Below are 115,343 nucleotides of genomic sequence, written 5' to 3' on the forward strand. Positions count from 1 at the left end.
GCCTTAAATAAGGACTTTGAAGCAAAATCTGCAGGAGTTTTTGCGTCGGAAGGTTTTCCTGCCTCACAAGAAGCGATAGAAGTATTAAGACAAGATTACAGTATAGATATTTCAAACCATAGGTCAAAAAATTTAAGACGTCAAGATTTAGAAGAAGCGGATTTAATTTTAACTATGTCAAATTCTCATAAACAGAGTATACTTTTTAAGTACCCAGAATATTCCAATAAAGTTTTTACTATAAGAGAATTTGTAGGGCTAGAGGGAGAGGTTGAGGACCCTTATGGTATGCCGATAGAAGTGTATAGACAAACGGCTCGCGAATTAGACAATTTAATTTCAAAGATTATAACCAAAATTTCAGAAGAAAGGATGGTAAAAACGATGATTGCATTAGGAGCTGACCATGGTGGCTACGAACTTAAAGAAGCTATAAAAAAATATTTAGATGAAAGAGGAATAGCCTATAAAGATTTTGGAACTTTTAGTACTGAATCTGTTGATTATCCAGATTATGCCCTCAAAGTAGCGGAGGCTGTTGCATCTCATGAGTGCAGTGAGGGAATTTTAGTCTGTGGGACAGGCATTGGTATGTCGATAGCAGCAAATAAAGTACCAGGAATTAGAGCTGCTCATGCAGAAGATGTTTTTTCAGCAAAAGCCGCTAAGGAACACAACAATGCTAATATTTTGTGCTTGGGAGGACGCATTACAGGACCAGGACTTGCTGTGATGATGGTGGAAGAATGGTTAAATGCAACTTTCCAAGGAGGACGTCATCAGAAAAGGATTGATAAAATAGCGGAAATTGAGAAAAAGTATAGCAAATGATTTAATTTTTAATAGGAAAGAAATTTTTAAACTTACAGGAGGTAGAAAATGTATAAAAATGTATTTGTCATTGACCATCCGCTTATTCAGCATAAAATAAGCCTAATACGTGATGAAAATACAGGTTCTAAAGAATTTAGAGAATTAGTAGAAGAAATTGCTATGCTTATGGCATATGAGGTAACAAGAGATTTGCCTCTTGAAGAGATAGAGGTAAAAACTCCAGTGGCAGTGGCAAAGACAAAAGTGATTGCAGGGAAAAAATTAGGAATAATCCCTATATTAAGGGCAGGACTTGGCATGGTGGATGGAATGTTAAAACTCATTCCAGCTGCTAAAGTAGGACATATAGGAATTTACAGGAACCCTGAAACTTTAAAACCTGTAGAATATTACTGTAAACTGCCTTCCGACATAGCAGAAAGAGACCTCATTGTGGTAGATCCAATGCTTGCAACAGGAGGTTCTGCTTGTGCTGCTATACATTATCTCAAAGAAAGAGGCGCACAAAATATAAAATTGGTGAATTTAATAGCTGCTCCAGAAGGGATTGAGGCAGTTCACAGAGACCATCCAGAGGTTCCAATTTACGTAGCCAGCATAGACCAAGGTTTAAATGAACATGGTTATATCGTACCGGGTTTGGGAGATGCAGGAGATAGACTTTTCGGCACAAAGTGATAGCGAGGGATGTGCAAATGAGACCCTCATGGGATGAATATTTTATGCAAATTGTAGATGTTGTAAAAACTCGCTCTACTTGTCTTAGAAGACAAGTAGGGGCTATTTTGGTGGTGGACAAACACATAATTTCAACAGGATATAATGGTCCTCCTACAGGGCTTGCCCATTGTGAAGAGACAGGCTGTTTGAGGGAGCAATTAGGAATACCGTCGGGAGAAAGGCCAGAACTTTGCAGAGGAGTACATGCAGAGCAAAATGCGATTATACAAGCAGCGTTACATGGGGTAAGTACTAAAGGAGCTACTCTCTATGTGAGTGCTAGTCCTTGCGTCATATGCGCTAAAATGCTAATCAATGCAGGAATCAAGCGGATTGTATATGAAGAGGAGTATCCCGATGAATTAGCTTTTAAACTTTTAAAGGAAGCGAATGTTGACTTAGTAAAAATTGAGAGATAAAATACTATTGATATAAATCAAAAGAATATATAGTGAACTCCAAAGGAGTGTTAAAAAATGAAGGTATACCTTCTATCTTTTATGGTAGCTTTTATAGTGTCACTTATTGCTACTCCAATAGCGAAAAAATTGGCTTTTGCGATTGGAGCTATTGATATACCTAATGATGAAAGACGCATACATACAAAACCTGTTCCTAGATTAGGCGGATTGGCTATATTTTTTGGCACTATAATGAGCATGTTGCTATTTTTGTCTAAAACCCATGAAACCATTGGTATAGTGGCAGGGGCAACCATAATTGTAGTATTGGGATTGTTTGACGATAAGTACAGTCTCAGTGCAAAAGTTAAACTTTTAGGACAATTGGGAGCAGCCGTAGTGCTAATAATAAGTGGAGTGAGAATAGATTGGCTATCTAATCCTTTTGGAGATGGAATGATATATCTAAAAAGCTGGGTGGCTATTCCTCTTACGCTCTTTTGGGTAGTAGGTATTACGAATACTATGAATCTCATCGACGGTCTTGATGGACTGGCAGCAGGGATAGCAGTCATATCATCAGGTTCTCTATTTATAGTTTCGCTTTTAAATGGCAGATTTGCAACTGCTGTTATTTCAATCGCTATTGCGGGTGCTGCTTTAGGCTTTTTGCCTTACAATTTTAATCCTGCAAAAATTTTTATGGGAGATACAGGGTCTATGTTTTTAGGATTTGTGCTGGCGGCTATATCAATACAGGGAGCGGTAAAATCAGCAGCGGCAATTGCTATAGCGGTGCCAATCCTTGCGTTAGGTGTTCCTATATTTGATACCACGTTTGCGATTGTAAGAAGACTAAAAAACGGTAAGCCAATTATGGAGGCAGATAAAGGACATTTGCACCACAGGCTTTTAGAAAAAGGCCTTACACAAAGACAGGTCGTGCTTATAATGTACGGCGTAAGTTTATTGCTGGGAATAAGTGCCATATTAATATCTTCCAGTAATGAAACAAAAGGTTTAATTATTTTTCTAATATCAATTTTGTTTGTAATGTGGGGTGCAGATAGACTTGGACTTTTAGAAAGACAAAAAAAAGGTACACAGGTCCGTTGACCATATATTAAGGAGTGTAAAATTATGGCATTAAAAATCGTATCTGTTTTTGGGACAAGACCCGAAGCTATTAAAATGGCACCTCTTATTAAAGCTTTGGAAAGAGAAAAGGATTTTGAATCAAAAGTTTGTGTTACAGCCCAGCACCGAGAAATGCTCGATCAGGTGCTGAGGCTTTTTAATATTACTCCCAATTATGATTTAAACATCATGAAAGAAAAACAAACATTATCTGAAATTACTAATTCTGCTCTTATAGGGCTTGAAAGAGTCTTTAATAGCGAAAAACCGGACCTTGTACTTGTACACGGCGATACTACAACAACCTTTGTTGCTGCATTAGCAGCTTTTTATCACAAAATTAAGGTGGGACATGTAGAAGCAGGGCTGAGGTCTTTTAACAAATGGTTTCCATATCCCGAAGAGATAAACAGAAAACTTACTGGGGTTTTGACAGACTTACACTTTGCTCCTACAACTACAGCAAAATCTAATCTTTTAAAAGAAGGAGTAAGTGAAGAAAGTATTTTTGTTACCGGTAATACTGTCATAGATGCAATGGTATATACTGTAAATAGAGATTATATTTTTAGGGATGAACGGCTCAACCAAATTGATTACAATAATAAAAAAGTCATTGTTGTTACAGCCCATAGAAGGGAAAATTGGGGTAAACCCCTTGAAAATATATGCAATGCTCTCAAAAGAATTGCTCAAAATTACAAGGATGTTTATATAGTATATCCTGTGCATAAAAATCCTGTAGTGAGAGAGATTGTATTTAGCACGTTAGGGAGACTTAGCAATGTGCTTCTTTTGGACCCACTTGATACAGATGAAATGCACAATCTCATGGCAAAATGCTATATGGTAATGACTGATTCGGGGGGCTTACAGGAAGAAGTACCTTCTCTGGGCAAACCTGTGCTTGTTTTGAGAGATGTTACAGAAAGACCGGAGGCTGTTGAAGCAGGGACAGTAAAAGTAATTGGAACAGAACAGGAAGTTGTATATAATGAAGGAGCATTGCTTCTTGAAAATAGGGAAGAATATGATAAAATGGCTAATGCGGTAAATCCCTATGGTGATGGTAAAGCCTCTTTGAGAATAATTCAGGCGATAAAATATGCGTTCAAGTTGAGTGACACAAAGCCAGAGGAATATAAAAGCGGGGAGTAAACCCCACTTTCAGATTGTAGACAAACTTTCGAAAATAGGATATTTTGCATAAGGAACGACTTGTGACAAAGCGGCAACAAAACTTAACAAGACCGAGGGTGGAGGCAGGGCCGAAGCCATGGATGGCGGAGGCGGGCACTAAGACAAGGATGTCGAATGTGCCCGGTACCCTGCCGGAACCCGAAGGTTGAGTTTAGTTTTGTCGCTTTGGAACTTCGGAGTGACGATGCAAAATATCCTATTTAAAAAATTTTTGACTTTGTCAACAAACTGAAAGCGGGGAGTAAACCCCGCTTTTATGGATTTATTTTATTTATTAGCTTCTGCTTTGGTTTGACTTTTAGCGATTAGGTACCACAGATAACCAATTACTATTGCTCCGATGAATCCACCTATTACGTTGTAATCAGCGACTATCCAACCCCATTTGCCAAGATAAGCGCCGCCAAGCCATGCTCCTATTAGATGTGCAACTAGTGCTGCCCAGTATGTTCCGTAGATTTTATTTAGCTTTTCGCCGTAAGATTCTCCTGCTTTGGAATTGAACAAAGGATGAAATACAAGACTAGATATAAGTCCTACTACAATAAGTGTTACCCAGAACATATACTACACCTCCTTTTTGAAAGATTTTTCCTTCCACTTATAATTTTACTTTATAAAAATTATAAAACAAATTTGATTTTTGACCTTATTTGACTAAAAAAGTTCACCAGGAAAATTTATCTACACATATCTGACCTTTTCTGACTTATTCTCTTTTTATCTAATTATTTCTAATAGATGTCCGTTTTTCCTATTATGTCAATAATGAAATTTTTTAGATTGATGAATAAATCTTATTATTTCCGTTAATAATTAAAAATAGAAGGGCGGTAAAAATCGGCGGATCCATTCTCCCCCTTGTGGATTTGCTGATATTTTACCGCCTTTTCTCTTTAAGAAAGTATATATGGAGGTATGAGGTATGGTTAAGAGGATAATTTTAGGAATAATAATTTTTACAGTTTTATTTTCATTGAGTGTCCAAAGGCAGGCTTTTCTTTCTTTTGATGATAATATAGAACTTGTAAAGATGACTTTCTTAAATACGGGTGCAAAATATGAATATGCAAATATAAACGCATGGGCAAAGATTAACAATGATTTTACACCTTTTTACAAAATAAATGAATATGTCGAAATAGCCATAAAAAACATGAATATCAATAGGCAAAAAACCAAAATATCTCGCATTGAAGAAAACAATTTTAGACAAGTGGAAGTGGAATATACGGAAAACACTAGACATATAAACATAGCAGTTCAAAGTTTAAAAAATGGTTCAAAGAGCGAAACTTATATGTTAATAGACGAATATCTTATTAACGGTTATGACAATGCTTTAAAAGAGAAGGCACTTATAAATAATTCTTTTAAAACATTAAAGCTAAAACCTAAGGTAACAGTATGTTTTGTCGGAACTTTTAAAGGTAAGTTGAATAAAGAAAAAAATAGTAGTATAGTTAAATTGGTACTTGACAAATTACATGCACAAAAAGTAGAAGGAATGGAAGATGAAAACATAATAAGTGTTTCTGCTTATTCGAGCAAATTAAAAGAATATATTAAATTAGGAAGTGAAAAAATAAATTTAAACGTAGCAATAAGATATAGTTCTTTTGATGATAAGACTTATTTGTGGGTTGCAACACCTATTATAGCTATAGAATATTAAAAGAGGGTGATAAAAACGAAGTTTATTGTTGAAAAAAGTCCCCCCCTTAAAGGAAGTGTAAAAATAAGTGGAGCTAAAAATTCTGTATTACCTATAATTGCCGCTTCTTTATTATCATCAGGAGAAATAGTGCTAGATGACATACCTACTTTAGAAGATGTTAATGTCATGATAGAGTTAATTAAGCATTTTGGTGCTATATGTGACTTTGAGAATGAGAAATTAAAAGTAAAAGTAGATATTAAAGATATAGAGGCCCCCTATGATTTGGTCAAAAAAATGAGAGCATCGTTTTTGGTGATGGGACCTATACTTGCTAGGCTTGGGCATGCTAAAATTTCTATGCCAGGTGGGTGTGCTATTGGTTCTCGCCCAATAGATTTGCATTTGAAAGGATTTCAAACTTTGGGAGCAGATATTACTATAGGACATGGTTATGTAGAAGCACGAGCTAAAAAATTGACAGGCAAAAAAATTTATTTAGATTTTCCAAGTGTTGGAGCTACAGAAAACATCATGATGGCGGCAGTTTTTGCAGAAGGAGTTACTATAATAGAAAATGCTGCAGAAGAGCCAGAAATTGTTGACCTTGCCAATTTTCTCAACAAGATGGGAGCGAATATTAAGGGTGCTGGTACAGATACAATAAGAATTGAAGGAGTGAAAGAGCTAAAAGGGGCTGAGCATACTGTCATACCAGATAGAATTGAAGCGGGTACCTTTATGGTAGCAGCTGCAATGACTGGAGGAAATGTTCTTATAGAAAATGTCATAGTGGATCACGTCAGGTCTATAATTGCGAAATTAACAGAATGCGGAATTAAGATAACAGAAGAACCTAAAGGACTGCGAGTCAAAGGGATCAAAAATTACAAAGCAGTAGACATAAAAACTCTTCCTTATCCAGGCTTTCCTACAGATATGCAAGCTCAAATGATGGCTATGATGACAGTGGCAAAAGGGACAAGCGTTATAATAGAAACAGTTTTTGAAAATAGATTTATGCATGTGGATGAGCTAAAGCGTATGGGGGCAAATATAAAGATAGAAGGAAGAAGTGCTGTTGTTACAGGAGTAGATCATTTGACAGGTGCAGAAGTTAAAGCAACGGATTTAAGAGCGGGAGCAGCCTTAGTATTGGCTGGACTTATTGCAGAAGGTAAAACTGAAATAAATGATATTTATCATATTGACAGAGGTTACGTAAAAATGGAAGAAAAGTTAAAAAATCTTGGAGCAATAATATATAGGAAATAGAGGCGCCATATTAACGCTTCAGTTTGTTGACAAAGTTAAAAAAATATTCAAAGGAGATATTTTGCATCGTCGCTCCGATGTTCCAAGGCGACAAAACTAAAGCTCGACCTTCGGGCTCCGGCAGGGTACCGGGCACAATCGGCCTCATTGCCTTAAGGTGCCCGCCTCCGCCATCCATGGCTTCGGCCCTGCCTACACCCTCGGTCTTGCTAAGTTTTGTTAGCGCTTTGTAACAAGTCGCTTCTTATGCAAAATATCTCCTTTACGAAAGTTTGTCTACAGTCTGAGACGTCATATTGGCGTCTTTTTTGTATACAAAAAATTTTTAAGAAATAGAAGGATTTTTTTATATTTTGAAGAATAATATAGTGTAGTATAAATTGTGTATAATTTTTAAATGTAAATGTTTAATTAGACACAAATAAAGGGGGGATGACATAAAAGGATAAAATTTGTTAAATTTTATTTAAAATCATTGTGAATAGGAGGGTTAAAATGGCGAAAGCACAAGGTTCAGAAAAGAGAAAATTGTCTCATGATGCTTACGGCGGAGTGCATGGTAGTGAATATATTCCTTTTATACCGGCAGATAAAGCACTTCCAGAACTTACAGCTGTAGCAGTTATAGTTGGTAGCTTATTTGCTATACTTTTTGCTGCTGCAAATGCTTACTTAGGTTTAAAAGCTGGTATGACAATTAGTGCTGCTATCCCGGCTGCAGTATTAGCAACGGCTTTACTAAAAGGTATTTTTAAGCGAGATAGCATATTAGAGTCAAACTTGGTGATGGCTATTGCTGCAACAGGTGAAAGCCTGGCAGGCGGCATCATATTTACTCTCCCTGCTATTATTTTGTGGGGATTCAAGGACCAATTTACTTTAATTAGAATTGTTTTTGTTGTTTTAATAGGTGGACTTTTAGGCGCTTTATTTGTAATTCCTTTAAGAAGATATTTGACAGTTGAAGAACATGGCAAACTTATCTACCCTGAAGGTATGGCTGCTGCTGAAGTACTTGTGACCAGCAATCAGGGTGGAACAGGCTTTATGACAGTTTTATCAGGCATGTTAGTAGGTGGAATTTATAAGCTTTTATCTGGTGGATTTGGGATGTGGTCGGAAGATCCTTCTTGGGTTATAAAGAGGTTTGAAAGTACGGAAGTAGGTGTAAATGTCCTTGCTTCTTTAATGGGTGTTGGCTTTATTGTTGGTTTGGATGTGGCACTTTACATGTTGGCTGGTAGTGTTCTTGCTTGGCTAGGGTTAATACCTCTTATAAAATTCTTTGGTACAGGACTTACTACCCCAGTATACCCTGCTGCGGACCTTATTAAAGATATGTCTGCAGGTGCAATATGGAGTAAATATGTTCGATATATAGGTGCAGGTGGTGTTTTAGCAGGAGGATTTATAAGTTTAATAAAAGCACTTCCTACTATTATAAAAGCTTTTAGAGAATCAATAGTAGGAATAGGAATGAAAGGTAAAGAGGTTAAAAGGACAGATATTGATGTTTCCTTAACATGGGTAATATTTGGAGCAGCCTTTGTATTTTTTGTAGCATGGTTAATACCTTCTCTTGGTGTTACTGCATTAGGAAGTTTGTTAGCAATATTGTTTGCCTTCTTCTTTGCAGTTGTATCAGCAAGAATTACAGGACTGGTGGGAGTTTCTAACAATCCTGTATCTGGTATGACAATAGCTACATTACTCATTGTAACATCTGTTTTGAAGCTTGTTGGGGTTGTCGGAAACGAAGGGATGGTAATAGCTATTACCATTGGGGGCATAGTATGTGTTGCTTCTGCTATAGCTGGAGCAAATGCACAATCTCTGAAGACTACTTTTATTATAGGTGGAACTCCCAAATATGTTGAAATATTTACCTATGTTGGTATAATAGCTGCATCAGTATTTGCTGGATTAGTTTTAATACTTTTAAATAATGCTTACGGCTTTGGTTCTAAAGATATTCCAGCACCTCAAGCTACTATTATGTCAATGGTTGTAAAAGGCATTATGACAGGTGACCTACCGTGGACCTTTATAATAGCGGGTGTTTTTATGGGGATTATGGCGGAGATGATGCACGTTCCCGTACTTCCATTTGCACTGGGACTTTATTTGCCTTTTGAATTAAGTGCCGCTATTGCAGTTGGTGGTATAATAAGATGGATAGTTGATCAACGTTACAGGAAAGATGAAAAATTACAAAAAGAAAAAGTGGAAAAAGGTATTCTCATTGCCTCAGGGCTTGTTGCTGGAGATGCCTTAATGGGACTTATTATTGCTGCTTTTGTGGCTTTAAAGATAAATATAGGTTTTGCTTCTGATTGGATTACAAATACCTCATCCTTTGCACCATGGTTTTCATTAATAATGTTCTTATTAGTTGGACTGTTCTTATATTTATACACTTGTAAGAATGATAAAGAAGAGGCTTAAAAAATCAACACTCCCATCTAAAGTTGGGAGTTTTGATTGTAAAGGGTGGAAGAGATGAAAAGCAAAAGTAAAAAGAGCGACAATTTCTTGCTTTATGTACCTCATCGTAGTGATAAGGTAGAATGGAAAAATAGAAAAGGAAAAGTTGTGCTTATATTTCATCATAACAAATTGATTGAAAAAGCAGTGAGGCTTTTTGTTAAAAGGCCAGAGACCACTACTTTAGAGTTAGATGAAATAGGAAGTGCTGTATGGAATTTAATAGATGGTGAGAGGAATGTTTATGAAATAGGGCAAAAACTAAAAGAAAAATTTGGAGATAAAGCTGAGCCTCTTTATGAAAGGTTGATAATGTTTGTAAGATATCTTAACAGAAGAGGGTGGATATATTTTTCAAAGAGTGGACATTCTAAATAAAAAGAGCATGTTGTTTACTTAAAAATTTTTATGATTTCTATTTTTTGTTGAAGGATTTTTAGTATTTTTGTAGAATTAATATATTGAAAAGGTTTTGGCAAAAGATTGATAAAGGGGAGATAGAATATGAAAATTGGTGTTCCCAAAGAGGTAAAAACTGCAGAAGCTCGTGTGGCTATTACTCCTGCGGGAGTAGAGGCATTTGTCAAAAATGGTCATGAAGTATACATTGAAAAAGATGCAGGAATAGGAAGTGGCATAACAGATGATGAATATGTAAAAGCTGGCGCTAAAATACTTTCTACTGCAAAAGAAGTATTTGATGTAGCAGATATGATAATGAAAGTAAAAGAACCACAGCCAAGCGAATATGACTATTTCAAAGAAGGACAGCTTCTTTTTACTTATCTTCATTTAGCACCTGATAAACAACAAACAGAAGCCTTGTTAAAGAAAAAAGTAGTAGGAATTGCTTATGAAACAGTACAATTAGATAATGGAGCTCTTCCTCTTTTGACTCCAATGAGCGAAGTAGCTGGAAGGATGTCGGTGACAATAGGAGCTTATCTTCTCACCAACATAAATGAAGGAAGAGGAATTGTAATGGGAGGAGTCCCAGGAGTAGAGCCAGCAGAAGTAGTAATAATAGGTGGAGGAACAGTAGGTACAAATGCAGCAAAGGTAGCTATGGGGATGGGAGCAAGAGTTACAATATTGGATGTAAATCCAGCAAGACTTGCTTATCTTGATGACATATTTGGCGGACGAGTTACAACTTTGATGTCAAATAGTTTTAATATTGCTCAGAGTGTAAAAAAAGCTGACTTGTTGATAGGAGCAGTTTTGATACCTGGAGCAAAGGCACCAAAGCTTGTGACAGAGGAAATGGTAAAGACGATGAAGAAAGGGGCAGTAATAGTTGATGTTGCAATAGACCAAGGTGGTTGTATAGAGACCTGTGATAGAACAACTTCCCACAAAGATCCATATTTTATAAAACATGAAGTGGTACATTATTCCGTGCCAAACATTCCAGGGGCAGTGCCAAGGACTTCTACTTTTGCCTTAACTAATGTAACTTTGCCCTATGCCTTGGAGATAGCAAATAAAGGATATAAGAAAGCTTTACTTGAGAATAAAGCGCTGCTGAAAGGACTCAATGTCTACAAAGGAATGGTAACCTATAAACCTGTTGCAGAAGCGCAAGGTTTAGAGTATGTTGATCCTGTTGAAGCTTTAGATAAAGAGTAAAATTTTCTGAATGAAAATATCTACCTCTCACAAAGAAATTTTGTGGGAGGTTTTTTGTTGTTTACTAAAGAATCTCATGTTATAATTTTTGTAAAGTTAAAATCTCAATAGGCGGTGGAAAAATGTCTGAGACTTTATTATATAAAAATTACAATCCGCGTTTAAGAAGAAAGAACGAAAATAGAATTTTTGGTAAAGAAAATATTGGAGGGAAAGCTTCAGGACTTTGTTTTGCAGAAGAAGTATTAGAAAAATATAATGATGTTTTTAAACAGAGTGTAAAAATACCTGAAAGTTTTTTTATAGCTACTGATTATTATCAAATGTTTTTAGATTATAATAATTTGAATGATATAACGGAAGATACTCCTTATGAGGAAGTAGAAATGAGATTTAGAGAAGCTAAATTTCCTCCAGAATATATAAAAGTGCTGATAGAGATTTTAAATAAAATGTATTATCCTTTAGCTGTAAGGTCTTCCTCTTTACTAGAAGATAATGCAAAATATTCTTTCGCTGGTAAGTATTATACCACTTTTATTCCTAACAAAGGTACAGATAGAGAAAGGCTTAAACAATTAGAAAAAGCTATCAAAGAGATTTATGTAAGCGTATATGGCCCAGATGCCGTCGCATATAGGAGAAAACATGCTCCTGATCAAAAAGAATTAATGGGGGTAATTGTGCAACAACTAATAGGTGCCCAAAAAGGAGTATATTTTTATCCAGAGGTTTCTGGAGTAGGCTTTTCTCGAAACTACAGGCGGTGGACTGACAGAATTAAAATAGAAGATGGGGTTGTGAGATTAGTTTTTGGCTTAGGGACAAAGTGTACAGGTAGAGGATATGCGAGAATTTTTTCTCTTACTAATTTGAGACTAAGGCCCGAAGGAAATAATCCAAAAGAAATAGCCAAAAATTCCCAGGAAGCTTTTGATGTGCTAAATTTAATTACAGGGGAAGTTGAGACCTATAACATAAATGAAGCACCGCAATTTTTAACATATCACGATAAAATAGGTGATATTGCTCAAATATACTCAAAAAGAGAAAATGCTATTTTTGATATCAATGTATTGAATAACAGCAATGATGTTTTAAATAAATATATTTTTACTTTCGAAAACTTTCCGAGGAGACACAGAGGATTTTTTAACATAATCTCTAATTTGTTTAAATATTTTGAGGAAGAAATGGGAATGGCAGTTGACATTGAATTTACTTATGACTTAAAAAAAGGCGAATTTTATCTTCTCCAAACACGACCATTGAGCTCTTATGAGAGTTTCAGGAAGGTCCACATTCCTAAAGATATTGAAAAAAAATGTGTCTTGTTGAAAGGGGATAGAATGCTTACAAATGGCATCTTGAAAAACGTAAAATATATAGTATACGTAGACCATGAAGTTTATAGCCTATATAAAGATAAACACGAAATTGCAAGAATAATAGGAAGACTCAATAAAAGTATAGGAGATAGATACATTCTTGTAGGTCCGGGAAGATGGGGTTCCTCTAATCCCTATTTAGGGGTACCTGTTATATACAACGAAATATCTAATGCTGCTATGATTGTAGAGATTGGAATAAAAAATGGCGATTTTATGCCAGAGCTTTCTTATGGAACTCACTTTTTTGCTGATTTAGATATTGATAACATTTTATACATGCCGGTGTTTGATGGTTATGAAAATAATATTTTCAATGAAGAATGGTTTAAAAGGGGGACATATATTGACACGGCTGTCAAAATATTCGAAGGACGATTTGATGCTTATTTAGATGGAGACAAAATGATAGGGTATGTTATTTCTCATGAAAAATGAGTCGATTTATGTATAAAAATAACAAAAAATGAGACTTAAGTCCTATTTAAAGTACCAAAATAATGTAATATAATTTAAACTGTAAGAATGATTCCCCTTTTCCCCATAAAATTTAATATATTCTGCACCCCCAACCCAATGTAGGCTGCTTTAAAGCAGCTGTTTTTTTTGTTTTTGCTAAAGTTTAGCCTTTAAAATGCCGATAAATAAGATTAGAGTAGTGTTTTGAGAATTGTTTCACATAGAACATTTTACCATTTATTCATAAATTTGAGAGGAGCATGTCGAATGAAGAGATTTTTGTCATTGGCTATTGCTGTAAGCATGATATTGTCACTTTTTCCGGGAAATATGTCGAAAGCATATGGAGCATATTCTCCAAATATAACATCGGTAGCTTCTTTGAGATTAGATGGGACAATGGCATCTCCTGCTAAAGGTCCTGTTGACCAATACACTGACATAAAAATTACAGGAAGCGGTTTTGTTACATACGATACAAATGGCAATGTAGTCTCTTCTGTCAGTGCAGTTTACATTGATTCACCCATAGATTCCAATAAGCTCACAATATTAAGTGCAAATGAAAATACAATTTATGCGAAAGTTCCTCCAGCAGGAAACATCGGTCTTAGCCCAGATACTCCTTATACTATAATTGTTCAGCGAAGTGACGGACAGAGTGCAGCTATATTTAATGGCTTTACCTATGTAAATAACCCATATATTTCAAAAGTAGCTCTTGATAACTTTATTACACTTGTCAAAGATTCAAATGGCAATATTATAAGCAGAACTACAAAGTCGTATATAAGAATGGAAGGAAGTTATTTAAATGATATAGGATTAGCGCAGATCAACGGAGAAACAGCTTCAGTTGTTTCGCAAAGTGGTTCTGTGCTTATTACGACTATTCCTCAAAACATTAACATAGACCCTACAACTTTATACACTGTAAATGTTACAAATATATACCGTGGGCGTTCTAATACAGTGCAAACGAATATTTATGCTGTAAATCAAGATATAACGGGATTATCTCAATATACTGTCATTGTAGGAGATACAATTACTATATATGGTCATGGTTTTTCCACTCTTGGTAGCGGATTTAAAGTGTATGTAGGAGCGAATCTTGTAAATTCTTCAGATGTAAATATAGTAAGTGATACTGAGATGACTGTAAAGGTTCCTGCTCCTAAAGATACGACACTTGAGTATCAAAATATTGATATTGTCGCAGCTGACGGTTCTACTGCTACTTTAGTTGATGCTTTAAAAATAATACCTACACCTGCTGTAATTACTATAGATAATATTACTCCAAATGCGGGTTCTGTATCAGGAGGGACAAAAGTTATAATTGTAGGGCAAAATTTGAGAGAGGATTTAATAGTAAAATTTGGGGGAGTTGTGGCAAAAAGTGTACAAAGTATCAGCTTACCTGGCCTTACAGCAAATCAGCGAGCTATACAAGTTACTACACCTCCTTACAGTAAGTCTGGACCAGTGGATGTGAGTTTGGTTGATCCTATTACGGGGTATACAGTAACTAAACAAAATGGATTTTTCTACCTTGCTGTTGAAGATACTATGGTGGTTGTTGATATGAATCCTGATCATGGATATGAAAGCGGAAACACAGATGTAACACTATGGGGATTTAACTTTCAAAGAAGCGATGATCCTTCCACTTATACTGCTAATTCTGACAACACAGAAATAACTTATACTAATACAAATTACACTTACAAAGACCCTGCAACAGGAAATTTAGTGGTAGGTTCCAGAGAAAGAAAACTTTATGTCACTTTTGGCGGTAACAAAGCCCAGATAAAAAGCATATTCAATCCTGGAACAGGACAACAAACTTTGAATGTGTTGTCTCCTAGTGTTACACTTAATCCACCTGGCCAAGATATGCCAGTAGATGTGGTTGTTACAGTGGAAACGACTATAAAAGATGCTAATGGAAATGTAGTTATGCAGTACTCTGAACAGAGCTCTCCACCTACAAAATTTACTTACAATCCACTGCCTTCAAATCCCCAAATTTTAAGCATATCACCCGGTTCGGGAAGCCGTGCCGGTGGAGATACAGTGATTATTCAGGGATTTGATATAAGGCCTGGTGTACAAGTGTACTTTGGGGATAAATTAGCCACTGTTAAAGATTTAACAACTGGTGGAGACAATAGGTCAGTGCTTACAGTTATTTCGCCACCATCTACTGCTTTGGGTTATGTAGACGTAAAAGTTGTAAATAAGGATGCGGATGCCAATAGAGGCTTTGCAATTTACCCAAAAGGCTATTATTACTATACTGCTCCTTCTATAAGCAATATTTTTACAAATTTTGGTTCAAAATATGGTGGTAACTTTATTACACTAACAGGTAGTGATTTTTATGTAGGGCAGACAGTCATAGATGGAGTGTATATGGCTAAATATCCTGATGTAAGAATTGGAAATATTCAATTAAAAGTAATTTCTGTTGAAGACAAAGATGGCAATATAATAGATGGAAAGAAACTTAACATTGGTACAAAGATTAAAGCTATAGTACCTGAAACACAAGTACCTTATACAGTTGGATGGCAAGACGTGACAATTCAAAATTACGATGGCATAAATGGTACTGTAGGCGGAAGTGTGACTTTGCAAAATGCTTTTGAGATAAAAGATACTCAAAAGAATCCGACTATTACCTCCGTTGACCCTAGTAAAGGTCCTACAAAAGGTGGCATACCTATCAAAATCATGGGAAGCAACTTTGAAAAGGGAAGCATAGTTACAATAGATGGAGTACAGGCAACCGTCACAAAAGTCTTAAGTGGCAATACTGAAATAGATGCGACTACGCCACCGGGGACATTGGGTAAAAAAATTGTTCAAGTTGTAAATCCTTCTGACGGCGGTACAGCGACATTAGCAGATGGATTTGAGTATCTTTTGATTGAAACAAAGCCCCAGATAACTAAAGTTGTTCCTAATTACGGTGGCAAAGGGACACTTGTGTACATTTTTGGAAGCGACTTTTCACTGAAAGTTGGGGATAGCGAAGGAGCAAAAGCTTATATAGGAGATACTGTTCTTGAAAATGTGTATGTAATAAATGACACAACAATTACAGGAATAATACCCGACATGAAGTATTCTGGTCTTTACGATATAAAAGTTGTAAATCCTGATACTGCTCAAGCTGTGGCTCCCGAAAAATTCCATTTCCTTGTACCAGAAAGTAATCCAATAATAACTTCTATATACCCAAACTTTGGTACAGTAAAGGGTGGCACTTCTATCTTGATTGAAGGTAGCGATTTTAGAAGGGGAGCAGAGGTATTTATAGGAGGCAACAAAGCAACAAATGTAAGCATAAGTCCTGATGGAAAGACGATAACCGCTACTACTCCTCCAGGAATTCCAGGTAAAACTTATGTAACTGTTGTAAACTATGATGGCGGTAATTACACTTATGGACTTCATGAAGGGGAAAGCGGGTTTACATATGTTGTGCCCAACAGCCAGCCTGTTATTACAAAGATAGAACCCAATAGTGGCTCTACTTATGGAGGACAAGAAGTGACCATATATGGTCAAGACTTTAGAATTTCCAAAGACGAAAATGGAAATATACTAAAAGATGAAAACGGCAATCCAATAGGTCCTGAAGTATATTTTGGAAATGTCAAAGCGGAGAAGGTCACTTATATTGATTATGGAACTTTAAAAGTTATTACACCTCCTAATACTCCTGGGAAAGTGAGAGTAACTGTTGTAAACTATGATGCAGGGCTTGGGTACCTTGACAATGGATATACATATATTCAATCAAATCCTCAGATTAAAGAAGTTATACCTCCAAAGTTTGATAAGGCTGGAGGGACTTATGGCATTATTGTAGGAAGTGATTTTGCAGTTCCTGTATATGATAACGACAAATTAGTAGTACCGGGTTCTTCTGTTTATATTGATGGAGCTTTAGTGCAGGATGTAAAAGTTATAGACAGTACAATGATAAAATTTACTGCTCCTCCAGTTGATAAAATAGGCATGAAGGAATTAAAGGTGGTAAATCCAGATGGAGGAAGTGCTGTATTTAAAATAGAGTATGTATCTCCAAACTCACATCCTTTAATAACCTCTATAACTCCCAATAAAGGCAATATTAATGGAGGTACCTATGTAACTATCAAAGGACAAGACTTTAGAGAAAAAGTTAAAGTGTATTTCGATGCCTATGAAGCGAAAGTAGTTGCGAATACCTCTGATACTATTACTGTAATCACTCCTGCTGCAGATCCGCAGAAAGACTTAGACCGTCTTGTGGATGTGACGGTGTTTAATGTTGATGACGGAGGCAGTTATACTTTAAAGGAAGCGTTTATGTATATTACTACAGAGTCCAATCCGAAGATAACTTCTATTACTCCTAATACAGGGTCTACAAAAGGAGGAGAAACAGTAACCATAACAGGTAATGACTTTAGACAGGGTGCAAGGGTGTTTTTTGGAGATGTAGAAGCTTATAATGTAATTGTGAAAAGTTATAACACGATTGTCGTGACAACCCCAGGGCATGCAGAGGGAAAAGTAGATGTAATTGTGAGAAATCCCGATTATGCAAATGCTGTTTTGCCTCAAGGTTTTACTTATGTGCAAACAGTACCGGATAATCCAGTAGGCTTTTGGGCCGAATCAATAGCCGGTAACGACCATACATTATATTTGCATTGGTCAGAGGCAAAAGGAGCAAAATACTATGAAATCTATGGTAAGACAGCTAATTCGGCAGATTACAAATTCATCACTGCAACAGATAAATTGGAATATTTCGTGACAAATCTTTCGCCAAATACTACTTACTCTTTTATTATGAGAGCTGTAAATGATTTAGGTCCCAGTGATTTTGTATATACTTATGCTACTACTGATACTTCTTCTAACAGCAAATATGACACTTCTGTTACAGGAGTGAAAAATGACACTACTTATGCGACAGCAAATGGTTCTCTGGTCATTACATTAGGAGATGATGTTTTAAATTCAGCTATTTACAAAATTGATTTGACAGGCTACCAATATAAAAATATAAGCAAATGGGTTATAAATATACCGTCTAAATATAAAAGTAAAACTTCTACCATATGGATTATAATGCCTGGATTTAATATAAAATTTACCCTTAATAGCCTCTACCTATCAGGAGATTATGACAGAATAACAATAAATAAGTTATCAGATAAAACTTATGACGAAATATCAAGAAATATGCCAAAAGGCTATAAGATATTATCTGACATTTATGACATAAGTTATGAAAAAATTGACGGTGATAGGACAAGTAGTTATCCATATTTTTATAATAAAGTAAATGTAACATTAAATGTTGACAAAAATAGACTTGGCAATAGAAATATAAATTTTTCAAAACTTTCATATATAACTTCATCGATCAGCACTGGTACAGATACTGGGTTTACAGTAGTAAGGACTGGTATATCAAACATGATAGTGGACAATGCATTGAATAATATATCAGGTGATATATCTTATCCAGGCAGGCTAGCTGTTATTTATTGAGGAGTGAGAAGGTTGAAAAAGATATTTACAATTTTACTTACAATAATAGTTTTATTTGTTTTAAATAATATTTATACTTATGCTTCGGACAATCCTGTATATTACGGTACGGACAACGCGCAAAGCATTCATTACAGTATGTCTTTCAAAGATATGAAAGATAGCTTTGCTAAAAATGACATAATGAAAATGGCAGCTCTTTCGGTTATTAGAGGTGGAGGAAATCAAAAATTTTATCCTAAAAGCTATTTAAAAAGAGAAGAGGCAATTGCATATATTGTAAGACTAATGGGATTGGAAGAACAAGTACAGAAGATGCCTATATCCTCCTCTACTGCAGTAGGAGGGAGTAACCCTTCTACTGCTAATTCTAATCAGACTGGGCAAAATAATGCTTCTTCTCAATCAGGTCCCAAAGTAGATTCCTGGGCACAGGGAATAATTGATGTGGCGGTGAAAAATAATCTTTTAAGTAAACAGGATATGACTTTGGATTTTACAGCAAATGCTACAAGAGAAGAGGTTGCCTATTGGATAGCAAAAGGATTGAATCTTGCGCCGATTTACGGAAAAGATTTACAAAAAGTTTATGCTTTTTCGGATGCTAAAAGTTTTAATACTGATTATATGCCATATATTGAAGCAGTTTTAAAAAGTGGAATAATGACAGGTTACAATGATAGTAAATTTGGACCTAAAGACAACATAACCAGAGAGCAGATGGCGTCAGTTTTGAATAGAGCTTTTAACTTGGGATATAAACTAATGGGCTATTCAATACTAAATGCTACAGTGCAGGATATACTTTACGAAAAGGATCCTGGGGAAAATAGTGTAAAGAAAACTTTTGTTCTTCTCAATAATAAAGGGCAAAATGAGTATATTGTAGTTCAAGGAACTTATTCCTCAAAAGGAATAGTTCATAATTCAGATTTTTTGACTATTAGCAATGGTGTTCCTTCTTTTTCTGATTCTATTGAAAAAGGGGATAATGTGAATTTTTATCTAAGCGGTCAAAATGTGATATTTGCTGAAAAAAACCCTGTATTTCAGAGCACTTTGTACGGAGAGATAAAAGACATATCAGCTTCTAACATAACACTTACATCTGAATCAGGAGTTGAATATGTATTTTCTTATAACCCTAATACAAAAGTCTATATAAATGATTATCCTGCTTCTATAAAAGATTTACGATATGGTCAAATAGCTACAGTGTACCTTAATGGTAATACTGCCTATGTTATAAATGTTGAATATGAGGACTTAGGAGCTGGGAAAATCGATACAGGCTCAAGACAAGTAACGGGAAGCATAATAGCTATAGAGAAACAAGATAATGGCATAAATATTAAATTAAACAATGGACAATTTTACTCTATTGCTTATGATGTAGCTGTTATAAAAGATGGAAATACTGTGTCTTTGTCTTCAATAAAAGAGGGAGACTATGTAAATTTGTATTTTGATGACCCTTATACAAATGCACCCATCAAGGTATTAGTAGAAAATGGATACCACAAAGTCTACTATATCATAAGAGGAAATCTCGGAAGTTTACTGGCTTCTAACAATTCTATTTCATTAAACAATGTGGAGAAGTATTATCAAGGTACATGGCAAAGGGCAGATAATTTTGCTTATTATTCTTTGGATGGTACTAAAATATATTACAATGGCTTTGAGGTTAGCAAAGAAGACCTTAAAAATTATAGAGGAAATCAAATTTATGCTGCAGTTGAGAATCATTTTGGAACAGATTCAATTACCTTTATAAATATAACCCCAAGTTTTACAATGAGTTACAGTGGCATTGCAAGTTTTGATACTCAATCGATGATTCTTACATTAAATGATGGCAGAAAAGTAACTGTAAACGATGGTACAATTATTATAAAAAATGGAATGAAAGTGCCCTATTCATCACTTATGGGTCAAAAACAAGTTTATGTGTCTTTTTCCCAAAGTGATAGAGGTTTGTACGCTAATTTTATATCAATAATTGATAATATATATCCAGATTACTATTATGCAAAGGGTTTTATAAACGGGGCAACATCAAATTCTATCACTGTTGGCAATTACTTATATACAACTTGGTCATATCAAGCATATGGTTATTATGCTATACAAAACAATCAATGGAATATTGTAGGAGGCACAAAAACTTTCTATGTGGGAGATAAAACTTATATAGTTGACAATAGAGATAAAAATTCGAAAGTTATTCCCTACACAGAGTTTTTGGATGTAAAATATGGAAAATCTAAATACATCTCTGCTCATGTGTATGTGGTATCACAAGGAGACAATGCTATTGCAATAAACATTATGAATTCCACGGGGCAAGAAAGAGTGTCTACTGCTGATGTTGAATTCATTGACGGCACCAAGTTGACTCTAAATAATGTAAATGACTGGAATGAATTAAATGGGGTTTGGAATTTGAATACCTCTCTTGACACAATAGATGTCTCAAAAGCAGTAATAATTAAAAATGGACAGGCAGTAAATATAAGTTCTATAAATTCGGGAGATTCACTCTATATTATAAGAAATGGGTCATCTGCTGTTATTGTAACGGTTAAGTAAGAAAAACATTGGAGGAATTGTAATGAAAAAAATTATAGGGTTATTTATAATATTCACCCTTTTGATTCCTTTTCCTGTACAGGTTTTTGCCAATGATGCAGGTTTTGAAGGTGGTATTGCCAATGAGCAAGAATACAAAGAAGTTGTATTTATAACGGGACAACCTATTATATTTAGTGGTGTTCTTAAAATTAATCAATCTGTAAGAGGTGATACTACTACAACAACATATAGGTATGACCTTGCTTCCGATTCAGGAGACAAACTCACACGTTCTCTTACTTTTGTTACCCAAGAAGCAAAAAAACCTGAATACAACCAAGTGATTAGCCAGACTACTCTTAAAACATATACTGAAAACATAAAAATAGGGGGAAATACTTACACTTTAGATAGAAATAATGGATATATATACTCGGGTTCTGAAGTAAAAAGCATAAACCCTGGTGTAACTTACTATGCTGGTAACTATTCAGGCGTAAAATTATACAGGGTCAATGGCAATAAAGGGATTGTAAAAGTGACTATAGATGACAAAACAGTAGGATTTATTCATAAATACGGAAGTGCTGACACACATCAAATAAATTATTTAATCGAAAGCACAATGGGGTCAAATGGAGAAGTAAAAAAATGGGTTGGAGAGGCTCATGTAACTGTATCTTTTACTGATAAATCCAGTATTGAATATGTGGAAAATGACCCTCAATATATAAGTTTTAGGGGTGGATATCTTTTAAGGCGAAATAGCGGTGACATGATGGATTACTCTTATAACCTTCCAAAACTAGATGATAACGGCAATGAAATAGGAAGAAACATAGGAAGTGGAAGTTTGAAACTTGATGGCGTGCCATTCGAAGATAGATTGGTGGTTCCGCAGGTTAAAGACATAAACGGAACATGGGGAAAAGAGGATATTAAAAAATTGATGAGTATGGAAATATTTCCTAATGACTCAGAATACTTTGGTCCTAAACTTCCCATATTGCGCTCAGACTTTACTATTGCAGTATCAAAAGCAATTGGCTTAAAACCTTATGAACCGCCTAAAACTACACTTTATTCAGCAAGAAACAAAAATGTTATAGAAATTTCACCTTTTATTGATATATCTACTACTGATCCGAATTATGGATATATAAAAGCGGCTAGTGATACAGGGCTTATCTCAGGTACTGCTCCAAATCAATTTAGTCCTTCTAAATCTCTTACTCGTGCTCAAGCGGCAGTGATATTTATAAGAGCTTTGGGGCTTGAGAACCTTGCTCCTTTAGGGAATTTTAATACTGGTTTTTTAGATGACTACGCCATACCATTGTGGGCAAAAAGAAGTATTTATGTAGCACGAGAGATAGGACTTCTATCAGGTGATGAATACGGCCGGTTTAACCCTGATAGCTATGTAACTAGAGAAGAAGCTTCTTCAATGATATCGAGGATGATAAACTTTATGATGAACGACCTTACTTTTGATTATGTAATGAGGATATTAAATTATCATAATTAAGATAAGGGATAAATCTATTGTTCAGACTGTAGACAAACTATTTTGTAAGATTGGCATTTTGTAAAGTAATGCGACTCGCGACAAAGCAGCCCGGCACTCAAGTAAGAAAGTTTATAAAGCAAAAATAGAAAAACAATCATACTTACTTGAGTGCCGGGAAACTTAGCAAGCTCAAAAGACGAAGGCGGGGCTGGAGCCACGGATGGCGGAAGCGGCCACCTGAGACAAGGGAGAAATCCCTTTTTTTGTAGACAGAGGTAGGGGTGACAAGAGGGCTTAATTAGATAGAATAAATGCGTATATAAAAGCATATATTTTATTGAGTATGTTAAATTTCGGAGGTAAAAGATGAAATATGCTTTTTATGGAATTTTCTTTATATTTTTTAGTTTAATAATTTTACCTTCTATAATAGTTTTTGGCTTTAATTCTCACAAAACTTCTTCAACACCTTTAAGTGAGGTCAAGCTTATTGATGGAGGAAAGCTAGTAAAATTAGATAATTTAAGTAATACAAATTTATACCATACAGTGAATGTCTTTATAACAAATCAAAACAAAATCAGGAAAATGGATTTAGAAGAGTATGTAAAAGGAGTAGTTGCTGCAGAAATGCCTGCAGAATTTGAAATGGAAGCTTTAAAAGCACAAGCTGTTGCAGCGAGGACTTATGCGCTCTCAAAAGAAATAGCTTTGGGAGGTAGGGGTTGTGAATTGCATCCGGGGGCTGATGTGTGTACTGATTCTGAACATTGCCAAGCATGGCAATCTGAGGATGAGTTGAGGCAAAAGTGGGGAGAAAATTTTGATAAATACTATGCTAAAATATCTCAAGCAGTAGAAGATACAAAAGGGCTTGTATTAGTTTACGATGATGCTTTAATTGTGCCAGCTTATCATGCTATAAGTGGAGGAAAAACAGAAAATTCTGAGGAGGTATGGCATAGCAAAATTCCCTATTTAAGAAGTGTTGTTTCTCCTGGAGAAGAAGTAGCATCAAAATATAAAACTACTGTTGTGGTATCAAAAGAGGAATTTATAAATAAATTAAAACAAAAAGAGCCTTCTTTGAAATTGAATAGTAGCAATATTTTAAATCAAGTAAAAGATATAGAAAAAACACAAGCTGGGCACGTTAAAACGTTGAAAATAGGGAATATAACCTTTAGCGGAGAAGAAATAAGGGAGGTATTTAATCTAAATTCTACAAATTTTAGCTTTGAGGCACAAGGAAATAACATTGTAATAACTGTCATAGGTTATGGTCACGGAGTGGGAATGAGTCAATATGGAGCAAATGCATTGGCAAAACAGGGTAAAAAATTTGATGAAATATTGAAATACTATTATACAGGAGTAGAAATAGTAAAAATCGAAAATTTATTGAAAATACAGCACTGATAAAGTGCTGTACAGACTGTAGACAAACTTTCGTAAAGGAGATATTTTGCATAAGAAGCGACTTGTGACAAAGCGGTAACAAAACTTAGCAAGACCGAGGGTGGAGGCAGGGCCGAAGCCAAGGATGGCGAAGGCGGGCACCTTAAGGCAAGGAGGCCGATTGTGCCCGGTACCCTGCCGGAGCCCGAAGGGGAAGCTTATGTTTTGTCGCTTTGGAACATCGGAGCGACGATGCAAAATATCTCCTTTGAATATTTTTTAACTTTGTCAACAAATTGTACAGCACTGATAAAGTGCTGTATTTTTTGTATAAATAATTAAGTTAGTGGTTAAAATACCATTTGGAGGTGAAAAATGTGAGAATAAACAGGGAAAATTTAATAAGATTTTTTGATAGAAAGGGTTTTTACATAGTATTATTTTTATCCATAGTAGTAATAGCCGCTACATCAGTATATGTTACTAATAATAATTTAAAAAAATTAGAAGAACTCAGAAAAGCACAGCAAGAAGAAATTAATTCAGCTATTGAAAGTGATTGGGGTTATGAAAAAGAACTAGCGCAAGCTCAGGGAAAAAAAGAACAGCAAAATAATTCTACAACTGCTATCAGTCAACAAGAAAAAAGTAACGTATCTGACAAAAAAGAAAATCTTCAACCAGTAACAAAAAATAGTGACGAAGTTAAAAGTTCAGGGAAAAATGATAGTTTAACAAACAGCAAAGTAGCAACTGTTATGGCAAGTACTACATCCACAATAAAAAAAGATAGTAATTTATCTTCTACGATGTTAGTTTTACTGAAGCCTGTAAATGGAGACATAATATTAGAGTTTGCCAAAGATAAGCTTGTATTTTCAAAGACCCTTCAAGAATGGACAACTCATAAAGGAGTAGATATTGGATCAAAATTGGGAGAACCTGTATTGTCGGCTATGGATGGAATTGTGACAAAAGTATACAAAGATCCAAAATTAGGGAATACTGTTGTTATAAAAAATGGAAAATGGGAAACGCGGTATGCAAATTTAGACGATGAGATTTTAGTAAAGGAACAAGGAAAAGTAGTAAGAGGACAGCAAATAGGGAAAATAGGAGCATCGGCGAAGTTTGAAGTTGGAGAAGGCCCCCACTTACATTTTGAACTTTTAGAAAATGGAATACCTATTGATCCAATAGCTTATTTTAAATAAGAATAGCTGTTTAAGAAAGACTTGAATATTTTCCGTATTCAAGTCTTCAGACTGTATACAAACTTTCGAAAATAGGATATTTTGCAATCGGTGCGACTTGTGACAAAGCGGCAACAAAACTTAACAAGACCGATGGTGGAGGCAGGGCCGAAGCCAAGGAAGGCGGAGGCGGGCACTAAGACAAGGAGGTCGAATGTGCCCGGTACCCTGCCGGAGCCCGAAGGTCGAGTTTAGTTTTGTCGCTTTGGAACATCGGAGTGACGATGCAAAATATCCTATTTAAAAATTTTTGACTTTGTCAACAAACTGAGACTTGAATATTTCCCGTATTCAAGTCTTTTTTGTTTTTATAAATATTCTAATGGCTTTGTTTTGGCATATACATATTAATGAGATTTGAAAAATTTAAAGGGGGTTTTGGTTTTGAAAGATTACATAGAAGAAAGAACTTTGGAAATATCAAAATACATAATAGAACACAAAGCAACTGTAAGAGAAGCTGCAAAGGTTTTTGGAGTTAGCAAAAGCACAGTTCACAAAGATGTGACAGAAAGGCTTCCTGATATAAATTTTGAATTATATAAAGAAGTGAGAGAGATTCTGAGCAAAAATAAAGCAGAAAGGCATATAAGAGGAGGAAAAGCCACCAAAATAAAATATCAAAAACTGAACAATAAATTTTAAGAAAATAAAAGAGGATTTTGTAAATTTGTAGCGAATTAATAAATTGATAATAAATTAAACATTTCGGCATCAATGTCGATAATTTAAATGGATGCCATTTTTGTCGAAATACATAAGAAAGGTGTGTTTGAATGTTTGCGATCTCTAAGGATATCGGAATTGACCTTGGCACGGCATCTGTCCTGGTCTACATCAAAGGGGAAGGGATTGTTTTAAAAGAACCATCAGTTGTAGCAATTGATAGAACTACTAATAAAATTCTTGCAGTTGGCGAAGAAGCACAAAGAATGGTAGGCAGGACGCCAGGGAATATATTAGCTATAAAGCCTCTAAGGGCGGGAGTAATTTCTGACTACGACGTTACAGAGAAAATGCTTAGATATTTTATAAACAAAGCCTGCGGGGGAAGGTTTTTATTAAGACCCAAAATAATGATTTGTATTCCAAGTGGCGTAACACAGGTAGAAAAAAGAGCTGTCATTGATGCAGCATTACAAGCAGGAGCGCGAAAAGCTTATCTCATCGAAGAACCTATTGCAGCGGCCATAGGAGCAGGATTAGATATATCACAGCCAAGTGGAAATATGATTGTAGATATTGGGGGAGGCACCACTGACATAGCTGTAATTTCTTTGGGGAGTTCAGTGGTGTCTAAAAATATTAAAGTAGCAGGTGATAATTTTGATGGAGCAATTATCCGCTACATGAGGAAAAAGTATCACATCATAATAGGAGAAAGAATGGCAGAAGAAATAAAAATAAATATAGGTACTGCCTATTTTGATGGCAAAGAAGAGAAAATGCTAGTAAAAGGGAGAAGCTTAATATCTGGTTTGCCTCAAAATGTAGAAGTGACTTCCAGTGAAATATGTGAAGCATTAAAAGAGCCTCTTGAAGAAATTGTTGAAGCTGTACACAGTGTATTAGAAAGAACACCTCCTGAATTAGCGGCGGACATAAGTGACAAAGGGATAGTACTCACGGGGGGCGGAGCGTTGCTAAAAGGAATGGACAGGCTTTTAAGGGAAAGGATGAATACACCTGTATATCTTGCAAATGACCCTATAAGTTGTGTGGTTTTAGGTACAGGGAAAGCATTGGATTCTCTTGAATTATTAGAAAAATCAGAAACTGTAATTGATGTATACAAAATCAATAAGTAAGAAGGTGATTTTATGTTAAGAGGGCTTTACACTGCCTCTTCGGGGATGATTACCCAAACAAAAATAATGGATGTTTTAGCAAACAATCTTGCAAATGTAAATACTACAGGGTATAAAAAAGATGTGGTAATTACTTCTTCTTTTCCAAATTTTGAAGTAACAAGACATGGGGGTGATAACATACCTCCTAATGGGAAAATTGGAAGAATGGATTACGGCGTGTTAGTTGACACTTTTCATACAAATTTTGAAGAAGGGGCTTTTTCTCAAACCAATGGTAAGTTAGACTTTGCAATAGATGGCAATGGGTTTTTTGTGGTAAATACTCCTAATGGTCAAAGGTATACAAGGGATGGCTCTTTTACTTTATCCAAAGATGGGTATTTAGTTACACAAGAAGGATATATTGTAGAAGGGGAAAATGGGCCTATAAAGTTGTCACAAGGAGAAATTTCTGTCGATGAAATGGGTAATATAATAAACAATGGACAATTGGTGGACAGGCTTAGAATTGTGGATTTTAATAATTATGATGGTTTAAGAAAGGAGGGCAATAATTTATTTTTTATAGATAACAGTACCAATGTACAAGTTATTCCTGCAACAGGGAAAATAAAACAGGGATTTTTAGAACAGTCAAATGTGAATTCTGTTAAAGAAATGGTAAATATGATAAGCGTGATGAGAAATTATGAATCGAATCAGAAGGTGGTAATTGCTTTTGATGAAACTCTTGGAAAAGCTGTTAACGAAGTTGGAAAAGTATAAGGAGGGTAAAAGCTTATGATGAGAGCTTTGTGGTCTGCCGCATCTGGCATGACGGCTCAACAACTTAATGTAGATGTCATTTCGAATAACCTTGCAAATGTGAATACTACCGCTTTTAAGAGAGATAGAGCAGAATTTAAGGATTTAATATACCAAACTTTGCAAAGAGAAAACGTATATGGTGGACAAGGTAAACCTGTCAATATGCAAGTAGGAGTAGGTGTAAGGCCTTCGGCAATTGTAAAAGATTTTACTGAAGGAAGCCTCCAGCAGACAGAGAATCCTTTGGATTTGGCACTGGATGGAGAAGGATTTTTTGCCGTGTTAGGACCAGATGACAAAGTTTATTACACGAGAGATGGGAGTTTTAAATTAAGTGCTGATGGCAACACTTTAATGCTTGTAACTGCCGACGGTTATCCTGTATTAGATGACAGTGGTAATCCCATAGTTTTTGACAGCACTGAAAAAGATATATCAGTATCACCAATGGGCGTGATAAGCGTAAAAAATCCTGACGGAACTACTCAAGAAGTGGCTACTTTAGGAATCTATAATTTTGTCAATCCTCAGGGACTTTTAAGTGTGGGTAGTAATCTCTATGAGCCAACAGAAGCGTCAGGACAGCCTGGTACGAGAGATGACTTTCAGGGAAGAATGGGCAAAGTCATGCAAGGATTTTTAGAAACCTCAAATGTCCAAGTTGTAAAGGAAATGGTGGACATGATTGCCGCACAAAGAGCTTATGAGATAAATTCAAAAGCTATACAAGCGGCTGATGAAATGTTGGGAATTGCAAATAATCTGAGAAGATAGTTTATTGGAAGGGATGATCTTAAATGGAGATAAATCCCGTAAATAACAGTGATATAAATAAATTTCAAATTGATTTGCAAAAAGACGGAAGTTATTTTGAACGAATAATACAACAGGCGATAAAAGACAAAGACAGTCAAAAGCTTAAAGAAGCATGTCAGCAATTAGAGGCAACTTTTATAGGGCTTATGTTAAATGAGATGAGAAAGACAATTCCAGAAGATCCATTGACAGGAGATAGTCTAGCAAATGATATTTTTACTTCTATGTTATATGATAAATATGCTGAAATGTTGGCTCAAAATGGATCTTTTGGACTGGCTGACCAAATATATAATCAACTTTCTAAGAAAGTTTGAAAGGGCACTTGCCCTTTTTATTTTTCATTTTTTTGTGATATAATCAATGATAAGCTATTGTTTTGTCATATCTTCTAATTCCGCTAAAAAGAGGTGAAGAATAGAGTGGAAAATAAAGACATAAGAAAAATTCTTCCTCATAGATATCCCTTTTTATTAGTGGATAGAATAATAGAAATTGAAGAAGGTAAAAAAGCTGTTGGAATAAAAAATGTGACAGCTAATGAACCTTTTTTTCAGGGACATTTTCCAGACAATCCTATAATGCCAGGAGTCCTTATTGTTGAGGCATTGGCACAAGTAGCCGGTATTGCGGTTATGAATATAGAAGAGTTTAAAGGTAAATTAGGACTTTTTACAGGTATTGATAAATGTCGCTTTAAAAAAGTAGTGAGGCCTGGTGACCAACTTGTTTTAGAAGTTTTAATAGATTCTATAAAGATGGGGCTTGTAAAAGCTAAAGGTGTTGCAAAAGTTGGAGATGAAGTTGTAGCTACTGCAGAGCTTATGTTTATAATGACTGAAGAAAATTAAGGAGTTGTATGTATGTCGACGGCTAAAAAAACTGTAAAAGCGGCTAGCGTCATAATGATAATAACTCTACTGAGTAAAGTATTTGGATTTTTGAGAGATATGGCTTTAGCTTCTAAATTTGGTACCTCTGTTTCCATGGATGCATATAATATGGCGACTGTCATACCTATGATACTTTTTGCGGCGGTAACTGCTTCAATAGCTACTACTGTTGTGCCAATATTTACCGAATATTTACAAAAAGAGGGAAAGCAAAAGGCTTTTGATTTTATAAATAACCTTTTAGGTGTGGTATTAATTTCGACTGTAATTTTAACTTTCTTAGGTTTCATATTTGCACCTTATCTTGTAAAATTTGTAGCGCCAGCTTTTACAGGGGAAAAATTTGAGTTGACAGTAAAACTTACAACTATACTATTACCTACAATGGTGTTAATAGCTGCATCTAATATTTTCACTGGTGCTCTTCAGTCGATGGAACATTTTACTGTTCCTGCCATGATAGGTATACCTTACAATATTATTGTAATAACAGTAGCAATTTTATATGGGAGCAAATTTGGGATTACAATAGTAGCTTATTCTATAATTATTGCTACTTTCATACAAGCATTAATGCAATTGCCTGTTTTATACGAATTAGGTTACAAATTCAAGCTGAGAGTGAATTTTAAAGATGAAGGAGTAAAAAGAGTCATTTTATTGGCAATGCCTGTACTTATGGGGACAGGAATACAGACTATAAATGTTTATGTGGATAGAGTGATAGCTTCTTTTTTGCCTGATGGGAGTATTGCAGCATTGAATTATGCCAATAGGCTTAACATGTTTGCATTGGGCATTTTTTCAACAGCAATTGCAACGGTTATATACCCTGTTTTATCGAAACATTCAGTAGCTGACGACAAAGAAGGCTTTCTAAAGAGTTTAAATTTTGCGGTAAGTGGTATTTTATACATGTTAATACCTGTATCAGTTGGTGCAATGGTACTCCGAGTGCCTATAATAAAAGTATTATTTGAAAGAGGAGCTTTTGATGAGAGGTCGACATATTTTACCTCAATCGCCCTTTTTTATTTTGCCATAGGAATGACTGCATATGGCCTTAGAGATGTCTTAAGCAGAAGTTTTTACTCTATGAAAGATACAAAAACTCCTATGATAAATGGTGCCATGGCTGTATTACTAAATATTGCACTTAATTTAATTTTGGTTAGATATTTAAAATTAGGTGGACTTGCACTTTCTACTTCTATTGCAGCCATATTTGCTACTTTTCTTTTATTTACTTCTTTAAAAAGAAAACTTGGGAAAATAGGCGGAAAATACATGTTTATGAGTTTTATAAGAGCAATGTTTGCAGCAATTGTAATGGGGGTGATAGTGCATTTTATGTATAATAATTTAATTGTTAAGATGCCGTCAGATAAAAGAATTTATGAGGTTATAATCATGTTTATAACTATATTAGTGGGAGTTATAATTTACTCCACTATTGTATTGGTTACTGATAAGTCTGCTTTTTCTTATTTCAAAAAAGGCATAAAATTTCTAAATTCTAAACTTGTGAGAAATTTATTTTATAAATGAGGTGGTATTGTATGAAATCAAAAGTATATTTTTACAATTTGAGAGCAAACAAAGCTAGTAGCAGTTTATCCTCCAAGGTAGAAAGAATTTTTGATGTAGCGGGTTTTAAAAATATTATTAATAAAAATGATTTGGTAGCTATAAAAATTCACTTTGGAGAAAAGGGAAACAACGCCTACATAAACCCTATATATGTAAGAAAAGTGGTTGACAAAATTAAAAGTTATGGGGGGAAGCCTTTTTTAACAGATACAAATACTCTTTACAAAGGCAGTCGTTCAAATGCAGTTGACCATTTGGTGACAGCGATTGAAAATGGTTTCGCATATGCTGTTGTGAACGCACCAATAATAATTGCTGACGGTATTTTAAGTAAAGACTCTGTAGAAGTAAAAATTGATAAAAAGCATTTTGACACTGTAAAAATTGCTTCCAATATTTTCTTTGCAAACTCAATGATTGTGATGTCACATTTTAAAGGTCATGAATTGGCTGGCTTTGGAGGAGCTATCAAAAACTTAGCTATGGGGTGTGCACCTGCAGCAGGAAAACAACAGCAGCATTCAACAGTGCAGCCTGTTGTAGGAAAGGGATGCACAGCATGTCAAATGTGCATCAGGAATTGCCCTGTAAATGCGATATCTTTGGTCAATGGTTCAGCTTATATTGACCCTTCTATATGCATAGGATGTGGAGAATGCGTGTCTATCTGTCAATATGGGGTCATAAAACCTCAATGGGGAACTGATATGGATGCTTTTGTAGAGAGAATGACGGAATATGCTTATGGTGCTTATTCAACAAAAAAAGGCAAAATTGCATTTATAAATTTTGTTATGAATGTTACACCACTTTGCGATTGTACGCCTTGGAGTGATGCGCCGATTGTCCCTGACATAGGAATATTAGCTTCCTTTGACCCTGTTGCCATAGATCAGGCAAGCTATGACCTTGTAAATCAGCAATTTGGTCACAAAGGCACAGCTTTAGAAGAAGCGGGATATGGCATGAATCCTGGAGAAGACAAATTTAAAGCTTTGCACCCTGAAACAAAAGGAGAATTGCAATTAAAATACGGTGAAGAAATCGGCTTGGGAACAAGAGATTATGAACTTGTTGAACTAAAATAGCAGGTTAATCCTGCTATTTTTTTAAAATTTTTAATGATTTTTGGCAACGTTTGTAGTAATATAATAATTAGGAGAAATTAACGGGAGATAAAGGAGAGAAATTTAATGGAAAAGTATTTTGTTATAATCCCCATAATTGCTGTGATAACAGTGGTATTGCTTTTTTTAGTGCAAATAGCTTTTATCAGATGGACGGATAAAATATTTGGAATCAAAGATGATAAAAAAAATAACAAAGATGAAAGAGAAAAAAATAATTAACATGGCATAAAAAGGAGCTGATACTTTGGAAATAGGTTTTAAAAGGAATGAGGTAAAAGGAGTAGTTTTTTACACAATACCATCTTTTGAAAAGACAGGACTTGTCAAACACCTTTTTACTACTCGGATTGGGGGTGTAAGCAAAGGCAAATATGCTTCCTTGAATTTAAGCTTAAAAAGATATGACACCAAAGAGGAAGTCTATGAAAATTTTAAAATAATATGTGATATTGGCGGTTTTTCGTATGAAGATATGGTTTTTTCAGACCAGGTTCATAGTGATGTTATAAAAAAGGTGACTTACGAAGATAAAGGCAAAAACTTTGGTGGAAGTGATATCTCTGGTGTAGATGCCCTTATGACTAATGAAAGAGGCATTCCTCTTGTTACATTTTATGCCGACTGTGTGCCTTTGTTTTTCTTAGACCCTGTCAAAAAAGTTATTGCCATTGCACACTCAGGATGGAGAGGTACAGTGCTTTCCATTGGGCCTAAAACGGTTAATGCCATGAAAGAAGAATACGGTTCAAATCCCAAAGATATACTTGTAGGGATAGGTCCTTCTATATACAAATGTTGTTATGAAGTAGGTGATGATGTTGCGAATAAAATTAAAGGTGTTATTGATGCATGGGAAAAAGTTCTTGTGAAAAAGGCGGAGGGCAAATGGATGCTAGATTTACAGCTTACCAACTACATTGAACTTATAAATACTGGTATACCAGATGAAAACATTACAGTAAGCCAAATGTGCACCCATTGCAATAGTGAATTTTATTCCTATAGAAGAGACAAAGGCATGACAGGCAGTATGGCAGCTTTTATGGAACTTAAGTAGTTTTTCTTTTATGATATTTGTTCTAATACATAAATTGAAAAATGGTTATTTGTGTCTTTTATATATTGACTATTTAATGCTGAATAATATAATCAAATTGGATAACATATAGAAAAGTCATAGTAAAAGAGTGGTAAGAATGAAAGTAAATGCTACAGAATTCAAAACAAGAGTTGGTAAATATTTGGATTTAGTTGATAAAGAAGAAATTATTATAACGAAAAATGGACGTGAAGTTGCAAAACTTATTTCAGCAAAAAAAGAAGGTACTCCAAATGCAGATTTTTTGTATGGAATTTTATCTGACTATCCTAACAAAAATATATCTGCTGAGCAAATACGGGAAGAAAGAATAAGAAATAAATACAATTAAAGGGGAGGAAAGATTACCCATTAAATAACAATGTGGGTATAATAGGTTAAATGATGAAAGTGTTAATTGATACTAATGTTATTCTTGACATTTTATTGAAAAAAACTCCCTTTGACGTAGATGCTTATAACATATTAAAATTAGCGGAAGAAAAAAAGATAAATGCTTATTTAGCTGCTTTTTCAATTATGGATATATATTATTTCATAAATAAAAACTTTTCTCATAATGAAAGTATAAAAGCATTAGAAGCTTTGTTAAGTATAGTAGAAGTAGTGAGTATAACAAAACATGATATAAAGAAAGCAATGAATTTTAAGGAGTTTAGAGATTTAGAAGATGCTCTACAAATGCTACCATACTTTTTATGCCATAAGACCTATTAAGGTCTTTTTTATTTTATCTAAAAACTTTTGTTCACAACTTATGCAATTTACTAAATATTCCGCTACAATTCCTGCCATATTTATGGTATATTTTTTGCATAATATACATTGAAGGGAGGCTTGTCACTATGATTGAAAGGATTTTTGAAATTATACAAAAAGAGGATAAAAAGAATCCTTTAACAGATGACCAAATAGCCGCAATTCTCAATATTAAAAGAGAAGATGTGACACAATTTAGACTGAAAAATAATATTCCTGACTCAAGAGAAAGAAGAAAACCTTACCTTTTAGAAGATGCAAAAAAAATAATTTCAAAGGACCCAAATATTTCAGATAGAAATTTGACAAAACAATTAAATAATTTAGGATATAATATTTCTCGTTTTGTAGCTACACAAATAAAAAAGGAAATTTTAAAAGATAAAATTGCAGATAATTTAGTGCAACAAAGTACTATTAAAAACGATAATGTAAATTTTGAAACTCCTAAAACAGCTAAAAGCTTACTCTCATTTAAAGAGATTATTGGAAGCGAAGGAAGCCTTAAAGTGCAGATAAGCCTTGCAAAAGCTGCAGTACTTTATCCCCCTCATGGACTTCATACTTTAATAGTAGGACCATCAGGATCTGGAAAAAGCCAGTTGGCTGAAGCAATGTACAACTATGCCATAGAGTCTGGAAAATTTAATGAAAATGCGCCTTTTGTAGTTTTTAACTGTGCTGATTATGCGGATAATCCACAACTACTCATGGCGCAACTTTTTGGTTATGTAAAAGGCGCTTTCACAGGGGCTGATACTGCAAAAGCGGGATTGGTAGAAAAAGCTGATGGTGGAATTTTGTTTTTGGACGAAGTCCACAGGCTTCCAAGTGAAGGACAAGAGATACTCTTTTATTTGTTGGACAAAGGAAAATTCAGACGATTAGGGGAAACAGAAAGTACTAGAGAGGCACAAATTATGCTTATTGCTGCTACTACTGAAAATCCTGAATCTTCGCTATTACTTACTTTTAGGAGAAGAATTCCTATGGTGATAGAACTTCCTTCTCTTTCAGAAAGACCTCCCCAAGAAAGATATGAAATTATACATCATTTTTTCTCAAAAGAGTCTTTTAGAATTAATAAATCGATTATTGTAAAAAAAGAGGCAGTAAGAGCTCTTATGCTTTATGACTGTCCGGGGAATATAGGGCAGCTAAGGAGCGATATTCAAGTTGCTTGTGCGAGGAGCTTTTTAAATTCATTAGGGAGTAAAAGCTCTTCATTGACAATAGACCTTTCAGATTTACCTAACCACGTAAAAATGGGGATAATCAGAGTAAATAAAAGAGATCCCGAAATAGAAAGATATTCAAATGAAGACATTATGGTGTATCCTGACAAGGAAATTAAGTTATATCCAAAAGAAGATAGATATATGCTGCCTGATGAAATATATCAATTTATAGAAGAAAGGTTTATTGACTTAAAAAGACAAGGACTTACAAAAGAGGAGATAGATAAAATTCTCGGGAAAGAGATAGAGGCGGAGCTGAAGAAATTTGCTGTAAATGTAAAATCTAACATAACAATTTCAAAAAAAGAATTGACAAACATAGTAGGAGAAAAAATTGTAAATGCTGTTGAAAAAGCATACGAGATTGCTAAAAAAAGTTTTAAAAACTTAGAGGATAATCTCTTTTATTCCCTTGCTATACACTTAAGTGCTGCTTATGAAAGAATATTAAGCGGCAAACCAATAATTAATCCTCAACTTGAAAACATAGTGAAAGAATATCCTGTTGAGTATTCTATTGCTAAAATTATGGCAAAACAAATTAACAAAGAATTAGAAATACAGCTGCCTGATGAAGAAGTGGGCTTTATTGCTATGTATCTAAGAACATTCTCAGGGGACAAAGAAATAACTAAAGGCAGAGTGGGCGTAGTTGTGCTTACGCACGGCCATGTTGCAAGTGGCATGGCAGAGGTGGCAAATAAACTCTTAGGGGTAAATCATGCAGTCGGTATAGATATGGCTCTTGATGAAAGCCCAGAATCTGTTCTTGAGAGGACAATTGAAGTAGTAAAAAGAATAGACGAAGGCAAAGGCTGCATTATTTTGGTTGACATGGGTTCACTTATTACCTTTGGCGAAATTATAACCAAAAGGACAGGGATACCTACAAGAGTGGTAGGAAGAGTAGATACTGTTATGGTATTGGAAGCTGTCAGAAGAGCTATTATACCGGATACTAATTTAGATGAGATAGCAGATGCGTTAGATGTAGATAAAACATATATAGGAAGAGTTGAAGGCATAAAGAGTAAAGATAAGCTTCCAAAAGCAATTGTAACTGTATGTATTACAGGAGAGGGAACAGCGTTAAAAATAAAGAAATATATTGAAGATGTCTTACCACAACTAAAAGATGATTACAAAATAATACCTGTTGGAATGCTCAGGCAGGAAGATATTGAAAAAGAAATTTCAAAAATAAGAGAAGAAAATGAAGTGGTAGCTTTTGTTGGTACAATAAATCCCGGCATAAAAAGTATACCTTTTATATCTGTTGAAGATATTTTACATGGCGCAGGGATTGAAAAGCTTAAAAAAATCCTCAATTTAAAGGTTGAAAATCCATTGAAAGAAATCATTGATGAAAACCTTATCTTATGTGATGTGGATATTTCTATGAAAAGTGATGTCATAGATAAATTGGTGGAGATATTGCAAGATAAAGGTTATGTAGATGATAAGTTTTTGCTAAGTGTATACAAAAGAGAATCAATGGGAGCCACCTGGATGAAAGGCGGTATAGCTATACCACATGGATACACGAAAAACGTTACGAAATCTGCCATAGCAATTGCAAAATTAAAAAAACCTATTTTTTGGGAAGGAGAGCTTAAAGCGGATTTAGTTTTTATGATAGCGTTAAAAGAAGATTCGAAGGATTATATGCTTGATTTATATAAAGTAATGACAGACGAAAAGATTGTAAATGCTTTGAAGGGAGCTAAAAGTCCGGTTCAAATAAAAGAAATAATATTAAAAAATACACTACCGGCCAATTAATTGGCACGATATTTGCACTATATAGAAGGGCAGTAGATGAGGAGGTAATTGTTGATGAGAATATCAGAGTATTTCAATAAAGAATTAATTGTTACAAATTTAGATGTTAAAAGTAAAGAAGAAATATTTAAAGTACTATTTAAAAAACTATATGATAACGGTTTTGTAAAAGAGAGTTTTTTAGATGCAATTATTAAACGTGAAAAAACTTTTCCAACAGGTTTGCAATTAAATACGTATAATGTTGCAATTCCTCATACAGATCCAGAACATGTAATAAAACCTGCAATAGCTATTGCAACATTGTCAAAACCTGTTATATTTAAAAACATGGCAAATCCGTTGGAAGAAGTAAATGTTAGCATTGTATTTATGATGGCACTAAATGAAGCACATAGCCAGGTGGAGATGCTTCAACAAATGGTTCAATTAATACAGAATGACACATTACTTGAGAAAATAATTGAAGCAAATGGAGGTGATAAAATCATTGATATAATAAAAAATGCTTCATTTACATTGAATTAAATTTTAGTAAATGAAGCAAAATAGTAAGCGTTATAAATTTAGGCTTAGAGGTGTAATGTCAACTAGTAATTATTGGAATCTTGAAAATTAAAGAGTTGATTACTACACTTAGCTAAAGAGGCGTCTTCAGCACTAAAGCTGCCAGATTGATAATTTATTTCACACAAGGCAAGCAAATTCTTGGCGAATGCGTTAAGATGTTTTGGGATTTCTTTATCCGACTTTTTAAACTGGAAACTAAAGAAATTATAATATTTTCAATAGCCGTGATCAAAGTCATACTAACAGTATCGTATCAAACCTGATACACGAAGCATTAGTAGCTTTAGGATAAAAAATTACCTCAAAGGGATAATGGAATCAGCACCTGAAGTATTATGAGAAAGTGAAGAAAAAAGCTAAGATTGTTGACTGTAGCTAGGGTGTTCCTGAAACATAACTTTAGAGATAGGAGGGAGATAAAATATGATGACAGGAAAGAATTACAAGAATGTGCGTGTACTTGTTGTGTGCGCAGATGGTGTTGCTACTTCTACAATTGCGCTGGTATCTTTAAGAGAAGCTTTGGAGGAAAAAGGTATTCACGCAGAATTTGTACAAGGAAGAGTAGTAGATGTTGATAATATGGTAAAAAATGGAGATTTTGACTTTGTGATTTCTACTGCTGGAACAGATTTAGATGTAAATATTCCTGTTATTAGTGGAGTTCCGTTCTTAACTGGCATAGGAAAAGACCAAGTTTTTACTCAAATTCAAGATATTATTAACAATAAAGAAAGAGGGGGTAAGTAAAAATGTTTACTATGATTGTGAAAACCTTTGGGGCTGCTGTTCTACTTCCTATTGTAATACTAATTTTTGAATTAATTCTTGGAGTAAAGTTTTCTAAAGCTCTCAGATCAGCACTTTACATAGGTGTAGGTCTTAATGGTTTAGTATCAGTCTTAAATCCGTATTTCATGGGATTAATTGGGAAAGCAGTTTCGGATATGATAACTACGGGAGGAGTGCATTTACCATATGTTGATACTGGTTGGGCTCTTTTAGCAGCAGTGGGTTATTCAACACAAATTGGGGCACTGATTATTCCTACTGGTATAATTGTTAACATTATAATGCTTTTATTACACTGGACAGATACCTTAGACTTGGACGTATGGAATTTCTGGCATTGGGCTTTTATAGGTAGCATGGTTTATTATGCGACTAATAATCTGGTATATGGGTTATTAACTGCGGTAGCAGTTGAAATGTTCCTTCTTATACTTGCCGATATAACTGCTCCTACCATGCAAATATTCTTTAATTTACCAGGGCTTGCTTTTCCGCATGCAAGTGGTCAAGGAGGAACATTAATAGCTGTTCCTTTGAAATGGTTCTTTGATAAAATTGGATTAACCAAGATACAAATTAGTTCACGAACTATAAGAGAAAAATTTGGCATTTTAGGAGATTCTGTTGTTGTGGGCTTTATAATAGCTACAATTATAGGGTTTATTGCATGGAGAAATAAATTAGGTGATATGCAAACTTGGTCTGGGATATTGGCATTAGGCATAGGAACAGGTGCTTTTATCTACTTATATCCCAAAGCAACCGGAGCTCTCTTGGAAGGATTTGTACCTCTTAATGAGAGAGTAAGAGAGGTACTTTCTAAGAGAGGCGTTAATAGAAAATTAAATTTTGGGATGGATTCAGCTCTTACTATTGGACATCCGGATGTTCTTACTACAGGGCTTCTGACTATGTTGACTACTGTACCTCTTATATTTTTGCTACCAGGTAATAAATTTATCATGTTAGCAGATTTAGGAGTAACACCCTTTTTCTTAGCTTCAGCTGTAACAGCAATAATGGGAGGAAATATTATTGCTTCTTATATCACTACAGTTATTGCTGTAATTATAACATTATACTTTGCCAGTGCAGCATCTCCACTTTTTGCCCATATAGTAACTTTGATAGGAACCCAGTTACCTGATACTGGTAAAGCCATTGTTGGCGCTGATATGAGACCTTTACATGGATTGTTTTGGTTACTGGGGCAATCACCTATAGGACTTGTTGTAGCATTTATAGGTATTTTTGCGATGCTATTTTTCTTTAAGAGAAGTCCTGAAGTATGGTATAAAGCATTTGGTTATAAAGGCAACGAAAGCAAAGCAAAAATTTAAACATATTATAATAAAATGCAATTAGTTGTACCAAACAAGAATAGTTGATAGTTTATTCTTGTTTGGTACTATAATTTGTTGATGTGAATCATAATAATGAATATAGGCAGATCTGTTTGTGAGACGAGGGAGGAATATTTAAATGAAAAAATGGAAAGTTGTTAGTACAGCAGTTACATTTGGAAAAATTAGTAAAGAACCAGTAAAACGTCTCGAAGAATTTGGTTGTGAAGTTGTACTTAATCCTTTTGGAAGACCTTTTACAAATGAAGAAATAATAAGATATGCTTCTGATGCGGATGCACTGATAGTAGGAAATGATAAAGTTCCAGGGGATGTTATCAAAAAATGTAAGAAACTCAAGATTATTGCAAAACATGGAGTAGGAGTAGATAGCATCGACGTTAAAACTGCGAATCAATTAGGCATTGTTGTTACTAATGCCCCTGGCACTAACAGCGAAGAAGTTGCTGATTTAGCTTTTGGATTACTTCATATGCTTGCTCGTGGGCTTTATCAAGCAAATACTGATACAAAAAATGGCAAGTGGATTAAGCCAGTTGGTATAAGTTTAAGCAAAAAAACTATTGGAATTATCGGAGTTGGTACAATAGGTACTGCAGTGGCAAAACGAGCTACTGGATATGATATGAATATTTTAGGATATGATATCAAGAAAAATCCATTAGCCTTGGAGCTAGGAGTAAAGTATGTGGGGCTAGATGAACTTTTATCAGAAGCAGATTTTATAAGTTTGCATTTACCATTAACCAACGATACATTAAATATTCTTAATGCAGATAAATTTAAATTAATAAAAAAAGGTGCTATTATGATTAATACTGCTAGGAGTCAACTTATTGATAATGAAGCTCTTTACAACTCTTTGATAGATGGAACTTTAAAGGGGTATGCTACTGATGTATATGATTTTGAACCTCCAATGCATTTGCCTCTTTTTGATTTACCTAATGTTATATTAACACCTCATATTGGTGGAACAACTGTTGAATCAAATAAACGAATGGGTAATACTGCCGTTGATAATGTAATTGCAGTTTTAAAAGGCGAAACTCCTCCTAATATTGTTTTGGTTGATTAGAGCTAAGCTAAAGTAAATGAGGGGAGATATTAAATGCCTAGTATAAAAAAAGCAATTCTTTTAAATAAAGCGGATAGTGTTGCAACGGCATTGTCACAGATTCAAAAGGGTGATGTTGTAGATATTATCTATAATAATGAAACAGTTAATAGACTCATTGCATTAGATGATATAGAAATATACCACAAAATCGCAGTAGTACCTATTCAATCCGGAAATAACGTTTATAAATATGGGGAGGTTATAGGTAAAGCTATTAAATCTATAGAAATTGGCCAGTGTGTTCATATAGATAATATAGAGAGCGTGAGGGGTAAGAGATGAAAATTAAGGCATACAAAAGACCAGATGGTAAATATGGAATAAGAAATAAAGTTTTAATTTTACCTTCTGTAGGATGTGCAAATGAAACAGCGAGATTAATATCAGAACAAGTTCAAGGTACGACATATATAACTAATCCAAAGGGATGCGGGCAAATTGGAAGTAGCGTGGAACTTATGCACAGGACTTTAATAGGGTTGACTTTAAATCCTAACGTATATGGAACCATTATAGTTGGATTGGGATGTGAAACTATTCAAGCTTATGATTTATATGAAGAAGTTAAAAAAAGGAGTAATAAACCAGTAGAAGTCATAAGTATACAAAGAGAGGGAGGAACACTAAAAACCATACAGAAGGGAATTAAATTAGCACGAAAAATGGTAGAAGAGATGTCAAAAATAGAGCGTGAAGAAGTTGACATTTCTAATATAACATTAGCAACTAATTGTGGAGGTTCTGATGCTACTTCTGGAATAGCTGCTAATCCAACATTAGGATATTGCAGTGATATTTTAATAAAAGAAGGGGCTACAGTATTTTTGGGTGAGACTACAGAATTCATTGGAGCGGAACATATATTAGCCAGAAGAGCAAAAAATGAAAAAGTTAGGAATAACTTATTAACAATAGTTAAAAATTTAGAAAACGAGTTTATTAGATTAGGAATAGATGTTAGGGGCGCGAATCCTTCACCGGGAAATATTAAAGGAGGATTGAGTACTTTAGAAGAAAAATCATTAGGTTCGATTATGAAAGGTGGAACAAGTATTATTAATGAAGTTGTACGTTATGGAGAAATTCCGAAAGAAAAAGGTCTCATTATAATGGATACACCAGGTTATGATATTGAATCTGTTACGGGGATGGTAGCTGGAGGAGCGCAGATATGTGTATTTACCACAGGGAGAGGTACTCCTATTGGTAATCCTATTATACCTTTAATTAAAATAACGGGAAATAAACAAACGTATGAAAACATGTCGGATAATATTGATTTAGATGTTTCGGATATAATTGAAGGTAAAAAAGACATTAAAGAATGTGGTGAAATGCTTTTACAAGAGATAATAGATGTATGTAATGGTAAATTAACAAAAGCAGAGATATATGGATTTTCAGAAACGTGTATATATAGAAATCAAGAGATTTGGTGTTCATGGTAAGCTAATAAAACATTTCTTAGATTATAAGAAGTTAAAAGTAAGAAGGAAGTATAAAAAGGTTCAACGTAAGTAAGATATTTAAAATGAGGAGGGGAGAAATAAGGATGAAGATTACATCATTAAAGGTATATAAGGTAAAACCAAGATGGATATTTTTAAAGATAGATACAGATGAAGGGATTAGTGGATGGGGTGAATTGATTTCGGGTACTAGAACTGAAACTGTTGTTGCAGGTGCATATGAAATGGGAGAGTATCTTATTGATAAAGACCCGAGACAAATTGAAGATATCTGGCAAATAATGTATAGGTCCTTTTTTAGAGGCGGTCCTATAAATATGACAATTTTATCAGGAATAGAAATGGCACTATGGGACATAAAAGGCAAATATTATAATATGCCAGTATATGAATTTTTGGGCGGAAAAGCAAGAGACAAAATAATGGTTTACTCATGGATTGGTGGAGATAGACCCTCAGATGTAGTGGAAGCAGCTTTGGATAGGAAGAATAAAGGTTTCAAGGCAATAAAAATGAACGCCACAGAGGAACTTCATTATATTGATTCATATAAAAAAATTGAAGCTGTTATTGAAAGAGTGGCATCAATAAGAGATGCTGTTGGTTATGAAATGGAGATAGGGATAGATTTCCACGGACGTGTTCATAAGGCAATGGCTAAAGTTTTAGCTAAAGAATTGGAAAAATACAGGCCGATGTTTATAGAAGAACCTGTATTACCCGAAAACAATGAAGCATTGAAGGAAATAGCAAGTTATACATCCATACCTATTGCGACAGGTGAAAGATTATATACTAGGTGGGGATTCAAAGATGTATTAAAAAGCGGTGTTGTAGATATAATTCAACCCGATGTAGCATTAACAGGTGGTATTCTTGAAGCTAAAAAAATATCTGCTATGGCAGAAGCGTTTGATGTAGCTGTAGCTCCACATGCTCCGTATGGTCCAATTGCACTTACTGCTACATTACAATTAGATATCTGTACACCTAATGTGTTTATACAAGAACAAAGCTTAGGCATACACTATAATCAAGGTTTTGATTTACTTGATTTTGTAAAAAATAAAGAAATCTTTGCGTATAAGGATGGCTTTGTCGATATTCCAACGGGCCCAGGACTTGGTATTGAAATCGATGAAGAATTAGTCAAAAAAGTTGATATGGAAGGATTACATTGGACTAACCCAAAGTGGAGGAATTACGATGGGACGGTAGCTGAATGGTAATCTAAAGAGGATTGTATTATATTATGGAATTAAATATTTTAGTAATAATTAATATTTGCTTAAATGCTCTATAGGTTCTATAGATAGAAGATTTTTATTTTGTTGGAGGTGATTTTATGAAAGGCTATGAGGTATTAAATAAGATTAAGGAAGTAGGAATTTGTGCAATTGTAAGGGGTACATCCGTTGATTCATTATATAGAATTGCAGATTCACTGATTGCAGGGGGAATAAAAGCTATTGAAGTTGCATTTAATACCCCTGGTGCTGCCAAGATGATAGAAAAACTTGTTGAAAAATATAGTGATCAGGTATTAGTAGGTGCAGGTACTGTCTTAGATGCTGAAACTGCGAGAATTGCTATACTGTCAGGAGCATCATTTATATTATCACCTTCTTTAAATCTAGAAATGATAAAAATATGCCAAAGGTACAATGTACTACCTGTTCCGGGCATTTCGACACCTACAGAAGCAGTAACAGCGTGGGAAAATGGAGCGCAGATTGTTAAAGTGTTTCCTGCTGGAGTCTTTGGGCCAAACTATATAAAACAGTTAAAAGGACCTTTATCGCAAATAGAAATGATGGCAGTTGGGGCAGTAAATCTTGACAATTTTAAAGATTTTATAAAAGCTGGAGCATGTTCTGTAGGAATAGGCAGTGAGCTTGTAAATAATAAGCTTGTCGAGGAAGGAAAGTTTGATGAAATAACAAAGAGAGCTGCAGCATTCGTAAATGCGTTTAAAGAAGTTAATGGTAAATAACCAAATTTGTTTTTCCTCCCCTGTTTCTGTATAATTAATGTGCAGGATAAACAAGACAGGGGAGGATATTTTGTTGAGAAAAAACGCGTATACAATTGCAATAATTTACCTTTTAATGATGTTAATAGGAATAGTAGAAAATGTCAAAGGACCGCTGATAATAAATATCAAGACTTTTTATGGTGTTGACTATACTATGATGGGCTTATTTTTGTCAGCTGGAAGTTTTGGATTTATTTTATCAACTTTTCTAGGAGGATTTTTAGCCGATAAAATAGGCCGTAAGTCAGTATTAATAAGTGGTCTAATCCTTATAATAGCCGGAATACTTGGAATTTTTGCAGCTCGTAAATTTATTGTATTTCTTATTTTTGCTTTTGTGATGAACATGGGGATGGGACTATTGGAGATTGGCATAAATGCAGTTGCTTCAATAGTTTTTATAGTAAACCAAGCACTTATGATGAATTTGCTTCACTTTTTTTACGGAGTTGGAGCTATTATTTCCCCAAATATGACAGCAAAACTGTTACATATCAATTTTTCGTGGCAACAAGTTTATTTAACTGTTGGAGCAATAGTTTTTATACTAATGTTAGCTGCACTTGAGATTAAGATGCATGGAGAGGAAAAACATATTGCGAGAGATAAAATAGATTACATACAAATCCTAAGTGACAAACGCATGTGGCTTTTTGCAAGTATGCTTGGATTTTACGTTGCCTCTGAACTTGGCATAGGCAATTGGGCTGTCACATTTTTTAGCGCACAATATAAAATGGACAATACAATAAGTTCTCTCTATCTTGGGATTTTCTTTGCGACATTCACTTTTGGCAGATTAGTTGGGGGGTTTATTGTTGAAAGAATTGGTTATATAAAAAGTTTGTTTATATTTTCTTTGGTTTCTTCAATACTTATTGCATCTGGAATGGCCGGAAGAAATTTTGCATTTTTAATTTCAGTAGCAGGATTTTTTTATTCAATAATTTTCCCAACGACAATTGCTATAGTCATGAAAGAATTTAAACAACATGTAACTATTATAATCGCCATTATTTTGACAATAAGTTCAACAATAAATATGTTGGCAAATTTTTTAATTGGAAGATTAAACGACATTTTTGGAATTTTTATTGGATTTTCAGCTATATTGATATTTATGATTTTAGTCGTATTTATGTCTTTAATTTTAGCGAAAACAGAGACAACTGATGATTTAGAGAAAGTCTGATTTACAAACTAGCTTAACTTTCCCCTAAAAATTTTTACTTTTCTGTGGTATACTTTTTATAAATAGAGTATGGAGGTGTGCGATAGTTTACTAATTCGCCTTAAAGGGGAGACCATCCTTGACAAACAAAGAGAGGGTTTTTAATTTAATAAAAGAGCAGTCAAAAGATATAAATATTAAAGAAAAGAAGGGATTGACTGCCCAAGAAATTGCCAAAAAATTGAATTTGAGAAGGAATGTAGCAAGCCATTTATTAAATGAACTTTATAAAGAAGGCAAAATAATAAAAATAAACACAAGGCCTGTCTATTTTTTAGACAAAGAAGTTTATGAAAAGAAGGCAAAAGAATTCAAAGAAACGGCTAAAACCTTGGATTCAACTGTAAAGGTTTCAAACGATGACCCTTTTACAAAGCTTATAGGATATAACGGCAGCCTGAAAACACAAGTGAAGTTATGTAAATCAGCGGCTTCTTATCCTCCCAATGGACTACCTATTTTGCTAATTGGAAATACAGGAGTAGGTAAAAGTTTTATTGCACAACTTATTTACGAATATGCTAAATCCATTGGTGCTATAGATGAAAATGCTCCTTATGTAATATTTAATTGTGCTGAATACGCCAATAATCCTGAACTATTGTCAGCAAATCTTTTTGGCTATGTGAAAGGGGCATTTACAGGGGCGGATAGAGATAAGCCGGGCCTTTTAGAGGAAGCAGACGGCGGGTATTTATTTTTAGATGAGGTTCACAGGCTTCCGCCAGAAGGGCAGGAAAAACTGTTTCTATTTTTGGACAAAGGCATATTTAGAAGGCTTGGTGAGACAGGCAACTGGAGGACAGCAAAAGTAAGGTTTATCTTTGCCACAACTGAAGACCCTGAGCAAACTCTTACAAAGACTTTTTTAAGAAGGATACCATTAGTTGTAAGCATCCCCTCTTTCTATGATAGGCCTTTACATGAAAGGTTACAACTTATCTATAACTTTTACAAAAATGAGGCCAAAAATTTGGGAATGGATATTTTAATAAGCAAACAAGTGCTGAATGTTCTTCTTAAGACCAAAATATCTGGCAACATTGGTAAACTTATAAATGTAATAAAATACAGCTGTGCTCAAGCCTATAACCATGTTATAAGAGAGAAAACAAATATATTGCGAATTCATCTATATGACCTACCAAGAGAAATGCAGGCCGATTTAGATATAATAAAAAGTAATTTTCATTTTAACGGTATGTTGATTTCTCATAATAGAAAAGATGAAGATTTGATATGGGACAAAGAAGACAATAAAGATGTATATGAAGTAGTAAGCAAAATATTTGTGCTATTTGAGAAATATAGTAGTAGGGAAATAAATGCTGACAGTTTTAAAAAAGATGCTTTGATTTATTTAAATGAGTTTACAGATAAAATAATTTTTAAAAACGATAACACGTATATAGATTCAATAGTTTTCAATGCTATTAAAAACGTAGTAGAAAATGTGCTAAATATAATACAAAATATGTACGGAATTAAATATTATGGCAATTCGGTTTTGGTATTGACCCATTTTATTAATTATTTATTAAGCGATGTAACTTACGAGAAGTATTCTGAGAATATAAAAGTGGTATTGGGTGTTTTGAAAAATGTTTTTCCCAAAGAGTTTATAATAGCTAATAAAATGGTAGAACTTATTGAAGTTAACCTGGATGTCAAGCTCAACCAAATAGCTGTAATTTATTTTACACTTTATATTAAAAGCTTAAATAAAAGTGACAATTCAAATCTGATAAATTCTATAATAATAGCCCATGGTTATTCAACTGCCAGCAGCATAGCCAGTGTCGCCAATAGGCTTTTGGGACAGTTTGTTTTTGAAGCTTTTGATATGCCAATTGAGATGTCGACACAAGAGATTATGCTAAAAGTTCAAGATTATTTAAAAAATATAGATACCTCCAAAGGCATTATTATATTAGTAGACATGGGTTCTTTAGAGGAGATATACAAGTCTTTAACTGACATTGTAGAGGGAGACATAGCAATTATTAATAATATTACTACTCAATTGGCTTTAGACGTAGGAAATAGAATATTGCAAAATCAACCTTTAGAGCAAATTGTAACAGAGGCTATACAGAAAAATAGCAGCAGTTATAGATTCATTGAATCTCAAAAAAATAGAGAAAATGCCATTCTAACAACTTGTGTGACAGGAATCGGCACAGCAGTGAAAATAAAAGACCTTTTAAAAGAATGTTTTACAAATGAAGATATTGAGATTATTCCATATGATTACAGCAGATTAAAAGGCAATGGGATAAAAGATGAGATATTCAAAAATTTTAATGTTAAGCTAATCATTGGGACAGCTGACCCTGGAATAAAAGATATACCTTATTTATCTTTAGAAGATTTAATTGCTGGCAAAGGAGATGTCTTGTTAAGTAAAATATTAAGAGGTATTGTCGACGATGAAACTATACAGCAAATCAATCAAACGATAGTCCGACTTTTTTCTTTACAAAATGTATTACATCACTTGACTATATTAAACCCTGATAAAATAATTGCTCAGGTTGAAAAAGCTATATCGGATTTAGAAAGATTTATTGGGGTTAGATTTTCCAATGATTTAAAAATTAGTTTGTATATACATGTCAGTGTAATGATTGAAAGACTAGTGATGAAAGAACCAATAACCTCTTACAGTAATTTAGAGGAATTTGAACAGTGTCATAGACAGTTCATAGATTTTGTTAAAGCTTCTTTTAGTGTCATAGAAGAAACTTATAAAGTGGATATACCGACGACGGAAATAGGGTTTATATATGACTTGATAGTTACAAAAATAAAAGATTTACCAGTATAAAATAACCTTGCAATAACTTTTAAAATAAACGAAATTATATTTGATTTCTAGGCATTCCTTCGATAGGAATGCTTTTTTGTATATCAATGCTGTTAAAATTAATTACACTCTTTGGCATGCTTTTTGCTAAAGATATATAGTGAAAACAAATTCAAACTGAAAGGAGGGGAGTTATTGTCAGTTCCTAATATTTTATTAACACGTATAGATAATCGTTTAGTTCATGGGCAAGTAGGAGTTACTTGGGTAAAATCTTTAGGAGCAAATTTGATCGTTGTTGTAGATGATGAAGTAGCTAATGATCCTTTACAGCAGCAGCTGATGAAGATGACAGCAGAAATGGCAGGTGTAGGGATTCGTTTTTTTACCATAGAACACACTATAAATATAATTCACAAAGCTTCTCCAACTCAGAAAATTTTTATAGTGTGCAAAACTCCGCAAGTTGTTAGAAAATTAGTAGATGGGGGAGTACCTATAAAAGAAGTGAATGTTGGTAATATGCATTTTTCACCAGGTAAAAAACAACTAAGTAAAAAAGTATATGTAGATGACAATGATTTAGAAGATTTGCACTATATAAGTTCAAAAGGGGTGGAAGTGTATATACAAGATACTCCTGACGATAAAAAAGAATATTTACAATGAGGAGGTTTGATTGAATGCATAGCATTACATTGATGCAAGCTTTGCTTTTAACTTTAATGGCGATAATAGTAGGTGTGGATTTTTGGCTTGAAGCATTTTTCCTTTTTAGACCGATAATTGTTGGAACTTTAACGGGATTGATACTTGGTGATGTACACACAGGCTTAATTGCTGGTGGGTTAACTGAACTGGCATTTGCAGGATTAACACCCGCTGGAGGAACGCAACCACCCAATCCAATTTTAGCAGGATTAATGACAACAGTTATTGCTTTTACAACAGGTGCAGATCCTAAAACAGCAATAGGATTAGCATTACCTTTTAGTTTTCTAATGCAGTATATTATTTTATTCTATTACTCTAGCTTTTCGTTTTTCATGACAAAAGCTGATAAGTATGCAGAAGAAGCAAACGTAAAAGGACTTGCCAAAATAAATATTTTAACTACTTCTATTGTTGCTCTAAGCTATGGAATAATCGTCTTTTTAAGTGTATATGTTGCACAGGATTTGATGAAAACAGTTGTGCAATCAATGCCAGCTTGGTTGGCTCATGGTTTTGAAGTAGCAGGCGGAATATTGCCGGCGGTAGGATTTGGTATGTTGCTTAGAGTTATGATGAAAGCAGAATACACGCCATATTTTATAATAGGATTTTTTATAGCTTCTTTCCTACCTTTTTCAAATTTATTGCCTATTGCGGTAATAGGTGCAGCTTTAGCACTTTACGAGTATTTCCGTACAAAAGATCAGTATCTTTTAAATAATGTAGTGGCAACGAAGGGAGATGAGTATAGTGACGGGATCTAATAAAAAAATGTTGACAAAAAAAGATATAACAAAACTAGCAATTTTTTCTTCACTTTTACAAGCCAGTTTTAACTATGAAAGAATGCAGGCAGGAGGATTTACTTTAGCACAATTACCATTTTTGAGAAAGGTATATAAAGATGATAAAAAAGGCCTTTCAGAGGCTATGAAGGACAACTTAGAATTTATAAATACTCATCCTAATTTAGTGGGATTTTTAATGGGCCTGCTGCTTTCTTTAGAAGAAAGTCATGAAGATAGAGGAGTAATTAGAGGATTAAAAGTGGCCTTGTTTGGTCCTCTGGCAGGTATTGGAGATGCTATTTTTTGGTTTACTTTACTTCCGATAATGGTAGGTATTAGTGCTTCTTTTGCTATGCAAGGAAGCTTAATTGGACCAATTTTGTTTTTTGCAGTGTATCTAAGCATCTGGTTATTACGTATTCCTTTAACTCATCTTGGCTATACTTTAGGTGTAAACGCTATAGACCTAATTAAAGAGCAATCAAAAATATTTTCTAAAGCAGCTTCTATACTTGGTGTTACTGTTATTGGAGGATTAATAGCCACATATGTGCATATTGAAGTATTAACTAAGATTCCAATAAATAAAGACCATGTTATATCATTGCAAACAGAATTTTTTGACAAAATTTTCCCTAATATTTTACCTTTAGGGTATACTTTATTGATGTTTTACCTATTAAAGAAGAAAAAAGTAAGCCCAGTTATATTGATATTAATAACATTCTTTATGGCGATATTCTTCTCATATTTAGGGGTTTTATGATATGCATGATACTGTGATCATCATTACAGGACATGGGAATTATGCAACTGGGCTAAAAAGTTCAATTCAGCTTATAGCTGGGATTATTGATGGTGCGTATGCAATAGATTTTAAGGAAAATGATTCAGATATGAGTTTGAAATATAAGATCAAGGAAATATTGGACAAATATCCTAATTCACCAGTTTTAATCATATGTGATATTGTTGGAGGAACACCTTTTAAAGTAGCTTCTGAATTTGCTGTTTCGGGTGATAAAAAAATAGAATTGGTAGCAGGGTGTAATTTAAGCGCTTTATTAGAAATAGTTTTGCAAAAGGATAAATTGTCAATTTCTGAGTTGGCTAATCTTGCTGTGAAAACTACTAAAAATAGTGTATTAAATTTTACACAGTATAATGAACATCATAAAGATGATGAAGGAACAGAGAAAATGAAGGAGGGTATTTAAGAGAGATTATTATTCTGCACTAGGGTGCTTTAAATGCCTGGTGCAGAATAGTTTTTTAGAACAGTTAAATAGGTTCAATATTTAAAATATATTTAGTGGTTTTATACTGAGTTTGAATAGGTGGTGAACAAAGTGTCATTAGTCAATACAAAAAAGATGCTTGAAGATGCTAAAAAAAACAAATATGCTGTAGGAGCCTTTAACGTGCACAACCTTGAAACTTTAAAAGCTGTTGCAAAAGCTGCATATGAAATGAGGTCACCTTTAATTTTACAGACAACACCGGGTACAATAAAACATGCAGGAGAAGACTATATAGCTGCAATGGCAAAAGTCGCATCAGAAAAATATGACATACCAATAGCACTACATTTAGACCACGGAAATTCCTTTGACCTCGTTGTAAAATGCATAAGAGCAGGTTACACTTCAGTAATGATTGACGGCTCAATGCTTTCCTATGAACAAAATGTCGAACTGACAAAAAAAGTTGTAGAAGTAGCTCATGCAGCAGGGGTGACTGTAGAAGCAGAACTTGGGAGTATAGTAGGCGTTGAAGACGATATGTACGTAAAAGAAGATAAAAGTGCATTTACAGATCCTGAAATGGCAGCGGATTTTGTAGAGAAGACAGGAGTTGACTCATTAGCTATAGCAATTGGCACGGCCCATGGGATGTACAAAGGAGAAGTAAAACTTGACTTTGAAAGGCTAAAAGAAATAGCGAGCTTAGTAGACATTCCATTGGTACTTCATGGTGCATCAGGAGTTCCTGATGAGTTGGTAAAAAAAGCTATAGCACTGGGTATATGCAAATTAAACATTGCTACAGAATTAAAAATTCCTTTTGCAAATGCAATAAAAGAAGTATTTAAAAATAACCCAGATGAGAGCGATCCAAGAAAATTCCTTGCACCTGGAGAAAGAGCAATAGAAGAAGTCGTAAAAGAAAAAATAAAACTTTTTGGCTGTGGTGAAAGAGCATGATATTGACAGTCACTTTAAATCCCTCAGTTGACAGAAGTTACAGAGTAGACAATTTTCAAGTGGGCAAAATTTTCAGAGCCCAGGAAGAAAACAGCGTGGCAGGTGGCAAGGGAATCAATGTAACAAAGGTTATAAAAACATTGGGAGAGGAGGTAACAGCAACAGGATTTTTAGGCGGTAAATCGGGAGAATTCATAGAAGAAGAGCTTAACAAAATAGGTGTCAAATGTAGCTTTATCAAAATAGATGGAGAAACTCGCACATGTATAGCAATTTTAGATCCTGTATCAAAAACTCAGACGGAAATCTTGGAAAAGGGACCTTATGTGTCTCAGGAGCATGTAGAAAAATTTTTAGACAATTTTAATGAACTATCAAAGAGCTGCAATATCATAACAGCCTCAGGCAGTGCACCTTCTGGTGTTCCTGAAGATATCTATATAGAACTAATAAATATCTCAAAGCAAAACGGTGCCAAATTAATTTTAGATACGAGCGGTGCATACCTATCAAAAGCCATTAGAGCAAAACCATTTATGATTAAACCTAACAAAGAAGAAGTAGAAAAACTGCTCAATAGAGAATTAGAAAATATTGAAGAAATCAAAAAAGCGGCTTTAGAGCTCAAACAGTTTGGAATAACTATTGTGTCAATATCTTTAGGCAGTGAAGGTTCTATCGTTGCATGTGAGGAGGGAGTATTTAGACTTATACCACCTCAAATAAAAGTAGCAAGCCCTGTGGGCTCAGGGGACTCATATGTTGCAGGTATGGCAGTAGGCATAAAAAGAGGATTTGATATTGTTGATGCTGCGATATTAGCAACTGCATGTGGAACGGCAAATGCCATGTATTACAAGACAGGATATGTTACATTAGAGAATGTTGAGCATTTAAAAAATAATGTAAAGGTCGAAAAACTTTAAAAAAACAAGGAGGTATAAAAATATGATATTAGGTTACAGTGAAGAACAATTAAAAGAAAAGAAAGGTTATGCTACAGCGAAAGAAATAAATCAGCAGCCGCGATTATGGAGAGAACTTTTTAATATTCTTTTACATCAAAAAAGAGAAATCACTGAGTTTTTAAATCCAATATTCCAAATAAAAGATTTAAAAATTATACTAACTGGTGCAGGAACATCTGCTTTTGTAGGCTATAGCAGTGAAGGCTATTTGAGGAGAATGCTTGGCTTAGACATTGAAGCAATTGATACTACAGATATTGTTGCATCACCAGAGAACTTTTTCTTTAAAGACAAACCTACTCTTTTAATTTCCCATGGAAGGTCTGGTGATAGTCCAGAAAGCCTAGCTACAATAGAGTTAGCAGAAAAAATTATAAAAGATGTTTATTTTTTAAACATCACCTGCAATAAAGATGGCAAAATGGCAAAAAGCACAATTGACAAGAAAAATTGTTTAAACATATTTATGCCTGAAGAAGCAAATGATGAAGGTTTTGCAATGACAAGTAGTTTCACATGTATGCTTTTAACAGATTTAATGCTGCCACACATAGAACAAATTGAGAGCAAAAAAGACCTCTTTGAAAAATTAGCAAAAGAAGCAGAGAGAATAATAGAGGAAGATGCAAGGTTAGTAGAAGAAATATCAAAAAATGACTATGACAGATTGATATACTTGGGCAGTGGCAACTTAAAAGGATGTGCTGCAGAAGCTGCATTAAAATCTTTAGAATTATCACGAGGAGAAGTAAATACTAATTTTAACACCTCTTTAGGATTTAGACATGGTCCCAAATCTGTTATAAATGATAAAACACTTATAGGATTTTTTGTATCAAACAATCCTTATACACAAAAATATGATTTAGACCTCATAAAAGAGATAGCAAATGAACCCGGGAAAAGAAAATTAATGGCTTTTATGCCGGAAGATTTGCAAATAGATGGAATAGATTATATATTCAAATTGAGACAGGACTTTACCAATGTAGAAGAAGCTTTTTTAACACCTTTGTACATTATTTATGCACAAATTTTAGCTTTTTATAAGTCCTTGAATCTAGGGATAACACCTGATGATCCAAATCCTGAAGGAAGAGTAAATAGGGTTGTTAAAGGGGTAATAATTTATGAATATGTTTAAGGTTTTGTTAGCCATTGGAGATTTATATAACACTCCATGGCTTTATTTTTTAAATAGCTTAACAAATTTCCAATTATTTTTTAAATTTTTTTCAACAAAAAAGAAGGATTTTTCGAAATGATGTAGAATACATATAATATAAGTTTGTCGAATCAATAAACTATTAGGAGTGGTTGCATAAATGAAGAGGAAATTAAAAAACAGCGTTGGAATATGGGCATTTGGCCCGACTGCTACCAGATTTGTTCCTGCAAGATACCGCCCGGAACTTTCAAATGAGACAATGGAAGCAAGAACAGAAAGAGTTCTCAAAGGATTAGGTGAGTTTATTGATGGCTATGAATACCATTACCCAAATGAGATAAATGAAAATAATGTAAGCAGTATAAAAGAAATATTAGCTAGCGAAGGGAAAGACATATATTGTATAGCTCTTGGCCATCATACAAATCCCAAGTATTCTTTAGGTTCTTTAGTAAATCCTTTTCCTGAAATACGCAAGGAAGCTATAAACATTGCTAAAGATGGTATAGACTTAGCGTCTTCAGTTGGTGCTAATTTTATAATTTGGCCGGGCGGTGAAGGATATAATTATCCCTTTCAGACAGATTATGAAAAGATGTGGAATGACTTCATAGACGCAATTGCCATTCTTACAGAACAGGCAAATAAAAAAGGAGTTACTATATTCCTTGAGCATAAAAACAGTGAACCTGCTATGAAAGTGGCTATGAGAAGCATAGGTATGACACTGTATGTTATCAATAAAGTTAAAGAAAGGGGAGTAGATACAAGTAATTTAAAGGTCAACATGGATTGGCAACATCTTATAATGAATGGTGAAAATTTAGCCGAATATGCAAGGCTATTAGCAATGGAAAATAAATTAGGCCATCAGCATGCAAACAGCGGATGGGGGACTTTTGATGATGATAGTATGGTTGGAGCCTTACGATTTGTGGAGACATTAGAACTTGCCAAAGAATTACAACTTATTGGTTATGGCAAAAATGGCGAGAGAATAGGTTTTGACCTTTTACCCTATACAGAAGATGCGATAGAAGCTGTTAAAGAGAGTGTGATTCATTGGGAATTTATTTATGATTTAGCTTACAAAATAAATATCGAGCATCTATATGAGGCAAAAAGAACCAAGGATGCTGTAAAAGCCTATAAAGAAGTATATAAAGCACTTGGGGCAAAATTTTAAATAATTATATTTTTCAGAAGGAGGAGAACAAAATGGAATACTTCAAAAATGTACCAAAAGTACAATACGAAGGACCAAAGTCAAACAACCCATATGCATTTAAATTTTACAATCCTGATGAAATAATAGATGGGAAACCTTTAAAAGAACACTTGCGTTTTTCAGTAGCGTACTGGCACACATTTACAGCCAATGGGACAGATCCATTTGGAGCACCTACAATGCAAAGACCATGGAATCATCTAAGTGATCCTATGGATATTGCTAAGGCGAGGGTAGAGGCAGCTTTTGAATTTTTTGAAAAGCTTGACGTACCGTTTTTTTGTTTTCATGACAGAGATATAGCTCCAGAAGGGGAGAATTTAAAAGAGACGAACAAAAATTTAGATACAATAGTTGCAATGATAAAAGACTACTTAAAGACGAGCAAAACAAAAGTATTATGGGGTACAGCAAATCTTTTTTCAAATCCGAGATTTGTACATGGAGCAGCAACTTCCTGTAATGCAGATGTATTTGCATATGCAGCGGCACAAGTAAAGAAAGCCCTTGAGATAACAAAAGAACTTGGAGGACAGAACTATGTATTTTGGGGTGGAAGAGAAGGATATGAAACACTACTCAATACAGATATGGAATTGGAACTTGATAACCTCGCAAGATTTTTGCACATGGCAGTAGAATATGCAAAAGAGATAGGATTTGAAGGGCAGCTTTTAATTGAGCCAAAACCTAAAGAACCGACAAAACACCAATATGATTTTGACGCAGCGAACGTATATGCATTTTTGAAGAAATATGACCTTGATAAATACTTCAAATTAAACATAGAAGCAAACCATGCGACACTTGCAGGACATGACTTTCAGCATGAATTAAGATATGCAAGAATTAACAATATGTTAGGCTCTATAGATGCAAATATGGGAGATATGCTTTTAGGATGGGATACAGACCAATTTCCGACAGACATACGAATGACAACCCTTGCAATGTATGAAGTCATTAAGATGGGTGGTTTTGACAAAGGAGGACTTAACTTTGATGCAAAAGTAAGACGTGCTTCATTTGAACCAGAAGACCTATTTTTAGGGCATATTGCAGGAATGGATGCTTTTGCAAAAGGATTTAAAGTAGCCTATAAGCTTGTTAAAGATGGTGTATTTGATAGATTTATAGAAGAAAAATACAAAAGTTATCGAGAAGGCATAGGAGCAGAAATAGTAAATGGAAAAGCGAACTTTAAAATTCTTGAAGAATATGCATTAAACAATCCAAAGATTGAGAACAAATCAGGCAAGCAAGAGTTGTTAGAGTCAATATTAAATCAGTATTTATTTAGTGAATGACGGAGGGCTAAAATATGTATTTTCTTGGGATAGATTTGGGTACATCAGCTGTAAAGATAATTTTAATAGAGGAAAAGGGAAATGTAATAGGAAGCACATCAAAAGAATATCCAGTATATTACCCTCAGCCAGGCTGGTCAGAACAAAATCCTGAAGACTGGTGGAATGCCACAAAAGATGGCATACGTGAGTTAATAATTAAAACTGGTGTAAAAAATTATGATATAAAAGGCATAGGTTTAAGTGGACAAATGCATGGGCTTGTACTTTTAGATGAGAACAACAATGTACTGATGCCTGCTATACTTTGGAATGACCAAAGGACGCAAGAGGAATGTGATTATATTACCCAAACATTAGGCAAAGAAAGATTGACAAAATATACAGGGAACAAAGCATTAACAGGATTTACAGCGCCAAAGATATTATGGGTAAAAAAACATCGCCCTGAGATATATAAAAAGATTAAACATATACTTTTGCCTAAAGATTATATCAGATTCAAACTTACAGGGGAATATGCCACAGATGTGTCAGATGCATCAGGTACATTGTTGTTTGATGTAGAAAATAGAAGATGGTCAAAAGAGATGCTAGATGCGTTAGACATTCCCTACGATTGGATGCCTAAATGCTATGAATCCACAGGAGTAACTGGATATGTAACGAAAGAGGCAGCAGATTTAACAGGGTTAAAAGAAGGGACAATAGTTGTAGGCGGAGGAGGAGATCAAGCAAGTGGAGCAGTAGGGACAGGTACAGTAAAAAGCGGCATAGTATCAGTTGCACTTGGCACTTCAGGAGTTGTATTTGCAAGTCAAGATAAATATGTAGTAGACGAAGAAAACAGGTTACATTCTTTTTGCCATGCTAATGGTAAGTGGCATGTAATGGGAGTAATGCTCTCAGCGGCCGCCTGCCTAAAATGGTGGGTAGATAAAATAATCAACTTTAATGGTTCTTCTATAACATATGAAAAGCTTTTAGAAGAAGCAGAAAAAGTAACACCAGGCAGTGGTGGATTAATATTTCTCCCTTATCTCATGGGCGAAAGAACACCACATAGTGACCCTTATGCAAGAGGGTGTTTTATAGGACTTAACATGACTCACAATAGAGGGCATATGACAAGAGCAATACTTGAAGGGGTAGCATTAGGACTTAGAGACTCGCTTGAGATAATAAAAGAACTCAATATACCGGTAAATGAAGTCAGAGTAAGCGGTGGCGGTGCAAAAAGTGTGTTGTGGAGACAAATACTTGCAGACATTTTTGGTGTCAGAGTAGACATGGTAAATGCGACTGAAGGACCAGCTTTTGGCGCAGCAATAATGGCAGCAGTGGGATATGGAATATTTAAAGATGTTGAGGAGGCATGTAGTACACTCATCAAAGTGACTGATAGTGTGTATCCAATAGGAGAAAATGTAAGTAAATATGATGAAATATATCAGATTTATAGAGGTTTGTATAAGGCCCTTAAAGATAGGTTTGGGGAAATAGCTAGTATAAATTAATTTCGAAAAATATACTTGTAAAAGTAAAAACACAATATTAAAGGGGAATGTTAAAGGGGGTGAGATAAAATCACAAAATTGTTAAATTAAAAATTTAATTTTACTAGTAAAATTTTCACAGCACAAATTAGGAGGGTGAAAAGAATGAGGAGAATTATTGCTTTAATTACAATTGTGATTATGGTGGTTGGGCTGTTATCAGGATGCGGACAAAATAGTCAAACAGGGCAATCTGAGTCAACTCAGCCAAAAGAAAAAGTATTAAAGATTTGGTCTTTTACAAATGAAGCAAAGGTTTTCGCAACAGCTTTTAAAGAGAAACATCCAGATGTAAAAATAGAGTATACTATGATTCCAATGACAGAAGGAGAATATCAATTAAAACTTAAATCAGCATTACAGTCAGGAGATGTTCCGGATGTTGTTGCTTTAGAAGCAAGCTTTGTTAGAAGTTTTGTGGAAAGTAATTATTTAGCTGACATATCTGATTTACTTCCTGCAGCAAAAGAATTAGAGACTTATCAATTTACTATAGATATGGGAACAGATCAAAATGGTGTGATAAAAGCTTATTCTTATCAGGCTACTCCTGGCGTTATGTATTATCGTAGAAGTCTTGCAAAGCTATATTTTGGAACTGATGATCCAGCAAAAATCCAAGAGCTAATGTCCGACATTGACAAATTTTCAGAAGCAGCAAAAATAATAAAGGAAAAATCTAATGGCAATACCTATATGGTAGCTTCTACAGCTGATTTTGGAAATTTGTTTTTTGCGAATAGGTCACAACCGTGGATAGTGAACAATAAATTGGTTATAGATCCACAAATTGATAAATTATTTGATATTGCAAAATTATTTAGGCAAAACGGATATGAAGCACAAACACAACAATGGTCAGAAAGCTGGTTTGCTGGCATGAACGATTCGTTAGTGGATGCAAAAGGTAATCCAAAACAAGTTTTTGCATATTTCTTGCCAACATGGGGATTGTCGTACGTATTGCAACCAAATGCTGTAGCAAAACAAAACAAAGAAGGTAAAACGGTAGGCCATGATACATCAGGCGATTGGGCTCTTATTCCAGGCCCATTACCATATCAATGGGGTGGTACATGGTTCGGAGTGCCAAAAGATAGTAAGAATATAGAATTAGCAAAAGAATTTATAAAATTTGCTACTTTAAATGAGGAAACATTAAAAAATTGGGCATTAGGTGTTTATACGAATGAATATCTAAAAAAGATAGATCCCAGTGTTGGGAACGATTTAAAACAACCAGCTGGAGACTTTGTATCGAGCAAAAAAGTAGTAGAAGAACTAATACCACAGATGAAAGATACTCCTGCAAGTAAATTTGTTGGAGGACAAAATCCTTATGAAGTATTTGCAGAAGCAGCAAAACGCATTGATCTTGCTAATACTCTCAAAAATATTCAGGGTACGGATGATGTGATTCAACGTGCATTATGGGATCCATTGGATGCTTACGCTTCTGGTAAAGTAAGTAAAGAGGAAGCGGTAAAGCAATTCAAAGACAATGTTAAAAATGCTCTTCCCAATGTTCAAGTTAATTAATATATTAGCTAGAGAAAATGCTAGCGTTTTGCTGGCATTTTCTCTAGGCTTCTTAGTAATTTTATAAAAGTGAGGGAATACAAATATGGAAGCTTTTAATCTAAAATCGAAAAGCAAGATTAATAAGAATTATTATGGTTATATCTTTACTTTGCCATTTATAGTTATATTTTTAGTTTTTAATCTATATCCACTTATTTATACATTTTACTTAAGTTTAACAGATATGACTCTGATGAATTTGTCTTATCATTTTGTTGGACTTGCGAATTTCAAACAATTATTTTCTGATAACTATTTTTTAAAATCAGTAATAAATACTTGGAAAATTTGGCTTATAAATTTTATTCCCCAATTAGGTATTGCTATGCTTTTAGCCATTTGGTTTGTTAATAATAGGTTGAAAATTAAATTTATTGGGTTATGGAGAACGATTTATTACTTACCAAATATACTTATGCCAGTTGCAGTAGCTGCGCTTTTTTATAATTTTTTCTCTCTATATGGACCTGTAAATCAGATATTAGTTCGCACAGGAATTTTAAAAGAAGCTTTTGACTTTTTTAGGAGTACTACTTGGACACAACTTATTGTGGCGTTTATTCAATGGTGGATGTGGTATGGAGTAACAATAATCTTTTTAATGGCAGGGCTATCTTCAATTTCACCTTCATATTATGAATCAGCTTTAGTGGATGGTGCTAATTCATGGCAAATGTTTACTAAAATTACTCTTCCTCTTTTAAAACCGGTTCTAATATATGTACTTGTGACTTCGCTATCAGGCGGAATGCAGATGTTTGATATACCCTATTTATTAACTGATGGGACAGGATCTCCTGACGGAGCTATAAGAACAATGAGCGTTTTAATGTATATGAAATTTTCAAGTGGCGATGGTTATATTGGTGCTGCTGCTTCTGTTGGTGTTATGATTTTTCTTATAACTGCTATTGCAGCATTTATTATAATAAACCTGCTAAAAGAGAGGGAATAAAGACAAAAATTAGGCTAAGAAAGGATGGGATTATGAATTATAAACTTCGTATAAAATTTATGAAGATAGGAGTATATATCTTTTTAATTATACTTTTCTTACTTGGTATTTTACCTATATGGCTTTTGCTTGTTAATGCTACACGTTCCACACCTGAAATACAGCAAGGAGTTAGTTTGTTGCCAAGCAGTAATCTGTGGGTAAATTGGAATCATCTTACAGGAATGGGAGTAAACATATGGCGAGGCTTTTTAAACAGCCTTATTATATCTGTTCCAGTTACTTTTTTAACTGTTTATTTTTCAATGATGACGGCTTATGCAATTCATGTATATGATTTTAAATGGAAAAAAATGCTATATAATACTGTGGTACTTTTGACAATTGTTCCAACTCAATTAGTACCAATAATAGGATTTTATAAATATATGGCATCTCTAAAATTATTAAATAGTTATATTCCGCTAATTGTTCCAGCTATTGCTTCGCCTCCAATGGTATTTTTTGCACTACAATATTTGGAATCTACGATAGTAAAGGATTTAATAGAAGCTGCCCGTATCGAAGGAAGTGGAGAACTTGGAATTTTTCATAAAATTATTTTACCTATAGCAAAACCTGGTGCATTTACAATGGGAATTTTATCTTTTGTTGCTTCTTGGAATAACTTTTTTACTCCATTTATGTTAATTTCAAAAATAGAAAAATATACGCTTCCAATGATTGTTAAATTATTACGTGGGGATATGTATAGAACAGAATATGGAGCAATATACCTTGGTCTTGCAATCACGATGATTCCTATTATAATAGTTTATGCTATATTTTCAAAGTATATTGTAAGCGGAATTGCAATGGGTGCTATAAAAGAGTAAAAAATAATAGCAAAAGGGGGATTTTTAAATGAAGCCATTATATTTAGATTCCACTCAATCAGTGGAAAAAAGAGTAGAAGATTTATTACAGCAAATGACTATAGAAGAAAAAGTAGCACAATTAAACAGTATTTGGGTATACGAAATATTAGATGATATGAAATTTTCTTTTGATAAAGCTAAAAGATTAATGTCATATGGAATAGGTCAGATTACCCGCCTTGGTGGAGCAAGTAATTTATCACCACGGGAAACAGTGAGAATAGCAAATCAGATTCAAAAATTTTTGATTGAAAATACAAGGCTTGGCATACCTGCTTTGATTCATGAGGAGTCTTGTAGTGGATATATGGCAAGGGGAGCAACTATTTTTCCACAAACTATAGGAGTTGCGAGTACGTGGAATAATGAACTTGTTGAAAAAATGGCTTCTGTAATAAGAGAACAGATGAAAGCTGCTGGAGCAAGGCAAGCTCTTGCGCCTTTATTGGATATTACAAGAGATCCACGTTGGGGAAGAACAGAAGAAACTTTTGGAGAAGACCCTTATTTAGTAATGCGTATGGGTGTTTCATATATTCGTGGGCTTCAAACTGAAAGTTTAAAGGAAGGCATTGTAGCTACAGGAAAACATTTTGTGGGATATGGAAATTCAGAAGGAGGTATGAATTGGGCTCCTGCTCATATTCCTGAAAGGGAGCTTAGAGAAGTTTTTCTTTATCCTTTTGAGGCGGCGGTAAAAGAGGCGAAATTAAGTTCGATTATGCCGGGATACCACGAACTTGATGGGGTACCGTGTCACAAATCAAAAAAATTGTTAAACGATATTTTACGTAAAGATTGGGGTTTCGAGGGAATTGTAGTATCTGATTACTTTGCTATAAGCCAGCTTTACGAGTACCATCATGTGACATCAGATAAAAAGGGAGCTGCAAAATTGGCTTTAGAGGCTGGTGTTGATGTGGAATTACCAAGCACCGACTATTATGGCTTGCCGCTTAGAGAGTTAATTGAAAGTGGTGAGATTGATATAGATTTTGTAAATGAAGCTGTAAAGAGAGTTTTAAAAATAAAATTTGAATTAGGGTTATTTGAGAATCCTTATATAAATGAAGAAAAGGCTGTTGAGATTTTTGATACAAATGAACAACGAGAACTAGCTTATAAAATAGCGCAGGAGTCTATAGTATTGTTGAAAAATGAAAATAATTTGCTGCCTTTAAAGAAAGATTTGAAATCTATTGCAGTTATTGGCCCCAATGCTGATAGTATTCGCAATATGATTGGTGATTATGCATATCCTTGTCATATTGAATCATTACTTGAAATGAGAGAGACAGACAATGTTTTTAATACACCTTTGCCAGAAAGCTTAGAAGCAAAAGATATTTATGTACCTATTGTAACTGTGCTACAGGGAATTAAGGCAAAAGCTTCTTCTAATACAGAAGTTTTATATGCAAAAGGCTGCGATGTTCTTAACAATAGTAAGGATGGTTTTAAAGAAGCGGTTGAGATTGCAAAACAGGCTGATGTTGCTGTTGTGGTAGTAGGAGATAAATCAGGGTTAACAGATGGCTGTACTTCTGGTGAATCAAGAGATCGGGCAGACCTTAATTTGCCGGGTGTACAAGAAGAGCTGATAAAAGCAGTTTATGAAACTGGTACACCAGTAATAGTGGTACTTATAAATGGAAGACCAATGTCTATTTCTTGGATAGCTGAAAAAATTCCAGCAATTATTGAAGCTTGGTTACCTGGTGAAGAGGGTGGAAGAGCTGTTGCAGATGTGATTTTTGGTGACTATAATCCTGGAGGTAAACTACCAATTTCTATTCCTCAATCAGTAGGGCAGTTACCAGTATATTATTACCATAAACCTTCTGGAGGCCGCAGTCACTGGAAGGGGGACTATGTAGAATTAAGCACAAAGCCTTTATATCCCTTTGGTTATGGTCTTAGCTATACAGAGTTTTCATACACTAATCTTAATATTTCTAATAGAAAGGTTTCTTTAAGGGACAGAATGGTTGAAATCTCTGTTGATATAAAAAATACAGGTACATTAAAGGGAGATGAAGTTGTTCAACTTTATATACATCAAGAAGCTTTAAGTGTTACAAGGCCTGTTAAAGAGCTTAAAGGGTTTAAACGCATTACTTTAGATGCTGGTGAAGAAAAGACAGTTATTTTCAAACTTTCTATTGAACAACTGGGTTTTTATGATGAGAATATGGAGTATGTGATAGAACCAGGACGTGTAGATGTAATGATAGGGAGCTCTTCTGAAGATATAAGGCTAAGGGATTATTTTGAAATTGTAGGAGAAAAAGAGAAAGTAGCTAAAAAATTCATTACGGAAGTAAGGGTAGAGAATAAATAGAAAGCCAAATAATAGAGATAGGAGTGATAAAATTGGCAAAATTTCCAAAAGATTTCGTTTGGGGGACAGCCACATCATCATACCAAATAGAAAGGGCAGTAAATGAAGATGTGACACCTTCCATATGGGACACATTGGGATAAAGCATTTTTCATAGTAATGTTGAAATGTTCTCTCTTTATATCTAACTTAGCTGTATAATTAAAAGGTAACTACAAAATAAAAAATTATTTCAATTTTCTTTTAAGATTTAATATGTTATAATTCACACTAGAAACAACAATATAAATAGAAGGGTGAAGAAATGATAACAGCGGATCAATTATTAGTTAAGCAAATAAATAAATCAATAGTACTAAATACTATTCGCAAAAAAGGCAATATTTCGAGGGCAGAAATTGCAGGTATAACAGGTTTAAACAAGTCAACTGTATCTTTCCTTGTTGATGAACTTATAAACGAAGGGTTTGTGAAAGAAGAGGGGCCAGGAGAATCAAAAGGTGGCAGGAAGCCAATCATATTAAGCATAAATAACAAAGCTGGATGCATAATAGGCATTGACTTAGATGTAAATTATATACTAATTGTTTTGACTGATTTGATGGCAAATGTTATTTGGGAAAAGAAAATAGATATAAAAATTGGCGAGAACCAGCAAACTATTATTGAACGTTTGATAGAATTGATTGATGAAGCAATCTCAAATGCTCCTGAAACAATAAGAGGAATTTTAGGAATTGGGATTGGTGTTCCTGGCATTGTGGATTACAAGAAAGGCAGTATATTATTAGCGCCAAATTTAAAATGGGAAAATGTACCTCTTAAACAAATTGTAGAAGATAAATTCAAAATTAAGGTACACATAGATAATGAAGCAAATGTAGGAGCTATAGGAGAAAAGTGGTTTGGGGTAGGTGCCAAATATAACAATCTTGTTTATGTGAGTGCTGGAATTGGTATTGGTACCGGAATAATAATTAATGGAGAGTTATACAGAGGCACAGTAGGTCTTGCTGGAGAAATGGGACATATGACAATTGATATTTATGACCATCAGTGTAGGTGTGGCAATACAGGATGTTGGGAAAATTATGCTTCAGAAAAAGCATTGCTTGAATACATAAATACACAATTGCTGATGGGAAAGTCTGATGAGTATATAAACAAAAATAACTTTTATACACTGAGTGCTATTGATATTATCGATTATGCGCGAAAAGGGAGCAAAATAGCGGTAGAAGCTTTAAAAGAAATAGGAAGAAAATTAGGAGTAGGTGTAGTCAATATTATAAATACTTTTAATCCTGAACTAGTAATTATTGGAAATACTTTATCTTTAGCTGATGACTTAGTTTTAAACGAAGTTTTAAAAGAAGTAGAGGATAAAAGTCTTGTTTATAGATATTATAAAGTAAAAATAAAAACTTCCAAACTTAAATTCCATGCAGGGGCAATTGGAGCAGTATCTTTAGTTATTTCTGAATTGTTTGCGTATCCAGGGCTTTAATTATAATGAGGTGTTGACATGGAAAAATTAAAAACAATTATTATAGGGCCAGGGAATATTTTTAATAAAGCATATCTTCCTTTTATTTTTAATTTAGAGGAACTAAATATTGTAGGTATTGTTGGAAGAAACAAAGAAAAGCTTATAAAATATAAAGAAAAATATGGTTGTGATGTTTATACACATCTAGATGAAGCGATAAAATTAAAGCCAGATTGCGCTTTTGTGCATGCATCAACAGAAAGCCATTATGAAATAGTAAAAGAACTACTAAAAAGCGGTATTCACGTATATGTTGATAAGCCTATAACTGAAGAGATAGATAAGACAAAAGAACTTATAGATTTGGCTATGGACAAATCTCTTATTTTGAAGGTAGGTTTTAACAGAAGATATGCACCTATGTATCAAAAAGCCTTAGCTTTGTTTGAAGGCTTAAAACCTGAATTGTGCATTATGGTGAAAAATAGGAATAATGACATCAAAAATAGTGTTAAGTTTACACTTTATGACGATTTCATTCATATAATAGACACTTTATGCTATATAGTTAAAGATGTTGATGACATAGATGTAAATATTTCAAAAGAAAGAGACTCATTAAAATCCATAGAAGTAGTATTAAAATCTAATAGTTCTACAGCGATAGGAGTCATGCATAGAAATGGTGGAAAAGATTATGAAAGGTTAGAAATACACGGGCATGGCAAAAGTGCAGTTGTGGAAGACATGGAAAGTATAAGAATAATGGAAAATGGCAAAATATATGTGCATAATTTTGGAAGCTGGGATACTATATCTTATAGAAGAGGTTTTGAGACTGCTGTAAAAAGCTTTTTAAAGAACGTATTAGAAGGGAATTATGCAAATGACGAATTAAAATGTACTTTAAAATCTCACGAGATTATAGGGGAAATATTAAAAAAGACAATATAAAAATCAGGGCACAAAAAGCCCTGATTTTATAATAATGCTTCTATAATAAATGTGCGGGTGTTTTAATAAGCAAATACATCTTTCAAATCTATTTCTAGATCTTCAAAGATAGAAACTTTAATTTTATTTCCTACAGTATATACATCAGGTCTTCCATATCTGAAATTTTCTTGCAAAATAAACACACTTACAACTTTACTATCTGGTTCTACTATCCAATATTCCTTTACTCCATGCTTTTCGTATAAATTAAACTTTTCTATTTTATCTCTACTTGCAGTTGAAGGTGATGTAATTTCAACAATTAAATCAGGAGCTCCTTTACATCCTTCGTCATCTAGCTTTGACTTATCGCATACTACCACGATATCGGGTTCTACAACAGTTTTTATTTCTTTATCACTTTTCTCATTTCCAGAAGGGAACCTTACTCCAAAAGGTGCACTAAATACTTCACATTGCTTACCTCTAAGATATACAGCGAAGCTTGTAAATATTTCTCTTGATATTCTTTGATGAATTGTCGATGGAGAAGTCATTAAATAAATCTGCCCATTTATTAATTCTATTCTTTGATTATTTGGCCAGTTTAAATAATCTTCATAAGTATAAATATCCTCTCTTTTTGGTAAAGGCATAATCAAACACCCCTCTTTAAAACTCTTCTTATACTAAGTTTAACATTTTATATTCCTAATATCCAGAGCAAAAATATCTCCCTTTTTATTTGTTGCATTTAATTATGAAGTCTATATGAGAATAATAGTTCCAATAAAGCAAGTCCCTGAAACAAATAATGTGAAAATGAACCCTGTAACAGGGACAATGATGAGAGCAATCAAAAAAGCACTTGATCCAAATCTAATACTTAATCCGGGGAAAATTATATAGAGATAACATACGTGATAAATTTAAGAAAACCATAGTTTTTGTGATATAATCAAATATAGAAGATTATATGAAATTACTAAAAGGAGTTGTTTTCAAATGAAAAGTATTTTATTAAAGCATGGTGAGATATATACAGAGAAGGAAATAATATACAATGGAGATATATTAATATCAGAAGGTAAAATTGTAGAGATTGGTAAGGGTTTATATAATGTTGATGCAGAAGTAATTGATTTAAAAGGAAAAAAGGTGGTGCCTGGATTTATTGATATACACATACATGGTGGAGTAGGGCATGACACAATGGAAGGTACTTATGAAGCTTTAAATGCTATTTCAGTTCACCTTGCAAGGCATGGGGTTACATCTTTTTGTGCTACTACCATGACAATGGATATACCCTATATTTTAGATGCTCTTAAAAATATTAATGAGACAATGAAAAAGGGTACAGAAGGTGCGCAAGTTTTAGGTGCATATGTGGAAGGACCCTTTATAAGCAAAGAACACAAAGGGGCACAGGATGAGAGATACATCTTAGAACCAAACATAGACATAATGGACAAGTTTATTGAAGCTTCAAATGGGAATATAAAAGTAATAGCACTGGCGCCAGAGAAGGACAAGAATGGGGAATTTGTAGAATATGTAACTAAAAAAAATATAAGAGTATCATTAGGGCATACAAATGCTACTTATGAAGAGATGAAAAATGGAGTTGACCGTGGAGCGACAATAGCAGTTCATACATATAATGGCATGAAAGGGCTTCACCACAGGGAGCCAGGTGCTTTAGGAGAAGTTTTTTTGGATGACAGATTATACAGCGAGTTGATATGCGACTTTATACATTCACATCCTGCGGCAGTAAAAATACTTTTAAAAATAAAAGGGACAGATAGAGTAGTATTAATTTCTGATGCTATGGCAGCTTGTGGTTTAGGAGATGGAGAATACAGTCTTGGAGGGCAAAAAGTTTATGTGAAAAATAAAGAGGCAAGACTTGAGAATGGCACTTTGGCAGGAAGTACTTTGACATTGGATAAAGCTGTAGCAAATATAACGTCTCTTGGAGTACCACTTTTTGAAGCTTGCAAGATGGTTTCAGAAAACCCTGCAAAAGTAATTGGCATAGCTGACAGAAAAGGCAGTATAGCTATAGGAAAAGATGCTGATATAACCATTCTAAACAGTGATTTAACTGTAGATATGACAATGGTTAATGGGAAAATTGTGTATAAAGTAGTATAACAAGATAAAAGAAAATAGAAAAAATTAAAAAGAACAAGAATTTATATTAAGTTCATTAATTGTTAGCTTGATGTATATTTTTGTGAGAGGGGTTTTTTAATGAAATTTGACGAGTTAGATTTTGAGATAATGCGAATTCTGCAGACGGATGGTAGAAAATCATTTAGAGAAATATCTAATGAATTAGGCAAACCAGAGAGCACTGTAAGATTAAGATATAATCAATTGGTTGCAAATAATATTTTACGTGTTGTTGCTATTCCAGATCCCAAACAAGTTGGGTTTGAGGTAATGGCTATTCTTTGTCTAAAAGTAGATTTAGTTTATTTACAAGAAGTTGCGGAAGCACTTGCCAAAGTAAAAGAAGTGAGATTTATTGCTTATACAGCTGGAAGATACGATTTAATTGTAGAAATATATATGAAATCAAATGATGATTTGATAAAGTTTATGACTGAAGATTTGGCAAAAATGAAAGGAATTAAAGAATGTGACTTATCTATAGAACTTAAACTTTTCAAGGATACATACAATTGGATGAATGAAGTTTAGACAAAGAAGAAAAATATTTTGTCTAAAAGCATGGCAGAAATTTATAGTGCCATGTTTTTATTTTGGTCAAATGATTAAGAAAATATTTCTTATATTAACTTTCATTAATTTACTGCTAAAAATAAAACATTAAATATTTTTAGATGATTATTGACAGTTATCTATAAATATGCTATATTAGCAATAAATAATAGATATTGTTGCTAATGTAGCATAAAATCATCAATATCTATTATTTTTTATCAAAAAATTTAATAAAGTAAAATAATAAAGGGGGAAAGTTAGGATGAAAAATGATGTATTAAAAAAGGATAATAGTTTTAAACCGTATGTACCAGCAGATGTTTATTTACCAGAAATTACACCTACTTCTGTAATTTTAGGGATAATACTTGTTATTATTTTTGGAGCAGCAAATGCTTATCTTGGCCTTAAGGTTGGTATGACTGTAAGCGCATCTATTCCAGCTGCTGTAGTGTCTATGTCTATATTAAAAGGAGTCTTAAAAAGAGGTACTATCTTAGAAAACAATATAGTTCAGACATTAGCTTCTGCTGGTGAAGCTGCCGCGGCAGGTGTGGTATTTAGTATACCAGCACTATATTTTCTTGATTATATTCCTTCCATGTTATTAATCTCATTAATAACTTTATTTGGAGGAATTTTAGGCGTAATTGGAATGGTTATCTACAGAAGATACTTAATTGTAGAGCAGCATGGAATCCTACCTTATCCTGAAGGTACGGCTTGCGCGGAAATTCTTATTGCAGGTGATAAGGGCGGTGTATCTGCTAAGATGGTGTTTAAAGGTGGAATAATTGCTGCAATATACAGATTAATACAATCGGGTCTTGGCTTTTTCCCAGATGTTATTGAAACATCAATACCAAAACTTCCTGGAGGAGTTATTGGTGCTAATATTCTTCCCTCTCTTGTAGGTGTAGGTTATTTAATAGGCTATAAAGTTTCAGCAATAATACTAGCTGGTGGTTTGCTAGCTTGGGTAGTTATTATTCCTCTTTTAACTTTTATTGGAGCTAATGTAAATACACCAATTTTCCCTTCGTTAACTCCCATTTCTCAATTGGATGCATGGGGAATGTGGACAGATTACATTCAATATATCGGAGCAGGAGCATTAACTGTTGGAGGACTAGTGGAGTTTTTCAGAGCGCTTCCTGTTGTAAAAGATGCTATTTTAAGTTCTTTTTCTAAAATAAGAACATCTACTTCAAATAATACTTTGCGTACAGAGAGAGATATACCATTTCCTTATATTGTATCGATATTTTTAGCAATAGTTATTTTGATTGCTTTAATACCTCAGATGGAAATGAATATATTAGGTGCATTTCTTACAGCAATTTTTGGATTTCTATTTGTATCTATTTCTTCGAGAATAGTTGGGGTTGTTGGAAGTTCATCTAATCCTGTCTCCGGAATGACGATTGCAACCATATTCATTAGTGCCATTATTATGAAATCAATAGGCTATACAGGCATTAAGGGAATGGTTACAACCGTTGTTATTGGTGCTATTGTAACAGTTGCCGCTGCAATTGCTGGTGACACTTCTCAAGATTTAAAAACAGGTTTTATAGTAGGTGCCACTCCAAAGGCCCAGCAGATTATAATGATACCTGGTATTCTTATCTTTGCTGGTATGTCAGGTTTTGTGCTAACTTTGTTAAATAACGCATATCATATTGGAAGTAGTGAATTGCCTTCCCCTGCTACAGCTGTAATTGCAGTGTTAGTTAAAGGAGTATTTTCTGGCAACTTGCCGTGGGGACTATTAATTATTGGTGCAGCTATAGGAGTAATTGTGGAACTAATGGGTATAGCTTCTTTACCATTTGCGATAGGATTATATTTACCAGTACATTTATCAGTTCCAATATTTGTTGGAGGTTTTGTAAGAACGCTTGTAGAAAAATATAGGAACAATGGAATCGAAAGTGGTACATTATATGCATCAGGACTTGTTGCAGGAGATGCTTTGGTAGGTGTTTTACTTGCTTTATTAACCACGGCAGGGGTAGCCGAAAAAATTGCAATAGGAAGTGGAATTTTAAGTAATGGAATAGCATCAATAGTAGGATTGGTTCTCATATCAATAATTGCTTATACGCTTTATAGCAATTCTAAAGTTGAAGAGAATTGAAAATAAAGGAGGAAATTGTTTATGAGAAGAATTTCAACATTTTCTATTGTCGCGCGTGATCCTCAAACTGGTGAATTAGGTGTAGCGGTTCAATCAAAATTTTTGGCGGTAGGTTCTGCAGTAGGTTGGGCAAAAGCTGGAGCAGGCGCGATAGCTACACAGGCATTGGCTAATCTTGATTTTGGAGAAATAGGCATCAAACTTCTTGAGAAGGGATATTCTGCACAACAAGTTCTTGATGCATTGCTTGCATTAGATCCAGATAGAGAAGATAGACAGGTAGGTATAGTAGATACAAAAGGAAATGCTGCTGCTTTTACTGGCAAAAGATGCTTTGATTGGGCAGGTCATATTGTGGGAGAAAATTTCTCTTGTCAAGGTAACATATTAGTAAGTGAGGATACTGTAAAAGCTCTTGCTGAGACTTTTGTAAATACGAAAGGGACTCTTGCGCGAAGATTAGTTGCGGCTTTAGCTGCAGCTCAAAATGCAGGAGGAGATAGAAGAGGTAGGCAATCGGCATCTTTGCTTATTGTTAAAGAAAAAGGAAGCTATGGAGGATATAATGATAGATATATTGACCTTAGGGTTGATGATGACCCTGATCCAATCGCTAAATTATCTCATTTATTAGATTTGCATGAATTATATTTTAGTAAAACGAAGCCTGAAGAAATGGTAAAAGTAGATGAAAAATTGGCTGCTGAAATACAGGAATCTCTTAAAAAATTAGGCTATTATAAGGGAGAAATAACAGGAAAATATGATGAATATACAAAAGAAGCGTATAAAGATTTTTGCGGATGGGAAAATTTCGAAGAAAGAATTTGTGAAGGTGATGTCGTTGATATAAATGTATTGAATTATTTAAGAAAAAAAGTAAAGGAACAGTAAGAAATTAATTTTAGTATTACAAAACTAAAAGGAATCCTTTCTTTTTTGAAATGAAGGGGGATTCCTTTTAGTTTTGATAGGACTACAATATCCTTTCAGCGAAGTGTTTTATTCTTTCAAGTGCTCTTGCTATTTTATCTATAGAATATGCGTATGATACACGAATAAATCCTTCACCGCTTGGGCCAAATGCGTCTCCTGGTACTACAGCTACTTTTTCTTCTTTTAAGAGTTTTTCACAAAATTCCTGTGAAGTCATACCCGTCTTTTTTATTGACGGGAAAATATAAAAAGCTCCTTTTGGCTCAAAGCAGTCAAAGCCTATTTCGCGAAATCCGTTTACAATAAATTTCCTTCTCTTATCATATGTTTCTCTCATTTTTACTATGTCTTCTTCACATTGATATATACCCTTTATAGCTGCATATTGTGCTGTTATTGGAGCGCATATAGTTGTGTACTGATGGATTTTATTCATCGCTTCAATGAATCCGTGTTCTGCTGCAATATATCCAAGTCTCCAACCTGTCATGGCAAAAGCTTTAGAAAAACCGTTTATAAGTATTGTCCTTTCTTTCATGCCCGGAAGTGAGGCTATGCTTACGTGTCTTCCTTCATAAGTCAATTCACTATATATTTCATCAGAAATTACTATTAAATCATGCTCGATTATTATGTTTACAATTTCTTCTAATTCTTCTTTTTTCATGATAGCACCTGTAGGGTTATTGGGGTAAGGAAGAATTAATACCTTTGTTTTTGGGGTTATTTTTGATTTTATGTCATCGGGGGTTATTATAAAATTATTTTTTTCGTCAGTAGGAACAAATACAGGGATGCCTCTTGTCAAAGTTACACATGGTGCGTATGATACGTAACTTGGTTCAGGTACTAAAACTTCGTCACCGTCATTTAAAAGAGCTCGCAGAGCAAGGTCAATGGCTTCACTGGCACCAATAGTTACCATTATTTCTTTTTCAGGGTCATAGGTTAAATTATAATGGGTCTTTAAAAAATAGGATATGGCGATTCTAAGTTCGGGCAAGCCTAAGTTTGAGGTGTATGTTGTGCTACCTCTATCTAGTGCGTCAATGCCTTCTTTTCTTATTTCCCATGGAGTTACAAAATCTGGTTCGCCAACTCCCAGTGATATTATGTCTTTTGAATTTGTCACAAGGTCAAAAAATTTTCTAATTCCGGACGGTGGTATGCTTTTTACTACATTAGATATATATTTGTCTGTGTTCATGGTGTTACCACCAGTCTTTTGTCATTTTGCCCTTCTTCGTAAAAAACGCCGTCCTTTTTATATCTTTTTAATACAAAATGGGTTGTAGTGCTTAAGACTCCTTCAATAGGTGCAAGCCTTTCAGCTACAAATAATGCTATTTCTTTCATGGTTTTGCCTTCTACTTCCACAGAAAGGTCATAAGTTCCGGAAATTAAGGAAACTGATTTTACTTCTTCGTACTGGCATATTCTGTGGGCTACTTTGTTAAATCCATGTCCTTGTTGTGGTGCTACTCTCACATCTATAAGGGCAGTTATAACTTCCCGGTCGGTCTTTTCCCAATCCACTAAAGTAGTGTATTTTAATAACACTTTTTTGTCCTCAAGACTTTTCATTGTATTTTTGACTTCTTCTTCACTAAACCCTGTAATTGTTGCAATTTGTTTTTCTGTAAGACGACTGTTTTCGCACAAAAGGTCAATGATTTCCATAGATTTATCCATATTTCATCCACCCTCCTAAAAAGATATTTTATGCACATTATAATACAAAGATAGGTGTAATTCAATAATTTAATAAATTGAAGCATAAAATTTTAAATAAAAACGTTTGAAATTGAAGTAATACAAGATTGTTGGGTTGACAGATACATGTAAAGAATGCTACAATTTTTATAGGGATATTGATAATTATTTTTAATTATGGAGGCTGCATATAAATGGGAGAAAATACTATTATAAATCTTATAGAATTAAAGGAAAATCATGAAGGAGAGATTGTATTAATAAAAGCAGGAAGAGCAGCTACGCAAAGGTTAAATGAAATGGGACTTGTCCCGGGGACAAAAGTTAAGCTGGTTAGAAAAGGTCCTTTAAGGGGCCCTGTAGAATTGGAGGTTAGGAATTCTCACCTTGTGATTGGATATGGTCTTGCTTCAAAAATATATGTAAAAATCGTCTGACAGAAAGGGCGATATGCGATGAAAAAAGAAATAGTTATAGCCTTAGCAGGAAATGCTAATGTGGGTAAAAGTGTCATATTTAATCAATTAACAGGATTGACTCAGATAATTGGCAACTGGCCGGGAAAAACAGTCGAGAGGGCAGAAGGGGTACTGCGGTTTAAAGGACGAACTATAAAAATTGTTGACCTTCCTGGTATTTATTCACTTTCTGCTTATTCTCAAGAGGAAATTGTTTCCCGTGAGTTTATAGCTTTTGAAAAACCAGATGTTGTAATAAACGTAGTGGATGCCTCTAATCTTGAGAGAAATTTGTTTTTTACAGTGCAACTTTTAGAGCTTCATGTGCCTATGGTTATGGCTTTAAACCAAATGGATTATGCCCTTAAAAAGGGTATAGATATAGATGTAAAGAAGTTAGAAGAGCTTTTAGGTATTCCAGTTGTAGAAACTGTTGCTACAAAAGGCAAAGGGCTTCAGGAATTAATAAATAAAGTTTTAGAAGTTGTGGATTCGCATAAAGAAGTGGATGTAAAAGGGTATGATATAAAAGAGGAAAAAGTTCTCAAATACAGAAATGAAGTAAGTGAATCTGTAATGAAAATTTACAACATCCTTTTGAAACACAATGTAGACCTTATAAATTTGTTTCATCCTTTGTGGATTTCACTAAAACTGATAGAAGAGGATAGCGATATAGTAGAAAAGTTAAAAAAAGAGCCTAATGGAGAAAAAGCTTATGAAGAAATTCAAAAAGAATTAGAAGGTTTAAAGGCGAAGACAGATAGTCCTCTTGCAACTTTAGTTACAGCAGACAGATATGATATTGCTTCTTTTATCGCAAGCCAAACTGTATCAGAGATTCACCATAGAATTACTTGGACTGATTTAATTGACAATGTAGCTCTTCATAAGATATGGGGCTATATATCAATGTTCATTATTGTATTTATATCTTTTTATGGAATATTTAAATTTGGAGAGTATTTCTCAGGTGTGCTGGAGGACTTTTTTGACGGTTTTAAGCCTTTAGTGTACAATTTGAATATTCCAAATATGTATAAAGATTTTCTCTGGAATGGGCTTGCTGAAGGGATTATTTCTGCTATAACTATAGTGCTTCCCTATATATTTCCTTTTTATGTGTTTTTATCAATACTTGAAAACACTGGTTATCTTGCAAGAATTGCATTTTTAATGGATGAGGTTATGCACAAAGTTGGGCTTCACGGTAAAGCTCTTATTCCAGTATTGATGGGGTTTGGGTGCAATGTCCCTGCAGTATTAGGCACCAAAATTTTAGAAACGGATAGAGAAATATTTATTGCGTCTTTTATGTCCACTCTTGTGCCTTGTTCTGCAAGAATTGTAATAATTTTGGGAACAATAGGGGTCTTCATGGGGCCACAATACGCACTTGCTGTTTTTGCCTTAGACGTTTTGGTAGTTTATATAGCGGCGTATTTTGCAAATAAAATTGCACCTGGAAAGCCTTATGATTTGATAATGGAACTTCCTGGCTATAGGATGCCTGCTTTAAAGCCTACATTGAAGCAGATATGGTTTAGAATAAAAGACTTTTTGTATGTAGCTCTTCCAATAATTGTAGTTGGCAGCTTGGCTCTGGAAATATTGAAGTACTCTGGCATATTTAAATATGTGACTTATATAATGGATCCTATTGTTGTAAAATGGTTGGGATTGCCGTCAATAGTTGGGATAGTATTGATTTTTGGGATACTCAGAAAAGAATTGACACTTATAATGCTTTTAACACTGTCTGGGACAAGTCATATAACACAGATTTTGACGCCGCGGCAGATGATTGTCTTTGGTGTTGTTACAATGCTTTATATTCCTTGTATTGCTACAATTGCGGCATTAAAAAGGACAATTGGCTGGAGAAAGACATGGTGGGTAGTTTTTGCTAATATTTTTATTGCAATACTAATAGGAGGAATATTAAATCGAATTCTTACTTTTATATAAATATGGTATAATGTGAATAGGTGATAAAATTATGCCTTATATAATGCCTCAAAAAGAAAAAAGATTAAAAGTGTTGAGAAATGAGTTAGAAAAAGCTATTGATTCTATTATATCTTTAAATCCCGAAAAAGTGGTATTATTTGGTTCATTGGAAAGAGAAGATGTACATTTAAGAAGCGATATAGACCTTTTGATAATTTGGAAGACTGACCTGCCGTTTTTGGAAAGATTGCAAGTGTTTTATGATGCTATAAAGTCAAATGTTGCAATGGATATATTGGTTTATACTCCTGAAGAAATTGAAAAATTATATAGGAAAAATAAATTTATAGCAAAAGTATTAGATGAAGGGCGTGTATTATATGAAAAGAAGCAATGAAGAAGAAGCCAAGAGATGGCTTCAACAGGCCAAAAGAGACCTTGATGATGCGATTTTTTCAAAAGATGGTCAGCGTTACAACTTAGCTTGCTTTTTATCGCAACAAGCAGCAGAAAAAGCAATAAAAGCTTATCTATACAGTCAAGGTGCAGAATTCGTTTGGGGGCATTCTGTTGCTGAACTAATAAATGATGCCATTCAATTTGACGAAAGCTTTGTTGGAAGAAAAAAAGAAGGGAGTTCATTAGATAAGTATTATATTCCGACACGTTATCAAGGGTAAATAAGATAAAAATTTTCCCCCATTAAGGGGGATTCTTTAAATAAGATTAACTTTAAGCAGTAACTCCTCATTATTAAGAATTTCCTCAGGTTTACCTACAGTTTCTATTCTATGGTCTTCGTTTAGCACTATTACCATGTCTGAAAGTGTTGCTGCCATGTCAAGGTCGTGAGTTGCAATGACTATCGTGGTGCCTTTTTTGTTTAATTCTTGTAATTTTCCCAAAAGCCATTTTTTTGACCGTGGGTCAAGGCCATTTGTAGGTTCGTCAAGAAGCAAAACTTCAGGATTTATCACCATAACTGACGCTAATGCGACTTTTTTCTTTTCTCCGCCGCTTAATCTGTGAGGGGGTCTATCTTTTAATTTTTCGAGTCCAAAAGAAATAAGAGTTTCTTCCACTATTTTTTGGACTTCGTCTTTCCTTAAGCTCATTTGAAGTGGTGCAAAGGCTACTTCATCAAAAACAGTAGTGTTAAAAAGTTGTACATCAGAGTCCTGAAACACAAAGCCTACTTTTTTTCTAAATTCATATTCATCAAAAGTTTTTTTATCCCCTAATAGCTTGCCCAAGGCCCATATTTCACCGCTTTGAGGAGCAATTAAATTGTCCATCAATTTTAAAAGAGTGGATTTCCCACTGCCATTAGCACCGAGAAGGATTAACTTTTCTCCTTTTTTTACTTCAAAACTTATGTCAATTAAAGCAGGAACTGATTTATTATAAGAGTAGTAGACATTTTTTAATTCAAATACTGTGCTCATTTGGTCCTCCTTATGGGTGGATATACCACAAGATGAATAAAAAAGTTGTATTAAAACCTATCCATATATAATCATAAAAAGTTATTTTAAAAGTAGTTATTGTTTTGTATTCTCCTTTGTAACCCCGCGAAACCATAGCATTGTAAACATCATCACTCAGTTGTTGAGACCTTATCAAAACATTTGCCATAGCAGAAGAGACAAATTTTCTTCCTTCTTTGCTGCTAATTTTTTCTACATTTCTACTTTTTCTTGCGAGGAACATGTTTATAGCAATTTCTAAAAGCAAAAAGATATAACGTAAGGCCATTTCAAGTGTAGCAGTAAAAATGCGGGGAATCTTAAAAGTTCTCAATGCTTTTAAGATTTCTACCCATTTTGTTGATAGAGCTAATATATACACAAAAGATAAAGATATAAATGACCTCATCATAAAAACAATGGCACTTTCTAATCCTTCTTTTGTTATATAAAAATTTTTTGTGAAATATACTAAAGGCTGCCCTTCTTTTACTACATTAAAAAGTGAAGGTATCAGGACAATACCTGTAAAAAATATTGAGACTGCTGATACCCTCACAATGTATGTTTTTAAAGGAATTTTAGAAAAATAAGCCAACAAAAGTGTATAAATAAGAAATATGGTCATAAAAGGTATTGTCTTTCCAAAATTAACTATAATGAGTAATACAAAAAGTGAAATAAGTTTTATCCTCGTATCAAGAGACTGCATAATACCTTTCTTAACAGAAATTGCATCAGAATAAAACATGTCTTCAAATACACTTTGTATACTTAAGATTGTCTTTTCTAAAAAGTTATCCATTTTTTTTCTGGGGTTTTCCCATAATCCTCCCTAATATTGCAAATATCAATACAATAGCTGCAATTCCTACAACTGCTGAAAAAATATAACCTAAAGCTTGTTGAAAGAAATTAGCATCAAATCCTGGTATACTGTAATCGGGTAATATTGCTTTTATAACTTCTGAAAATCGGTTCATTCCCTCAGGTATATATCCTATCATGCTCTTTATTTCATCTAAGCCCCATTCTCCCCATGCTGAACCAGGAGCTAAAAGTCCGAGGGGAGTGAGAAGTATTATAACTATAGCTGCAATGTAGAACTTTTTCATCTATTATCACCTCTAAGCCTATATGAGAATTTATATAATATATTTTCTTCGTCTAATTTTTGTAAATAATATACTACAAGACCTGTTATAACAGCTTCTACAATACCAGCTACAGTAAGATGAGCAAACATCATTGCAGGTATTGCTACGTTTAATCCATAAGGAAAATATAGTGGTGTTCCATTTGCTGTATGAAAAAGCAATGGTTGAAGTCCAAGTTCTATTGCTGTAGCAAGAGCTGCAGCATTTATTCCTACATATCCCCCTATAGCAGATGATAAAACCTTATTTAGTTTGAGAGATAACATGAGCCTGTAAATTCCATATCCCACAAAAGGAGCTATAAATCCCATGTTAAAGCTGTTTGCTCCAAGAGCTAAAATTCCTCCATCGCCAAAAAGCAATGCTTGAATAAATAAGGCTATCGTAAGAGATATACTTGCTGCCCAGGGCCCTAAAGTTATAGCAAGTAGAGTTGCTCCAATTGCGTGGGCAGTTGTACCTCCTGGTATTGGTACGTTAAACATCATTATTGTAAAGGCAAAAGCTGACCCTATTGCCATAGCAGGAACATCCTTTTTGTCAAAACTTTTGTTGACTTTTTTTGCTGCAATTGTCAACACTGGTACCATAGCAGCACCCATAACGGCACAGGTTTGGGGACTTATATATCCCTCTGGTATGTGCATAAAATTACCCCCTTTATTTATAAATTTTCCCCTGTTGTTGTCGTTACTAATTTTCCATGTTTTACTCCTTTTGTGCTTATTATTTCATCTGCAATTTTTGTAATTTCCTTTGCGGTACCTTTTACTACCATTATTTCGAGGCAGTTGTGTTCATCAAGGTGTACGTGCATTGTTGAGATTATGTTTTGATAGTGCTTATGTTGTAGGTCTGTCAGTTTGTCACTTATTTCTCTCACTTCATGATTAAAAACATATGTAATTGTTCCAATAGTTTCCACATCTTCTGCTTCCCACTGATTTTCCACTATAAAATCTCTTATCAAATCTCTTATGGCTTCGGATCTGTTATTGTAGTTTTTTCTCTTTATAAGCTCGTCAAATTGATAAAGAAGTTTTGATTCCATTGAAACTCCAAAACGCGTTATTTCTTCCAGACCTATCACTCCCCTAAAATGGTGTCATCTTCTTAAAAATAATAGCACTATTTTATGGTGGAGTCAATTTAAAAAATTAATTTTAGCTTAATTTTCAATTAATATTGCTTTAATGTTTAGGTTATAAAATGAACTTGAAAGTTGATGGTAGACCATCAACTAAAATAAAAGAAAGGGTGGTTCAAATGAACAAAAAATTAATGACTTATGTTGTTACAGGGGCAATGGCTATAGGATTACTAGGAGGAGCATCTTATCAAGGAATTGCTAAGGCTCAAACAAATGCTCCCGCTCCTTCAGCTGTGACGTCTACTGTTACTACACAATCTGACCAACAAAACATAAACGAACAGCAACCAATGTATCAAGGCACAATAAAAGTTGCAAATTCTCAAGACAATGTAAAAGACAATGCAATAGACAATGAAAAAAATCTAAAAGACAACGAGACGCAAGAAAGCGCGAAGTTGGCTTCTCTTGCAAAGATAACTCCTGATGAGGCAAAAGCTGCAGCATTGAAAGTTGTACCAGGTACAGTGACAAAAGTAAGTCTTGACAACGAAAATGGATATCTTGTATACAGCGTAGAAGTAAAGACTGCTAATGGAGTAGTAGATGTAAAAGTTGATGCAGGTAATGGTACAGTTTTAGCGCAAGATAAAGACCAAGACAATGAAAAATCCAAAGAAAAGATTAGTGAAGGCGAAAAAGCAAATGCTCCTGACAATGACACTGTCCAACTTGAACAACAAGGAGAAAACTAAATAAATCTAAGAAAAGAGGCGTTTTGCCTCTTTTTTAGTTGAATATGTTAACGATTTAATATATAATGAAACATAAAAGGGGAGTAGCTTGCCACACATTGTGGTTTGACCTGTCGTCAGCACGAGAGATTTTCTCCGGCAGGTCAAAAACTCCATGCGGAGTTTGAGCAAGACCTTTATAGTGTTTACCACTATAAGGGTCTTTTTTATTTATATTTACAAAAGAAGGGAGTATATACAATGAATGCTTTTATAGAAGGTATATTAAATCTTACACCAGGTCATATTATAATGTTTATCATTGGGAGTATTCTCATATATCTTGCGATAAAAAAAGAATACGAGCCAATGTTACTTTTGCCTATAGGATTTGGTATAATACTTGCAAATATCCCGCTTTCATCTGCTATAGGCGAAAATGGTTTTCTTACAATTCTATACAATGCTGGAATAAGTACGGAACTTTTCCCTATTCTCATTTTTATTGCAGTTGGGGCAATGGTAGATTTTTCACCACTTCTTAAGCAACCGTTAATGATATTTTTTGGCGCGGCAGCGCAATTAGGAATATTTTTAACTATAATTTTTGCACATATGCTGGGCTTTAATTTAAAAGAAGCAGCTGCTATAGGCATAATTGGCGCTGCAGATGGCCCTACATCTATTTATGTAGCTAATTTGTTTGCACCAAAGCTTTTGGGTGCTATATCAGTTGCAGCTTATTCATATATGGCATTAGTTCCAATAATCCAGCCCTTTGTGATAAAAATGCTTACCAGTGAAGAAGAACGAAAAATTAGAATGGATTTACGCATGAATGAAGTTTCAAAAACAACTAAAATACTTTTTCCAATAGCAGTGACATTTGTAGCAGGAATTTTAGTACCAACTAGTGTTCCACTTGTAGGTTCTTTGATGTTTGGTAACCTCATAAGAGAAAGTGGGGTAGTAGAACGGCTTTCAAAAGCTGCACAAAATGAACTTGCCAATCTTGTGACACTTTTACTTGGGATAACAATAGGTTCTACTATGACTGCCGACAAATTTTTGACACCTACAACTCTTTTGATATTTGGAATGGGGCTTATAGCATTTATATTTGATACAGCAGGAGGAGTATTGTTTGCAAAGTTTTTAAATTTGTTTTTAAAAAATAAAGTCAATCCAATGGTAGGAGCTGCTGGAATCTCAGCCTTTCCAATGGCGTCTCGTGTCATACAGAAAATAGCCCAAAAAGAAGACCCTACAAATTTTATTTTAATGCAGGCTGTAGGAGCAAATGTTGCAGGTCAGTTAGGTTCTATCATAGCAGGAGGTATTGTAATAGCACTGGTAAGTTCTATTATGTAATTGAAAGTTATGCAATTAAAAGTGTAGAGTTTGGATTACAGGGAAGAGGTTTTTAGATACTTTCATTAGAGGAGCTAAAATTTGAAAGAGGTGAACAAAATGGACTTACTTAATGTATTTAAAATTGCTATTGTGGGAATAGGAATGACTTTTTTGATGTTAGTAATATTTTTTGTGTTGATTAAAGTTTTAGTAAAAATATTTAAACCGGAAAATGTTAAAAAAGGAGAATAAGAGAAAGGACAGCCTGTTCAGTTGAGTGCCGGGAAACTTAGCGAGGCCGAAAGACGAAAATTATTTACCTACTAATTTTTTAATTATATACTCCTTGTGATATAATAAAATTGTAAAGTTGTTACTGCATGGAGGTTTTGGTGATGCCACTTAATGTAGTACTTGTTGAACCTGAAATACCACAAAACACAGGGAATATTGCAAGAACTTGTGTGCTTACAAGCAGCAGGCTTCATCTTGTAAAACCTTTAGGTTTCAGTATAGACGAAAAATACGTAAAAAGAGCTGGCTTAGATTACTGGCCTCTTTTAGACCTTACTGTTTACGATAATCTCGAACAATTTCTTGAACAAAACAAAGGTAAAAAGTTTTATCTTGCTACCACAAAGGCTAAAAAGTATTATCATGAAGTAAAATATAAAGACAATTCTTATATACTTTTTGGCAAAGAGACTGCAGGACTTCCTAAGTGGTTGATTGAAAAATACTACGAAGACTGTATACGGATACCAATGCATGAAGTGATATCTACAAGGTCTTTAAATTTGTCCAACTCTGTAGCTATAGTACTATATGAGGCCTTGAGACAACTGGGTTTTCCTAATATGAAATAGAAAATTGAGGGATGATTATGAAGAGGAAGATTATCCATGTTGACATGGATGCTTTTTTTGCATCTGTAGAACAACATGATAATCCAGAATATAGAGGAAAACCTGTTATTGTAGGTGGTTTGTCGGAACGAGGAGTAGTTTCAACTTGCTCCTATGAGGCAAGAAAGTACGGAATACATTCTGCAATGCCGATGTATATGGCGAAGAAGCTATGTCCACACGGTATTTTTCTTTCTGTAAGGAGAAAAAGATATGAAGAGGTTTCAGCTCAAATTTTTGACATCCTGTACAGTATAACTCCTTTAGTCGAACCTGTGTCTATTGATGAAGCCTATCTTGATGTTACAGATATTGACAAAAATCCAGAGATTATTGCCCTGGGAATAAAAAAGAAAGTGAAAGAGACGACGGGACTTACCATTTCTGCAGGAGTTTCCTATAACAAATTTCTTGCAAAGCTTGCTTCTGATTGGAATAAGCCAGATGGATTTATGGTCATAACAGAAGACATGATTCCCGACATTTTAAAACCACTTCCCGTTTCCAAAGTTTATGGGATAGGAGAAAAATCAGAAGGGAAACTTAAATCTATGGGAATAAATACAATTGGTGACCTTTTAAAATTGTCACAGGAGAATCTTGTCGAAATTTTTGGTAGGGTAGGTGTGGAAATATATTTAAGAATTCGTGGCATTGATGAGAGGCCTGTTGAAACTATGAGAGATATTAAGTCTATAGGGAAGGAAAAAACACTGGAAAAGGATACAAAGGACAAAAAGCTTTTGCTTCGATATGCGAAATTATTTTCCGACATAATCGCAGAAGAATTGTTTAGAGAGAGGCTTTATGCCAGAACAGTTACTGTTAAGATAAAAACATCGAATTTTGCTATTCACACCAAAAGCAAAACTTTAAATAAGTATATACGATTAAGTGAGGACATATATAATGTAGCCTACGAAATTATTGAAAGTCTAAAATTAGACCAATATATAAGGCTTATTGGTCTATCTGTTTCTAATTTGAGCGCAGTAAAGTATGAACAATTATCCTTTTTAGATAAAAATGTTGTCAAATCTATTAAGGCAGAAAACGTAGTCAGAGAAATAAATAAAAAAATAGGACAGGAGATAGTGAAAAAAGCAAGTGAACTTCTAAATGAGGGAACGAAGCAACGGAGGGATTAGATTGGAAGCAAAAGAGAGGCATAAGCGCAGTGTTGCTAAAGAAATTGTAGAATTGGCTTGGCCTTCTATAACAGAACAAATGCTTATAATGGCAGTTGGAATGGTGTCAACTATATTTGTAGGACGTGTTGGAACAAATGCGATTGCGGCTGTTGGGATGATTAACTCCCTTATTTTTTTCTTTCAAGCTATTTTTGCAGGCCTTGCCACTGGTTCTACAGTAATTGTAGCAAGGCTCATTGGTGAAGAAAACGAGGAAGGGGCTCGTCTTGCAGTTATGCAGTCACTTATTATGAGTATTGCTATTTTTATAGGACTCACTACTTTGGGCTATATTTTTGCAGTACCTACTATTAAAACCTTCTTTGGAAGTGTATCCACTGATGTTTTTAAATTGGCTTTAATGTACTATAAAATAGTGCTTTTTGGGTTACCTTTTGTGATAATTGACATCATCATAGGCGGGGCTTTAAGAGGTGCAGGGGATACAAAAACCCCAATGTACATAACTGCTACAGTAAATGTGATAAATCTTTTATTAAATAGCACACTAGTATTTGGAGTGACTTATCACGGTAGATATTTAATACCTTCTTTAGGAGTAAAAGGTTCTGCACTTTCTGCTACAATTTCAAGAATAATAGGAGGTTTTTTGCAATTATATGTTTTATATTTTGGCAAAAGGCGAATTAATCTTGATATAAAAGAAAAGATTCGACTTGACTTTAACATGATGATGAGGATTATACGAGTAGGAATACCAGCTTCTTTAGAGCAGGTAATAATGCAAGGTGGTTTCCTTGTAATGCAAGTTATCGTTTCCACAATGGGGACTATTGCAATTGCTGTATATCAAATAGGTATGAATGCTAATAGTCTTGCTTTTATGCCTATGTTTGGATTTTCAATAGCGGCAACCAGTTTAGTGGGACGGAGTCTTGGTGCAAAACATTTTATGCTAGCGGAAATATACGCAAAAATTTCAAGGAACATTGCTGTTATTGTAATTTCTGTTATAGGTGTTTTTATGTTTATATTTTCAAAGCAGCTTGCAGCGCTTTATACTACTGATCCTATTGTAATAAAAATAGCTTCTGATATTATAAAGATTTTTGCTATTGTGGAACCTTTGCTTGCTATATTAAATGTCATGGCAGGAGTATTAAGGGCTGCAGGCGATATTCCTTATATTGTTCTCACAGCTTTTATTGGATTATGGCTCTTTAGAGTTACTATTGGATATATTCTTGGTAAAGTGCTTGGTATGGGAGTATATGGAATATGGATTGGTATATGTACCGACTTTGTTGTAAGGTCAGTAATGTATAGTTATAGATTTAAAGCCGGCAGATGGAAATATATTAAAGTTTAGAGTACACAAATTTATCACATATTCTTAATTTTTACATAACATTTTTCTGTTATTGTAATGACAAAAGTCAATTTTTAAAAGAGGTGGCTTTATGAAGAGAAAATACTTATATGCAATTGTTGCTGTTTTAATCATTGGCATTGTCACTTTTTACTTTGTAAACAGGGCAAAATCATCACAACCCCAGCAACTTTCATATGTTACAGTTACTCGAGGTAATATTTCTATGAAAGTCACTGGGACAGGAAACTTAAGTGGCGATGTAAGAGCAATTACGTTAAAAGGAAGTGGAACAGTAAAGAAAGTGTATTTTAAGGTAGGAGATACTGTAAAGAAAGGAGACCTATTATACGAAATTGAAGATGACAATTTAAACAATCAGCTGGAGCAAGCGAAAATAAATCTTGATTTAGCTGAGCAACAATTAAGTCAAGACACTCAAAACTACAATAGTAGCATTGCAAATTTAAACATAACTTCTCCTTTTAATGGGATTATAGATAATGTACTTGCAAGAGAAGGACAGAATGTCACACCTGGAACACCTGTTGCAACCATTGCAGATTACTCTCATGTTACTGTAAAAGTTCCTTTCAATGGTGTTCAAATAAAGAATATAAAAGTTGGACAAAAGGCAGATATTTTTTTATACGACTCATTTACAAGTGTAACAGGTACTGTTGAATACGTTTCAGAGCAGCCTGTTCCTAACAATACAGTGCAATACTACTATGTAACAGTGGGGCTTGACAATCCGGGTGCCTTAAGCGATGGAATGAGGGTACAAGTATCAATACACACAGATAATGGGATAGAAACAGCATTAGAAGATGGCACGTTGACTGTCAAAAACACAATCAATGTTACAGCGCAAACATCAGGCACGGTAGATAAAATATATGTTTCTCAAGGGCAAAGTGTAAATAAAGGGCAACTTCTAATAAAGCTTGCATCAAATAACATAAGCGATGTGCAAATACAAAACGACAAATTAAAAGTTATGCAAGCACAAAACAATTATGATCAAATTTTACAACAAATTAACAACTTAAAGATATACTCTCCTATAGATGGGAAAATATTGAGTCAGAATATCAAAGAAGGAGATATATTAGGTACTTCCGTAGCGAGCACTAACATAAGCAATACAAATAGCCAATCACAGCAATCGAGTTTTGTGCCCGTTTTAGATATAACGCAATTATCTTCTTATGAGAGCCAACCAGAAACTGCGGTAATAGCAAACAATGACAAATACATCGTTGACTTTTCAGTGGATGAAACAGATATAAAAAATGTGAAAGTAGGGCAGCAAGCACAACTTACGACGGATGATTTACCGGGTAAAACTTTTAACGGTATTGTTTCGCAAGTGTCACAACTTCCAACAATACAAAATGGTGTTTCTTCTTATAACGTAATTATTGAAGTCGATCCAAGCGAAGGATTAATGCTAGGTATGTCAATGAATGTTTCAATAACCGTTGCAGAAAAACAAGATGCTTTAATACTTCCAATACAAGCCGTTCAGACAAATGGAAATAGAAAATACGTAATACTCTATACAGACGATTTAAAAAATCAAAATATCAATAGCACTAATAACGGGAACTTTTTCAGGAACAACATAAGATTTGTGGAAACAGGGATTTACAACGATAACTTTATAGAAATTGTAAGTGGCTTACAGGAGGGAGACAAAGTATTAATTCCAACCCTTAATTCCTCAACAAACGGGAATAATCGTAATCCAGGTGGTTTTGGTATAATGGGCGGCTTTAGACCAGAGGGCAATTTCAACAGGAATATGACTAATCAAGGCAGTCGTTATCAGGGCAGAAGCTTTAATGGGACAGGGCAAAATAACACTTCCACAGGGAGGTAAATGATGGATAACATTTTAATAAAAATAAGGAATTTAACAAAGATTTACAAAATGGGGGAAAATGAAGTAAGAGCGTTAGATGGTATAAACCTTGACATTAAAAAAGGAGAATTTATATCAATTGTCGGTCAATCAGGTTCAGGCAAAACTACTTTAATGAATATAATAGGGTGCTTAGATGTAAAAACTTCTGGAGAATACTTTTTAAATGGCATAGACACAGGCAAACTTTCTGACAATCAATTAGCAGATTTAAGATGTAGCGAAATAGGGTTTGTATTCCAAAATTTCAATTTGCTTCAGAAAATGACGGCTTTAGAAAATGTGGAATTGCCTATGATATATAAGGGTGTGCCTACAAAAGAAAGACGACAAAGAGCAGAGATGCTTTTAGAGATGGTAGGACTTAAGGAAAGGATGCACCATAGACCTAATGAATTATCAGGAGGTCAGCAACAAAGAGTAGCAATAGCAAGGGCGCTAGCAAACAATCCCCATCTCATATTAGCAGATGAGCCGACGGGAAACTTAGACTCAAAAAGTGGTAGTGAGATAATGAAAATAATAAAAGAGTTAAACGAGAGAGGAAATACAGTAGTACTCATAACTCATGACCCTAATATAGCTGCACAAGCTAAAAGAATAGTGAGAATAAAAGATGGGCGTATTTTAGAAAACGAGGTGGTAACACCGTGAGATATGTAGAAGCTTTGAAAATAGCTATACGCAGTATTTTAAGCAATAAAATGAGGTCTTTTCTCACCATGTTGGGGATTATAATAGGTGTCACAGCTGTTATAGCCTTAGTAAGTATAGGTCAAGGCTCTACGAGAAGTGTTACTTCTCAAATACAGAGTATGGGTTCAAACCTCATAATGGTAAACATAATGGGAAGAGGGGGAGAAAATTCCTTAACTTATGACCAAACTATTGCTTTAAAAGACTCAAGCTTTATAGCTGCTATATCTCCGGTCATATCTACAAGTGTAACGGTTATGTACGGAAATAATTCAGTGGACAACACAGCGGTAAATGGAGTAAATGGAGATTATCAGTCAATACGCGATATACAAGTAGCAGCTGGCAGATTCATTTTGCCAATGGATGATGAAGGAAGGAACAGGGTAGCAGTTCTTGGCAGCAATGTAGCGAGAGAACTTTTTGGCTTTACTGATCCTATTGGCAAGACTATAAAATTAAATGGCCAAAACTTCACGGTAGTAGGTATTTTGTCACAAAAAGGTTCTTCAATTGCAGGTTCTGATGATGATTCAATATTTATACCCCTTAAAACAATGTTCTACTTTGCGAAAAATAGAGACATAAGACAAATATATATAGAAGCTACAAGCCCAGATACGGTTGAACTCGCTAAAAACGAAATAAACAGCAAACTGCTAACTATATTTAAAGGCGATACAAATGCCTTTAGAATAATTGATCAATCGCAAATTTTATCTACAGTAAATAGTGTTACTGCTACATTGAGCTTGCTCCTTGGAGGAATTGCAGGAATATCCCTTTTAGTCGGTGGAATAGGCATAATGAACATAATGCTTGTATCTGTTACTGAAAGAACGAGAGAGATAGGGATAAGAAAAGCATTAGGAGCCAAAAAGAAAGATATATTACTTCAGTTTATAATTGAATCATTAACTTTAAGCGGATTAGGAGGAATAGTGGGAATTATAGTAGGATACGTATTGTCGATGGTACTAGGCTCAGCTATGAATATAAATGCTAAGCCATCTCTCTCAACAGTATTAATATCCTTTTCTTTCTCAGTAATTGTGGGATTGTTCTTTGGCGTATATCCTGCAAATAAAGCTGCCAATTTAAATCCAATTGAAGCTCTAAGGTACGAATAAAATACAAAAAAGGACAAATTTCTTAGTTTTACTTAAGAGTTTGTCCTTTTTAATATTGTTTTTTTGCCGATAAAAGTTTATAATTTAGTTAATGATAAAATTGGGAGGAGAGAGTAATTGAAGTGGACTGAATCTTTATCAGTTGGAAATGAACCCATTGACAGTCAACATAAAGAGTTAATAAAAAAAGTAAATGATGTTCTGGAAGCTTGCAATCAGAAAAAAGGAAAAGAAAAAATTGAAGAAGTGATGAAATTTTTAAAAGATTATACTATAGAACATTTTAGCGCTGAAGAAGACCTCATGAAAAAATATCAATACCCTTTCTATGAAGAACACAAAAAAATTCATGAAGATTTCATTAAAAAAGTAGAAGAATTGGACGAAAAAATAAAAAAAGAAGGCATAAACTTATCAATCATAATGCTTGTCAATAAAACGCTGGTGGATTGGCTTATAAATCACATAAGTAAAGAGGACAAAAAGGTAGGAGAACACATAAGAAAAGCAAAGGGGGATTTTTTGAAATGAAGTGGACAGAGTCTTTGTCTGTAGGGAATGACTATATTGATGAACAGCATAAAGAGTGGATAAGAAGAATCAATGACCTTTTAGAAGCATACAATCAAAAAAGAGGCAAGGAAAAAGTTGAGGAAGCAATGGAATTTGTAAAAGAGTACACTGTAACGCATTTTAGCGCCGAACAAGAGCTGATGAGAAAGTATAAATATCCTGAGTATGAAATACATAAACAAATTCATGACAATTTTATTAAAGAAGTCAATGAACTAGATGAAAAAATAAAAAAAGAAGGTCCTACGCTCACTAATTTGATGACTGTTAATAGGACTTTAGTAGATTGGGTGCTAAATCATATAAGCAAAGTAGATAAAAAATTAGGAGAGTACATAAAAAGTCAAATGTAATTAAGCCTGTAAATGCAAGCTACAGTTTGTTGACAAAGTAAAAAAATATTCAAAAGGAGATATTTTGTATCGTCGCTCCGATGTTCCAAAGCGACAAAACTAAAACTCGACCTTCAGGTTCCGGCAGGGTACCGGGCACAATCGACGTCCTGTCTCAGGTGCCCGCCTACGCCATCCTTGGCTTCGGCCCTGCCTCCACCTTTGGTCTTGCTAAGTTTTGTTGCCGCTTTGTCACAAGTCGCACCGATTACAAAATATCTCCTTTACGAAAGTTTGTCTACAGTCCGGAGCCTGTAAATACAGGCTATTTTTGAATCATAGGTTATGCGGTAAAATATTTTTAAATCTAAAAATTTGAGGGGGTTTTATTGTGAGGCTTGTGAGAATAGATAAAGCGTTGAATGAGTATGGAATAATTGAAGGGGATAAAGTTATTGCATTGGGAAGTGAAGGCTTTTATTCTTACAACTTGGAGGAAGTAAAGCTTTTGCCTCCTTGCCTGCCTACTAAAGCTATATGTGTAGGGTTAAATTATAGGGATCATATAGAGGAAATGGGGGACAAGGAGCCGGAGGAACCAACATTATTCATAAAACCTTCAACAGCAGTTATTGGGCCTGATGATTTTATAGTTATTCCTAAGATGTCCGAAAGGGTTGACTATGAGGGGGAACTGGCTGTTGTCATAGGCAAAAGAGCGAAAAATGTGTCTTTAAAAGATGCGTTAGACTATGTCCTTGGCTATACGATAGCTAACGATGTAACAGCAAGAGATTTGCAGGCAAAAGATGGCCAATGGACAAGAGCGAAGTCTTTTGATACCTTTTTGCCCATAGGCCCTTGGATTGTGACAGACTTAGACCCATCTTCTTTGGACATAACTACATATGTAAATGGTGAAGTAAAGCAGAAAAGTAACACCAGACATCTCATATTTGGCGTTCCAAGACTTGTGAGTTTTATATCTCACATAATGACGCTAAACCCTGGCGATGTCATATTGACGGGAACACCCTCTGGCGTTGGTCCTTTAAAACATGGGGACACTGTAACTATTGAAATAGAGGGAATAGGTAAATTAACAAATAGAGTAAAATAAAATCAGACTACAAAATGAATGATAAAATATATAACTAAACCAATTAAAGATAGAGGAATTCCTATCAAAGCCCATTCACGGCTTTTTATATTTAGCTTTCCTGCTGATATGATATTAGGTATGTTTCCCGGAATCAACATTCCGCCACTTATTAAAAGACCCATCAATATTGCTTGGATTTGTTCTATTGTCATGTGAGGAGAAATTTCGGCTGCTGCCAATGTTGCGTTGTCAAGAACTGCAGATAGCATGTTTATCCAGTATAAAAGTCGGCTATCAAGATGAATTATATAATTATCAATAATAGGTTTGAATCCTGCACCTAAAAGTTCCAATGCCAGAATAAAAACAAAAATTTTAAATGCTTGAATAAAGATAAATTGAAATCTTTCAATTTTTTTAATTTCTTCCGCTTCTTCCACATAATTTTCTTCTATAATGAGACTACTTTTCTCTAATTTATTGATATAGAGTAAACCTAAAAAGCCCAAAGCCAATATAGCTGGTATAATGTAAATGCCTAAGGTAGCAAAAAGGTAAAGGAAGTTTTCATTTAATTTTGATGTTACAATTGTGGCTAAAGGCTCGCCAATTGGTGTTAGTGCAGCACCAATGCCTATTGAAAGAGAAGCAATGACAGTAATCACTACTTTGTCTTTGTGCTTTAAGGGCAACAAGTGAATTATTTCCACTAATATTATTGAGGCTATTATGGCTGTGATTATACTGGCTGTCAATCCAAGGATGACAATTACCAAAAATATAAATATTCCCAGTGGAATATGAGTTACTACTGTTCCTATAAATCTTTTAAATTTATCTTTAAATATCTCAAATAAAAGTCCTGATAAAAATACGGCTGCTGTTATTAAATACAAAAGATGATTTTTAAATATGTGAACTATCAGGTCATAAGAAAATACTCCTGATACAAATGCTGTGGCGACCCCCATTGAAAAAAGAAAATATTCGATGTTGTGTTCTATATGCCTATTTACAAGAGGCAAAATTAGGATCATTAATAATATTAGTAAGAGTACAACAATAACCACAATCCATCCTCCTTTTATATTATTATTTGTATTATTTTGTAAAATAAAAAGTGGGAAAACTCACCTTTAAGATGAGCTTCCCACCCAAGAAGCCGAAAATTCTTGAACAAGTCATAAGACTTGCCAACCGTAAAAACTTTATTTACTTTATTAAAATTATAACATAGAGGTATTTACATAAGCAACAGAGATTATATAAATTAGCTCAGTACAGTGATTAAAAATATTCCGTATAATACTCCTCCAACCATCAGCATAAAAGGATTAACTGACTTTCTCATATTTATCCACATTAAATTTAAAATAGCTGAAGTTAAAGCTAACATGGCACTTAAAAAAGCTATTCCTGTGATGTTCCATGGCGTAAACAGTATACCAACAGTAACTGGTATGGAAGACTGAAACACCATTGCACCTGTAATATTTCCAAGTGCAAGAGTGTCTTTTTTTTGTCCTACCCACACAATAGAATTAAGCTTTTCAGGCAGTTCTGTTGCAATAGGCGTTATGACAATTGAGAGTATTAAAGGTGAAATTCCCATCATGTGAGACAAATCTTTTACATATCCTACAAACAAATGAGCGCCAAAAATTATTCCTAAAAGAGATAGAATTAATTGACTGGTTGTCCAAAGTAAATTAGTTTTTACTCCTAAAAACTTTGAAAAGTATAGAGTTCCTATATTTTCATCTAATTGCTGGTCGTCTGAAAAAGTCCGTTTTACATAAAAAGCATACGCTAAAAGTACCAATATAACTGCGGATATTCTAATTTCGTTAAATTGATTAAAGACAGAAGCAAAAATTGCTATTGTATATATGATGATAAAATATGTTAAATCTCTTTGAAACACTTTTTTATTTGCATTCATTTTCAACTTTCTTTTTCCAAAAAGAGAATAGATTATGACAGCAGCACCTGTTATCAAAAATCCTAAAGTAGAAAGCATAAAAGGAGCTCCTAAAATAGCACCTGTGGCTATTTGACTTGCTTCTCTTCCTCCATAAAAAAGTATAGCAATAATTGGTATAATTGTTTCAGGAAGTGCGGTGCCTACAGCAGCTAAAATGCTTCCCACTACCCCCTGACTTAAGTTTAACTTTTTTCCAAACCATTCTACTGAGTTTGTGAATAAGATACAGGAAAGAAGTATAAAGGCAAGGCTAAAAAGCAACATCACTATATCTTGTGTCAACTTCTACAACTCCTTTGTGGTGGTGTTTTAGGCCATTTACAGTAATGTATTGTACCACAAAACGAGAATATAATTCAATAGTTTGAGTCTCTTCACCAAACATCAATAATGTGGTAACATTTATATTAGATGTCCTTTCTTTCACTTAAAGGAGTGAGCGATATGAGCATAAGATTTATATATGGTAGAGCAGGTACAGGCAAGACTGCCTTTTGCCTTAATGATATAAAGAGAAAATTAAATGATGGAAAATCTCACCCTCTTATACTACTTGTTCCCGAACAATTTACCTTTGAGGCAGAAAAATATCTTTTAAATACAATTGAAAAAGATGAAAAGATAAGGGCACAAGTTTTGAGTTTTAAGACTTTGGCAAATAGGGTATTTACAGAAGTTGGAGGCCTTACCCGTCAGCACATGAAATCCTGCGGAAGATCAATGCTTATTTATAAAATAATAGAAGACATACAAAAAGACCTTAAGGTTTATTCTAAAGCCTCCAGGCAGCAGGGTTTTATCAAAAAAGTTTCACAAGTTATAACAGAGCTTAAAAGATTTGAAGTGGCTCCTGAAAAGCTATTAGAAATAACTGAAACAATAAATAATTTAGGATTAAGAGAAAAACTAAAAGACATAAGTTTAATATATTCTAAATTTGAAGAGAGTTTACACCAAAATTATATAGACCAAGAGGATGAGTTGACTCTTTTGGCAGAGAAACTGGAATATTCTTCTCAATTTGAAGGAGCGGAATTTTGGATAGACGGTTTTACAGGTTTTACGCCAAAGCAGTATAGGGTGATAGAAAAGCTTTTAAAGAAAGCTTCAAAAGTAAATGTCACCCTCTGTATGGATACATCACACAACTCTTATGAAATTGATACTACAGACCTTTTTTACACTACTAAAAAGACAGAAGATAAACTTTTAGAAATATGCCAAAGAAATAATATATCTTATGAAAAACCGATAGACTTAAATGGAAAAATACCTGAAAGATTTAGAGAAAGTGAAGAGCTAAGTTTTTTGGAAAAACATCTTTTTTCCTATCCTTACGAAGTATATCCCAGTAAGACAAAGGACATAACTCTTTTTAAAGCTGTCAACGTATATAGTGAGGTTGAAGAAACTGCGAGAGATATCATAAGGCTTATAAGAGATGAGGGATTTAGGTATTCTGACATTGTGGTAGCTACTCGCGATTTAAATAGATATCATAAACTCATAAAAGCTATATTTTCTCAATATGGAATTCCCTATTTTATAGACATAAAGATGGAAATAAAAAACAACCCAATCATCGTTTTTATAACCTCTCTTTTTGACATTCATTTAAAAAGATGGTCTTATGAATCTGTTTTTAGATACCTAAAGACAGGTTTTGCAGATTTAGAAAAAGAGGACATAAACCTTATTGAGAATTATGTTTTAGCTAACGGTATAAAGGGAGATAAATGGAAAGAGGAAGTTTGGAATTACAGGTTAAATTACAGATTTGATAGACTTTCAATAGAGGAAGATGAAAAAGAGATAATAGAGAGAGTGAATGAAATAAAAAGAAAAATCGCAACTCCCTTACAGGATTTTTATAAAAAATTTTCCAAATCAAAGAATATTAAAGAAGGTTGTGGCACTTTGTATGACTTTTTAGTTGAAATGAAATTGTCTCAAAAGATTCAAAAATTGATTGAAAAGTTTAAACAAGAGAAGGAATTTGACACGGCAAATCAATACGCACAGGTTTGGGATATTGTTGTAGATGTTTTAGACCAAATGGTAGAAGTGATGGGGGAGGAAAAAGTTACAGTAGAACAGTTTGCGAAGATATTAAGCATAGGATTTGATGAATATCAAATTGGAAGTATTCCTCCTACTCTTGATGAAGTTTTGGTTACCAGTGTTGATAGGATGAAAAGTCACAATGCAAAAGCCCTTTACATAATCGGCGTAAATGATGGTATATTTCCTGCTGCTCTTTTTGAGGAAGGAATTTTGACAGATGGGGATAGGGAAATTTTAGCTTCCCACAATGTGGAGTTAGACAGAGATACAAAGACTAAAATATTTGAAGAGCAATTTTTAGTCTACACTGCTCTGACTTCCACAAGTAAATTTTTAAGGATAAGCTATCCCATTGCTGACCATGAAGGGAAAAGCTTAAGACCCTCTATAATAATTTCCCGCTTGAAAAAGATTTTTCCTAAAATAAAGCAGTTTAGCAATGTGGTAGAGATAGATACGGAGGAAGAAAATTTAAATCGCGTATCAACACCTTCACCTACTTTTAATGAAATGGTAAGTGCGATTAAGAAATGGGATGTGACAAATAAAATGAATCCTCTGTGGTTGGATGTGTATAAATGGTATGCTAAAAATGAATTATGGAAGCCGAAATTGATAAGAGCTTTAGAAGGGCTCTATTACACTAATCAGGTTGAAAAAGTACCTGCCTACAAGGTAAAAAAGTTGTATGGGGAGGAAATGTATTTTAGTGTATCCAGACTTGAAAAATACGCAGCTTGTCCTTTTGCTTATTTTGTCCAATACGGGCTTAAAGCGAAAGAAAGGAAAATATTTAGTTTCGAGCCTCCTGATTTAGGGACCTTTATGCACAATGTCCTTGACAGATTTTCAAAGGCATTGGAGGAAGAAGGACTTACTTGGCAGGATATTGACAGAGAGTGGTGCGATGAGGCAGTAGATATCATTGTAGATGATATGATACAGAAAATACCCGGCTACATTTTGAATAGCAGTCCCAGATACAAATATCTTGCTGAAAGGTTAAAAAGAGTGCTTTCTAATGCGGTATGGGTGGTATCTGAGCATATAAAGAGAAGTTCTTTTGTGCCTTTAGACCATGAGGTTGCTTTTGGCGATAACCAAAAGTATCCTCCTATAAAGATTGTGCTGTCAAACGGTGAGGAGATAAATCTCATAGGGAGGATAGACAGGGTTGATATATTTGAAAAAGAGGATGAAGCCTATATAAGGATAATAGATTACAAGTCTGGCAACAAAACTTTAGACCTTTCAGATGTGTTTTATGGTTTAGAACTTCAGCTTTTGATATATTTAGATGCTATATTAGAAAGTGCAATAAAAGAAAACACAAATTTAAATCCGGCTGGGATATTTTACTTTAAAATAGATGACCCGATTATAAAGGCGGATAAAGATATATCAGATGAAGAGTTGCAAATGCAAATTTTTAAAAAGTTGAGATTGGAAGGGCTTGTTTTAAATGATGCTCAAATCATAAAAGAGATGGACAAATCAATTGAAGGCACTTCTTATATAATTCCAGCAACAATCAATAAAGACGGAAGCATAGGCAAAAACACCAAAGGAGCTACAAAAGAGCAGTTTGAATTGTTGAGAAAACACGTCAAAAAAACTATACAGCGTTTGACCGAACAGATGTTGGAAGGAGATATTTCAATTTCTCCATATAAAAAAGATAAAGAAACTCCTTGTAAATATTGCCCTTACTCTTCTGTCTGCCAATTTGAAAGGAATTTTAAAGGGAATGAGTACAAGGTTATAAAGAGTAAAGATGTTAAAAAGATATGGAGTATATTGGAACAGGAAGTGAAGTCAGATGGAAACCAAATGGACTTATGAACAACAGCTGGCTATAAATACAAGGGGCAGTAATCTCTTAGTGGCAGCAGGTGCAGGCTCTGGCAAAACTGCTGTCTTAGTTGAAAGAATCATAAAACTTGTCACGGATGACAAAAATCCTGTAGATATTGATAAACTTTTAGTTGTTACTTTTACAAATGCTGCTGCCTCTGAAATGAGAGAAAGGATAGCAGAGGCGTTGATTTCTAAGTTAGACCAAAATCCGGAAGACAGGCGGCTTAGCAATCAGCTAACATTACTTAACAAAGCTACAATCACCACAATTCACTCCTTCTGCTTGGAAGTAGTGAGAAATAACTTTTTTCTCATAGATTTAGACCCTAACTTTAGAATAGGGGATGATACAGAAACTTTACTTTTAAAATTAGAGGCGGCAGAGGAGCTTTTTGAGGAATTATATCAAAAAGAGGATAATGAAGATTTTTTGACGTTGGTAGAAAGTTATGGAGGCACAAGGGACGATAAACCCCTTGTAGATATTCTTTTAAAATTGTACGATTTTGTAAAATCACTTCCCTGGCCTGAAAAATGGCTTAGAGATGTGTTATTAAGCTTTGAAGTTAAAGAGGGTTTTCATTTTGAGAATTCACAGTGGGCGGCAGTAATATTAGACAGTTTAAAAGTAGAAATGTCAGGGCTTTTAAATGGAATGTATGTGGCAATTGATAAACTTCACGGTGAAAGTGGTTTACAAAGTTATCTTGATAATTTTGAAATAGAGGCGGAAAGCTTGGAAAAACTTCTAGATTGTGAAAATTGGGAGGAATTTAGAAAACAGATAAATGCTATAGAGTTTGATAGACTTCCCAGAGCAGGTAAAGAGATAGACCCTAAAGTAAAAGATGAAGTGACAAAAATAAGAAATGAAGTTAAAGCTAAAATTAAGGAGATAAGAAATAAGTTTTTTTCAGATGACATAGAAAAGATTGAAAAAGAAATTAAAGCTTTGTACCCTATCATGAAGGCTTTAGTGGATTTGATTTTACTTTTTGATAAAAAATATGCTGATAAAAAAAGGGAAAAAGGCATTATAGACTTTAATGATATTGAACATTTTGCACTGCAAATTTTGACAGAAGTCGATGAAAACGGGAATGTGAAGCCTTCAGAGGCAGCTTTGATGTATAGAGAAAAATTCCAAGAAATTTTTGTGGATGAATATCAAGATTCTAATTTAATACAGGAAGTTATACTAAGCACTATAGCCCGAGAAGACACACCTAACAGGTTTATGGTAGGAGATGTAAAACAGAGCATATACAGGTTTAGGCAGACAAATCCTTATATATTTTTTGAAAAGTACAATACTTATTCTTCAAAAGAGGAAAATAAAAATAAAAAGATACTGCTTTATAAAAATTTCAGAAGCAGACCCCAAATCATAGATGCGGTAAATTTCATTTTCAAAAAAATAATGTCTAAGAATGTAGGGGAGATAGATTATACAGAGGAAGAGAAGTTAAATTGTGGAGCAGATTTTGGAATACCTCCTCTTGATGCCATTGTAGGTGGACCTGTGGAAATACATTTGATAGAGAAAAATGATGAAACTCCTGAAGAGGAAGAATTAGAGGTTTATGGGGAAGAAGAGGAAGAGATTATTGACAACATACAAGTAGAAGCAAGGGTGGTAGCTCAAAGGATAAAGGAATTAGTTACACAAAATGAGAAAAATACCTTTATGGTTTATGATAAAAACCTCAAAAATTATAGGCCTGTTGAGTATAGGGATATAGTAATACTTTTGAGGGCTACAGAAAGATGGGCACCTGTATTTTTAGAAGAATTTATAAATGTCGGTATTCCTGCTTTTGCGGACACAGGAACGGGATACTTTGAAACAACGGAGATAAAGACTATAATATCCCTCCTTCAGGTGATAGACAACCCAATGCAAGATATTCCGTTGTTGGCAGTTTTGAGGTCTCCTATTTTTTCCTTTATCCCAGAAGAATTAATTGACATAAGGTTAGAAGAGCCTAATAGAGCTATATATGAAGCACTTAAAAAGGTATCACAAAGAGAGGATGAATTAGGGCAAAAAGCTAAAAGTTTCTTAGAATCATTGAAAAAGTGGCAAGAGAAAGCCATTTATATGCCGGTGGATGAGTTTTTGTGGTATTTATATCAAGACACTGGTTATTATGCTTATGTGGGGGCAATGCCTCAAGGAGTGCAGAGGCAGGCAAACTTGAGGATTTTGTTTGAAAGGGCAAAGCAGTACGAGGAAACAAGTTTTAAAGGGCTGTTTAACTTTATCAATTTTATAAACCGCCTCAAAGTCAGCAGTGGCGATATGGGAAGTGCTAAAATAGTAGGAGAAAATGAAAATGTAGTCAGGATAATGAGTATACACAAAAGTAAAGGTCTTGAATTCCCGGTAGTTATAGTTGCAGGCTTAGGTAAACAGTTTAATTTAAAGGATTTAAGTCAAAGCGTATTGTACCATCATTTATTAGGATTAGGCCCTGAGTTTGTGGACTTCAAAAGAAGAATTTCTTATCCCAGCATTGTGAAAGAGGCAATAAAAAACAAAATAAAGTTAGAAAGCCTTTCTGAAGAAATGAGGGTTTTGTACGTTGCTTTGACAAGAGCGAAAGAAAAGTTAATATTAGTTGGAAGCATAAAAGATATAAAGAAGAATGTGAGAAAATGGGCAAATGCAGCAGTTTTGCAAGATAAGGTTTCTGATTATGATATTTTAAATGGCAAAAGCTACATGGATTGGATTGGTTCAGCTGTTATAAGACACAAAGACTTAGAACCTTTACGTGAGTTTGCAGGCGTTTCTCTTTCTGCAGAACAAGATGCTTCAAAATGGGAAATAAAATTATGGAGTAAAAAGGATGCGCTTCTAGAAAAAGAGAAAAATGACAAAATAGATGTGGTGGAAAGACTAAAAAGTTTAGACTTGGATGCCCACTACAGCGAGTTTTACGAAGAAGTTGAAAGAAGGTTAAGCTGTGTATATCCCTACGAAAAAGCCTGTTACCTACCTGCCAAGCTTTCTGTAACTGAGGTTAAGCGTATTTTAAATGCAGAAATAGTTGACGAAGATACCACATCTATTTTTGAAAGAGAAGTTTTAAAAACACCTGTATTTTTAGAAAAGAAAAAAGGATTAACTGCAGCTGAAAAAGGTATAGCTATGCACCTTGTCATGCAAAAACTTGATTTAAATAAGGCCTTATCTTTGGATAGCATTAAAGGACAGGTAAAAGATATGGTAGATAGAGAGATATTAACGGGGGAACAGGCAAAAGAAGTGGATATACAGAAAATTGAAGGATTTTTTAAAACCTCTCTTGGGGAAAGGATGCTAAGTTCAAAAAATGTAAAAAGAGAAGTGCCTTTCCACATAAAATTAAGTAGCAGAGAAATTTACAAAGATTTGCCTGAAGAATACGAAAATGAGTTTATACAGGTGCAGGGAATTATTGACTGTTTCTTTGAAGAAGAGGATGGTTTAGTTTTAATAGATTATAAAACAGACTATGTTCAGGAAGGCAAAGTAGAAGAAATTAAAGAAAAATATAGAGTTCAGATAGAACTGTATTCAAAGGCATTAGAGAATATTACAGGCAAAAAGGTAAAAGAAAAGTACATTTATCTATTTTTCAATGGAGATATTTTAGAGTATTGATAGGAAAGGAGTTGTTTTCCTTACCTATACTGAATTCAATTTTTTTGGAGCGAACATGTTGCAAGCATGTATTCTCCAATATAATAATCAGGTAAATAAAGAGGGAGGAGTTCTTATGTATCCTAATTATCGAATTTCTGTTGAAATCATTTTGTTGCATGAGGGAAAGGTTCTTTTGACCAAACGCGCAGAACATTGCAAGGTTGCTCCGAATGTCTGGAATGTTCCCGCAGGAAAAATAAAATATGATGAAATTCCAGTTCAAGGTTTGTATCGAGAAGCAAAAGAGGAAATCAATTTGGATGTGGAATTGTTGGAAGAGCTATCAGTTAGGAATTTAAAAAGTAAAAGTGGAGATGAAGATATATACCGAGTTGTGTTTACGTATCTTGTTAAGCCTAAAAACGATGATATTTCTTCGCTCAAACTGAATGATGAACATTCCGAGTATGCTTGGATAACCAAAGAAGATCTCAATAATCCAAGATATGAAACGCTTCACACTGATATACGAAACATTCTTTTAACAAAAGTGTTTAAGTAAAGATGAATGAGGTAATTGTATAAGCTTTATTATATAATAAGCTTGTAACAGTTGTTTATTGTTTTTGAGTGAGAGATAAAATATTAAGGGTGATAAAATGAGGATTTTACATACTTCAGACTGGCATTTGGGAAAAAGTCTTGAAAATTTTTCGAGGCTTGCTGAACAGGAGAAATTTTTAGAGGATTTTGTGCAGATGGTGGAGGAAAATAATGTAGACCTGGTCATAATTGCCGGGGATATATACGATTCTTCAAACCCTCCTGCAAGGGCGGAAATGCTTTTTTACACAACTTTAAAAAAACTTTCCAACGGGGAAAGAGTGATTTTGGTTATAGCAGGGAATCATGACAATCCTGAAAGGCTTTCTGCTGCAAGCCCTCTTGCTTATGAGCACGGAGTGATACTTTTAGGTACTCTTAAAAGTATTGCTCCTAAAGGAGATTTTGGAAAGTTTAAAATTTTAGATTCGGGAGAAGGTTTTTTAGAAATTGAGATAAAAGGTGAAAAAGCTGTAATTATAGCTCTTCCTTATCCCAGTGAAAAAAGGCTAAATGAAATTTTTACTCAAGAATTGGAGGAAGAGAAAAGGCAAAAAAGTTACTCTGAAAGAGTTGGTGAAATTTTTAATGACCTTTCGAAAAAATACAGAGAAGATACTATAAACATTGCGGTATCTCATATTTTTGTTGCAGGAGGAGAGGAGTCAGGTTCAGAAAGGCCTATTCAGTTAGGAGGAAGTTTTACAGTAGAAATTTCTTACCTGCCACAAAAGGCGCAGTACATAGCTCTCGGACACCTTCACAAACCTCAGAGAATTTCTTCTACTCTTCCTGCTTATTATTCTGGTTCCCCACTTCAGTATAGCAAAAGTGAAATGAACCATTCTAAATGTGCTTATTTAGTAGATTTAAAGGTGGGAGAACCTGTGACTGTGAAGGAAATATATTTTAAAAATTACAAGCCTATTGAAGTGTTTAGGTGTAATAGTATAGAGGAGGCTTTAGAGATTTGCAATGAATACAGGGATAAAGATATATGGGCATATTTCGAGATTAAAACTGAGTCTTTCCTGCCTTCTTCAAAGATAAAAGAAATGAAGAGCATATTACCGGATATAGTTGAAATAAAGCCAATTTTGCCAGAGGATGAGATGGAAATTGAAGACTATGAGATAGATGATAAAAGTGTAAAGGAACTTTTTGAAGAATTTTATTTAAAGGAAAACAAAGTTCCTCCAACAGAGGAGATTTTAGAACTTTTTATGAGTATAGTAAAGGAAGAGGATGAGGAAGATGAGACCTCTGAAGCTTAAAATTGCTGGGCTTAATAGTTTTGTAGAAGAACAAATTATTGATTTTGAAGTCCTAACAGAAAAAGGACTTTTTGGCATATTTGGTCCCACAGGAAGTGGAAAATCCACTGTTATAGATGCAATTACTCTTTCAATGTACGGGAAAATTCCCAGAAATAGCAAGGATTTTATAAATACTCAATCTACATCTATGTCTTTGACATACCAGTTTGAAATAGGTGTTGATGGGGCAAGAAAAAGGTATATAGTTGAGAGAAATGTAAAAAGGGACGCAAAAAGTGGCGGTTATAAAACTACATTAGCAAGACTGCGGGAAATAGGGGAAAGTGGAGAAAGAGTTTTGGCAGAAAAAGATAGGGAAGTTCAGCAAAAAATAGTGGATTTAATTGGACTCACAGCAGAGGATTTTACTCGTTCTGTAGTGCTGCCACAAGGGAAATTTAGTGAATTTTTAAAGCTAACAGGCAAAGAAAGAAGGGACATGTTAGAGAGGATTTTTGGCTTAGAAAAGTATGGAAGCAAATTACTTGTTAGAATAAGAGATGTAAAGAGAGAAAAAAGTAATTTATTGAATGAGGTAAATGCGAAATTAAGTCAGCACGAAGGTGTTACTAAAGAAGCATTGGAAGATTTAAAGAAAAAGTTTGAGATTTTAAAAGAAGAAGAGAAAACTTTAAAAGAACAAAAGGATAAATTAGATAAAGAAAGGGAAAAACTTAAAGGGATATGGGAAAAACAGCAGGAGTTAAATCAATTTTTGCAGAAGAAGGAACTCTTAGATCGTAAGTTAAAAGAAATAGAAGATAAAAAGGAAAAGTTAAAAAAAGCGGAAAAGGCATTATCAGTAAAACCGTATATAGACTCTTTAGTAGAGACAGAGAAAAAACTCATTTTAAATCAAAAGGATGTGGAAAAGTATTCTAAAGAGTTGGAAGAGGCTTTAGAATTACTTGAGAAGGTAGAAAAAGAATATGAGGCTTCATTAAAAGAAAAGGAAGAAAAAATTCCTCTCATAATTGAAAAGGAAGAAAGGCTTAAAAGGGCTTTTAAACTGAGAGATGAGATAAAAAAGATTAATAGTGAAAGGGAGAAACTTGTAAAGGAGTATAAAGATTTAAAAAAGCAGATAGATGAAATAGAAAGAGAAATAAAAGCCCTGTCCGATTCTATAGATATAGCAAAAAAAAGCTTAAGGGAGAAGGAAAAAAGAATTAATGAAATTAAAGTTGATTCGAATAAAAGGGAAAAAATTTTTGCTGCTTTTGAGATTCAGAAAGAGTTTGAAAGAAAAGATAAAGAGAAAAAAGAAAAGGAGAAAAGAATTTTAGAATTAAAAGAGCTAATAGGTAAGCAGCAGAAAGATATTGAAAAAATAGATAATTTATTGAAGCGAAAAGAAAAAGAAATACAAGAGGTTGACAATAATATAAAAAACCTTGAAATGCAAAAGCCTCCCACAAATGAAGACCTTCTTAATCTGCAAAAAAGTTTAGAAAGAAAAAGAGTAGAAATTTTAGAATTGAAAGAAAAAGAAAAGTTAAAAAATGAGGCGGAAAATAATTTAAAAGAAATTTTAAAAATAAAAGAAGAAATAAATGATGAGATAAAAGAGCTTGAAGAGAAATTAAAAAATAAAAATAATAGTTTGGAAGAAGTAAAAAAAGATATAGAGGAACTTGTAAAAAACAACATGGCAGGTGAACTGGCAGAGGGATTAAAAGAAGGTGTTCCCTGTCCTGTCTGTGGTTCGATTCATCATGTAAGATTGGCACAAAAGGTAGAGGAAGACTTAATAAAAGAAAAGCAGGAAATAAAGGCAAACTTAGAAAAGGATATAACAGACTATCAAAGTAAGCTTTTTAAATTAAAAGGTGAATTATCAGGAATAGAAGTCAAAGAAGAGATGTATAAAAAAGAATATGATAAACTGTGGGATATATTAAAAGACATTAACCTTTTAAAGTTAGAAGAAGAATTAAATAAGATGGAGTCTTTATTTATACAGGGGAAAGAAAAATTAGAAAAATGGAATAAGAGTAAGGAAGAATTAGAGACCTTAATTAAAAAATTAAAGGAGGAAAAAGCAAGTTTAGATTTAGAACATACAAGATTAAAAGAAGGTATAAATAAAGATATTAGCCTTTTGAAAGAGTTTGAGTCTTCTTTTGAGGCTATTAGTATAACTTACAGTGAATTAGAAGGTCAGTTAAGAATATCAAGGGAAGAATTGGGGATTTCAGATTTTAAAGAAAAAGTGGAGGAAATAAATCAAAAAGAGAGGGAAATAGAGGGGCTGAGGAATGAAATAGAGAATTTTAAAAATACGATTGAAGAATTGACAAATAAAAAGGAAACCCTTTCAAACAATCTCAATGCTCTTTCAATAAGGAAAGGCCAGATAGAGGAAATAGGTAAGGAAAAAAGTAAAAACCTTCGGGAGAGGCAGCAGGAGTTTGATTCTTTATCAGAAGGAAAAGACATAGAAGAATATTTAAAAGAGATTCAGTATAATAAAGAAAAAATTACAAAAATGGAGAGTGTTTTAAAAGAAACTTTAGAAAAGGCAAGAAAGGATAAACAAAATATAGAGAGTAAAAAGATATCTGCTTGTAAGAGTCGGGACCTTTTAAATAATATGTTTAGGGAACAAAGTGAAAAATTAGAAAATGCTCTATTAGAAAAGGGATTTAAGGATAAAAAAGAGGCTTTGGAGTATTTATTAGACAGTGAAAATATTAAAAAAATTGAGGAAGAAATTAAGAATTTTGAAAATGAATATGTATCTGTAAACAAAAGTATAGACAGACTGATGGAGATACTGCAAGGGCATAAAATTAATGAAGAAGAATGGAATCAATTAGAAGAAAGCATTAAAGGGTTGGAACAGGTCTTAAACGAAAAAAGGAAGGAAATAGGCGCTACAGAAAAGGCTATTTCAGATATGCAAGAGAATTTGCAAAAAGTAGAAGAATTTACAAAGCAGAAAAAGGAATTAGAGCGTGTAGTGGATATATTAAATGAATTGGACAATCTTTTTCAGGGGAATAAATTTGTAGATTTTATTGCCGCAAGACAGCTAAAATATATAACTTTTACTGCTTCAAAAAGACTTAAAGAAATAAGTAGAGGTAGGTATGCATTAGAGATTGATTCAGAAAATAATTTCGTAATGAGAGATGACTTCAATGGCGGAGTAAGGAGGTCTGTAGATACTTTATCTGGCGGTGAAACTTTTTTGACATCCCTTTCTTTAGCTTTGGCTCTTTCTTCTCATATACAATTAAAGGGAAGAGCCCCTTTAGAATTCTTTTTCTTAGATGAAGGTTTTGGAAGTCTTGACGCGGAACTTTTGGATATAGTGATGACCTCTTTAGAAAGGCTCAAAAAAGACAAAATGGTAGTGGGCATAATAAGCCATGTAGATGAATTAAAAGACAGAGTACCTGTAAAACTGATTGTTACACCGCCTGCCGCTTCTGGAGAAGGGAGTAAGGTGAGAATAGAATATACATAGAGAGAAGGGGCAACCTTCTCTAATTTTGTATTTTTATTATGTTTTCATGTTATTAATGTAAATTATATGATAAAATATAAAGTAGAAAACTAATTAAATGGTGGTGTAATTGTATGGCTAAATCAATTTCAGATATACAAAAAATTAATAAGATTATAATTCCTCTTGATACTATAAAATTAATAATTGAAAGATTAGGTGATGATTTAATTTGGGATTATGATGAAATAAAAGGTGAATTGATAATTATGAAACGTCCAACTTCTTATGTTGACGCATTAGCTGGCTTGGGTGCAGATATGTGGAAAGAAGCAGGGGGAACAGAATATATTAAAAAAATCAGAGATGAATGGGATAGATAATGGAGAGGTTAAATAACAAATATCTAGCTTTAGATGTTAATCTTTTTATTTATTTAATGGAAAAAAGTCAGATATATTTTCCTCCTGCAAAAATAATTTTTGAAAAAATTCAGAAGGGTCAATCATTTGGAGTTACTTCGTCATTAATTTATACGGAAATATTATCTAAACCATTACAAGAAAAAAATCAATTATTAGCAGATATGTACCGTGTTTTTCTTGCTACTTTTCCTAATTTAAAAATAAAGGATGTTGATAAAAATGTTGCAATAATAGCAGCCGAATTAAGGGCTAAACATAAATTAAAAACACCCGATGCCATATATATAGCATCAGGTATTATAGAAAAAGCTGATTTTTTTGTAACTAATGACTTAAGATTAAAGGTAGTTAATGAAATAGAAGTAATAACTTTGGATGAATTATTATAATTATGCTTTTTTATAACTGTCTTGCAATTTTCTCAATTGCATCGAGAGTTTTTTCAATATCTTTTTTACTTATGTAATAATGAGTTACAAATCTTACTGCAAAATCATTTCCGCCGTTTATTAAAATTCCGTACTCTTTTAGTTTTAAGGATAGTTCCTTACCTGTCATTCCTGTGCCTGAAATGTCTGTCATTACAATATTAGTCTGCACTGTTTCTAAGTCGAGATTTATTCCCGGTATATCTTTTAGTCCTTCTGCTAAAAATCTTGCATTATCATGGTCTTCCTGTAGCCTTTTTGTCATTTTTTCAAGGGCTACAATGCCAGCAGCTGCAATAAAACCTGCTTGTCTCATTCCACCACCTAACATTTTGCGGTATTTTCTTGCTTTTTCAATGAAATCTTTTGTGCCGACGACTACCGACCCAATAGGGGCGCATAAGCCTTTGGAGAGACAAAACATTACACTGTCGGCGTATTTGGCTATTTCTCTTACATCTACTTTAAGATAAGTAGCAGCATTGAATATTCTTGCTCCATCTAAATGAACGGGTATATTGTGATTTTTAGCTATTTCGTAAATTTCCTTCATGATTTCAATTGGGGTTACAGTGCCTCCAGCTCTATTGTGAGTGTTTTCGAGGCATATAAGGCTTGTAACAGGATAGTGTATGTCTTTTGGTCTTATAGCATTTTCAACATCTTCAGGATTTAATACGCCTTTATTACTTTTAAGGGCTTTTGTTTGAACACCTGAGAGATAACCTATTCCTCCAACTTCATAGGTTATTATATGACAGTTTTCTTCAACAATGATTTCTTCTCCGGGATGAGTATGTGTCATTACTGATACTTGATTACCTTGAGTTCCGCTTGTTACAAGTAATGCTGCTTCTTTTCCCAGCATCTCTGCTGCCATTTCTTCAAGTTTTCTTACAGTAGGGTCTTCGCCGTAGACGTCATCACCTACTTCAGCCTTGTACATGGCTTCCCTCATTTCATCAGTGGGTACTGTTACAGTGTCACTTCTTAAATCAATATATTGCATTTGTAATCCCCTCTCGCCAATATGATTCATAAAAACTTCTTTTGTTCTTATTATACCATATAATACCTGAAATTTTTAATAATTTACTCTTATTTATAGTATGGTATCAAAATATTTTAAACAAAGAAATTTAGTATAGGAATAAAACGTTTAACATGATAAAATATATATGTATGGTAGACATTAAATTAAAAGGTGGGAGAGTTGATATGAAATACAATTTTGATGAAATAGTAGATAGGAGAAATACAGATTCAATTAAATGGGGGAATTTAAAACAGACTTTTGGTGAGGAAGACCTTTTGCCAATGTGGGTTGCGGATATGGATTTTAAAGCCCCTATTGAAGTTATAGAAGCATTTAAGGAAAGAGTCCAACATGGAGTATTTGGATATACATGGATACAAGATTCTTTTTACGATGCGATTATAAATTGGGTCAAAAGAAGGTTTAATTGGGATATAAAAAAAGAATGGATTTTATTTATTCCTGGAGTGATTCCAGGGCTTAGTATTGGAGTTAGAGAATTGACAAATGAAGGAGAAAAAGTTTTAATACAGCCGCCAGTATATCCACCATTTTATGAAGTTATCAACAATAATAACAGAGTTATAAATAAAAATCCTTTAAAACATAATGGGAAAAAGTTTGTTATGGATTATGAAGATTTGGAAAAGAAAATAGATGAAGAAACAAAATTAATGATACTTTGTAATCCTCATAATCCTGTCGGAAGGGCGTGGACAAAAGAAGAACTTGAAATATTAGGACATATATGTGTCAAAAATGATTTAACAATTGTATGCGATGAGATACACAGTGATTTTATTCTAAAAGGTTATAAACATACACCTCTTGCGACAATTTCCAAAGAATTAGAACAAAGGACTATAACTCTTATGGCTCCCAGCAAAACTTTTAATATTCCGGGACTTGCTACAGCATTTGCCATCATTCCAAATCCAGATTTAAGAAATAAATATCAAAAGGCTATTAAGGCCTTAAGAATAGATAATATAACTATTTTTGGAGCTTTGGGATTAGAGACGGCATACAATAAAGGGGAAGAATGGTTGGAGGAGTTACTAAAATATATTGAATATAATGTAGATTTTGCTATAGATTATATCCATAAGAATATACCTGAGGTGGAAGTAGATAGACCAGAAGGCACGTACTTACTTTGGCTTAATTTTAAAAAATTAAATAAAACTTCTGATGAGATATACAAAGCTTTAATAGAAGTAGGTAAAGTAGCATTAAATGATGGAAGGCAATACGGAGAAGAAGGAGATGGATTTTTTAGGCTTAATGTAGGTTGTCCAAAGGCTACGTTAGAAGAAGGTTTAAAAAGAATAGAAAAAGCAGTAAAAAGCTTAAAGCGGGCCTATTAAAAGACCCGCTTTGTCGAAAAAAAGGGATATTTTATGAGTGACTTTATTTCAAAGGCTTGTGTACAAACCACCAGTCAAAAGCATCAATTTCTTTTGATTTAATCTTTTCTTTTCTTTCATTTGCAGAAGCTTCATCAGTGGATGGTGGGACTATTACATGGTCTTTAATTAAGTAGTTATTTGGCCATTTTTCAGGGAGTGCCACGCCGTATTGGTCTGCTGTTTGCAATGCTTTTAATGCTCTTAATATTTCATCTACATTTCTTCCAACTTCTTGTGGATAATACATTATAAGTCTTATTGTTCCTTTGTCGTCTACTATAAATACTGCTCTTACAGTATTGGTACCTTTGCCTGGATGAATCATTCCTAATTGATTAGAGACTTTTCCTAAGTCATCAGCTATAACTGGGAAAGGAATAGCTATGTTTGTGTTGTCCTTTATCCACTCTACCCATTTTATGTGGGAGAAAACTTGGTCAACTGATAGACCTATTAATTCAGTGTTTAATTCTTTAAAGTCATTGGCTTTCCTTGCGAATTCTACAAATTCTGTTGTGCAAACTGGCGTAAAATCTGCTGGATGGCTAAAAAGCACAAACCATTTTCCTGCATAGTCTTCAGGGAGTCTCTTCACTCCGTGAGTTGTCATTACCTCCATTGATGGAAATTTTTCTCCTAATAATTTCATTCTAATTTCTTCCATTTTACTTTTCCTCCTTATTTTTTATTTTTTCATTGCATTTTTTACATATGCCGTAGACATTTATGTCAACATTTCTAATTACAAAGCCTTTTAATTCTTCTACAGCTATAATTTTTTCCGATACTGGAAAATCATAAACATTTCCACATATCTCACACCTAAAATGCCCGTGAAAGTAAGTGTTTATATCATATCGCAGTTCTTTTTCCTTCAAGGACAAGGCATTTACAACACCTTTTTTCATAAACAATTCTAGTGTGTTGTAAACACTTGTCTTTGAAAGGGTAGGGATATCGTTTATTAGAGATTGATAGATGTCATCAGCTGTGGGATGTATTCTATTGTTCAATAAATACTCTAATACCTTTATCCTTATAGTAGAGGGCTTTATGTCATGTCGTTTTAAATAATCTCTTAACTCCACGATTGTATAAGTCATTTTCATTTACTTCTTTCTCACAATTATTTTGCTGTATAATAGCATCTTTTAGGAGATATTATTAAATCCTCTTTTTTTAGCTCTTTTATGATTTTATCTACTTCTTTTTTGTCTAAATTAGCTTTTTGTGCAATATCTCCTGGTCTTAGAGGCTCAGAGGATTCTTTTAAAGTTTTTAGTACTAATTCTTTTACTTCCATTTATCCCACCTCTTTTGTATCAAGTTCAATTTTGTATTAAGTACAATTTTATTATAATATCAATTTTTATTTTTGTCAACAATTTTTTGTTTTATTTTTTCCTTCATCAGGAGAAATTATTAAAAAATGAAGCAGTAATCTTCAAAAAAACATTGACAATTTTAAAGGAAAAGTATATTATAATAATAGAATGCATTCGGTTGCATAAAAGTTCTTGACATTTCTCCCCGATTTGATTAATTTTCAAAATTAATCAAATTCTTTTTTTAATGTATGATGCATCCGATTGCATTTACTAAAAAGAATAGGAGAGGTCTTATAAAATGTCCGAAATAAGATATGACCTTATAACTGGTAGAATGGTAGTTATAGCTACAGAGCGAAGTAAAAGACCTCATGATTTTAACATAACTCATGGGGAAAAGAAAAATAATAATAATTGTCCTTTTTGCCCCGGAAATGAAGAGATGACTCCTCCTACTTTAGTTGAAATTAAAGATGAAAAAGGGAATTGGTTAGTGAGAGGTTTTGAAAATAAATTTGCAGCTGTGAATAGAGATTTAAAAAGTTTTGAGGTGCCATCCCTTTATAAAGCGGAATATGGCTATGGTGTAGCAGAAGTGATAGTAGAGTCACCAGAACACGATGTAACTTTTGGAAGTTTATCTTTAGGGCAAATGCAAAAAGTTTTTAAGGCAATAATTGAGCGTTATAAAAAAATTGCTCAAGACGATAAAATAAAATACATTCAGGTGTTCAAAAATTTTGGAGCAAGAGGAGGAGCTTCCTTAGAACACGGGCACTGGCAGATTATAGCTGTTTCTTTTGTTCCAGATGTAGTAGAGAAAGAGGTAACAGGTACACAAGAATATATTAAGAAGCAAGGCAAATGTCCTTATTGTGAAATTATCAAATATGAAAAAGAAGAAGGTAAAAGGATAATAGGTGAAAATGAGAATTTCATTGTTATTGCTCCTTATGCATCTCAATATCCTTATGAGTCATGGATAATACCAAAAGAGCATCAGGAGCGATTTGAAGAGTTAAAAGAAGAAAATATTGAAAATTTAACCGAAATTTTAAAGAATCTTATAGAAAAGTACGAGAGAGAATTTAACTTTCCGCCATATAATATTGTGATTCACACATTACCAATTTCTGATATAAGAAATTACCATTGGCATATTGAAATTGCTCCAAGGCTTACTGTGGCAGCGGGTTTCGAGTTAGGGACGGGAGTTTATATAAATCCTGTGCCACCAGAATTGACGGCATCAGTTTTAAAAATAGATTGAGATTCTATTGAAAGAAGTGGTCAAATGTATATTGGTGAGACCTTCAACTTTGAAAATATACCTACAAAAATGAAAGATATAATTAAAAATATAGATAAAGATAATTTTAAAAAGTTTAGATGGTTTCAGGAGAAGGCTTATAATATTTTAGACATATTTTTATTTGATTATGCAACGTTGTCTAAAAAGGAAGCGGAGATTATAATTGCAGCTATTATAGCTTTTGTGGTGAAAGCTCCAACGAGTAATAAGGAGATTACTTTGCTTTATTATGTGCCTTTAATTATAACTCCTTATTTTAGGAATAATGATTTAATAGATATTATCGAGAGTCCAAATTTAAAAGTTTTTATATATGATGGAATTGACGATATAAATTATGTTAAGTTTTTAAATAAAGTGTTAAGTGAAGAAACAGTTATAAAATTTGAGTCTGGTGCCCAATTAATTCCTTATAATCTTAAAAAAGACGATATATACAGTTCAAGAAGGTTGAGCAATAAGTCAAGTAATAGTTTAACGTTTTTGCAAAAAGATGAAATAATAAAGACTTATAGAAAATTTGTAAAAGGAATTAATCCTGACCTTGAAATGACTTTTGAACTTAAAAATGCAGGTTTTGGAAATGTTCAAGATATAAGAGGTTATTTTTTATATGAAGATAGGAACAAAGAAAGGTATACTGTTGCTATAATAGTGGAACACATTAAAAATAGGGGAGACATGTGGCAATATACGCAAGAGTATTTGTCTTCTGTAATTTCTACTTTATCAGATTATGATGAAATTGAAGAAAGTTACGTAGAAGGATACTTGAGCAATTACCTTGAAGAGGTAAGGGAGATAGCAAGGATAATTGCCGATATGCATATTAAATTGTCTTATATTGATAAAGAAGATTTTGCTAAAAGGAATGTGGAAATATCAGATGTTGAAGAAGTGTTGAAGAGCATAAAAAATAATTTCGCTAAACTTTTAAATTTTGTAAAATTGTCTACTTTTGATGAACAAATAACTTCAATGATAGAAGAGATTATAAAGCAACAAGAGTTTTTAATGAGCAAATTAGAAGAATTTAAAGATACTGCTGTTTTTGGCAAATATATAAGATGCCATGGAGACCTACACTTAGAGCAAATTTTAAAGACCGAAGAGGGATATGTGATAATAGATTTTGAAGGGGAACCGACAAAACCTATTGAGGTGAGGAGAAAAAAAATATCTCCCTTGAAAGATGTGGCAGGCATGGTACGTTCTTTTAGTTATGCTGCTTATGCTGCTTATTTTAATTATCTTAATGCAAAAGGTAAGTTGCAGGATGAAAAAGTAGAAAAAGTGCTGTCAGTGTGGGAAAAAGCTGTCACGGAGACTTTTGTAGAGAACTATTTGGAATTGGTGGTAAGGGAAGCACCAGACATTATACCAGAGGGTGAAAATTTCGATAAGGCTTTAGCTATTTTTAAATTAGACAAAGCTCTTTTTGAGGGAATTTATGAGGTAAATAATAGACCTTCTTGGTTTAGAATACCTTTAAAAGGCATTTTAGGATGTATTGAGGATTTAAAATTAGAAAAACACGGATCGGAGGTAAATTATGGATAAGTTAAAAGTTACGATGTTTACAAATGAATACCCTCCTAATATTTACGGTGGAGCTGGCGTTCATGTAGATTATCTTGTCAAGGAATTGTCTAAACTGATGGAAGTAGACGTGAGATGCTTTGGTGACCAAAATTATACGGCTGATAATCTAAAAGTCCGTGGATATAAAGAGTGGGATAAGTTAAAGGAAAATTCAGATCCAAGATATCAGAAAATTTTAGGGCCTTTTTCCATTGATTTGGCAATGGTGAAGGATGATATAAACTCAGATATTTTGCACTGCCATACCTGGTATACTTTCATGGCGGGTTTTTTAGCTAAAAAATTGTATGATAAACCCCTTGTAGTTACAGTTCACAGCCTTGAGCCTTTAAGGCCATGGAAAGAGGAACAGTTAGGCAATGGATATAAATTAAGTTCTTGGATGGAAAGAACAGGGATTGAAGCCGCCGATAGGGTTATAGCAGTATCACAAGGTTCGAAAGAAGATATATTGAAGTATTACAATATTCCAGAGGAAAAAGTTGAAGTTATATATAACGGCATAGATTTAAACCAATACCAAAAAACAGATAGAAATATTGCTCGCAAAGAATATGGAATTGAGGGTAAATACATTCTCTTTGTAGGAAGAATATCAAGGCAAAAGGGCATTACTCATTTAATAGATGCAGTAAAGTATCTACCTAAGGATATAAAGGTTGTACTATGTGCTAGCTCTCCAGATACACAAGAGGTTTTAGAAGAAGTAGAGCAAAAGGTTAAACTTTACGACAATATTATTTGGATAAACAAAATGGTGGGAAAAGAAGAAATTATAGAGTTATACAGCAATGCGGAAGTTTTTGTATGTCCTTCTGTTTATGAACCTTTTGGCATAATAAACTTAGAAGCAATGGCTTGTAAAACTCCTGTTGTGGCAAGTGCTACAGGAGGAATTAAAGAGGTTGTAGTTCATGAAGAGACAGGATTCCTTGTAGAACCAGGCAATCCTCAAGAATTAGCAAAATATATAAACATACTTTTAAATAACAAAGATTTAGCTATAAAATTTGGAGAAAATGGGAGAAAACGTG

At 34.0% G+C, this 115,343-nt stretch carries 102 protein-coding genes, 3 pseudogenes and 1 other annotated feature (2 of these 106 cut by a window edge); of the genes and pseudogenes, 89 read left to right on the forward strand and 16 right to left on the reverse strand.

What is annotated here, in order from left to right:
- The 6 genes and pseudogenes from BUB32_RS13010 to wecB form a co-directional block, all read left to right on the forward strand.
- Positions 1–327, forward strand: a pseudogene (locus BUB32_RS13010) (low molecular weight protein arginine phosphatase) (its annotated part extends 78 nt beyond the left edge of the window); the annotation flags it as partial.
- A 57-nt stretch (positions 328–384) separates the two neighbouring features.
- On the forward strand, positions 385–831 hold the full coding sequence (gene rpiB, locus BUB32_RS13015) for a ribose 5-phosphate isomerase B (RefSeq protein WP_234949202.1): 447 nt from the start codon (positions 385–387) through the stop codon (positions 829–831).
- Positions 832–879: 48 nt separating this feature from the next.
- A complete protein-coding gene (gene upp, locus BUB32_RS00370; RefSeq protein ID WP_072966426.1) occupies positions 880–1,512 on the forward strand; it encodes a uracil phosphoribosyltransferase in 633 nt (210 codons plus the stop codon).
- 17 nt (positions 1,513–1,529) lie between these two features.
- Positions 1,530–1,973, forward strand: coding sequence for a deoxycytidylate deaminase (locus BUB32_RS00375; RefSeq protein WP_072966886.1), 444 nt, complete (start codon positions 1,530–1,532; stop codon positions 1,971–1,973).
- Positions 1,974–2,030: 57 nt separating this feature from the next.
- Complete coding sequence (locus BUB32_RS00380) at positions 2,031–3,071, forward strand: glycosyltransferase family 4 protein (protein ID WP_072966428.1); 1,041 nt, start codon at positions 2,031–2,033, stop codon at positions 3,069–3,071.
- A gap of 24 nt (positions 3,072–3,095) precedes the next feature.
- Positions 3,096–4,250, forward strand: coding sequence for a non-hydrolyzing UDP-N-acetylglucosamine 2-epimerase (gene wecB / locus BUB32_RS00385; RefSeq protein WP_072966431.1), 1,155 nt, complete (start codon positions 3,096–3,098; stop codon positions 4,248–4,250).
- A gap of 309 nt (positions 4,251–4,559) precedes the next feature.
- On the opposite strand, the gene BUB32_RS00390 is transcribed toward wecB, so the two are convergent.
- Positions 4,560–4,856 (reverse strand): hypothetical protein, encoded by a 297-nt coding sequence (locus BUB32_RS00390; protein WP_003868964.1) that lies wholly within the window; start codon positions 4,854–4,856, stop codon positions 4,560–4,562.
- Positions 4,857–5,217: 361 nt separating this feature from the next.
- On the opposite strand from BUB32_RS00390, the gene BUB32_RS00395 reads away from it, so the two are divergent.
- Positions 5,218–5,967, forward strand: a complete 750-nt coding sequence (locus BUB32_RS00395) for a YwmB family TATA-box binding protein (RefSeq protein ID WP_072966433.1) — start codon at positions 5,218–5,220, stop codon at positions 5,965–5,967.
- A gap of 6 nt (positions 5,968–5,973) precedes the next feature.
- Entirely contained in the window at positions 5,974–7,224 is a 1,251-nt protein-coding gene (gene murA / locus BUB32_RS00400) for a UDP-N-acetylglucosamine 1-carboxyvinyltransferase (RefSeq protein WP_019907193.1), read from the forward strand.
- Positions 7,225–7,234: 10 nt separating this feature from the next.
- On the opposite strand, the gene BUB32_RS12875 is transcribed toward murA, so the two are convergent.
- Positions 7,235–7,402, reverse strand: coding sequence for a hypothetical protein (locus tag BUB32_RS12875; protein ID WP_200773827.1), 168 nt, complete (start codon positions 7,400–7,402; stop codon positions 7,235–7,237).
- Between the two features lie 317 nt (positions 7,403–7,719).
- On the opposite strand from BUB32_RS12875, the gene BUB32_RS00405 reads away from it, so the two are divergent.
- From BUB32_RS00405 to BUB32_RS00640, 49 genes and pseudogenes are all read left to right on the forward strand, one after another.
- The gene (locus BUB32_RS00405; protein WP_072966436.1) at positions 7,720–9,669 is read left to right on the forward strand and encodes an OPT family oligopeptide transporter; all 1,950 of its coding nucleotides are present in this window, start codon (positions 7,720–7,722) and stop codon (positions 9,667–9,669) included.
- A 54-nt stretch (positions 9,670–9,723) separates the two neighbouring features.
- On the forward strand, positions 9,724–10,086 hold the full coding sequence (locus BUB32_RS00410; RefSeq protein ID WP_072966439.1) for a PqqD family protein: 363 nt from the start codon (positions 9,724–9,726) through the stop codon (positions 10,084–10,086).
- A 126-nt stretch (positions 10,087–10,212) separates the two neighbouring features.
- Positions 10,213–11,337: an alanine dehydrogenase gene (gene ald / locus BUB32_RS00415; RefSeq protein WP_072966441.1), complete on the forward strand. Its 1,125-nt coding sequence runs from the start codon at positions 10,213–10,215 to the stop codon at positions 11,335–11,337.
- A 122-nt stretch (positions 11,338–11,459) separates the two neighbouring features.
- Positions 11,460–13,163 carry a PEP/pyruvate-binding domain-containing protein gene (locus BUB32_RS00420; protein WP_072966443.1) on the forward strand — a complete coding sequence of 568 codons (1,704 nt, stop codon included), beginning with the start codon at positions 11,460–11,462 and terminating at the stop codon, positions 13,161–13,163.
- Positions 13,164–13,451: 288 nt separating this feature from the next.
- Positions 13,452–18,746, forward strand: coding sequence for an IPT/TIG domain-containing protein (locus tag BUB32_RS00425; RefSeq protein ID WP_072966445.1), 5,295 nt, complete (start codon positions 13,452–13,454; stop codon positions 18,744–18,746).
- A gap of 3 nt (positions 18,747–18,749) precedes the next feature.
- Positions 18,750–21,338 (forward strand): S-layer homology domain-containing protein, encoded by a 2,589-nt coding sequence (locus BUB32_RS00430; RefSeq protein WP_234949187.1) that lies wholly within the window; start codon positions 18,750–18,752, stop codon positions 21,336–21,338.
- A gap of 22 nt (positions 21,339–21,360) precedes the next feature.
- Positions 21,361–22,848: an S-layer homology domain-containing protein gene (locus BUB32_RS00435; protein ID WP_072966450.1), complete on the forward strand. Its 1,488-nt coding sequence runs from the start codon at positions 21,361–21,363 to the stop codon at positions 22,846–22,848.
- 348 nt (positions 22,849–23,196) lie between these two features.
- Positions 23,197–24,249 (forward strand): stage II sporulation protein D, encoded by a 1,053-nt coding sequence (gene spoIID, locus BUB32_RS00440; protein ID WP_072966452.1) that lies wholly within the window; start codon positions 23,197–23,199, stop codon positions 24,247–24,249.
- Positions 24,250–24,605: 356 nt separating this feature from the next.
- Positions 24,606–25,442 carry a M23 family metallopeptidase gene (locus BUB32_RS00445; protein WP_072966455.1) on the forward strand — a complete coding sequence of 279 codons (837 nt, stop codon included), beginning with the start codon at positions 24,606–24,608 and terminating at the stop codon, positions 25,440–25,442.
- 423 nt (positions 25,443–25,865) lie between these two features.
- A complete protein-coding gene (spoIIID, locus tag BUB32_RS00450; RefSeq protein ID WP_029688152.1) occupies positions 25,866–26,126 on the forward strand; it encodes a sporulation transcriptional regulator SpoIIID in 261 nt (86 codons plus the stop codon).
- A gap of 131 nt (positions 26,127–26,257) precedes the next feature.
- Complete coding sequence (gene mreB, locus BUB32_RS00455) at positions 26,258–27,289, forward strand: rod shape-determining protein (protein ID WP_072966458.1); 1,032 nt, start codon at positions 26,258–26,260, stop codon at positions 27,287–27,289.
- A gap of 12 nt (positions 27,290–27,301) precedes the next feature.
- The gene (gene flgF / locus BUB32_RS00460) at positions 27,302–28,057 is read left to right on the forward strand and encodes a flagellar basal-body rod protein FlgF (protein WP_072966460.1); all 756 of its coding nucleotides are present in this window, start codon (positions 27,302–27,304) and stop codon (positions 28,055–28,057) included.
- Positions 28,058–28,072: 15 nt separating this feature from the next.
- Complete coding sequence (flgG, locus tag BUB32_RS00465) at positions 28,073–28,873, forward strand: flagellar basal-body rod protein FlgG (RefSeq protein WP_072966463.1); 801 nt, start codon at positions 28,073–28,075, stop codon at positions 28,871–28,873.
- Between the two features lie 23 nt (positions 28,874–28,896).
- On the forward strand, positions 28,897–29,232 hold the full coding sequence (locus BUB32_RS00470) for a rod-binding protein (RefSeq protein ID WP_072966465.1): 336 nt from the start codon (positions 28,897–28,899) through the stop codon (positions 29,230–29,232).
- A gap of 105 nt (positions 29,233–29,337) precedes the next feature.
- Positions 29,338–29,766: a 3-hydroxyacyl-ACP dehydratase FabZ gene (gene fabZ / locus BUB32_RS00475; protein WP_004399949.1), complete on the forward strand. Its 429-nt coding sequence runs from the start codon at positions 29,338–29,340 to the stop codon at positions 29,764–29,766.
- A gap of 12 nt (positions 29,767–29,778) precedes the next feature.
- Complete coding sequence (murJ, locus tag BUB32_RS00480; protein WP_072966467.1) at positions 29,779–31,356, forward strand: murein biosynthesis integral membrane protein MurJ; 1,578 nt, start codon at positions 29,779–29,781, stop codon at positions 31,354–31,356.
- Between the two features lie 11 nt (positions 31,357–31,367).
- Positions 31,368–32,486, forward strand: coding sequence for a DUF362 domain-containing protein (locus BUB32_RS00485; RefSeq protein WP_072966468.1), 1,119 nt, complete (start codon positions 31,368–31,370; stop codon positions 32,484–32,486).
- A 105-nt stretch (positions 32,487–32,591) separates the two neighbouring features.
- Positions 32,592–32,747, forward strand: coding sequence for a hypothetical protein (locus BUB32_RS12880; RefSeq protein ID WP_200773828.1), 156 nt, complete (start codon positions 32,592–32,594; stop codon positions 32,745–32,747).
- A 25-nt stretch (positions 32,748–32,772) separates the two neighbouring features.
- Complete coding sequence (gene pgeF / locus BUB32_RS00490) at positions 32,773–33,585, forward strand: peptidoglycan editing factor PgeF (RefSeq protein WP_072966470.1); 813 nt, start codon at positions 32,773–32,775, stop codon at positions 33,583–33,585.
- A gap of 139 nt (positions 33,586–33,724) precedes the next feature.
- Positions 33,725–33,958: a type II toxin-antitoxin system Phd/YefM family antitoxin gene (locus BUB32_RS00495; protein ID WP_072966472.1), complete on the forward strand. Its 234-nt coding sequence runs from the start codon at positions 33,725–33,727 to the stop codon at positions 33,956–33,958.
- A gap of 53 nt (positions 33,959–34,011) precedes the next feature.
- A pseudogene (locus BUB32_RS00500) lies at positions 34,012–34,311 on the forward strand (type II toxin-antitoxin system VapC family toxin); the annotation flags it as partial.
- A gap of 161 nt (positions 34,312–34,472) precedes the next feature.
- Entirely contained in the window at positions 34,473–37,406 is a 2,934-nt protein-coding gene (locus BUB32_RS00505) for a sigma 54-interacting transcriptional regulator (RefSeq protein WP_072966474.1), read from the forward strand.
- A gap of 54 nt (positions 37,407–37,460) precedes the next feature.
- Positions 37,461–37,934 carry a PTS sugar transporter subunit IIA gene (locus BUB32_RS00510; protein WP_003868990.1) on the forward strand — a complete coding sequence of 158 codons (474 nt, stop codon included), beginning with the start codon at positions 37,461–37,463 and terminating at the stop codon, positions 37,932–37,934.
- Between the two features lie 465 nt (positions 37,935–38,399).
- Entirely contained in the window at positions 38,400–38,726 is a 327-nt protein-coding gene (locus BUB32_RS00515) for a PTS sugar transporter subunit IIB (RefSeq protein WP_003868991.1), read from the forward strand.
- 2 nt (positions 38,727–38,728) lie between these two features.
- Positions 38,729–40,108, forward strand: a complete 1,380-nt coding sequence (locus BUB32_RS00520; protein ID WP_072966477.1) for a PTS transporter subunit IIC — start codon at positions 38,729–38,731, stop codon at positions 40,106–40,108.
- A gap of 142 nt (positions 40,109–40,250) precedes the next feature.
- Positions 40,251–41,210 (forward strand): phosphoglycerate dehydrogenase, encoded by a 960-nt coding sequence (locus tag BUB32_RS00525; RefSeq protein ID WP_072966479.1) that lies wholly within the window; start codon positions 40,251–40,253, stop codon positions 41,208–41,210.
- A 33-nt stretch (positions 41,211–41,243) separates the two neighbouring features.
- The gene (locus BUB32_RS00530; RefSeq protein WP_003868994.1) at positions 41,244–41,534 is read left to right on the forward strand and encodes a UxaA family hydrolase; all 291 of its coding nucleotides are present in this window, start codon (positions 41,244–41,246) and stop codon (positions 41,532–41,534) included.
- Positions 41,531–42,700 carry a UxaA family hydrolase gene (locus BUB32_RS00535; protein WP_003868266.1) on the forward strand — a complete coding sequence of 390 codons (1,170 nt, stop codon included), beginning with the start codon at positions 41,531–41,533 and terminating at the stop codon, positions 42,698–42,700. Before BUB32_RS00530 ends, BUB32_RS00535 begins: the two co-directional genes overlap by 4 nt.
- A 104-nt stretch (positions 42,701–42,804) precedes the next feature.
- Complete coding sequence (gene dgoD / locus BUB32_RS00540) at positions 42,805–43,950, forward strand: galactonate dehydratase (protein ID WP_072966481.1); 1,146 nt, start codon at positions 42,805–42,807, stop codon at positions 43,948–43,950.
- A gap of 116 nt (positions 43,951–44,066) precedes the next feature.
- Positions 44,067–44,714 (forward strand): bifunctional 4-hydroxy-2-oxoglutarate aldolase/2-dehydro-3-deoxy-phosphogluconate aldolase, encoded by a 648-nt coding sequence (locus BUB32_RS00545; protein WP_072966483.1) that lies wholly within the window; start codon positions 44,067–44,069, stop codon positions 44,712–44,714.
- Between the two features lie 73 nt (positions 44,715–44,787).
- Positions 44,788–45,948, forward strand: a complete 1,161-nt coding sequence (locus BUB32_RS00550; RefSeq protein ID WP_072966496.1) for an MFS transporter — start codon at positions 44,788–44,790, stop codon at positions 45,946–45,948.
- 118 nt (positions 45,949–46,066) lie between these two features.
- A complete protein-coding gene (locus BUB32_RS00555) occupies positions 46,067–48,814 on the forward strand; it encodes a sigma-54-dependent transcriptional regulator (RefSeq protein WP_072966498.1) in 2,748 nt (915 codons plus the stop codon).
- Positions 48,815–48,988: 174 nt separating this feature from the next.
- Positions 48,989–49,462 (forward strand): PTS galactosamine transporter subunit IIB, encoded by a 474-nt coding sequence (gene agaB / locus BUB32_RS00560; protein ID WP_072966500.1) that lies wholly within the window; start codon positions 48,989–48,991, stop codon positions 49,460–49,462.
- 14 nt (positions 49,463–49,476) lie between these two features.
- A complete protein-coding gene (gene agaC / locus BUB32_RS00565) occupies positions 49,477–50,271 on the forward strand; it encodes a PTS galactosamine transporter subunit IIC (RefSeq protein WP_072966503.1) in 795 nt (264 codons plus the stop codon).
- Entirely contained in the window at positions 50,249–51,061 is an 813-nt protein-coding gene (agaD, locus tag BUB32_RS00570) for a PTS galactosamine transporter subunit IID (RefSeq protein WP_072966506.1), read from the forward strand. Before agaC ends, agaD begins: the two co-directional genes overlap by 23 nt.
- 1 nt (position 51,062) lies before the next feature.
- Positions 51,063–51,512, forward strand: coding sequence for a PTS sugar transporter subunit IIA (locus BUB32_RS00575; RefSeq protein WP_072966508.1), 450 nt, complete (start codon positions 51,063–51,065; stop codon positions 51,510–51,512).
- 132 nt (positions 51,513–51,644) lie between these two features.
- Entirely contained in the window at positions 51,645–52,499 is an 855-nt protein-coding gene (gene fba / locus BUB32_RS00580; protein WP_072966510.1) for a class II fructose-1,6-bisphosphate aldolase, read from the forward strand.
- On the forward strand, positions 52,496–53,425 hold the full coding sequence (gene pfkB / locus BUB32_RS00585; RefSeq protein WP_072966512.1) for a 1-phosphofructokinase: 930 nt from the start codon (positions 52,496–52,498) through the stop codon (positions 53,423–53,425). The genes fba and pfkB overlap by 4 nt, the downstream gene beginning before the upstream one ends.
- Before the next feature lie 22 nt (positions 53,426–53,447).
- On the forward strand, positions 53,448–54,611 hold the full coding sequence (locus BUB32_RS00590) for an SIS domain-containing protein (RefSeq protein WP_072966515.1): 1,164 nt from the start codon (positions 53,448–53,450) through the stop codon (positions 54,609–54,611).
- 181 nt (positions 54,612–54,792) lie between these two features.
- Positions 54,793–55,821, forward strand: a complete 1,029-nt coding sequence (locus tag BUB32_RS00595; protein WP_072966518.1) for a sugar phosphate isomerase/epimerase family protein — start codon at positions 54,793–54,795, stop codon at positions 55,819–55,821.
- Positions 55,822–55,853: 32 nt separating this feature from the next.
- Complete coding sequence (gene xylA, locus BUB32_RS00600) at positions 55,854–57,170, forward strand: xylose isomerase (RefSeq protein ID WP_072966521.1); 1,317 nt, start codon at positions 55,854–55,856, stop codon at positions 57,168–57,170.
- 14 nt (positions 57,171–57,184) lie between these two features.
- The gene (xylB, locus tag BUB32_RS00605; protein ID WP_072966523.1) at positions 57,185–58,687 is read left to right on the forward strand and encodes a xylulokinase; all 1,503 of its coding nucleotides are present in this window, start codon (positions 57,185–57,187) and stop codon (positions 58,685–58,687) included.
- Positions 58,688–58,831: 144 nt separating this feature from the next.
- Positions 58,832–60,265 carry an ABC transporter substrate-binding protein gene (locus BUB32_RS00610; RefSeq protein WP_072966525.1) on the forward strand — a complete coding sequence of 478 codons (1,434 nt, stop codon included), beginning with the start codon at positions 58,832–58,834 and terminating at the stop codon, positions 60,263–60,265.
- Between the two features lie 85 nt (positions 60,266–60,350).
- The gene (locus tag BUB32_RS00615; RefSeq protein ID WP_072966527.1) at positions 60,351–61,262 is read left to right on the forward strand and encodes a carbohydrate ABC transporter permease; all 912 of its coding nucleotides are present in this window, start codon (positions 60,351–60,353) and stop codon (positions 61,260–61,262) included.
- A 32-nt stretch (positions 61,263–61,294) separates the two neighbouring features.
- Complete coding sequence (locus BUB32_RS00620; RefSeq protein WP_072966529.1) at positions 61,295–62,137, forward strand: carbohydrate ABC transporter permease; 843 nt, start codon at positions 61,295–61,297, stop codon at positions 62,135–62,137.
- 28 nt (positions 62,138–62,165) lie between these two features.
- Complete coding sequence (locus BUB32_RS00625; RefSeq protein ID WP_072966532.1) at positions 62,166–64,520, forward strand: glycoside hydrolase family 3 N-terminal domain-containing protein; 2,355 nt, start codon at positions 62,166–62,168, stop codon at positions 64,518–64,520.
- 32 nt (positions 64,521–64,552) lie between these two features.
- Positions 64,553–64,654 (forward strand): annotated as a pseudogene (locus tag BUB32_RS12600) (family 1 glycosylhydrolase); the annotation flags it as partial.
- Positions 64,655–64,824: 170 nt separating this feature from the next.
- Positions 64,825–66,027 carry an ROK family transcriptional regulator gene (locus tag BUB32_RS00635; protein WP_072966534.1) on the forward strand — a complete coding sequence of 401 codons (1,203 nt, stop codon included), beginning with the start codon at positions 64,825–64,827 and terminating at the stop codon, positions 66,025–66,027.
- Between the two features lie 18 nt (positions 66,028–66,045).
- Positions 66,046–66,963 carry a Gfo/Idh/MocA family protein gene (locus tag BUB32_RS00640; protein ID WP_072966537.1) on the forward strand — a complete coding sequence of 306 codons (918 nt, stop codon included), beginning with the start codon at positions 66,046–66,048 and terminating at the stop codon, positions 66,961–66,963.
- Between the two features lie 62 nt (positions 66,964–67,025).
- Here BUB32_RS00640 and BUB32_RS00645 read toward each other — a convergent pair whose 3' ends face one another.
- Positions 67,026–67,601: a Uma2 family endonuclease gene (locus BUB32_RS00645; RefSeq protein ID WP_072966541.1), complete on the reverse strand. Its 576-nt coding sequence runs from the start codon at positions 67,599–67,601 to the stop codon at positions 67,026–67,028.
- A gap of 166 nt (positions 67,602–67,767) precedes the next feature.
- On the opposite strand from BUB32_RS00645, the gene BUB32_RS13395 reads away from it, so the two are divergent.
- The 5 genes from BUB32_RS13395 (at position 67,768) to BUB32_RS00670 (ending at position 72,715) form a co-directional block, all read left to right on the forward strand.
- Positions 67,768–67,854, forward strand: coding sequence for an FAD-linked oxidase C-terminal domain-containing protein (locus BUB32_RS13395; RefSeq protein WP_072966888.1), 87 nt, complete (start codon positions 67,768–67,770; stop codon positions 67,852–67,854).
- Between the two features lie 96 nt (positions 67,855–67,950).
- Positions 67,951–69,105, forward strand: a complete 1,155-nt coding sequence (nagA, locus tag BUB32_RS00655; protein ID WP_072966542.1) for an N-acetylglucosamine-6-phosphate deacetylase — start codon at positions 67,951–67,953, stop codon at positions 69,103–69,105.
- 99 nt (positions 69,106–69,204) lie between these two features.
- Positions 69,205–69,657: an Lrp/AsnC family transcriptional regulator gene (locus tag BUB32_RS00660; RefSeq protein WP_072966544.1), complete on the forward strand. Its 453-nt coding sequence runs from the start codon at positions 69,205–69,207 to the stop codon at positions 69,655–69,657.
- A gap of 286 nt (positions 69,658–69,943) precedes the next feature.
- Positions 69,944–71,821, forward strand: a complete 1,878-nt coding sequence (locus BUB32_RS00665) for an OPT family oligopeptide transporter (protein WP_072966546.1) — start codon at positions 69,944–69,946, stop codon at positions 71,819–71,821.
- A gap of 21 nt (positions 71,822–71,842) precedes the next feature.
- Positions 71,843–72,715, forward strand: coding sequence for a DUF1028 domain-containing protein (locus tag BUB32_RS00670; RefSeq protein WP_072966548.1), 873 nt, complete (start codon positions 71,843–71,845; stop codon positions 72,713–72,715).
- A gap of 82 nt (positions 72,716–72,797) precedes the next feature.
- Here BUB32_RS00670 and BUB32_RS00675 read toward each other — a convergent pair whose 3' ends face one another.
- Together BUB32_RS00675 and BUB32_RS00680 are read right to left on the reverse strand one after the other, a co-directional pair.
- A complete protein-coding gene (locus tag BUB32_RS00675; RefSeq protein WP_072966550.1) occupies positions 72,798–73,964 on the reverse strand; it encodes an aminotransferase class I/II-fold pyridoxal phosphate-dependent enzyme in 1,167 nt (388 codons plus the stop codon).
- Entirely contained in the window at positions 73,961–74,449 is a 489-nt protein-coding gene (locus tag BUB32_RS00680; RefSeq protein WP_072966552.1) for an Lrp/AsnC family transcriptional regulator, read from the reverse strand. Before BUB32_RS00680 ends, BUB32_RS00675 begins: the two co-directional genes overlap by 4 nt.
- Positions 74,450–74,664: 215 nt before the next feature.
- On the opposite strand from BUB32_RS00680, the gene BUB32_RS00685 reads away from it, so the two are divergent.
- The 4 genes from BUB32_RS00685 to BUB32_RS00700 are packed head-to-tail and all read left to right on the forward strand — an operon-like array spanning position 74,665 to position 77,558.
- On the forward strand, positions 74,665–74,907 hold the full coding sequence (locus BUB32_RS00685) for a FeoA family protein (RefSeq protein ID WP_003869052.1): 243 nt from the start codon (positions 74,665–74,667) through the stop codon (positions 74,905–74,907).
- An 18-nt stretch (positions 74,908–74,925) separates the two neighbouring features.
- Positions 74,926–76,896, forward strand: a complete 1,971-nt coding sequence (gene feoB, locus BUB32_RS00690) for a ferrous iron transport protein B (RefSeq protein WP_072966554.1) — start codon at positions 74,926–74,928, stop codon at positions 76,894–76,896.
- Between the two features lie 31 nt (positions 76,897–76,927).
- Complete coding sequence (locus BUB32_RS00695) at positions 76,928–77,275, forward strand: nucleotidyltransferase domain-containing protein (protein ID WP_072966556.1); 348 nt, start codon at positions 76,928–76,930, stop codon at positions 77,273–77,275.
- Positions 77,259–77,558 (forward strand): HEPN domain-containing protein, encoded by a 300-nt coding sequence (locus BUB32_RS00700; protein WP_143152787.1) that lies wholly within the window; start codon positions 77,259–77,261, stop codon positions 77,556–77,558. The genes BUB32_RS00695 and BUB32_RS00700 overlap by 17 nt, the downstream gene beginning before the upstream one ends.
- Positions 77,559–77,594: 36 nt before the next feature.
- On the opposite strand, the gene BUB32_RS00705 is transcribed toward BUB32_RS00700, so the two are convergent.
- Genes BUB32_RS00705 through nikR form a run of 5 tightly spaced genes read right to left on the reverse strand, consistent with a single transcriptional unit; the run spans position 77,595 to position 80,591 of the window.
- Positions 77,595–78,323 (reverse strand): energy-coupling factor ABC transporter ATP-binding protein, encoded by a 729-nt coding sequence (locus tag BUB32_RS00705; protein ID WP_072966558.1) that lies wholly within the window; start codon positions 78,321–78,323, stop codon positions 77,595–77,597.
- A gap of 10 nt (positions 78,324–78,333) precedes the next feature.
- A complete protein-coding gene (cbiQ, locus tag BUB32_RS00710) occupies positions 78,334–79,149 on the reverse strand; it encodes a cobalt ECF transporter T component CbiQ (protein ID WP_072966560.1) in 816 nt (271 codons plus the stop codon).
- Positions 79,142–79,459 carry a PDGLE domain-containing protein gene (locus BUB32_RS00715; RefSeq protein WP_029688208.1) on the reverse strand — a complete coding sequence of 106 codons (318 nt, stop codon included), beginning with the start codon at positions 79,457–79,459 and terminating at the stop codon, positions 79,142–79,144. The genes cbiQ and BUB32_RS00715 overlap by 8 nt, the downstream gene beginning before the upstream one ends.
- Positions 79,456–80,148 carry a cobalt transporter CbiM gene (cbiM, locus tag BUB32_RS00720; protein ID WP_072966562.1) on the reverse strand — a complete coding sequence of 231 codons (693 nt, stop codon included), beginning with the start codon at positions 80,146–80,148 and terminating at the stop codon, positions 79,456–79,458. Before cbiM ends, BUB32_RS00715 begins: the two co-directional genes overlap by 4 nt.
- Positions 80,149–80,165: 17 nt before the next feature.
- Positions 80,166–80,591, reverse strand: coding sequence for a nickel-responsive transcriptional regulator NikR (gene nikR, locus BUB32_RS00725; RefSeq protein ID WP_084726968.1), 426 nt, complete (start codon positions 80,589–80,591; stop codon positions 80,166–80,168).
- Positions 80,592–80,767: 176 nt separating this feature from the next.
- On the opposite strand from nikR, the gene BUB32_RS00730 reads away from it, so the two are divergent.
- The 12 genes from BUB32_RS00730 to BUB32_RS00780 all read left to right on the forward strand — a co-directional run bounded on the left by BUB32_RS00730 (position 80,768) and on the right by BUB32_RS00780 (position 91,881).
- Positions 80,768–81,346 (forward strand): PepSY domain-containing protein, encoded by a 579-nt coding sequence (locus BUB32_RS00730; protein ID WP_200773830.1) that lies wholly within the window; start codon positions 80,768–80,770, stop codon positions 81,344–81,346.
- 240 nt (positions 81,347–81,586) lie between these two features.
- Positions 81,587–82,696 (forward strand): sodium ion-translocating decarboxylase subunit beta, encoded by a 1,110-nt coding sequence (locus BUB32_RS00735; RefSeq protein ID WP_072966566.1) that lies wholly within the window; start codon positions 81,587–81,589, stop codon positions 82,694–82,696.
- Between the two features lie 99 nt (positions 82,697–82,795).
- Positions 82,796–82,930, forward strand: a complete 135-nt coding sequence (locus BUB32_RS13210) for an OadG-related small transporter subunit (RefSeq protein ID WP_268807530.1) — start codon at positions 82,796–82,798, stop codon at positions 82,928–82,930.
- Positions 82,931–83,073: 143 nt separating this feature from the next.
- A complete protein-coding gene (gene trmL, locus BUB32_RS00740) occupies positions 83,074–83,544 on the forward strand; it encodes a tRNA (uridine(34)/cytosine(34)/5-carboxymethylaminomethyluridine(34)-2'-O)-methyltransferase TrmL (RefSeq protein ID WP_072966568.1) in 471 nt (156 codons plus the stop codon).
- 17 nt (positions 83,545–83,561) lie between these two features.
- Positions 83,562–84,731 (forward strand): DNA polymerase IV, encoded by a 1,170-nt coding sequence (locus BUB32_RS00745; RefSeq protein ID WP_072966571.1) that lies wholly within the window; start codon positions 83,562–83,564, stop codon positions 84,729–84,731.
- A 1-nt stretch (position 84,732) separates the two neighbouring features.
- Positions 84,733–86,103: an MATE family efflux transporter gene (locus BUB32_RS00750; protein WP_072966573.1), complete on the forward strand. Its 1,371-nt coding sequence runs from the start codon at positions 84,733–84,735 to the stop codon at positions 86,101–86,103.
- Between the two features lie 91 nt (positions 86,104–86,194).
- Positions 86,195–87,988 (forward strand): efflux RND transporter periplasmic adaptor subunit, encoded by a 1,794-nt coding sequence (locus BUB32_RS00755; RefSeq protein WP_072966575.1) that lies wholly within the window; start codon positions 86,195–86,197, stop codon positions 87,986–87,988.
- A gap of 3 nt (positions 87,989–87,991) precedes the next feature.
- The gene (locus BUB32_RS00760; protein WP_072966577.1) at positions 87,992–88,684 is read left to right on the forward strand and encodes an ABC transporter ATP-binding protein; all 693 of its coding nucleotides are present in this window, start codon (positions 87,992–87,994) and stop codon (positions 88,682–88,684) included.
- Positions 88,681–89,856: an ABC transporter permease gene (locus tag BUB32_RS00765; RefSeq protein WP_072966580.1), complete on the forward strand. Its 1,176-nt coding sequence runs from the start codon at positions 88,681–88,683 to the stop codon at positions 89,854–89,856. The genes BUB32_RS00760 and BUB32_RS00765 overlap by 4 nt, the downstream gene beginning before the upstream one ends.
- A gap of 117 nt (positions 89,857–89,973) precedes the next feature.
- On the forward strand, positions 89,974–90,387 hold the full coding sequence (locus tag BUB32_RS00770; protein ID WP_072966582.1) for a bacteriohemerythrin: 414 nt from the start codon (positions 89,974–89,976) through the stop codon (positions 90,385–90,387).
- Positions 90,384–90,782, forward strand: coding sequence for a bacteriohemerythrin (locus BUB32_RS00775; RefSeq protein WP_042834186.1), 399 nt, complete (start codon positions 90,384–90,386; stop codon positions 90,780–90,782). Before BUB32_RS00770 ends, BUB32_RS00775 begins: the two co-directional genes overlap by 4 nt.
- A 370-nt stretch (positions 90,783–91,152) precedes the next feature.
- Positions 91,153–91,881 carry a fumarylacetoacetate hydrolase family protein gene (locus BUB32_RS00780; protein ID WP_072966583.1) on the forward strand — a complete coding sequence of 243 codons (729 nt, stop codon included), beginning with the start codon at positions 91,153–91,155 and terminating at the stop codon, positions 91,879–91,881.
- A 2-nt stretch (positions 91,882–91,883) separates the two neighbouring features.
- Here BUB32_RS00780 and BUB32_RS00785 read toward each other — a convergent pair whose 3' ends face one another.
- Together BUB32_RS00785 and BUB32_RS00790 are read right to left on the reverse strand one after the other, a co-directional pair.
- Positions 91,884–92,933: a DUF1646 family protein gene (locus tag BUB32_RS00785; RefSeq protein ID WP_072966585.1), complete on the reverse strand. Its 1,050-nt coding sequence runs from the start codon at positions 92,931–92,933 to the stop codon at positions 91,884–91,886.
- Between the two features lie 74 nt (positions 92,934–93,007).
- Positions 93,008–93,062: a sequence feature (sodium ion sensor (DUF1646 type); this cis-regulatory element may regulate processes involved in with the transportation of sodium ions), on the reverse strand.
- Positions 93,063–93,133: 71 nt separating this feature from the next.
- A complete protein-coding gene (locus tag BUB32_RS00790; protein WP_084726969.1) occupies positions 93,134–94,129 on the reverse strand; it encodes a sodium:calcium antiporter in 996 nt (331 codons plus the stop codon).
- A 162-nt stretch (positions 94,130–94,291) separates the two neighbouring features.
- On the opposite strand from BUB32_RS00790, the gene addB reads away from it, so the two are divergent.
- The 7 genes from addB to BUB32_RS00825 all read left to right on the forward strand — a co-directional run bounded on the left by addB (position 94,292) and on the right by BUB32_RS00825 (position 107,583).
- Complete coding sequence (addB, locus tag BUB32_RS00795) at positions 94,292–97,753, forward strand: helicase-exonuclease AddAB subunit AddB (RefSeq protein ID WP_072966587.1); 3,462 nt, start codon at positions 94,292–94,294, stop codon at positions 97,751–97,753.
- On the forward strand, positions 97,731–101,417 hold the full coding sequence (gene addA / locus BUB32_RS00800; RefSeq protein WP_072966589.1) for a helicase-exonuclease AddAB subunit AddA: 3,687 nt from the start codon (positions 97,731–97,733) through the stop codon (positions 101,415–101,417). The genes addB and addA overlap by 23 nt, the downstream gene beginning before the upstream one ends.
- Before the next feature lie 115 nt (positions 101,418–101,532).
- Positions 101,533–101,961, forward strand: coding sequence for an NUDIX domain-containing protein (locus tag BUB32_RS00805; protein WP_072966591.1), 429 nt, complete (start codon positions 101,533–101,535; stop codon positions 101,959–101,961).
- 97 nt (positions 101,962–102,058) lie between these two features.
- Positions 102,059–103,276 carry an exonuclease SbcCD subunit D gene (locus BUB32_RS00810; RefSeq protein ID WP_072966593.1) on the forward strand — a complete coding sequence of 406 codons (1,218 nt, stop codon included), beginning with the start codon at positions 102,059–102,061 and terminating at the stop codon, positions 103,274–103,276.
- Entirely contained in the window at positions 103,257–106,790 is a 3,534-nt protein-coding gene (locus tag BUB32_RS00815; protein ID WP_072966595.1) for an AAA family ATPase, read from the forward strand. The genes BUB32_RS00810 and BUB32_RS00815 overlap by 20 nt, the downstream gene beginning before the upstream one ends.
- Before the next feature lie 113 nt (positions 106,791–106,903).
- Positions 106,904–107,152: a hypothetical protein gene (locus BUB32_RS00820; RefSeq protein WP_042834180.1), complete on the forward strand. Its 249-nt coding sequence runs from the start codon at positions 106,904–106,906 to the stop codon at positions 107,150–107,152.
- Positions 107,152–107,583 carry a type II toxin-antitoxin system VapC family toxin gene (locus tag BUB32_RS00825; RefSeq protein WP_042834179.1) on the forward strand — a complete coding sequence of 144 codons (432 nt, stop codon included), beginning with the start codon at positions 107,152–107,154 and terminating at the stop codon, positions 107,581–107,583. The genes BUB32_RS00820 and BUB32_RS00825 overlap by 1 nt, the downstream gene beginning before the upstream one ends.
- A 10-nt stretch (positions 107,584–107,593) precedes the next feature.
- Here BUB32_RS00825 and ltaE read toward each other — a convergent pair whose 3' ends face one another.
- Complete coding sequence (ltaE, locus tag BUB32_RS00830; protein WP_072966597.1) at positions 107,594–108,631, reverse strand: low-specificity L-threonine aldolase; 1,038 nt, start codon at positions 108,629–108,631, stop codon at positions 107,594–107,596.
- Between the two features lie 209 nt (positions 108,632–108,840).
- On the opposite strand from ltaE, the gene BUB32_RS00835 reads away from it, so the two are divergent.
- Positions 108,841–110,025 (forward strand): MalY/PatB family protein, encoded by a 1,185-nt coding sequence (locus BUB32_RS00835; RefSeq protein WP_072966894.1) that lies wholly within the window; start codon positions 108,841–108,843, stop codon positions 110,023–110,025.
- 43 nt (positions 110,026–110,068) lie between these two features.
- Here BUB32_RS00835 and BUB32_RS00840 read toward each other — a convergent pair whose 3' ends face one another.
- The 3 genes from BUB32_RS00840 to BUB32_RS00850 are packed head-to-tail and all read right to left on the reverse strand — an operon-like array spanning position 110,069 to position 111,370.
- Positions 110,069–110,731, reverse strand: coding sequence for a peroxiredoxin (locus BUB32_RS00840; protein ID WP_072966599.1), 663 nt, complete (start codon positions 110,729–110,731; stop codon positions 110,069–110,071).
- A gap of 1 nt (position 110,732) precedes the next feature.
- Positions 110,733–111,176: a Fur family transcriptional regulator gene (locus BUB32_RS00845; RefSeq protein WP_072966601.1), complete on the reverse strand. Its 444-nt coding sequence runs from the start codon at positions 111,174–111,176 to the stop codon at positions 110,733–110,735.
- Between the two features lie 17 nt (positions 111,177–111,193).
- Entirely contained in the window at positions 111,194–111,370 is a 177-nt protein-coding gene (locus BUB32_RS00850; protein WP_072966603.1) for a MarR family transcriptional regulator, read from the reverse strand.
- A gap of 323 nt (positions 111,371–111,693) precedes the next feature.
- Between BUB32_RS00850 and galT the strand changes: the two genes are divergently transcribed.
- The 3 genes in view from galT to glgA are tightly spaced (at most 24 nt apart) and all read left to right on the forward strand, a layout consistent with a single transcriptional unit that may run on beyond the window.
- A complete protein-coding gene (gene galT, locus BUB32_RS00855) occupies positions 111,694–112,665 on the forward strand; it encodes a galactose-1-phosphate uridylyltransferase (RefSeq protein WP_072966605.1) in 972 nt (323 codons plus the stop codon).
- A gap of 24 nt (positions 112,666–112,689) precedes the next feature.
- Positions 112,690–114,267, forward strand: coding sequence for a hypothetical protein (locus BUB32_RS00860; RefSeq protein WP_072966607.1), 1,578 nt, complete (start codon positions 112,690–112,692; stop codon positions 114,265–114,267).
- On the forward strand, positions 114,260–115,343 hold the 5' portion of the coding sequence (gene glgA / locus BUB32_RS00865; RefSeq protein ID WP_072966609.1) for a glycogen synthase. It continues 83 nt past the right edge of the window; the window shows 1,084 of its 1,167 coding nt (coding positions 1–1,084); the start codon lies at positions 114,260–114,262; its stop codon lies off the right edge, out of view. The genes BUB32_RS00860 and glgA overlap by 8 nt, the downstream gene beginning before the upstream one ends.

It is taken from the genome of Thermoanaerobacter uzonensis DSM 18761 (assembly GCF_900129115.1).
Taxonomy (GTDB): domain Bacteria; phylum Bacillota; class Thermoanaerobacteria; order Thermoanaerobacterales; family Thermoanaerobacteraceae; genus Thermoanaerobacter; species Thermoanaerobacter uzonensis.

Bases quoted from the DNA above. Each gene is read 5' to 3' on its own strand.
- rpiB (WP_234949202.1), top strand. From the start codon at position 385: ATGATTGCATTAGGAGCTGACCATGGTGGCTACGAACTTAAAGAAGCT.
- upp (WP_072966426.1), top strand. From the start codon at position 880: ATGTATAAAAATGTATTTGTCATTGACCATCCGCTTATTCAGCATAAA.
- BUB32_RS00375 (WP_072966886.1), top strand. From the start codon at position 1,530: ATGAGACCCTCATGGGATGAATATTTTATGCAAATTGTAGATGTTGTA.
- BUB32_RS00380 (WP_072966428.1), top strand. From the start codon at position 2,031: ATGAAGGTATACCTTCTATCTTTTATGGTAGCTTTTATAGTGTCACTT.
- wecB (WP_072966431.1), top strand. From the start codon at position 3,096: ATGGCATTAAAAATCGTATCTGTTTTTGGGACAAGACCCGAAGCTATT.
- BUB32_RS00390 (WP_003868964.1), bottom strand. From the start codon at position 4,856: ATGTTCTGGGTAACACTTATTGTAGTAGGACTTATATCTAGTCTTGTA.
- BUB32_RS00395 (WP_072966433.1), top strand. From the start codon at position 5,218: ATGGTTAAGAGGATAATTTTAGGAATAATAATTTTTACAGTTTTATTT.
- BUB32_RS12875 (WP_200773827.1), bottom strand. From the start codon at position 7,402: ATGGATGGCGGAGGCGGGCACCTTAAGGCAATGAGGCCGATTGTGCCC.
- BUB32_RS00405 (WP_072966436.1), top strand. From the start codon at position 7,720: ATGGCGAAAGCACAAGGTTCAGAAAAGAGAAAATTGTCTCATGATGCT.
- BUB32_RS00410 (WP_072966439.1), top strand. From the start codon at position 9,724: ATGAAAAGCAAAAGTAAAAAGAGCGACAATTTCTTGCTTTATGTACCT.
- ald (WP_072966441.1), top strand. From the start codon at position 10,213: ATGAAAATTGGTGTTCCCAAAGAGGTAAAAACTGCAGAAGCTCGTGTG.
- BUB32_RS00420 (WP_072966443.1), top strand. From the start codon at position 11,460: ATGTCTGAGACTTTATTATATAAAAATTACAATCCGCGTTTAAGAAGA.
- BUB32_RS00425 (WP_072966445.1), top strand. From the start codon at position 13,452: ATGAAGAGATTTTTGTCATTGGCTATTGCTGTAAGCATGATATTGTCA.
- BUB32_RS00435 (WP_072966450.1), top strand. From the start codon at position 21,361: ATGAAAAAAATTATAGGGTTATTTATAATATTCACCCTTTTGATTCCT.
- spoIID (WP_072966452.1), top strand. From the start codon at position 23,197: ATGAAATATGCTTTTTATGGAATTTTCTTTATATTTTTTAGTTTAATA.
- mreB (WP_072966458.1), top strand. From the start codon at position 26,258: ATGTTTGCGATCTCTAAGGATATCGGAATTGACCTTGGCACGGCATCT.
- flgF (WP_072966460.1), top strand. From the start codon at position 27,302: ATGTTAAGAGGGCTTTACACTGCCTCTTCGGGGATGATTACCCAAACA.
- flgG (WP_072966463.1), top strand. From the start codon at position 28,073: ATGATGAGAGCTTTGTGGTCTGCCGCATCTGGCATGACGGCTCAACAA.
- BUB32_RS00470 (WP_072966465.1), top strand. From the start codon at position 28,897: ATGGAGATAAATCCCGTAAATAACAGTGATATAAATAAATTTCAAATT.
- murJ (WP_072966467.1), top strand. From the start codon at position 29,779: ATGTCGACGGCTAAAAAAACTGTAAAAGCGGCTAGCGTCATAATGATA.
- BUB32_RS00485 (WP_072966468.1), top strand. From the start codon at position 31,368: ATGAAATCAAAAGTATATTTTTACAATTTGAGAGCAAACAAAGCTAGT.
- BUB32_RS12880 (WP_200773828.1), top strand. From the start codon at position 32,592: ATGGAAAAGTATTTTGTTATAATCCCCATAATTGCTGTGATAACAGTG.
- BUB32_RS00495 (WP_072966472.1), top strand. From the start codon at position 33,725: ATGAAAGTAAATGCTACAGAATTCAAAACAAGAGTTGGTAAATATTTG.
- BUB32_RS00505 (WP_072966474.1), top strand. From the start codon at position 34,473: ATGATTGAAAGGATTTTTGAAATTATACAAAAAGAGGATAAAAAGAAT.
- BUB32_RS00510 (WP_003868990.1), top strand. From the start codon at position 37,461: ATGAGAATATCAGAGTATTTCAATAAAGAATTAATTGTTACAAATTTA.
- BUB32_RS00515 (WP_003868991.1), top strand. From the start codon at position 38,400: ATGATGACAGGAAAGAATTACAAGAATGTGCGTGTACTTGTTGTGTGC.
- BUB32_RS00520 (WP_072966477.1), top strand. From the start codon at position 38,729: ATGTTTACTATGATTGTGAAAACCTTTGGGGCTGCTGTTCTACTTCCT.
- BUB32_RS00525 (WP_072966479.1), top strand. From the start codon at position 40,251: ATGAAAAAATGGAAAGTTGTTAGTACAGCAGTTACATTTGGAAAAATT.
- BUB32_RS00530 (WP_003868994.1), top strand. From the start codon at position 41,244: ATGCCTAGTATAAAAAAAGCAATTCTTTTAAATAAAGCGGATAGTGTT.
- BUB32_RS00535 (WP_003868266.1), top strand. From the start codon at position 41,531: ATGAAAATTAAGGCATACAAAAGACCAGATGGTAAATATGGAATAAGA.
- dgoD (WP_072966481.1), top strand. From the start codon at position 42,805: ATGAAGATTACATCATTAAAGGTATATAAGGTAAAACCAAGATGGATA.
- BUB32_RS00545 (WP_072966483.1), top strand. From the start codon at position 44,067: ATGAAAGGCTATGAGGTATTAAATAAGATTAAGGAAGTAGGAATTTGT.
- agaC (WP_072966503.1), top strand. From the start codon at position 49,477: ATGCATAGCATTACATTGATGCAAGCTTTGCTTTTAACTTTAATGGCG.
- agaD (WP_072966506.1), top strand. From the start codon at position 50,249: ATGAGTATAGTGACGGGATCTAATAAAAAAATGTTGACAAAAAAAGAT.
- BUB32_RS00575 (WP_072966508.1), top strand. From the start codon at position 51,063: ATGCATGATACTGTGATCATCATTACAGGACATGGGAATTATGCAACT.
- pfkB (WP_072966512.1), top strand. From the start codon at position 52,496: ATGATATTGACAGTCACTTTAAATCCCTCAGTTGACAGAAGTTACAGA.
- BUB32_RS00590 (WP_072966515.1), top strand. From the start codon at position 53,448: ATGATATTAGGTTACAGTGAAGAACAATTAAAAGAAAAGAAAGGTTAT.
- BUB32_RS00595 (WP_072966518.1), top strand. From the start codon at position 54,793: ATGAAGAGGAAATTAAAAAACAGCGTTGGAATATGGGCATTTGGCCCG.
- xylA (WP_072966521.1), top strand. From the start codon at position 55,854: ATGGAATACTTCAAAAATGTACCAAAAGTACAATACGAAGGACCAAAG.
- xylB (WP_072966523.1), top strand. From the start codon at position 57,185: ATGTATTTTCTTGGGATAGATTTGGGTACATCAGCTGTAAAGATAATT.
- BUB32_RS00610 (WP_072966525.1), top strand. From the start codon at position 58,832: ATGAGGAGAATTATTGCTTTAATTACAATTGTGATTATGGTGGTTGGG.
- BUB32_RS00615 (WP_072966527.1), top strand. From the start codon at position 60,351: ATGGAAGCTTTTAATCTAAAATCGAAAAGCAAGATTAATAAGAATTAT.
- BUB32_RS00620 (WP_072966529.1), top strand. From the start codon at position 61,295: ATGAATTATAAACTTCGTATAAAATTTATGAAGATAGGAGTATATATC.
- BUB32_RS00625 (WP_072966532.1), top strand. From the start codon at position 62,166: ATGAAGCCATTATATTTAGATTCCACTCAATCAGTGGAAAAAAGAGTA.
- BUB32_RS00635 (WP_072966534.1), top strand. From the start codon at position 64,825: ATGATAACAGCGGATCAATTATTAGTTAAGCAAATAAATAAATCAATA.
- BUB32_RS00640 (WP_072966537.1), top strand. From the start codon at position 66,046: ATGGAAAAATTAAAAACAATTATTATAGGGCCAGGGAATATTTTTAAT.
- BUB32_RS00645 (WP_072966541.1), bottom strand. From the start codon at position 67,601: ATGCCTTTACCAAAAAGAGAGGATATTTATACTTATGAAGATTATTTA.
- BUB32_RS13395 (WP_072966888.1), top strand. From the start codon at position 67,768: ATGAACCCTGTAACAGGGACAATGATGAGAGCAATCAAAAAAGCACTT.
- nagA (WP_072966542.1), top strand. From the start codon at position 67,951: ATGAAAAGTATTTTATTAAAGCATGGTGAGATATATACAGAGAAGGAA.
- BUB32_RS00660 (WP_072966544.1), top strand. From the start codon at position 69,205: ATGAAATTTGACGAGTTAGATTTTGAGATAATGCGAATTCTGCAGACG.
- BUB32_RS00665 (WP_072966546.1), top strand. From the start codon at position 69,944: ATGAAAAATGATGTATTAAAAAAGGATAATAGTTTTAAACCGTATGTA.
- BUB32_RS00670 (WP_072966548.1), top strand. From the start codon at position 71,843: ATGAGAAGAATTTCAACATTTTCTATTGTCGCGCGTGATCCTCAAACT.
- BUB32_RS00675 (WP_072966550.1), bottom strand. From the start codon at position 73,964: ATGAACACAGACAAATATATATCTAATGTAGTAAAAAGCATACCACCG.
- BUB32_RS00680 (WP_072966552.1), bottom strand. From the start codon at position 74,449: ATGGATAAATCTATGGAAATCATTGACCTTTTGTGCGAAAACAGTCGT.
- BUB32_RS00685 (WP_003869052.1), top strand. From the start codon at position 74,665: ATGGGAGAAAATACTATTATAAATCTTATAGAATTAAAGGAAAATCAT.
- feoB (WP_072966554.1), top strand. From the start codon at position 74,926: ATGAAAAAAGAAATAGTTATAGCCTTAGCAGGAAATGCTAATGTGGGT.
- BUB32_RS00695 (WP_072966556.1), top strand. From the start codon at position 76,928: ATGCCTTATATAATGCCTCAAAAAGAAAAAAGATTAAAAGTGTTGAGA.
- BUB32_RS00700 (WP_143152787.1), top strand. From the start codon at position 77,259: ATGAAAAGAAGCAATGAAGAAGAAGCCAAGAGATGGCTTCAACAGGCC.
- BUB32_RS00705 (WP_072966558.1), bottom strand. From the start codon at position 78,323: ATGAGCACAGTATTTGAATTAAAAAATGTCTACTACTCTTATAATAAA.
- cbiQ (WP_072966560.1), bottom strand. From the start codon at position 79,149: ATGGATAACTTTTTAGAAAAGACAATCTTAAGTATACAAAGTGTATTT.
- BUB32_RS00715 (WP_029688208.1), bottom strand. From the start codon at position 79,459: ATGAAAAAGTTCTACATTGCAGCTATAGTTATAATACTTCTCACTCCC.
- cbiM (WP_072966562.1), bottom strand. From the start codon at position 80,148: ATGCACATACCAGAGGGATATATAAGTCCCCAAACCTGTGCCGTTATG.
- BUB32_RS00730 (WP_200773830.1), top strand. From the start codon at position 80,768: ATGAACAAAAAATTAATGACTTATGTTGTTACAGGGGCAATGGCTATA.
- BUB32_RS00735 (WP_072966566.1), top strand. From the start codon at position 81,587: ATGAATGCTTTTATAGAAGGTATATTAAATCTTACACCAGGTCATATT.
- BUB32_RS13210 (WP_268807530.1), top strand. From the start codon at position 82,796: ATGGACTTACTTAATGTATTTAAAATTGCTATTGTGGGAATAGGAATG.
- trmL (WP_072966568.1), top strand. From the start codon at position 83,074: ATGCCACTTAATGTAGTACTTGTTGAACCTGAAATACCACAAAACACA.
- BUB32_RS00745 (WP_072966571.1), top strand. From the start codon at position 83,562: ATGAAGAGGAAGATTATCCATGTTGACATGGATGCTTTTTTTGCATCT.
- BUB32_RS00755 (WP_072966575.1), top strand. From the start codon at position 86,195: ATGAAGAGAAAATACTTATATGCAATTGTTGCTGTTTTAATCATTGGC.
- BUB32_RS00760 (WP_072966577.1), top strand. From the start codon at position 87,992: ATGGATAACATTTTAATAAAAATAAGGAATTTAACAAAGATTTACAAA.
- BUB32_RS00775 (WP_042834186.1), top strand. From the start codon at position 90,384: ATGAAGTGGACAGAGTCTTTGTCTGTAGGGAATGACTATATTGATGAA.
- addB (WP_072966587.1), top strand. From the start codon at position 94,292: ATGAGCATAAGATTTATATATGGTAGAGCAGGTACAGGCAAGACTGCC.
- addA (WP_072966589.1), top strand. From the start codon at position 97,731: ATGGAAACCAAATGGACTTATGAACAACAGCTGGCTATAAATACAAGG.
- BUB32_RS00805 (WP_072966591.1), top strand. From the start codon at position 101,533: ATGTATCCTAATTATCGAATTTCTGTTGAAATCATTTTGTTGCATGAG.
- BUB32_RS00810 (WP_072966593.1), top strand. From the start codon at position 102,059: ATGAGGATTTTACATACTTCAGACTGGCATTTGGGAAAAAGTCTTGAA.
- BUB32_RS00815 (WP_072966595.1), top strand. From the start codon at position 103,257: ATGAGACCTCTGAAGCTTAAAATTGCTGGGCTTAATAGTTTTGTAGAA.
- BUB32_RS00820 (WP_042834180.1), top strand. From the start codon at position 106,904: ATGGCTAAATCAATTTCAGATATACAAAAAATTAATAAGATTATAATT.
- BUB32_RS00825 (WP_042834179.1), top strand. From the start codon at position 107,152: ATGGAGAGGTTAAATAACAAATATCTAGCTTTAGATGTTAATCTTTTT.
- ltaE (WP_072966597.1), bottom strand. From the start codon at position 108,631: ATGCAATATATTGATTTAAGAAGTGACACTGTAACAGTACCCACTGAT.
- BUB32_RS00835 (WP_072966894.1), top strand. From the start codon at position 108,841: ATGAAATACAATTTTGATGAAATAGTAGATAGGAGAAATACAGATTCA.
- BUB32_RS00840 (WP_072966599.1), bottom strand. From the start codon at position 110,731: ATGGAAGAAATTAGAATGAAATTATTAGGAGAAAAATTTCCATCAATG.
- BUB32_RS00845 (WP_072966601.1), bottom strand. From the start codon at position 111,176: ATGAAAATGACTTATACAATCGTGGAGTTAAGAGATTATTTAAAACGA.
- BUB32_RS00850 (WP_072966603.1), bottom strand. From the start codon at position 111,370: ATGGAAGTAAAAGAATTAGTACTAAAAACTTTAAAAGAATCCTCTGAG.
- galT (WP_072966605.1), top strand. From the start codon at position 111,694: ATGTCCGAAATAAGATATGACCTTATAACTGGTAGAATGGTAGTTATA.
- BUB32_RS00860 (WP_072966607.1), top strand. From the start codon at position 112,690: ATGTATATTGGTGAGACCTTCAACTTTGAAAATATACCTACAAAAATG.